Below are 115,343 nucleotides of genomic sequence, written 5' to 3'. Positions count from 1 at the left end.
GTGCGCACACGCTGGGACAGCACGGCCATCGGCGTGTCGTCGCCCATCGAGCCGACCGCTTCGTAGCCCTGCTCGCCCAACGGGCGCAGCACCTGGTCACGCTCCTCGAAGGTGACCTGGTACATCTTCATGTACTGCTTGAGCTGCTCGACGTTGTAGAACGCCGAACCATGGTCGTTGTCTTCCATGGTCGCCTGGATCCGCAGGGCGTGCTTGCGCAGCCATTGCTTGTACGGATGGCGCGACTTCAGGCGGTTGTCGATCGAATCGGTGTCGAGGATCTGCCCGGTCTCGGTGTCCACGGCAAAGATCTGCCCCGGTCCGACACGGCCCTTGGCGATGACGTCTTCCGGCTGGTAGTTCCACACGCCGATTTCCGACGCCAGGGTGATGTAGCCGTTCTTGGTGGTGACCCAGCGCGCCGGGCGCAGGCCGTTGCGGTCGAGCAGGCAGACCGCGTGGCGACCTTCGGTCATCACGACGCCCGCCGGGCCGTCCCAGGGCTCCATGTGCATGGAGTTGAATTCGTAGAACGCGCGCAGGTCGGCGTCCATGGTCTCGACGTTCTGCCACGCTGGCGGAATCAGCATGCGCACGCCGCGGAACAGGTCGATACCGCCGGTCACCATCAGCTCCAGCATGTTGTCCATGCTCGAAGAGTCGGAACCGACACGGTTGACCAGCGGGCCCAACTCGTCGAGATCGGGGATCAGGTCGTTGGCGAACTTGGTGCGACGGGCCAGGGCCCAGTTGCGGTTGCCGGTGATGGTGTTGATCTCGCCGTTGTGCGCCAGGAAGCGGAACGGTTGCGCCAGCGGCCATTTCGGCAGGGTGTTGGTCGAGAAACGCTGGTGGAACACGCAGATGGCGGTCTTGAGCGTCGGGTCGCCGAGGTCCGGATAGAAGGCGGCGAGATCCGCCGGCATCATCAGGCCCTTGTAGATGATGGTCTTGTGGGAAAAGCTGCAGATGTAGTGATCGGTATCGGCGGCGTTGGCCACCGACGAACGACGACGGGCGCTGAACAGCTTGATGGCGAACGCCTGGTCGCTCAGGCCTTCACCGCCGATGAATACCTGCTCGATCTGCGGCAGGCGCTCCAGGGCCAGGCGGCCGAGGACGCTGGTATCGATCGGCACCTTGCGCCAGCCCACAAGTTGCAGGCCGGCCGCGAGGATTTCGCGATTCATGTTTTCGCGCGCGGCTTCGGCTTTGACCGGGTCCTGGTTGAAGAACACCATGCCCACCGCATATTGCTTGGGCAGATCGCTACCGAATTGCGATTTTGCGACAGCACGCAGGAACTGGTCGGGCTTCTGGATCAGAAGGCCGCAACCGTCACCGGTCTTGCCATCGGCGTTGATCCCACCACGGTGGGTCATGCAGGTCAGGGCCTCGATGGCCGTCTGCAACAGGTGATGACTGGGTTCGCCTTGCATGTGGGCAATCAGGCCGAAACCGCAGTTATCCTTGAATTCATCTGGTTGGTACAGACCTGCTTTCATAGACACTTTCTCACCAGGCTGCCTCTCAACGAGGCAAATTTCTTTTCAATTCAACCGCTTACCATCCACGCCGAACGTACGCCGACTTTGTAGGGGCAAAAGGGAGGTCATTGTACACACCGACACAGACGCCCACAAATTTAGCGACGAAATGTCGAAAATTCGTGTCGCATTTATGAAAGGTTTAAAACGATCTTTCGTGCTAGTCAAAGATTTTTTGAATTTTGACCGCTACGACTCAAATCTACCGTGACGCAGACACCACAAGGCACGCAGCTTTGCGGGCTGCGCGCCGAGGTGGAAATTTTGAGGTGCTGGAAAGGCGACCTGGGTAAGGCCGCCGAATCATCAGCGAGTTGTGGCGAGGTCCTGTTGGACACTGGCGACAGTGCGAGGCCAAGGTTTACCAGCCTGAACCTTCGCTGGCAAGGCCTTGATAGCGCTTACCGCTGCATCGCGGCTGGCGAAGCTACCATAGGTGATCACATAAAGCGGCTTGCCGTTGAGCACTTTCTTGAAATAACGGTACTCGCCGCCCTGCTCCTTGATGAAGTTCTGGGCAGTGGCTTCGGAGCTGGTGCCCAGGATCTGCACCACGTAGTGGCCCGGAGCCTGGCCTGCATACCAGCTACTGCCGGCAGCCGGCTTGGCCGCTGCCGCAACGGGCTTCTCGACCGGTTTCTCGGCCTTGGCCACCGGCTTGGCGGCCGGTACCGGTACGGGCGTCTGCGCAGGCTTGGCGGCTGGAACGGCCGGCTTGGCCGTGGCCACCTGGGTGGGCGCCGGCGTCGGACGAGCCGGGGTCGGCGCAGGACCTGCCGGCACGCCCAGCGGTGGCGCGGTCGTGGTCACCGTTGGAGGCTGCGCTACGCCACCCTCCACCGCCGGAGCACCGCCGTCGTCGCCTTCCGGCATGCCACCGGCCGCTTCGGCCAACGGGCCGCGCATCACCGGCTGCGACTGGCCGACCAACGGCAGCGGCATCGGTTGCGAATTGCCGGCGAATTCGACCGACGGACCACTGCCCGGCTTCGGCGCCTGTCCCAACGGCAGCTGGGCCTGCTCGCTCGGCGCGCCGGCGGTTACCGGCGCCTTGCTGCGACCAGAACTCATCCAGGCCGCAGCGATCGCGACCACCACCACGCCGGACAACGCCAACACGTATTTCTTTGACATCTTGAACCCCATACTTGGTCGCTTGACCGCGGAGCGGCTGGCAATCATGGCTTCGATCATTGCGTCGCGGGCCACCTGGTTGATGTTGCCAGGCCAGCCTTCGGCGCTTTCGTGAATCTCAGTGATCTGCTCAGCGGAAAAAAGTTCTATCCCCTGCCCCGCACCTTCCAGGCGCTGGGCCAGGTATTCGCGCGTTTCCTCTTCCGTGTAGGGTTGCAGCTCGATCACGTGAAAACGCTCTTCCTGCGCACTGTGCGGCTCCAGGGCGGCAATCAGTGACGACTCGCCAAACAGGAAGACATGTGGCCGGCCTTCCGGCGCACCAGCGGCCAGGGCCAGCAACGCCTCGATCGCCGAATCGTCCAGTTGCTCGGCATCATCGACCAGCAGATAGACCTCCTGGCCGGTGAGCGCCAGCTGCACCACCTGCGCCAGGATCGAGGATACGTCGGCTTCGGCCACGTTCAGGGCCTGGGCGATCTGGTACAGCACACCAGCCGCATCGCCGGCGCCACGGGCGGAAACCACCACGCTCTGCACCGACTGCTTGTTGGTGCTGGCCACCAGCGCCTGGCGCAGCAGGGTCTTGCCGCTGCCCAGCGGGCCGGTCACCACCAGCAGCAACTGGCTGTAGCGCGCCAGGTGATGCAACTGCCCCAGCACCGGCTTGCGCTGGGCCGGGAAAAACTTGAAGCCAGGCACCCGTGGAGCGAAAGGATCGTGACTCAACTGATAATGGCCGAGGAAAGCCTCGTCGGCATGCAAACTAGTCATCGGAATCTAATCAACCTTTAAGCTGAGCCAAGGCGCGGTAGTCCGCCCCCAGCGTGGCCTGTAGAACCTCTTTCGGATAATCGTCGGTCACTACGGCTTCGCCCATGCGGCGCAACAGCACCAGGCGCATGCGACCGTCGATCACTTTCTTGTCAACTGCCATGTGTTCGAGAAAATCGGCTTCGGTCATTTCCTCCGGGGGAATGACCGGCAAGCCTGCGCGCTGGAACAGGCGAATACCGCGATCGCGCTCGGCCTCGGTGATCCAGCCCAGGCGCGCCGACATTTCCAGCGCCATGACCGTGCCCGCCGCCACCGCTTCACCGTGCAGCCAGACGCCATAGCCCATGTGGGTTTCGATGGCATGGCCAAAGGTGTGCCCGAGGTTGAGCGTGGCACGCACGCCGGACTCGCGCTCATCGGCACCGACCACGGCCGCCTTGGCCGCGCAGGAACGCTCGATGGCCACGGTCAGGGCCGCCTGGTCCAGGCTACGCAGGGCATCGACATGCTCCTCCAGCCAGGTCAGGAATGGCTCGTCGCAGATGAGCCCGTACTTGATGACCTCCGCCAGGCCCGCCGACAGTTCCCGGGCCGGCAACGTCCTGAGGCTCGCGGTATCGATCAGCACCGCATTCGGCTGATAGAACGCACCCACCATGTTCTTGCCCAGCGGATGGTTGATACCGGTCTTGCCGCCCACCGACGAATCGACCTGCGACAACAAGGTAGTCGGAACCTGGATAAAGTCCACCCCGCGCTGATAACAGGCCGCGGCGAAACCGGCCATGTCACCGATTACCCCGCCACCCAGGGCGATGAGGGTGGTGCGGCGATCGTGACGGGCTTTCAGCAGGCCGTCGAAGATCAGTTGCAGGGTTTCCCAGTTCTTGAAGGCTTCGCCGTCGGGCAGCACCACCGAGGTCACCGAATAGGCCGCCAGGCTGCGAGTCAGGCGCTCGAGATAGAGCGGCGCGACGGTTTCGTTGGAGACGATTGCGACTTGCCGACCGGCAATGTACGGCGTCAGTAGCTCGGGCTGGTCCAGCAACCCCTCGCCAATGTGAATCGGGTAGCTACGCTCGCCAAGATCGACCTTAAGTGTCTGCATGTGTCCCCACAGTGAAGATGGACGCGGGCGTCCAGTCCCAGGATTAACGATTGTTGGCGGCGTCCGTTTCCGGCGCGGCCCGATGGCCTTGAGCCATGACCGCGGGCGGGCATGGCGGGCGTCGAGAATAGCGCATTTCCTCGCCTGCTTTAACGGGGAGGTAGCTGCTGCAAGCGCTCCAGGATGTCCAGTACGACCATGCGTGGTGGCCGCTCATCGGTTTCCACCACCAGATCGGCGATTTCCCGATACAGCGGGTCACGGATCGCCAGCAGGTCGCGCAGGGTCTTCGCCGGGTCGGCGGTACGCAGCAGCGGCCGGTTGCGGTCGCGGGCGGTACGCCCGACCTGCTGCTCCACCGAGGCATGCAGGTAGACCACCCGGCCGCCGGCATGCAGTGCCTGGCGGTTTTCATCGCGCATCACCGCGCCACCGCCCGTCGCCAGCACCACGCCATCGCTGGCACACAACTCGGCGATCATGGCCTGCTCGCGATCACGGAAGCCTGGCTCGCCTTCCTTGTCGAAGATCCACGGGATATTCGCGCCGGTGCGCAATTCAATTTCCTTGTCGGAATCCTTGAACGGCAGACGCAACTCTTTGGCCAGCAAACGACCTATGGTGCTCTTTCCAGCACCCATAGGCCCAACAAGAATCAAATTTCGCACAGAATCAACGACTCACAGCAATCGCCTGGTTATTCATGATACGCGGAGTCAGGAATACCAGCAGCTCGGATTTTGCTTCCGAGACGATGTCCCGACGGAAAAGGCGCCCAACATACGGCACATCGCCCAGAAATGGCACCTTCTCTTCGGTTTTGCTCTGAGTATTGGAGAATACGCCGCCGATCACCACGGTCTCACCGTCGTTGACCAGCACCTTGGCGTTGACTTCGTTCTTCTTGATCGGCGGTACGTTGTTGAGCACGTTCTGGTAGTCCGGCTCATCCTTGGTGACCTTCACTTCCATGATGATCCGGTTGTCCGGAGTGATCTGCGGCGTGACCTCCAGCGACAGCGACGCCTCCTTGAAGGACACCGAGGTGGCACCGCTGGAACTCGATTCCTGGTACGGGATTTCCGTGCCCTTGAGGATCTTCGCGGTTTCCTTGTCGGACGTGACCACCTTGGGCTGCGACACGACCTCACCGTTGCCGGTCTTCTCCATCGCGCTCAGTTCCAGGTCGAGAATGGTGTTGTCGGTGACGAAGCCGATACCGATACCGGAGGTCGCCGAAGTCGCACCCAGGTCGACGAACGGTGTGCTGGCGCTCTGGCCGGTCAGCCGGCTCAGGGTCGGCGAACCGCCATTGGTCTTCCAGTTGCCACCGGAAATGCTGCCGCCCCAGCGAGCACCCAGTTGCTTGTCGTAGCCGACGTTGGCTTCGACGATACGCGCCTCGATCATCACCTGGCGCACCGGGATGTCCAACTGCGCAACGATCCGCCGCAATTCGTCGAGGCGCTCCTGGGTCTGGTAGGCAATGATGTTGTTGGTACGCTCGTCCACGGTGATCGAGCCACGCTCGTCGCCCTTGCTCTCGGCGCTGGTCACCGACTGGAACAGCTTGGCGATATCCGCGGCCTTGGCATAGTTGACCTGCAGCAGCTCGCGGCGCAGCGGCGCCAGTTCGGCGATCTGCTTCTGCGACTCGAGTTCCTGGCGCTCACGCGCGGCGATCTCGTCCGCCGGCGCCACCAGCAGTACGTTGCCGATCTTGCGCTTGTCCAGGCCCTTGGTCTTGAGCACCAGGTCCAGCGCCTGGTCCCACGGCACGTTCTGCAGGCGCAGGGTGATCCCGCCCTGCACCGTGTCGCTGGCCACCAGGTTCAGGTTGGTGAAGTCGGCGATCAGTTGCAGCACCGAACGGACGTCGATGTCCTGGAAGTTCAGCGAAAGCTTTTCGCCGCTGTAGACAAAACGCTCGGCGTTGCGTCGCTGAATGTCATCGACGGTCAGCGGACGGACACTGATGGTCAGCTTGTTGTCGGTCTGGTAGGTCGAATAATCGAAGGCACCACCCGGCTCGATGGAAATGCTCGCGCGGTCGGCGCCAGCCGTGGCATTGACGTACTGCACCGGCGTGGCGAAGTCCTTCACGTCCAGGCGCACGCGCAGGGACTCCGGCAATTGGGTGCGCGGGAAGTCCACGCTGATCTTGCCGCCCTTTTCCTGGATATCCGGGCTGATGGAAGGATCGGAAAGCTCGATGACCACATTGCCTTCGCCCTGCTCGCCACGCTGGAAGTCGACGCTGCGAATGGCCTTGCCCACCGGCGCATAGGCCTTGGGCGCCAGCCGCGCCGGTTGCGCGGCGGCAGCCACCGGCCGGCTGCCGGCCGCCGGACTGGCAACCGCGGGCGCCGCGCCCTGGCCGACCACCACGAACAGGTTGTTGCCATCGATCCGGGTGCTGTAGGGCGCCAGTTTGGTCAGGTTGATGATCAGCCGGGTGCGATCCTTGGCCTCGACCACGGTCACGCTGCGCGCGTTGCCCACGCCCAGGTCGCGAGTCCGGGCGGTCAGCTGGCTGGCCACCCCGGTCAGGTCCAGGGCAATCCGCGCCGGCTGCTCGGTGGTATAGCCGTGCGGAGCCGGGGGAGCGCTGTCGAAGGCCAGCTTGATCTCGACCCGATCCCCAGGCAGCGCCGCCACGTCGAGGGTCTTGAGATTGGCAGCGAACACCATCGGCGACACCACCGCCATCCATAGCGAAAGGCCGAGGGCGCAAAGGATCCTGTTCATATCGAGTTCCACTATGAGTGCTCTTTCAAGGGGATGGTGCGAGGTCGTTCCAGCCAGCCGCCTTCGCCGTCCGGAACGATCTCGATCACTTCGACCTGGGAATCGGTGATGGCCACGATACGGCCCTCGTTGCGTCCCAGGTAATCGCCCACCTTCAATCGATGAACACCACCGGCCCCGCGCAACAGGGCGTAGGTACCGCTGGCGTTGGAAAGGGTGCCCACCATCTCGAACTGCTCGATGTTGAAGCCTTCGAGGAATTGTTTGGTCCGGTTCGGATCCGGCTTGACCTCGCGCGAGCCCTTCTGGCGATTCACCAGGTCGATCTTGACCGGCGGCTGGAACGGACTGCGCAGCGACGCCGCGCTGTAGGTGAACGTTTCGTAGGACTGGAACTTGGGCGTCGGCTCGATGTTGCCGGCCGGCCGCGCGCGCACCTCGCGCATGTAGGCATCCAGGTCGCTGAAGTCATTGCCACCGCCACAACCGGCCAGCAACAGGGTCAGCAACCCTACGCACAACCCGCGCAAGCCGATCATTTCTGCAGCCCCTTGTCGTTGTAGCGATAGGTCTTGGCGAGAATGTTCATGCGCAGCTTGTTGCCGTTGCCCTCGGTCACCGGCCTGATCTCGAAGTCATGCAGGGTGACGATGCGCGGCAGGCTGGCCACGCCGCTGACGAAGGTGGCCAGGTCGTGATAGGCGCCGGTGACGGTGATCTGGATCGGCAGCTCGATATAGAACTGCTGCGCCACTTCCGGCAACAGCTTGATCTCCTCGAACTCCAGTCCGCTGCCGAGCCCGGTACGCGTGATGTCTTCCAGCAGCCCCGGCACTTCGGTGTCGCTGGGCAGTTGCTTGAGCAGTGCGCCGAAGGAGGCCTCCATGTCGAGCATCTGCTGGGTATAGGCCTCGAGGTTCGCCGCCAGGTGCGCCTTGGTCGCGAACTGCTCCTTGAGAGTGACCTCGCTGGCCCGCTGCTGGTCCAGTTGCCCGGTCAGGTCCTGGATATAAACCACGTAGCCCAACGCCAGCACCAACACCGCGACAATCACCCCACAGAACACCTTGACCGCAGCCGGCCAGGAGCCGATGTTCTGCATGTCGAGATCGGCGATGTCGATCTTGCGCAGGCTCTCCAGCCGTTCGGAAATATTCATTTGGCTGCCCCCGAAACCGGAGGCTGGGTCTGGCGCACGCTCAACTGGAAGACGTTGGCCTGATCCACCGTGCCACTGGTGGTCGCCTTGACCTCGGTCAGGCTGGGAGCCTCGAGCCAGTCGGAGGCATCGAGATTGCGCATCAGGTCCGAGACACGGTTGTTGGACTCCGCCGCACCGGTGATCGCGATGGTTTTACCGGTCATCTTCACGTCCGTGAAATACACGCCATCGGGCAGAGTCCGCGTCAGTTGATCGAAGACCCGCCCGCTGATCGAGCGGTTGCCCTGCAGGTCCTGGATGATCTTCATGCGTTCGATCAGTTGCTGGCGACGGGCTTTCAAGTCGCTGATCTGCTTGATCCGCGAGTCGAGCTGGGCGATTTCCTTGCTCACATAGGCATTGCGTGCAACCTGGTGATCGATGGAATGGCTGATGTACTGGTCGGCGATCAGGACGATACCGACCGAAATCACCAGCACTCCGACCAGGGCCGTCAGGAAGCGTTTGCGTCGCTCTTCACGCAGTTGTTCACGCCAGGGCAGAAGGTTGATCCGCGCCATCAGTCAAAACTCCTCAACGCCAGGCCACAGGCGATCATCAGGGCTGGCGCATCGCTGGCCAGCGCCCCGGCATTGACCTTGCTGCTCAACGCCATGTCGGCGAAAGGGTTGGCGACCATGGTCGGCGTGCCCAGCCGCTGCTGGATCAGGTGATCGAGCCCGGCAATGGAGGCGGTACCGCCGGCCAGCAGGATGTAGTCGACATCGTTGTACTGGCCCGAGGCGAAGAAGAACTGCAGGGAGCGCGACACCTGCTGGACCAGGGCATCCTTGAACGGCTGCAGGACCTCGACGACATAATCGTCGGGCAGGCCGCCCTGCTTCTTCGCCAGCCCCGCCTCCTCGTTGGAAAGGCCATAGCGCCGCTGGATTTCCTCGGTAAGCTGGCGTCCGCCGAACAATTGCTCGCGGGTATAGATGATCCGCCCGTTATGCAGGACGCTGAGGGTGGTCATGGTCGCACCGATATCGACCACCGCGACCGTCAGCTTGTCGTGGTCGATGGCCAACTGGGACGCCAGCAGGCCAAAGGAGCGCTCCAGCGCATAAGCCTCGACATCGACCACCCGGGCATCGAGCCCGGCCAGGCCGAGGGCCGCCTCGCGCACCTCGACATTTTCTTTCCGACAGGCGGCCAACAGCACCTCGACCCGCTCGGGGTTGCGCGCCGAATACCCCTGGACCTCGAAGTCGATGGCGACTTCCTCCAGCGGATAGGGAATGTACTGGTCGGCTTCGATCTTGAGCTGGCTCTCCATGTCATCATCGGAGAGCCCGGCATCCATTTCGATGGTCTTGGTGATGACCGCGGAACCGGCCACCGCCACCGCGGCTTCGCGTGCACTGGTCCGGGCCTTGAGCAGCACTCGCGTCAGGGCCTGGCCGACGCCTTCGAGTTCGGCAATGTTCTTCTCGACCACGGCATTGGGCGGCAGCGGTTCCACGGCATAGGACTCGACCCGATATCGATTGCCCGAGCGGCTCAATTCGAGGAGCTTGACCGAGGTGGAACTGATGTCTATGCCCAGGAGCGAATGCGCTTTTTTGCCGAAGAGTCCAAGCACTACCGATTCCCTATTACTATCCGCGACTTACGGACCCTTTATGATGAAGGGCATTTAATAGCAGTCTTGACATAAGCGCAAATGACGCTCAAGGCCAAAAATGCTTATAATGCCCCACGCTTTTCTCCGAGTCGTCGAACCAGCGCTTGCCGTGAATCTAGCCTGACGCCCAACTCATTCTTTTATCTGGAAATCCACAAGCCTTGATTCGTCTGCTGAAGTTTTTCGGGTGGTCTTTCGTCGCCATATTCTGCGGGCTGCTGCTCGTCCTGAGCGGCGCGTTTCTCTATCTTAGTCCGGGCCTGCCGTCCGTGGAGGCCCTGCGAAGCATCCAGTTGCAGATTCCACTGCGGGTCTACACCAGTGATGGCAAGCTGATAGCCGAATTTGGCGAAATGCGTCGCTCTCCCATTCGCTTCGCCGACATCCCCCCGAACTTCATCAACGCCCTGCTCAGTGCCGAAGACGACAACTTCGCCAACCACTATGGCGTCGACCCCAGCAGCCTGATGCGCGCCGCGACCCAACTGGTCAAGAGCGGCCATATCCAGTCCGGCGGCAGCACCATCACCATGCAGGTGGCGAAGAACTTCTTCCTGTCCAGTGAGCGTAGCTTCTCGCGCAAGACCAATGAAATTCTCCTGGCCCTGCAGATCGAGCGGCAACTGACCAAGGACGAAATCCTCGAGCTGTACGTGAACAAGATCTACCTCGGTAACCGTGCCTACGGTATCGAAGCCGCATCGCAGGTTTATTACGGCAAGTCGATCCGCGACATCAGCCTGGCCCAGATGGCCACGATCGCCGGCCTGCCCAAGGCACCGTCGCGCTTCAACCCGCTGGCCAACCCGGTACGGGCCAAGGAGCGCCGCGACTGGATCCTCGGCCGCATGTACAAGCTGGGCAAGATCGACGAGGCTGCCTACCAGGCCGCTCTCGCCGAGCCGATGAACGCCAGCTACCACGTGCCGACACCGGAAGTGAACGCGCCGTACATCGCCGAGATGGCCCGCGCCGAAATGGTCGGCCGCTACGGCAGCGACGCCTACACCGAAGGTTTCCGCGTCACCACCACGGTACCGAGCAACCTGCAGGAACTGGCCAACCATGCGGTTCAGGAAGGCCTGATCACCTACGACCAGCGCCACGGCTACCGCGGCCCCGAGTCGCGCCTGCCGGGCAAGACCCGCGAGGCCTGGAACCTCGAGCTGAGCAAGCAGCGCACCATCAGCGGGCTTGAGCCGGCGATTGTTACCCAGGTGGACAAGAACGCCCTGCACGTATTGACCCGCAACGGCATCGAGAGCGTGGCCTGGGACACCATGAAGTGGGCCCGCCCCTACCTGAACACCAACAGCATCGGCGCGGCACCGAAACAACCTGCCGACGTCGCCCAGGTCGGCGACCTGATCCGCGTGCAGCGCCAGGCCGACAACAGCCTCAAGTTCAGCCAGATCCCGGCCGCACAGAGCGCGCTGGTCTCGCTCGACCCGCAGAACGGCGCCATTCGCGCCCTGGTCGGCGGCTTCGCCTTCGAGCAGAGCAACTACAACCGCGCCATGCAGGCCAAGCGCCAGCCGGGTTCGAGCTTCAAGCCGTTCATCTACAGCGCAGCCCTGGACAACGGCTACACCCCGGCCAGCCTGGTCAACGACGCGCCGATCGTGTTCGTCGACGAATACCTGGACAAGGTCTGGCGGCCGAAGAACGACACCAACACCTTCCTCGGCCCGATCCGCCTGCGCGAAGCGCTGTACAAGTCGCGCAACCTGGTCTCGATCCGCCTGCTGCAGAGCCTGGGCGTCGACAAGACCATCGACTACATCGCCCGGTTCGGCTTCAACAAGCAGGACCTGCCGCGCAACCTGTCCCTGGCCCTGGGTACCGCGACCCTGACGCCGATGGAAATCGCCACCGGCTGGAGCACCTTTGCCAACGGCGGCTACAAGATCACGCCATACCTGATCGACAAGATCGAAAGCCGCAACGGCGAGACCCTGTTCGTCGCCAACCCGCCGAGCGTACCCACCGGCATGGCGGCCAGCAGCGGTATCGCCGCACCGAGCCATTCGACCTTCACCATCAACGGCACCAGCGAAGGACCGGCGCCTGCCGCCCAGGCACCGGCGGTCGCCGAGCGTATCGTCGACGGACGCACCACCTACATCCTCAACAGCATGCTCGAGGACGTGATCAAGCTCGGCACCGGCCGCCGCGCCCTGGCCCTGGGCCGCAGCGACCTGGCGGGCAAGACCGGTACCACCAACGAATCCAAGGATGCCTGGTTCAGCGGCTACAACGCCGACTACGTGACCACGGTCTGGACCGGCTTCGACCAGCCGGAAAGCCTTGGCCGCCGCGAGTTCGGCGGCACGGTGGCGCTGCCGATCTGGATGGACTACATGGGTGCCGCGCTCAAGGACAAGCCGCCACACACCCAGGCCGAGCCGGAAGGTATCCTCAGCCTGCGGGTCGACCCGGTCAGCGGCCGTGCAGCGGTACCGGGCACGCCGAACGCCTACTTCGAGCTGTTCAAGAGCGAGGACACGCCGCCATCGGTCAATGAGCTGGGCACGGGTGGCAGTGCCCCCGGCAGCCCGCTGCCGGCGGACGAGTCGGCACCGATCGACCTGTTCTGATCTGGGACAAAACCGCGGCGCTGCCTTCGCGGGCAAGCCCGGCTCCTACAGTTTCGTGTCGTACACGCCCCCGTGTGCAGCACAGGCCTGTAGGAGCGTGGCTTGCCCGCGAATGGCCTGCGCAACTCTCACGCTTATCCCGACCACGAACAAAAAAGCCCCGACTCATCCGAGCCGGGGCTTTTCATTCGACGCTACAGCGGCTTAGCCGTTGAACACGTCATCCACGCTTTTCAGCGGGTAGTGCTTCGGATACGGCAGGGTCGCCACGCCGGTCTCGATCGCGGCCTTGGCCACGGCATCGGAGATCACGGTGATCAGACGGGCATCCAGCGGCTTCGGAATGATGTACTCACGACCGAATGCCAGCGAGTCAACACCATAGGCCTCGCACACTTCCTTCGGCACCGGCAGCTTGGCCAGATCCTTCAGGGCGTTGGCTGCGGCGATTTTCATTTCCTCGTTGATGCGCTTGGCGCGAACGTCCAGGGCACCACGGAAGATGAACGGGAAGCCCAGCACGTTGTTGACCTGGTTCGGGAAGTCCGAACGACCGGTGGCCATGATCACGTCGCTACGGGTGGCATGGGCCAGCGCCGGGGCGATTTCCGGATCCGGGTTCGAACAGGCGAACACGATCGGGTTGGCCGCCATGGACTTCAGGCCTTCAGCGCTCAGCAGGTTCGGGCCGGACAGACCGACGAACACGTCAGCGCCTTCCAGGGCATCGGCCAGGGTGCGCTTGTCGGTCGCGTGGGCGAAGACCGCCTTGTACTGGTTCAGGTCGTCACGGCCGGAATGGATCACGCCGCTACGGTCGATCATGTAGATGTTCTCGATCTTCGCACCCATGCTGACCAGCAGCTTCATGCAGGAGATCGCGGCAGCGCCGGCGCCCAGGCAGACGATCTTCGCTTCCGGCAGGGTCTTGCCGGCGATTTCCAGGGCGTTGATCATGCCGGCCGCGGTAACGATTGCGGTACCGTGCTGGTCATCGTGGAACACCGGGATGTCGCACTGCTCGATCAGGGCGCGCTCGATCTCGAAGCACTCGGGTGCCTTGATGTCTTCCAGGTTGATGCCACCGAAGGTGATGGAGATGCGCTTGACGGTGTCGATGAAGGCTTGTGGGCTTTCCGAGTCGACTTCGATGTCGAACACGTCGATACCGGCGAAACGCTTGAACAGTACGCCCTTGCCTTCCATGACCGGCTTGGAGGCCAATGGGCCGAGGTTACCCAGGCCGAGGATCGCGGTGCCATCGGAAATGACCGCAACCAGGTTGCCCTTGCCAGTATACTTGTAGGCCAGTTCGGGATCGCGGCCGATTTCACGTACGGGCTCGGCAACTCCAGGGCTGTAGGCCAGCGACAGGTCGCGGGCGGTGGCGGTGGCTTTGGTGAGCTCGACGCTCAGCTTCCCCGGACGAGGATTGGCATGATATTCGAGAGCGGCAGTTTTCAAATCTGACATGTGGGCATTCCGCTTTTTACTGTGGGACAGACGGACCGCCGAGGATACGCGTGTCGCAAAGTCCTCACAAGACTGACCGGTCACCCGTGTCAAGGGTCGCAACCTACGACTTTGGCCCAAGAGCCACGGAATACAAGGCGCAAACTGTTCACAATCGAGATGAAAAATGTCTACACTTTTTCTCGAAAGGCTCTTACGAAGACCTGGTATCACTTCAAGAATAGCAGTCGCCACGCCCCCGCCCTGACGCCGGCCAACCTTGCGCCCACAAAAAAGGCGCTCACAAGGAGCGCCTTCTTCATCAGCGTGGAACAGCCATTCAGGCTGCCCAGTAAAAAGGCCTCAGGCCTTTTTCGCGCCGAATGCACCGAAACGATCGGCGAACTTCTGAACGCGGCCGCCGGTGTCCAGAGTCTTCTGCTTACCGGTGTAGAACGGGTGGCACTCGTTGCACACGTCGATTGCCAGAGGCTTGGCGAAGGTCGAACGGGTTTCGAACTTGTTGCCGCAGCTGCAGGTAACGGCAACTGCTGGGTATTCTGGATGAACGTCTGGTTTCATGGTGACTTCCTCGGCTAGCGTGCCGCCGCCCAACACTATTGTTGAACACCGCACGTAATTTAGCCGGCGATAATACCACCCTTGCAGAATGAAGCAAGCTGTCACCGGCACCAGTCGTCTGCTAGGCTCCCGCCCTTCTCATCGCCATTACCCGGGATAACCGCGTGTCCGAAGCCATTCTGCGCCTCGCCCTGCCTTCGCCCCTGCGCCGCCTGTTCGACTACCGGGCGCCCAAGGGAGTGCCGCGTAACGCGCTGCACCCCGGCATGCGGCTGCGGGTGCCATTCGGGCGGCGGGAAATGATCGGCATTCTGGTGGAAGTGGCCGAGCACAGCGAAGTCCCGGCGGACAAGCTCAAGCCTGCACTGGCCCTGCTCGACACCACGCCACCGCTGCCGCCGGCGCTGTTCCGGCTGTGCCTGTGGACCGCCCAGTATTACCAGCACAGCCTCGGCGACACCCTGAGCTGGGCCCTGCCGGTGCTGCTGCGCCAGGGCGAGCCGGCCGAGGCGCGCCAGGAGCGTTTCTGGTCGATGGCACCGGGCGCGCGCCTCGACGACCCACGGATCGCCCGGGCACCCCGCCAGCGCGAGGCCCTGGCCACCCTGGCGCAGCACCCCCACGGCGTGGCACACCAACTGCTGGGCAAACTGCAACTGAGCAAGGACAGCCTCGACCTGCTGCTGGCCAAGGAACTGGTGCAGGTGGAAATCCGCAGGCACGCCCCCGGCGAGCGCCACGAGCACTGGCTGGCGCAACCGGAACTGCCGCTCAACGAGGAACAACGTGCCGCCTGCACGGCAATCCGTACCGGCTTCGACAGCTTTCACGCCTTCCTGCTGGCCGGCGTCACCGGCAGCGGCAAGACCGAAGTCTACCTGCAACTGATCCGCGAAACCCTGGAGGCCGGCAAGCAGGCCCTGGTGCTAATCCCGGAGATCAACCTCGGTCCACAGACCCTGGCGCGCTTCGAGCAGCGCTTCAACGCCCGGATCGCCTTGCTGCACTCCGCCGTCAACGATCGCGAACGTCTGGATGCCTGGCTCGCCGCCCGCGACGGCGAAGCCGACATCATCATCGGCACCCGCTCGGCGCTGTTCACACCGATGAAGAACCCCGGGCTGATCATCATCGATGAAGAGCACGACGGCTCCTATAAACAGCAGGAAGGCCTGCGCTACCACGCCCGCGATCTGGCCCTGGTCCGCGCCCGCCAGGAAAACATCCCGATCGTGCTGGGCTCGGCCACCCCGTCACTGGAAAGCCTGCACAACGCCCATATCGGCCGCTACGGCCTGCTGCGCCTGACCCAACGCGCCGGCGGCGCCAAGGAACCGCGTTTCCTGCGCCTGGACGTGAAAAGCCGCCCACTGGACAGCGGCATCTCCGGGCCGATGCAGCAGGCCATCGGCCAGACGCTCGCGGCCGGCCAGCAGGTGCTGGTGTTCCTCAACCGCCGTGGCTTCGCGCCCACGCTGTTGTGTCACGACTGCGGCTGGATGTCCGAATGCTCGCGCTGCGATGCACGCATGACCGTACACCAGCGCTATGGCGAACTGCGTTGCCATCATTGCGGTAACGTCGAACGGGTACCGCGCAATTGCCCACAATGCGGCAAGGTCGACCTGCGCCCGGTCGGTGCCGGGACCGAGCGGGCCGAAGAGCGCCTGGCGATCCTGTTCCCCGACTACCCGGTGTTGCGGGTCGACCGCGACAGCACGTCGCGCAAGGACGCGATGAACCAGCTGTTCACCACCATCCAGAAAGGCCAGCCGTGCATCCTGGTCGGCACGCAGATGCTTGCCAAGGGCCATCACTTCCCACGGGTGACCCTGGTCGCGATCCTCGATGCCGATGGCGGCCTGTTTTCCGGTGACTTCCGCGCCAGCGAACGCATGGCCCAACTGATCGTCCAGGTCGCGGGCCGTGCCGGGCGGGCGGAAGAGCCGGGCAAGGTGATCATCCAGACCCACCTGGCGGATCATCCGTTGCTGGTGCAGTTGACCGAACAGGGTTACTTCGCCTTCGCCGAACAGGCCCTGAGCGAGCGCCGCGCCGCCGGCCTGCCGCCGTTCGCGCACCTGGCCCTGCTGCGTGCCGAAGCCCACAAGCCAGGCCAGGCGGAAGGTTTCCTCGACGAAGCCTGTAGCGAGGCGGAACGCCTGCTGGGTGAGATGGAGCTGGGTGGCATCGAGCTGCTGGGGCCGGTACCGGCACCGATGGAGCGCCGTGCCGGGCGTTTCCGCGCGCAATTGCTGCTGCAGGCCAACGCCCGCGCGCCGCTGCATCGCCTGTTGAGCCATTGGCTGCTGGTGCTGGAACAGATGCCGGGTGGGCGGCAGGTCAGGTGGTCGCTGGATGTAGATCCGGTGGACCTCTATTGATCGCGAGATCCTCTTCGCGGGCAAGCCACGCTCCTACAGGACGGAGTCGAACACAAATCTTGTGTACGCCACGGCCCCGTAGGAGCGTGGCTTGCCCGCGAAAGGGCCTCCAGCAACACCGCAAGTCCGCAACCTGTTGGCAAGCTCGCCCCGGCAACGGATAATATCCAGTTTTTCCACCTGCGCCTTGGGCGCCGCCGCGCTCGCGGTCGAAAGAGAAGACCATGAAAGACACCATTCGCCAGCTGATCCAGCAAGCCCTCACCCAACTCGTCAACGAAGGTGTGTTGCCTGAAGGCCTGACGCCGGCGATCCAGGTCGAGAACACCCGCGACAAGACCCATGGCGATTTCGCCAGCAACATCGCGATGATGCTGGCCAAGCCTGCCGGCCTGAAGCCCCGCGACCTGGCGGAAAAGCTGATCGCCGCCCTGCCGGTCGATGAAAACGTCAGCAAGGCGGAGATCGCCGGCCCCGGCTTCATCAATTTCTTCCAGAACACCCAGGCCCTGGCCTCGCGCCTGGACGCCGCCCTGGCCGACGCCCGCCTCGGCGTGCGCAAGGCCGGCGCGGCCCAGCGCACCGTGGTCGACCTGTCGGCACCGAACCTGGCCAAGGAAATGCACGTCGGCCACCTGCGCTCGACCATCATCGGCGATGGCGTGGCGCGGGTCCTGGAGTTCCTCGGCGACACCGTGATCCGGCAGAACCACGTCGGCGACTGGGGCACCCAGTTCGGCATGCTGATGGCCTACCTGCAGGAAAACCCCATCACCAGCGACGAGCTGTCGGACCTGGAGAACTTCTACCGCGCCGCCAAGCAGCGCTTCGACGAGTCGCCCGAGTTCGCCGACCGCGCCCGCGGCCTGGTGGTCAAACTGCAGGCCGGCGATGCCGAGTGCCTGGCGCTGTGGACCCGCTTCAAGGACATCTCGCTGTCCCACTGCCAGAAGATCTACGAACTGCTCAACGTCAAGCTGACCATGGCCGACGTCATGGGTGAAAGCGCCTACAACGATGACCTGATCAACGTGGTCAACGACCTCAAGGCCGCCGGCATGCTGGTCGAGAGCAACGGCGCCCAGTGCGTGTTCCTCGACGAGTTCAAGAACGCCGAAGGCGAGCCGCTGCCGGTGATCATCGTCAAGGCCGATGGCGGCTACCTCTACGCCACCACCGACCTGGCCGCCGTGCGCTACCGCAGCCGCCAGCTCAAGGCCGACCGCGCGCTGTACTTCGTCGACCAGCGCCAGGCCCTGCACTTCCAGCAGGTGTTCGCCGTGGCCCGCAAGGCCGGCTTCGTGACCCATCCGATGGAAATGGAGCACATGGGCTTCGGCACCATGAACGGCGCCGACGGCCGTCCGTTCAAGACCCGCGACGGCGGCACGGTCAAGCTGATCGACCTGCTGACCGAAGCCCGCGAGCGCGCCTACAACCTGGTCAAGGAAAAGAACCCGGACCTGGCCGAAGCCGAACTGCGCGAGATCGCCCGGGTCGTGGGTATCGGCGCAGTGAAGTACGCCGACCTGTCCAAGCACCGCACCAGCGACTACAGCTTCAACTTCGACCTGATGCTGAATTTCGAAGGCAACACCGCACCGTACCTGCTGTACGCCTACACCCGCGTGTCCGGCGTATTCCGCAAGCTGGGCAAGGACTTCAGCGAAGTCGACGGGCAGATCGTCCTCGAAGCCGCCCACGAGCAGGAACTGGCGGCGAAGCTGGCGCAGTTCTCGGAAGTGCTCAATAGCGTTGCCGAGAAGGGCACGCCGCACATCCTCTGCACCTACCTGTACGATGTCGCCGGCCTGTTCTCCAGCTTCTACGAGAACTGCCCGATCCTCGGCGCCGATACCCCGGCCCGTATGCAGAGCCGCCTGCGCCTGGCGGCGCTGAGCGGTCGTACCCTCAAGCAAGGCCTGGAGCTGCTGGGCCTGGAAACCCTGGAGCGCATGTAAGTTGGCAGCGAAGAAAAAACCCGCACCGAAACGCGGCGCCAGCCGCTACCAGGCTCCCGAAAAGAAGCCGATCCCGGGCTGGTTGTGGCTGGCCATCGGGCTGGGCGTTGGCGCCTTCATCGTCTTCCTGATGAAACTGGAACCGGGCAAGGGCGATGACGTCAAGCGCGTGCGCCAGGAACAGCAGAAAGCCGCCAAGGTCGCCGAAGCCAACAAGACGCCTCCGAGCCCGACCCAGCCGGTGAAGCCCAAGTACGACTTCTACACCCTGCTGCCGGAATCGGAAGTCATCGTGCCGCCGGAGGCCGTGCCGGAGAAAACCCTGCCGACCCCGCAGACCGTGCCAACCCCGCAAACACCGGTGACCCCGGCCGAAGCGGCGAAGATCGACACCGCCCGGGCCCAGGCGGCGCTGGCCGGGATCACCCCGCCACCGCCACCACCGGTGGCCAAGGCGGAACCGGCGGCGGTGACGAAGTTCTTCCTGCAGGCCGGTTCGTTCCGCAAGGAAGCCGACGCGGACAAGGTCCGGGCGCAGATCATCCTGCTCGGCCAGGCGGTTTCGGTGGAGTCCGGCACGGTGAAGGACGAGACCTGGTATCGGGTCCTGGTCGGTCCGTTCAGCAACCGCGAACAACTGACCACGGCCCAGAAACAACTGGCCGCCAGCGGTTTCAGCAATCTGTTGTTACAACAACGCCAGAGCCGCTGACCCTGCCGGCCTCTACGGAGGGTTGGGCCGGGCTTGAAGGCCCATGTGCTGGCCAGCCAGGCGCCCACGGGCCCGTGTCGCACGCCGATTGCGTGCACGGCCCGCCCTCCCTGCGGAGCCGGCTTGCTGGCGATCCGCCGCAGACGACCATTCAATATCGTCCTTGGCGCTGGCAAGGCCACTATCGCCAGCAAGCCGATTCCCACAGGATGACGCGCACTTCTCCTACACCACTCGTCCCCCAACCTCACCCGAGGTTGAAAATCCCTGCACCACCCCCATATGAGTTTCCATCAGGCATTTTCGCCCCGCTGCGTGGAGACACTCCCTTGACCACCATCGTTTCAGTTCGCCGCCACGGCAAAGTCGTCATGGGTGGCGACGGCCAGGTTTCCCTCGGCAATACCGTCATGAAGGGCAACGCCAAGAAGGTTCGCCGCCTCTATCACGGCCAGGTCCTCGCCGGCTTCGCCGGTGCCACCGCCGATGCCTTCACCCTGTTCGAACGTTTCGAAGGTCAACTTGAAAAACACCAGGGCCACCTGGTCCGTGCCGCCGTCGAACTGGCCAAGGAATGGCGTACCGACCGCTCCCTGAGCCGCCTGGAAGCCATGCTGGCGGTTGCCAACAAGGACGCCTCGCTGATCATCACCGGCAACGGCGACGTGGTCGAACCGGAGCACGGCCTGATCGCCATGGGCTCCGGCGGCAACTATGCCCAGGCCGCGGCCAGCGCCCTGCTGAAGAAAACCGACCTGTCGGCCCGCGAGATCGTCGAGACCGCCCTCGGCATCGCCGGCGACATTTGCGTATTCACCAATCACCACTTCACTATTGAGGAGCAGGACCTCGCGGAATAGGCAGTGCCAGCCCTGTATCGACACTGACTCAACCGCTTGAGGCCCCACATACCATGTCCATGACTCCCCGCGAGATCGTCCACGAACTCAATCGCCATATCATCGGCCAGGACGATGCCAAGCGCGCTGTCGCCATTGCCCTGCGCAACCGCTGGCGCCGGATGCAGCTCCCTGAAGAGCTGCGCGTCGAAGTGACGCCCAAGAACATCCTGATGATCGGCCCGACCGGCGTCGGCAAGACCGAAATCGCCCGGCGCCTGGCCAAGCTGGCCAACGCCCCGTTCATCAAGGTCGAAGCGACCAAGTTCACCGAAGTCGGCTACGTCGGACGCGATGTCGAATCGATCATCCGCGACCTGGCGGACGCCGCGATCAAGCTGCTGCGCGAGCAGGAGATGGTCAAGGTCCGCCACCGCGCCGAAGACGCTGCCGAGGAACGCATCCTCGACGCCCTGCTGCCACCGGCCCGCTCCGGGTTCAACGAAGAGGCCCAGCCAAGCCAGGACTCCAACACCCGCCAGTTGTTCCGCAAGCGCCTGCGCGAAGGCCAGCTGGATGACAAGGAGATCGAGATCGAAGTCGCCGAGCACACCGGCGTCGATATCTCCGCGCCACCGGGCATGGAAGAGATGACCAACCAGTTGCAGAGCCTGTTCGCCAACATGGGCAAGGGCAAGCGCAAGAGCCGCAAGCTCAAGGTCAAGGAAGCGCTCAAGCTGGTCCGCGACGAGGAGGCCGGGCGCCTGGTCAATGACGAGGAACTCAAGGCCAAGGCCCTCGAGGCGGTCGAACAGCACGGCATCGTGTTCATCGACGAGATCGACAAGGTCGCCAAGCGCGGCAATGTCGGGGGTGCCGACGTGTCCCGCGAGGGTGTGCAGCGCGACCTGTTGCCGCTGATCGAAGGCTGCACCGTCAACACCAAGCTGGGCATGGTCAAGACCGACCACATCCTGTTCATCGCTTCAGGTGCGTTCCACCTGAGCAAGCCGAGCGACCTGGTTCCCGAGCTGCAGGGCCGCCTGCCGATCCGTGTCGAGCTCAAGGCGCTGAGCCCGGAAGACTTCGAGCGCATCCTCAGCGAGCCACATGCTTCGCTGACCGAACAGTATCGCGAACTGCTCAAGACCGAAGGCCTGAACATCGAGTTCCAGCCGGAAGGCATCAAGCGCCTGGCGGAGATCGCCTGGCAGGTCAACGAGAAGACCGAGAACATCGGCGCCCGTCGCCTGCACACGCTGCTGGAGCGGCTGCTCGAGGAAGTCTCGTTCAGTGCCGGTGACCTGGCCGGCGCCCAGGGTGCCGAGCCGATTCGCATCGACGCCGACTACGTCAACAGCCACCTCGGCGAATTGGCGCAGAACGAAGACCTGTCGCGGTATATCCTGTAAAGAACGCCACCTCCCTGCAGGAGCGTGGCTTGTCCGCGAATGGGGCCTCAAGGCCGTCAAAAACTTCGCGGGCAAGCCCTGCTCCTGCAAGAGCGGCTTTCACATCGACAGGTCCGCGCACGTCATGACAACCCGCATCCCCACCGCCATCAATCTGCACAAGGCCTCAAAAACCCTGACCCTCAAATACGGTCCGGACGAGGAATACCATCTGCCCGCCGAGTTCCTGCGGGTGCACTCTCCCTCCGCCGAGGTCCAGGGACACGGCCAGCCGATCCTGCAGTTCGGCAAGCTCAACGTCGGCCTGAGCAAGCTCGAACCCGCCGGCCAGTACGCACTGAAACTGACCTTCGACGACGGCCATGACAGCGGCCTGTTCACCTGGGATTACCTCTATCAACTCGCCTGTCGTCAGGATGACTTGTGGGCCGAGTATCTTGCCGAACTCAAGGCAGCCGGAAAATCCCGCGACCCTTCCGAATCGATCGTCAAGCTGATGCTCTAGCTCGCGCGTCTTGCCATTTGGGGCGTATTTTCTAATCTGTTCTGATCCAATACCCGGAAGCAGCGGCTGACGTTCGGCGCGCTTGCGAAATAAATTAAACTCGGGTAACCAATGGACTTGGCAAGTCCCGTGCATTTAACGATGCGCAATCAACCGGTCACCCGAGCAGCAGTACTTGGCATTCGTTGTGCCTGGTCGCACAGTGTTTACCCGGTACTCGTCTCAGGACAATGGAGCGTCGTAGATGAGTGACAAGAACAGCGATGACCTCAAGCGTCAGGCCTCGGAAAACACCCTGGGCCTGAACCCCGTCGTCGGCTTGCGTAGAAAGGATCTTCTGACTTCGGCACGAATGGTACTGGCCCAGACCCTCCGGCAGCCCATCCACAGTGCCAAACACGTCGCCCATTTCGGCGTCGAACTGAAGAACGTGCTGTTCGGCAAATCCGAGTTGCAGCCGGACAACGACGACCGTCGCTTCTCTGACCCGGCCTGGAGCCAGAACCCGCTCTACAGGCGCTACCTGCAGACCTACCTGGCCTGGCGCAAGGAACTCCACGACTGGATCGACGACAGCTCGCTCTCGGCCCAGGACATCAGCCGCGGACACTTCGTCATCAACCTGCTGACCGAAGCCATGGCCCCGACCAACACGGCGGCCAACCCGGCGGCGATCAAGCGGTTCTTCGAGACCGGCGGCAAGAGCCTGCTCGACGGCCTGTCGAACCTGGCCAAGGACCTGGTGCACAACGGCGGCATGCCCAGCCAGGTCAACATGAGCGCCTTCGAGGTCGGCAAGAACCTCGGCACCAGCGAAGGCGCCGTGGTGTTTCGCAACGACGTGCTGGAGCTGATCCAGTACGGGCCGATCACCGAGCAGGTGCATGAACGCCCGCTGCTGGTGGTGCCGCCACAGATCAACAAGTTCTACGTCTTCGACCTGAGCCCGGACAAGAGCCTGGCGCGTTTCTGCCTGCGCAGCCACCAGCAGACCTTCATCATCAGCTGGCGCAACCCGACCAAGGCGCAGCGCGAGTGGGGCCTGTCGACCTATATCGAGGCGCTCAAGGAGGCTGTCGACGTGGTCTGCGCGATCACCGGCAGCAAGGACCTCAACATGCTCGGCGCCTGCTCCGGCGGCATCACCTGCACCGCCCTGCTCGGCCACTACGCGGCCCTGGGCGAGAAGAAGGTCAACTCCCTGACCCTGCTGGTCAGCGTGCTCGACACCACCCTGGACACCCAGGTCGCGCTGTTCGTCGACGAACAGACCCTGGAAGCCGCCAAGCGCCACTCCTACCAGCAGGGCGTGCTGGAGGGCAGCGACATGGCCAAGGTGTTCGCCTGGATGCGGCCCAATGACCTGATCTGGAACTACTGGGTCAACAACTACCTGCTGGGCAACGAGCCGCCGGTGTTCGACATCCTCTTCTGGAACAACGACACCACCCGCCTGCCCGCCGCGTTCCACGGCGACCTGATCGAGATGTTCAAGAACAACCCACTGGTACGCGCCGATGCACTGGAAGTGTGCGGCACGCCGATCGACCTGAAGAAAGTCGACGCCGACATCTTCGCCCTGGCCGGCACCAACGATCACATCACGCCGTGGAAGTCCTGCTACAAATCGGCGCAACTGTTCGGTGGCAAGGTCGAGTTCGTACTGTCGAGCAGCGGCCATATCCAGAGCATCCTCAACCCGCCGGGCAACCCCAAGTCGCGCTACATGACCAACGAGGAGATGCCGGCCAAGGCCGAGGACTGGCAGGAAAACTCCACCAAGCATACCGACTCCTGGTGGCTGCATTGGCAAGCCTGGCTGGCGGCGCGCTCGGGCAAGCTGAAGAAGTCGCCGACCAGCCTGGGCAGCAAGGCATACCCGTCGGCCGAGGCGGCACCGGGCACCTACGTGCACGAGCGATAGACCGCGCCGCCCCTTGTAGGAGCCGGCGGTACGGCGACTCCTGCAAGGATCGCGTGCACATGAGGGATCACGTGCACACAGAAGCAGGATTCAACACAGGGCTCGCAGCATGCCGCAACCGTTCATTTTCAGAACCATCGAGCTGGACGGCCAGACCATCCGTACCGCGGTTCGCCCCGGCAAGCCACACCTGACGCCACTGCTGATTTTCAACGGCATCGGCGCCAACCTGGAGCTGGTGTTTCCGTTCGTCCAGGCGTTGGACCCGGACCTCGAAGTGATCGCCTTCGACGTCCCCGGCGTCGGTGGTTCGTCCACACCCAGCCGCCCCTATCGCTTTCCCGGCCTGGCCAAGCTCAGCGCGCGGATGCTCGACTACCTGGACTATGGCCAGGTCAATGCGGTCGGGGTGTCCTGGGGTGGCGCACTGGCGCAGCAGTTCGCCCACGATTATCCGGAGCGTTGCAAGAAGCTGATCCTGGCGGCCACCGCCGCCGGCGCGGTCATGGTCCCGGGCAAGCCCAAGGTGCTGTGGAACATGGCCAGCCCGCGCCGCTACATTCAACCCTCCCACGTCATCCGTATCGCGCCGACCATCTACGGCGGCGCCTTCCGACGCGATCCGCACCTGGCCGCCGAACACGCGGCCAAGGTGCGTTCGGCCGGCAAGCTGGGCTACTACTGGCAACTGTTCGCCGGCCTCGGCTGGACCAGCATCCACTGGCTGCACAAGATCCGCCAGCCGACCCTGGTACTGGCCGGCGACGATGATCCGCTCATTCCGCTGATCAATATGCGCCTGCTGGCCTGGCGTATTCCCAATGCCCAGCTACACATAATCGATGACGGCCACTTGTTCCTGATCACCCGGGCCGAAGCCGTGGCGCCCATCATCATGAAGTTCCTCGACGAAGAACGTCAGCGGGCCGTCATGCACCCGCAACCGGCGCCCTTCAAGAGCACCTGAGGGGCACCCATTCGCAGCGTGCCCACCGGCAGGATATCGGCAGGGCACGTCAGGGACGGGGCAGTGGACAGCCCCGGTCCGATGCGATGTATCGGTTGATCAGCTTGATGACGAAGGAGTGTTGACTCATGCCAGACAGACCAGCGACGGGTTCGCTACCCGCAGCCGCGACGCCCATCAATGCACAGAGTGCGATTACCGGCCTGCGCGGCCAGGATCTGCTCTCCACCCTGCGCAGCGTCGCCACCCACGGCCTGCGCAACCCGCTGCACACGGCGCGGCATGTGCTGGCGCTGGGGAACCAGTTGGGCAAGGTGTTGCTCGGCGAGACACCGCACCAACCCTCTCCACGTGACTCGCGCTTCACGGACCCGGCCTGGAGCCTGAACCCGTTCTACCGACGTGGCCTGCAGGCCTACCTGGCGTGGCAGACCCAGGTCCGGCACTGGATCGACGAAAGCCGGATGAGCGATGACGAGCGCGCCCGGGCGCACTTCATCTTCACGCTGTTCAACGATGCGGTGGCGCCGTCCAACACCCTGCTCAACCCCCTGGCGGTCAAGGAGCTGTTCAATTCCGGTGGCAACAGCCTGGTGCGCGGCATCAGCCACCTGGTGAACGACATGCTGCACAACAACGGCCTGCCCAGCCAGGTCACCAAGCATGCCTTCGAAGTCGGCAAGACCGTGGCCACCACCCAGGGGGCGGTGGTGTTTCGCAACGAGCTGCTGGAGCTGATCCAGTATCGGCCGATGAGCGAAAGGCAATACGCCAGGCCGCTGCTGATCGTGCCGCCACAAATCAACAAGTACTACATCTTCGACCTCAGCCCGACCAACAGCCTCGTGCAGTACGCCCTGAAAAACAGCCTGCAGGTGTTCATCATCAGCTGGCGCAACCCCGACGTGCGCCACCGTGAATGGGGCCTGTCGAGCTATGTCGAGGCGGTGGAGCAGGCGATGAACGTCTGCCGGAGCATCACCGCGAGCCGCGAGGTCAACCTGGTGGGCGCCTGCGCCGGCGGCCTGACCATCGCCGCCCTGCAAGGCTACCTGCTGAGCAAGCGGCAGTTGCGCCGGGTCGCCAGTGCCACCTACCTGGTCAGCCTGCTCGACAGCCGGCTGGACAGTCCGGCCACCCTGTTCGTCGACGAGCAGACCCTGGAGGCAGCCAAGCGCCGCTCCTACCAGCAAGGCGTGCTGGACGGCCGGGACATGGCCAAGGTGTTCGCCTGGATGCGGCCCAATGACCTGATCTGGAACTACTGGATCAACAATTACCTGCTGGGCAAGGAGCCGCCGGCCTTCGACATCCTCTACTGGAACAACGACCACACCCGCCTGCCGGCCGCGCTGCATGGCGACCTGCTGGACTTCTTCAAGCACAACCCGCTCAGCCACCCTGGCGGGCTGGAGGTCTGCGGCACGCCCATCGATCTGCAGAAAGTCACGGTCGACAGTTTCCATGTCGCCGGCATCAACGACCACATCACGCCATGGGACGCGGTCTATCGCTCGACCCTGCTGCTGGGCGGCGACCGCCGCTTCGTGCTGTCCAACAGCGGCCACATCCAGAGCATTCTCAACCCGCCGGGCAACCCCAAGTCCACCTACATCGAAAACCTCAAGCTGAGCAGCGACCCGCGGGCCTGGTACTACGATGGTCGGCAGGTCCAGGGCAGCTGGTGGCCACAATGGCTGGAATGGCTCCAGTCGCACTCGGGAGCCCTCAAGGAAACCCGGCTGACCCTCGGCGACGCCAGGTATCCAACCATGGAAGCCGCACCCGGCACTTATGTGCGGGTGCGATGACTCTCACCGGACACGGTTGCCCGGCAGCCGTGACACCCAACCTAAGAAGACTGGATGAAGACCCGCGACCGGATTCTTGAATGCACACTGCAACTGTTCAACCAGAAGGGCGAACCGAATGTCTCGACCATGGAAATCGCCAATGAACTGGGGATCAGCCCGGGCAATCTCTACTACCACTTCCATGGCAAGGAGCCTCTGGTACTCGGGCTTTTCGAGCGCTTCCAGGCGGAGCTGGCACCGCTGCTGAACCCTCCGGCGGATGCCGAACTGGCACCGGAGGACTACTGGTTCTTCCTGCACCTGATCGTCGAGCGCCTGTCCCAGTACCGCTTCCTGTTCCAGGACCTGTCCAACCTGGCCGGCCGCCTGCCCAAGCTCGCCAGGGGTATCCGCAACCTGCTCAACGCGCTCAAGCGTACCCTCGCCTCGTTGCTGGCGCAGTTGAAGACCCAGGGCTTCATCGTCAGCGACACCCAGGCGCTGGGGCAATTGGTGGAACAGATCACCCTGACCCTGCTGTTCTCGCTGGACTATCAGCGAATCCTGGGCCGCGAGGGCGAAGTCCGGCTGGTGGTGTACCAGATCATGATGCTGGTGGCGCCGCACCTGCTGCCGCCGGCACGGTTGGCGACTGAACGGATGGCCTTGCGTTATCTCGAAGAGCCTTGATAACCGGCCCAAGGTATGGAGCAGAACAGGGCTGCCAAGCCCGAAACAAAAACGCCCGGCCTTCACAGACCGGGCGTTTCCATTGCGCGAAGCGCCACTCAGGACTGAGAGGTCGGCGCCGACGGAGCCGGGGCCGCAGCCGGAGCGGCTGGAGCAGCCGGGGACACCGAATTGGTGGTGGTCGGTGCCACCGCCGGTTTCGCCGCGGCAGGAGTTGCCGGCTTGGCAACGGCCGGCTTGGCCGCCGCAGGCTTTTTCACCGCTGCAGGTTTCGCGGCAGGTTTGGCTGCCGGTTTTGCAGCGGCCGGCTTCGCAGCAGGCTTGGCCGCTGGTTTCGCGGCGGGTTTGGCCGCGGCTACCGGCTTGGCTGCTGGCTTCGCGGCAGGCTTGGCAGCCGCCGTCTTGGCCGCAGGCTTGGCGGCGGGTTTTGCAGCCGGCTTGGCTGCCGGTTTGGCCGCAGCGGTTTTAGCTGCCGGCTTGGCGGCGGGTTTGGCCGCAGCCTTGGCCAGCGGCTTGGCCGCCGTCTTCGCTGCCGGTTTGGCTGCCGCCGCTTTCGCCGCCACCGGGGTCACCTTCTGGCCAGTGAGTTGCTCGATCTGCCTGGTCAGGGTGTCGACCTTGCTGTGCAGGGCCTTGACCTCATTGCGGCTGGGAACACCCAGACGCGAGATGGCACTGTTCAGACGCTTGTCGAAAGCCTCCTCCAGTTCGTCCCACTTGCCCAGGGCGCGTTCCTTGACGCCGGTGATGCGCGACTTGGCCGAACCGGCGGAGTCCTTGGCCGCCTCGACAGTCTTGCCCACTGCACTCTTGGTCAGCTTCTCGGCTTTCTCACCGTCCTTCACCAGGCTCTCGAAGACCTTGCTGCCGTCACTGTCGATTTTCGAGTACACGCCTAAACCGGCCAGCCAGATCTTGCGGGAGTATTGCTCAACCTTCCCGATCCACGAGCTGCCTTCTTTCTCAGTATTCTTCTTGCCAGCCATCCCGTTCTCCTTAATGTTTACGCGCGACACGTTCGAGCAATGCCGTCAACTCATCGAGCTTAGCAGAGAGTGCCTCAACGTCATGTTTAGACGGAATCCCGATGCGATTCAAGGCACTGGCGACACGGCTGTCGAACGCTTTCTCGACCTTGTCCAGTTGCACTTCGACCCGCCCCTTGAGGCCGCTGACATCGCTCTTCACGCTGTCGATCTGGCTGTTGGCGGCTTCAAGCTTCGCGTCGACAGCCTTTTTCCCTTCCTTTTCAATTGCTTGGCCGGCCTTGACGAGTTCCTGGAAGTACTCGCTGCCTTCCTTGCCGACCTTGGCGTAGGCGCCCAGACCCGCCAACCAGATCCTGCGGGCATAGAGTTTCACTTCAGCCAGGGCGGTGGGCTGAACGTCGGATTTTTTCTTCAGACTGACTTTGGCCATGGTGCACCTCACACGTGAACGGTTGGAGGAACTGCCCGCGCAAGCGGGGACTGCAGCACAAAGTAGTGGCAAAAATTAGAATGGGCACCCTAACCGATGTGGCCAGGGGTCACTTGTGGAAACAGGATTCACCCGTGGCAGCCGGCTCCCACAGGATTGACTGCCACAGGTTCGGATCCGACGGGTTCAGGCCAGCGCCTTGTCCAGCGCCTTCTCGATCTCGCTCTTGATGGTGCCGCTCATGGCCGACATCAGCATGCCCAGCTCGACATCCACCCTGATCCGGTCCTCGGCGATCGTCACCTCGCCGCTGACGCCGGAGCGCTTGAGGCTGACGGTATCACCCGACCAACGCGGCGCCAGGCCATACTGGTCGGCCAGTTTCTGCACCAGCGCCTCGGCCTTCTCACGCGCGCCTGCCAGACCGAGATGATGGGCACGCTCGACACTAATCCGGGCCATCGATTGACTCCTGTTCCATGAATGTAGGCCGGGGCGGCCTTGAACTGCGCTGCGTCAATCCGTCCCGGTCGCCCACTATACTTACATTCCGCCTTTGCCAAGACAAAGCCGGCTACCGGGATTAGAATGGCCCGCATTCTCTTCTGGTGACAGCGATATGACTGATCAGCGCAAAGGCAGCGATGCCGAACCCACCACACACTTCGGCTACAAGAATGTGCCGGAAAGCGAAAAGGCCGGCAAAGTCGCCGAAGTCTTTCACTCGGTGGCCGCCAAGTACGACCTGATGAACGACGTCCTTTCCGGCGGCATGCACCGCCTGTGGAAGCGTTTCACCATCGAGCTGTCGGGCGTGCGCCCCGGTAACCGGGTGCTGGACATCGCCGGCGGCACCGGCGACCTGGCGGCGAAGTTCTCGCACCTGGTGGGTCCCACCGGCCAGGTGGTGCTGGCCGATATCAACGCCTCCATGCTCAAGGTCGGCCGTGATCGCCTGCTGGATCGCGGGGTGGCCGGCAATATCGAGTTCGTCCAGGCCGACGCCGAGAAGCTGCCGTTCCCGGACAACCACTTCGACTGCGTGACCATCGCCTTCGGCCTGCGCAACGTCACCCACAAGGAAGATGCCCTGCGCTCCATGCTGCGGGTGCTCAAGCCCGGTGGCCGCCTGCTGGTGCTGGAGTTCTCCAAGCCAACCAACGCGCTGATGTCCAAGGTCTACGACGCCTACTCGTTCGCCTTCATGCCACTGGCCGGCAAGCTGATCACCAACGACTCGGAAAGCTATCGCTACCTGGCCGAATCGATCCGCATGCACCCGGACCAGGAAACGCTCAAGTCGATGATGGTGGACGCCGGCTTCGACCGCGTGACCTACCACAACATGACTTCGGGCATCGTCGCCCTGCACCGCGGCATCAAGCCCTGATGCTGCTCAGCGGCCTTCTCGCCGGCGTCGAACACGGCCTCAACCGTGTGCTGCGCCTGGACAGCACTGCCCTGGGCCGTCTCGGGCACCTGACGGGCAAGGTCATCGAGGTCGACAGCCCGGCCTTGAAGCTGTTCATCCTGCCCAGCGACGAAGGCCTGCTGCTGGCCGCCCACTGGGCCGCCGAGGCCGACTGCATCCTCCGTGCGTCCACCACCAGCCTGCTCCACCTGGCCCTGAGCAAGGACAAGAGCGCCGTGCTGCATGGCCCGGACGTGCACCTGGAAGGCGACAGCGCGGTGCTGCTGGACCTGGCCGGGGTGCTGCAGGACCTGGAGCTGGACTGGGAGTACGAGCTGTCGCGCTGGCTCGGCCCGGTCGCCACGCAACTGGTCAGTGGCCACCTGCGCAGCCGTGCCGGCTGGTACCGGCAGGGTTTCGCCAGCCTGAACCAGAACCTGGCCGAGTACCTCAGCGAAGAGTCGCGGGCACTGGTCGGCAAACACGAGGCCGAAGCCCGTTTCGCCGAACTCGACCGGCTCAAGCTCGATCTAGAACGACTCGAGGCACGTTTCGAACGCCTCTCCCGATCCCTCAATTCCAGCGATAACGCATGAAGCTGCTCGCCGTCCGCCGTCTGTTACGCATCCTGCGCGTGGTCATCCGCTACCGTCTCGATGACCTGCTGTTCGACCTGCCCCTGCCCTGGTTCCTCCTGGCATTGCGTTTCGCCCTGCCGTGGCGCTGGTTGCCGCGCAAGCCGCTGGACCTGAGCCGCGGTGCACGGCTGCGCCTGGCCCTGCAGGACCTGGGACCGATCTTCATCAAGTTCGGGCAGATCCTCTCGACCCGTCGCGACCTGCTGCAAGAGGACATCGCCGACGAGCTGATGCTGCTGCAGGACCGTGTCCCACCGTTCGACCCGCAGAAAGCCGTGGAGCTGATCGAGTCGCAACTGGGCCGCAAGATCGGCGAAGTCTTCAGCCGCTTCGACATCGAACCGCTGGCCTCGGCCTCGGTGGCCCAGGTCCACGCCGCGCAGCTCAAGAGCGGCGAGGAAGTGGTGGTGAAAGTCATCCGTCCAGGTCTCAAGCCGGTGATTGCCCAAGACCTGGCCTGGCTGTTCCTGCTCGCCCGCACGGCCGAGCGGCTCTCCGCCGACGCCCGCCTGCTGCACCCGGTGGACGTGGTCAGCGACTACGAGAAGACCATCTACGACGAGCTCGACCTGCTGCGCGAGGCGGCCAATGCCAGCCAGTTGCGGCGCAACTTCGAAGGCTCGGACATGATGTACGTGCCCCAGGTCTACTGGGACTGGTGCCGGCCGAAGGTGCTGGTGATGGAGCGCATCTACGGCATCCAGGTCACCGACCTCGCGACCCTGGCCGACCAGCGTACCGACATGAAGCTGCTCGCCGAACGCGGCGTGGAGATCTTCTTCACCCAGGTGTTCCGCGACAGCTTCTTCCACGCCGACATGCACCCCGGCAATATCTTCGTCAGCACCGTCAAGCCGTGGAGTCCGCAGTACATCGCCATCGACTGCGGCATCGTCGGCAGCCTGACTCCGCAGGACCAGGACTACCTGGCCCGCAACCTGTTCGCCTTCTTCAAGCGTGACTACCGCCGCGTCGCCCAGTTGCATATCGACTCGGGCTGGGTTCCGGCGGACACCCGACTCAACGAGTTCGAGGCGGCGATCCGCACCGTCTGCGAACCGATCTTCGAAAAGCCGCTGAAGGACATCTCCTTCGGCCAGGTGCTGATGCGCCTGTTCCAGACCGCGCGGCGCTTCAACATGGAAGTCCAGCCACAGCTGGTGCTGCTGCAGAAGACCCTGCTCAACATCGAAGGCCTGGGCCGCCAGCTGTACCCGGAACTGGACCTGTGGAGCACCGCGCAGCCGTTCCTCGAACGCTGGATGCGCGAACGGGTCAGCCCGAAAACCCTGCTGGGCAACCTGCAGAGCCAGGTCGAGCAACTGCCGCACCTGGCCAACATGACCCGCGACCTGCTCGAACGCCTGTCGCAGCCCCATGCCGCCGACCCGCAGCCGCCGTACAAAAAGCGCAAGGACGACTGGCTGCTGCGTCTGCTCGGCTCACTGCATCTTGGGGGGGGCGCGTTTCTCGCCGCCAACGGGCCGCTGCACGAATGGGGTCACTGGCCGGCGGCAGTCATGCTGGCCATTGGTTTGTATCTGGTCGTGCGCCGATAGCCAGCAAGGCTCGCGGCTGGCAAACTGTTCATTCGCCGAGGCCCAACCACGCAGGTTGCGCCCGGTTGTCGGAGTCGAAAATGAAAGACTGGCTGGACGAGATCAAGTGGGACAGCGACGGCCTGGTGCCGGCGATTGCCCAGGATCACAAGACCGGGCGCGTGCTGATGATGGCCTGGATGAACCGCGAGGCGCTGCAACTGACCGCTCGCGAGAACCGCGCCATCTACTGGTCACGTTCACGTGGCAAACTGTGGCGCAAGGGCGAGGAGTCCGGCCACGTGCAGCATCTGCATGAAATGCGCCTGGATTGCGACGCCGACGTGATCATCCTGATGGTCGAACAGGTCGGCGACATCGCCTGCCACACTGGCCGCCAAAGCTGCTTCTACCGCGTCTACGAAAACGACGGCTGGAAGACGGTCGATCCGGTCCTCAAGGACCCGCACAGCATCTACGCAGCAGGACACTGAACATGACTGATACCCTGACCCGTCTGGCCCAGGTACTGGAAGAGCGCAAGGGTGCGGCACCCGACAGTTCCTATGTCGCCAGCCTGTACCACAAGGGTCTGAACAAGATTCTGGAAAAGGTTGGCGAGGAGTCCGTCGAAACCATCATCGCGGCCAAGGACGCTGCCCTCAGCGGCGACTGCAGCGACGTGATCTACGAAACCGCCGACCTGTGGTTCCACAGCCTGGTCATGCTCGCCCAGCTGGGCCAGCATCCGCAGGCCGTGCTGGATGAATTGGACCGTCGCTTCGGACTGTCCGGACACGCCGAGAAAGCCTCGCGTCCGTCCGCCTGAACAACTTTTCGAGAGGAGAAACACCATGGGCATTTTTGACTGGAAACACTGGATCGTCATCCTGATTGTCGTCGTGCTGGTGTTTGGTACCAAGAAGCTGAAGAACCTCGGCACCGACGTCGGCGAGTCGATCAAGGGCTTTCGCAAGGCCATGAACGATGACGAGAAGCCGGCCGAGCCGGTGGTCCCGCCGACCGTGCAACCTGCCCAGCCACAGCCGGGCGCCCAGCAGAACGCGCCACACACCATCGATGTACAGGCGCAGAAGGTCGAAGAGCCCCGCAATCATTCGTGAGCACTGAATAATGTTCGGTATCAGCTTCAGTGAACTGCTGCTCGTCGGCCTGGTGGCGCTGCTGGTCCTCGGCCCCGAGCGCCTGCCGGGTGCCGCGCGCACGGCTGGCCTGTGGGTCGGACGGCTGAAACGCAGCTTCAACGCGATCAAGCAGGAAGTGGAACGGGAAATCGGTGCCGACGAAATCCGTCGGCAACTGCACAACGAGCACATCCTGTCCCTGGAACAGGAGGCTCGCAAGATCCTGTCGCCGGTCCAGGAGCCGGCTCCCCAGGCTCAGCCCCAGAGCCAGCCGGCCGCCCAATCCGTGACCCAGCCGGCCGGTGAAACACCGCTGCCGAGCGACCTGCCACCGGCCACCGTCGCCCCGGGCGATGCCGTACCGGTGCTCGGCGCCGTCGAACCGGCCCCGCATGTTCCGGGCGAAACCGTCACTCCCGCGCCGACGCCAAGTGCGCCAGCTTCTCACGACCCAACTGTGCCGCCGCGAGCCCCATGAGCGATTTTCCGGAAAACGACCAGCAGATGCCGCTGGTCTCGCACCTTACCGAGTTGCGCACCCGCCTGCTGCGCTGTGTCGCGGCAACCTTCCTGATCTTTGCCGGGTTGTTCGCCTTCACCCAGCAGATCTACACCTTCGTCTCCACGCCATTGCGCCAGTACCTGCCGGCCGGCGCGACGATGATCGCCACCGACGTCTCCTCGCCGTTCCTGACGCCGCTCAAGCTGACCATGATGGTCTCGCTGTTCCTGGCGATCCCGGTGATCCTGCACCAGATCTGGGGTTTCATCGCCCCGGGTCTGTACAAGCATGAGAAACGCGTGGCCGTGCCGCTGCTGGTGTCCAGCATCATCCTGTTCTACACCGGCATGGCTTTCGCCTATTACCTGGTGTTCCCGCTGATCTTCAAGTTCTTCGCCGCCGCCACCCCGGCCGGCGTCGAGATGATGACCGACATCACCAGCTACCTCGACTTTGTCATGACGCTGTTCTTCGCCTTCGGCGTGGCGTTCGAGATCCCGGTGGCCGTGGTGCTGCTGGTGTGGATCGGCGTGGTCGACGTCAAGTACCTGAAGAAGATCCGCCCGTACGTGATCATCGGCTGCTTCGTGGTCGGCATGATCCTGACCCCGCCGGACGTGTTCTCGCAGACGTTGCTGGCGGTGCCAATGTGGCTGCTGTTCGAGATCGGCGTGCTGTTCGGCGGCCTGGTCAGCAAGCGTGGCGAGGCGTCGGAAGAGAAACCCACCGACACTGGCCCACAGCCGCCAGCCCCGCTCGCGTGAACCTGCTGCTTCTTGAAGAGGCCGACTTCATTGCGGCCGACCGGGTGGTGCTGCGTGACCGGCGCCTGACTCACATGCAGGAAGTCCATCGCGTCGCGGTGGGCGACAGCCTGCGGGTCGGCCGGCTCGGCGGGCTGATGGGCAATGCCCGGGTCCTGCACCTGGAGGCCGGTGAAGCCCAGCTGCAGGTCAGCCTCGACCAGCCACCGCCGGCCAAGCTGCCGCTGACCCTGGTGCTCGCCCTGCCGCGCCCGAAGATGCTCCGCCGGGTCTTCCAGACCATCGCCACCATGGGCGTGCCCAGGCTGGTGCTGGTCAACAGTTACCGGGTGGAGAAGAGCTTCTGGCAGACACCGTTCCTGGAACCCGAGGCGATTCGCGAGCAACTGGTCCTGGGCCTGGAACAGACCCGCGACACCGTACTGCCGCAAGTCATCATCGAGAAGCGCTTCAAGCCTTTCGTCGAGGATCGCCTGCCGGCCATCAGCGCGGGCACCCAGGGCCTGGTCGGCCATCCGGGCCACTACCCGCCCTGCCCACGGGCGGTGGACGAACCGGTCACCCTCGCCATCGGCCCCGAAGGCGGCTGGATTCCCTACGAAATCGACCTGCTGGGCAAGGCCGGCCTGCAACCGGTGCAGCTCGGCGAACGGATCCTGCGGGTCGAAACCGCCGTCACCGCCCTGCTCGCCCGCCTGTTCTGAACGCTCCCGGGGCACCAGCAGACCTGTGGAAGCTGATGTTCCCCCCCAGAAGATCAGTTCCCACGGGTTCCGTGGGGCACATTGAAGGATCGCGGCGCTACAGAATCGCTCTACGCCGCCGATACAACGGCAATATTGGAAATCCGTCCGCCACCAGGCGTACGAGCGCCGTCAGGAGTCCGACCCATGTACCGTTGGCTAACCCAGAGCCTGGGCAATGTGAGCATCAACCTGAAACTCGGTATCGGCTTCGGCCTGGTACTGCTCCTGACCATGCTCATCACCTTCACCGGCTGGAGCGGCCTGGGTTCGGTGATCAACCGTGGCGACAAGCTGGGCTACATTTCCTCGCTGAACATGCTGACCAAGGACCTGCGTATCGCCCGCCTGGACTACGAGATGCGCAAGGGCGAACAGGGCCCGGGCACCGTCGCCGGCCTGCTGGACAAGCTGGAAAACGGCCTGCAAACAGCCCGCCAGCAGTTGCAGACCCCGGAAAGCATCACACTGATCGACCAGCAACTGGCCACCCTTGTCCAGTACAAGCGCGCGTTCGCCGACATGACCCAGGCCACGCAGAACCGCGAGGCCGCCCGCAGCAAACTCGGCGCCAGCGCCGACAATGCCGTCGCCAAGGTTGCAGAGGTCGAGAAATCGATGCTGCAGGGCGACAGCATCGCCCAGTTCAACAGCGTGATCGAGCTGAGCAAACTGATCCAGCAGGCCCGTTTCCAGGTTCGCGGCTACACCTACAGTGGCCGCAGTGATGCCGAGCAACCCGCACTGGATGCCATCGACAACGCTCTGAAGAACCTGGAGAGCCTGCCGGCCAGACTGCCCGAGCAGCACCTGGCCAACCTGCAGCAGGCCAGCGACTCCCTCAAGGCCTATCGGGCTGCCGTCAGCGCCTTCCGCGACTCCCAGATCGCCAGCGCCCAGGCGCTCAAGAATATGGAGGAGCAAGGCAACCATCTGCTGGAACTGAGCAACCAGCTGACCGACCTGCAGACCGCCCGCCGCGACAGCGATGCCGACCAGGCGAAGAGCCTGCTCGGCATTTCCGCCGGCCTGGCCCTGCTGTTCGGCATCATTGCCGCCTGGACCATCACCCGGCAGATCGTCACACCACTGCAGCAGACCCTCAAGGTGGTCGAGCGCGTTGCCTCCGGCGACCTCAGCGAGGACCTGCAAGTCAGCCGCCGCGACGAACTCGGCCAACTGCAGCGGGCCATGCAGAGCATGACCATCAGCCTGCGCAAGCTGATCGGCGGTATCAGCGATGGGGTCACGCAGATCGCCAGCGCCGCCGAGCAACTGTCGGCCGTGACCGAACAGACCAGCGCCGGGGTCAACAGCCAGAAGGCCGAGACCGACCAGGTCGCCACCGCCATGCACGAGATGACCGCCACCGTGCAGGAAGTGGCACGTAACGCCGAAGAGGCCTCGGAAGCCGCGGTCGCCGCCGACCAGCAGGCCCGCGAAGGCGACAAGGTGGTCGGCGAGGCCATCGCCCAGATCGAACGCCTGGCCGCCGAAGTCGGTCACTCCACCGAAGCCATGAGCCACCTCAAGGCCGAAAGCGACAAGATCGGCAGCGTGCTCGACGTGATCAAGTCGGTGGCCGAACAAACCAACCTGCTGGCCCTCAACGCCGCCATCGAGGCCGCCCGTGCCGGCGAGGCCGGGCGTGGTTTCGCCGTGGTCGCCGACGAAGTGCGCAGCCTGGCCCAACGCACCCAGAAATCCACCGAGGAAATCGAGGAACTGATCGTTGGCCTGCAAGGAGGCACCGACCAGGTGGCGACCATCATGGACAACAGCCGCAGCCTGACCGACAGCAGCGTCGAACTGACCCGCCGTGCCGGTGGCGCGCTGGGGAGCATCACCCGCACGGTGTCGGCGATCCAGACGATGAACCAGCAGATCGCTGCCGCCGCCGAGCAACAGAGCGCCGTGGCCGAGGAGATCAACCGCAGCGTGCTGAACGTGCGCGACGTCTCCGAACAGACCGCCTCGGCCAGCGAGGAAACCGCCGCCTCCAGCGTCGAACTGGCGCGCCTGGGCAATCACCTGCAAGTACTGGTCAGCCGCTTCCGTGTCTGACCCTGACCGAACTCAGTCGAGGTCGGCCAGCCAGGCGGTGTCCTTGAACCACTTGTCGTGGATCCGGTCGTAGGTGCCGTCCTCGGCGATCTGGTTCAGGAAGTGGTTGATCCAGTTCAGGCTGTCGTGGTCGCCCTTCTTCAGACCGAACGCCAGGCGCTCGTAGGTGAAGGGCTGGTCCAGGCACAGCAGCTTGCCAGCCCCCAGCCGGTTCACCGCCACCAGGTTGTAGGGTGCATCATGGATGAAGGCGTCGGCCTTGCCGTCGAGCACATCGCGCACGCCCTCCTCCTCAGTGGCGTAACTGACTCGTTGGGCCTTGCCGATCAGCCTCTTCGCCACGATCTCACCGGTGGTGCCGGCCTTGACACGGATGCGGTAGGCGGCATCGTTCAGGTCCTCGAAACTCTGGACCTTGCCCCCCAGCTCCAGCGGAATCAGCATGGTCTGCCCCACCACCATGAAGGGATCGCTGAAGTTCAGGCGCAGGTTACGCTCCGGGGTCAGGGTCATGCCGCTGGCGATCAGGTCGGTCTTGCCCGCCAGCAGGTCGGGGATCAGTTGCGGGTAGCTGCTGGGCAATATCTCCAGGCGCACCCCAAGGGCTTTGCTCATTTCATGCAGCAGATCGATCTCGAAACCCACCACCCGCCCCTGTCGGTCGGTCATCTGGAACGGCATATAGGTCGGATTGGTCCCCACCTTGAGGCTGCCCCGCCTGACCGCTTCGTCGATGGCGCCCGCCTGGAGCCCGCAGGCCTGCAGGAATGCGGCAACGCCCAGCAGTATCGCCAGGTACCTTCTCGTCATGAAAACTCCTTGATCCATTTCCCGATGGGATCGCCCCGTCCGGTCTACGCGGAACTGGCGCAGGCCGGCGGGCACAATTTCGGGGCGCGATCCTAACGCACCCGAACAGGCCGTCGAGCGGATGTTTTGTTACCAAATGACAATGGGTACAGGCGGGAGAGAAACGGCTTGCAAGAGGTCGCATCCCCCCTGGAGCACGCTCCAGGGGGGATGGAGTCAGGCGGGTTGACCGATTGCCACAACAGGTTGCAGCGGCAGCAGCGGTGCATGCGGATCGGCCTTGACCGACGCACGCCAGGCATTGAGCCACTCGCCATGGCCTTCGCTCCAGACCTGCGCATGCAGGCGGCCCAGGGCAACCGGGTCGCTGAGCAATTGCAGGCGGGCGTTGTTGTCGAGGCCCGCCGGGCCGACTTTCAAGGCATGCCGGACACGCTCGTTGCGCAGCCACTCGATCGGCTCGGCCTGCCGGTGACGGGAGGTCGCCAGGGCACAGGCCAGGGCGTTCTGCCGCGGGTCGACCACCGCCCGGACGAAACCGTCGTTCAGCGCGTGCCAGCGGTTCTCGTGGGTGTATTCGTCGGTCGCCAGCAGCGCCTGGGGCGGGTTGTATTCCTCGGGGATGAGGAACAGCTGCTCATCCTTCGAGCGCAGGCCCAGGTTGACCCGGCTGGAGATCACCGAAACCGGGATCGACAGCATCAGCGAGCCGACGATCGGCACCAGCCACCACAGGAAGCTCGGGTTCAGCCAGATCACCAGCAGGGCCCAGAGGGCACCCAGCAGGGTCTGCGGACCGTGACGGCGCACCGCTTCGCTCCAGGGCGTGGAGTCGTCGTCACGCTGCGGCGAGTTCCAGGTCGCCGCCCAGCCGAGGAACGCGGCCAGGACGAAACGGGTGTGGAAAATCATCCGCACCGGCGCCAGCAGCATGGAGAACAGCATCTCCAGCAGCATCGACACGGTCACCTTGAACTTGCCGCCGAACTCTTTCGCGCCCTTGGCCCAGATCAGGATGACGCTGAGCAGCTTGGGCAGGAACAGCAGCACGATGGTGGTGGAGAACAGCGCCACCGCCTTGTCCGGGTGCCATTGCGGCCACAGCGGATAGAGCTGGCGCGGCTCCATGAAGTACTGCGGCTCCATCAGCGTGTTGACCGCCAGCAGCGCCGTCGACAGCACCAGGAAGAAGAACCACAACGGTGCCGACAGGTAGGACATCACGCCGGTGAGGAACACCGCGCGATGCACCGGGTGCATGCCCTTGACCAGGAACAGGCGGAAGTTCATCAGGTTGCCGTGACACCAGCGGCGGTCGCGCTTGAGCTCGTCCAGCAGGTTCGGCGGCAATTCCTCGTAGCTGCCGGGCAGGTCGTAGGCGATCCACACGCCCCAGCCGGCACGACGCATCAGCGCGGCTTCGACGAAGTCGTGGGACAGGATCGCACCGGCGAACGCGCCCTTGCCGGGCAACGGCGCCAGGGCGCAGTGCTCGATGAACGGCTTCATGCGGATGATCGCGTTGTGACCCCAGTAGTGGGACTCGCCCAACTGCCAGAAGTGCAGGCCGGCGGTGAACAGCGGGCCGTAGACGCGGGTGGCGAACTGCTGCATGCGCGCATACAGGGTGTCCATGCCCGACGCCCGTGGCGCGGTCTGGATGATCCCGGCGTCCGGCGTGGCCTCCATCAGGCGCACCAGGCTGGTCAGGCATTCGCCGCTCATGACGCTGTCGGCGTCGAGCACCACCATGTACTTGTAGTCGCCTCCCCAACGACGGCAGAAGTCGTCGAGGTTGCCGCTCTTGCGCTTCACACGACGGCGGCGGCGGCGGTAGAAGATCTTGCCGAAGCCCGAGGCCTCACGGCAGACATCCAGCCAGGCCTGCTGTTCGGCCACGCAGATATCGGTGTCGTTACTGTCGCTGAGGACGAAGAAGTCGAAACGGTCCAGGTCACCGGTGGCCGCGACCGACTCGAAGGTCGCCCGCAGGCCGGCGAACACCCGCGCCACGTCCTCGTTGCAGATCGGCATGACGATGGCCGTACGGGCATCCGCCGGGATCGGCTCGCTGCCGGCGCTGGCGCCGGAGATACGGTACTTGTCATGCCCGGTGAGCAGTTCGAGGAACCCCATCAGAGCGGTCCAGAAACCGGCCGAAACCCAGCAGAACAGAATCCCGAACATCACCAGGATGGTGGTCTGCAGGACATAGGGCAGCACCTGCCGGGCGGTCTGCAGGACCGGCTGGTGCAGGACCTCGTTGAGGTCGACGAACGACCAGCCCTGGTAAGGCATGATGCCTTTCATGTACCAGCCGGCGACGATGGTCTGGCCAAGCATCAGAATCAGCAGGATGTAGCGTCGGATCGAGCCCACGGTACGCCAGCGGGCATGAGGCAGCTCGCGCCTGTCGTCCTTGGGTGCCGGCGGGTTGCTGCGCCCGGTCAGGCGCCGCCAGGCGCGGACCAGGATATTGGTCCGCCAGGGCTCGGGAACGACCCGGGTGCGCCGGATCGGCGGGGTGGCCTTGAGGCACACCCGGCCGCTGGCGTCCACCGAGAGCATCTCGGCATCTTCCAGGTCGGCGGCGCTGTCGAGGGTCAGGCGACGCCCCACCGAGGCTTGTGCAGCCTCGGCGGAGTCGGCGGACGGTTGCGCACCGAGCCGCTCATGCAACTCGGCGAACGACTTGCAGTTCGCCAACTCGGCGCGCTGCTCGGTACTAAGCGGCAGGTGCGCCAGATACTCGGAGAGAGCCTCTGGCTGGGCGATAGGATTACTCATCGGCAGGCAACTGGTAGCTCCAGGTCTCGGTCAGGACTTGTTCGGTTCTGGCCGGCTCCGGGGTGGTTGGGGCAGCCTCGGCAGCCGGCGCCGGGGCGTCGTGCTCTTTCTTGTCCTTGGCCTTGTCTTTCTCTTGAGTCTTGGCCGCGTCCTTTTCCGCAGACTTGGCAGCGTCCTTGTCCTGGGCCTTGGCCGCTTCCTTCTCGTGCTTCTCCTGGGACTTGGCGGCAACCTTGTCGGCCTTGACCACCTGGGACGAAGCCTTCACCGGCTCGGCGGCAGCGATGTCCTTGACCAGCGCAGCGCGCAGCTCGGTGGACTTGCCCGGATCCTTGATCTTCAGGCGCAGGGTCAGGCGCCAGCCCTGGGTTTCCGGGTTGTAGCGCAGGCTGTTCTCGACCACTTCGGCGTTATCGCCGACGCTGACCTGGCTGCGCACCGGCGCATCTTCCGGCAGGGCCTTGAGGGACGGGCCCTCGAAATCGATCAGGTAGGCCACGCTGCCATCCGGCTGGCGGATCAGGTTCGACTGCTTGACGTCGCCGGTGGACTTCAGGGTCTGCTTGACCCAGGCGCTGTCCGGCGAATGCAGGGCAGCTTCGTCCTGAGTCCAGTGCAGACGGTAGGCGAAGTTCATCGCTTCACCCGGCTGGGCGAGCTTTTCCGGGTTCCAGAAAGCCACGATGTTGTCGTTGGTTTCATCGGCGGTCGGGATCTCCACCAGGTCGACGGTGCCCTTGCCCCAATCGCCCTTCGGCTCGATCCAGGCGCTTGGACGCTTGTCGTAGCGGTCGTCGAGGTCTTCGTAGTGGCTGAAGTCGCGACCGCGCTGCAGCAGGCCGAAACCACGCGGGTTCTCCACGGAGAAGTTGCTCACCGCCAGGTGTTTCGGGTTGTTCAGCGGACGCCACAGCCACTCGCCGTTACCGGCATGGATCGACAGGCCGGCGGAGTCGTGCAGCTCGCGACGGTAGTTGAGGACTTTCGACGGCTGGTTGGCACCGAACAGGAACATGCTGGTCAGCGGGGCCACGCCCAGCTTGCCGACCTTGTCGCGCAGGAACATCTGCGCCTTGACGTCGACGATGGTGTCGGCACCCGGACGCAGGGTCAGGCGATAGGCACCGGTCGCCCGTGGCGAGTCAAGCAGGGCGAAGATCACCAGGTGCTTGTCGGTCGGCTTGGGCTGCTGGATCCAGAACTCGGTGAAGCGCGGGAATTCCTCGCCGGACGGCAGGGCGGTATCGATCGCCATGCCACGGGCGGACAGGCCATAGGTCTGGCCCTTGCCCACGACGCGGAAATAGCTCGCGCCGAGCATGGTCATGATCTCGTCCTGCTTGTCGGCCTTGTTGATCGGATAAAGCACGCGGAAGCCGGCATAACCCAGCTGTTCGGTGGTTTTCGGATCGAATTTCAGGTCGCCGAAGTCGAAACGGCTCGGATCGTACTTGATCTCCGAGACGTCGTTGGCGGTGATTTCGTTGATTTTCACCGGCGTGTCGAAGTGCATGCCCTGGTGATAGAACGACAGCTTGAACGGCGTCTTCTGGTCAGCCCATTCGGCCTTGTCGGTCAGGAAGCGGATTTTCTGGTAGTCCGCGAACTTCATCTCCCGGAATTCGTTCGGCAGATTACTGCGCGGAGCCTCGTACTTCTGCCCGGCCAGGGTCTTCGCCTTGGCCGCCACATCGTCCAGATTGAATGCAAAGATTTGCCCGGCACTGAGCAGGCAAAGCAGTGCGGAGCCCGTCACCAGTGCTTTTCTCAACCCTCTGGCAGTCAATTTTGGTGCATTACAGGGACTAACAATCACGAGCAACCCTCGCCGAAAACAGATCAAAAAACCAACGGCTAGCTATCTATGCGCCAGGTTGGCGAGCATTGTTCCGACTCCCCTGGGGCGAAATGATTCCCCAAACGATGTCGGACAAGTCTCTACCTAATTCAAAATGGACCAACGAACGCTGATCCCCGTAGCGCGCGATTATCTAGTAGGCGGCGTTACAACGCATCAGGCGAAACAAAGTATTTATCGACAAAATGCCCTGTTTTCAGCCCGATACGCGGTTTTTTTCATTTTCAGGTGTGTAACAGGAAGGTTACCGGGCCATCATTGACCAGATGAACCTTCATGTCCGCCCCGAAACGTCCCGTCGCCACCTGACCATGCAACTGCTGCGCCTGTGCCACCACGTAGTCGAAAAGTTCTTCGGCCAGCGCCGGCGGCGCTGCCGTGGAGAAGCTCGGGCGTAGCCCGCTACGGGTATCGGCGGCCAGGGTGAACTGCGACACCAGCAGCAAACCGCCGCCGGTATCCGCCAGGGACAGGTTCATCTTGCCCTGGGGATCGCTGAACACCCGATAGTTAAGCAGCTTATGCAAGAGTTTGTCGGCGCTGGCCCGGGTGTCCCCGGGCTCGACGGCCAGCAGCACCAGCAAACCCTGGTCGATGGCACCCACCACCTGCCCCTCGACCTCGACCCGCGCGCCACTGACGCGCTGCAACAGGCCCCTCATGCTTCTTCGGGAGGCAGGTCGAGCAGGCGTCGCGCCATCTGGTTCGCGGCGCGCACCAGCGCATCGGTGATGCCCGGCTCCGAGGCGGCATGGCCAGCATCGCGAATCACCTGCAGTTCGCTGTTCGGCCAGGCCTGGTGCAGCGCCCAGGCGTTGTCCAGTGGGCAGATGGCATCGTAGCGGCCGTGCACGATCACGCCGGGCAGATGGGCGATCCGGTCCATGTCGCGGATCAGTTGATCGGGCTCCAGGAACGAATTGTTGGTGAAGTAATGGCACTCGATCCGCGCGATGGACAAGGCCCGCTGCGGCTCGGAGAAACGATCGACCACCAGCGGGTTCGGCCGCAGGGTCGCGGTACGTCCTTCCCACAGCGACCAGGCCTTGGCCGCGTGCATCTGGGCGATCTGGTCGTTGCCGGTCAGGCGCTTGTGGAAGGCGCCAAGCAGGTCTTCGCGCTCATCCGCCGGGATCGGCGCCACATAATCCTGCCAGTAGTCGGGGAACAGGCGGCTGGCGCCGTTCTGGTAGAGCCATTCGACATCCTGCGGACGTGCCAGGAAGATCCCCCGCAGGATCAGGCCATGGACCCGCTCGGGGTGGGTCTGCGCATAGGCCAGCGCCAGGGTCGAACCCCAGGAGCCGCCGAACAGCACCCATTTGTCGATACCCAGGTGCTCGCGAATCCGCTCCAGGTCCGCCACCAGATCCCAGGTGGTGTTGTTTTCCAGGCTGGCGTGGGGCGTCGAGCGACCGCAGCCACGCTGGTCGAAGGTCACGATCCGGTACAGGGTGGGGTCGAAGTAGCAGCGGCTCTGGGCATCACAGCCGGCACCCGGGCCACCGTGAATGAAAACCACCGGCAAGCCCTCGGGCGAGCCACTTTCGTCGACGTACAGCACATGCGGCTCATCCACGGCCAGATCGTGCCGGGCGTAGGGTTTGATCTGCGGGTACAAAGTCTGCATCACGCGCTCCGTAAGGGTCGGGGTCATCCCTGGGGGGACTTCTTTGATTGTGCCGTCCGGCATCATAAACCCGAATCACGCAAACGGCATGTCCTTGTCAAAAGCGCGGTTGTTTGCTGGCAACTAGCCGTTTGGTCAGTGTTCAAATCGGCTCGATGAGCGATTCAATAAGGAGCGTCAAACCGAGCGGCAGGAGCCGCTTTCCGTGGCTGCCCATAGCCAGAAAAGACAGGGAGTTCCCGATGAACCAGCACCGCTTGCCCGATCTGCTCGTCTACCCGGAAAAAGCCGTTATCGTCGCCGACAGCGAAATGTTTGTCCGCGGCCTACGTGAACTGGGGCTGGAAGCCAGTCTACTGGGCAGCCTGGAAAGGCTGCCGGCACAGAGCCTGGCATTTTCCTTTTCCCGCCAGGGCGCCCGGCAACTCTATCAGCGAGCGGCGCGCACCGCGCACAAACAGACCCTGCTGTGCCCACTGCATGCCTTCGATACCGGCCTGGAGAACGCGCTCTACAGCCTGATGCTGTTGCTGCGCTGCGATTTCGCCGACTGCCTCAGGCGCCAGCAGCACTACCTGACGCTGCTCAACGGCCTGCGCCGCCTGCACCTGACCAGCGCCAACAGCCGGGCCGAGGTCTGGCTCAACGGCAACTGCGCACCCTATGCCCTGACCCGCAACGAGATCGGCGAGAGCTTCGTGCTGTCGGTCACCGAGCTGTTCGAGGTGCACTATGCCCACATGCGGCCCGACTGCCCGGATATTTTCCAGGTCAGCGGCGTCCTGCATGTCAGCGGCCTGCTGCTGTCGCGCAGCAGCCGGGCACGGCCGTTGCCCGACGGCCTGGTGGACGACATGCGCCGGCTGGCGGCACAGGTCGCCCATCACGATGCCTGGTTGCGCATCGAATACAACCAGGTGCGCTCGTTCGTGGTCGCGGGGGAGGAATACCTCCAATTGCTGAGCCAGGCCGCCGGACACCGCGGGCTGTATCTGAGCGAGTTCGCCATCGGCGTGAACGACGCCATCGGGCCGAACATCAACTACCTGCGCAACTCACCGATAAACGAAGGCATCCTGGGCGTGCATGTCGCCCTGGGCGATGGGCTCAACGGCTATCACATCGACTTCCTCAGCCCCGGCATCGAGGTGCTTCCCGGCTGATGTCACGGTGGCCGGCCTGTCGGAGACGGCAGGAAGACTCCACTCAACGCCCGTAGCGCTCACGCCCCCAGGCCAGCAGCCCCTGCAGCAGTTCCTTGAGCACCACCCGCGTCGGCTCGGCCAGATCGCTGCGATAGTTGAACGGCTCGAACTCTTCCATGTAGTTGCACTGGCCCAGCTCCAGTTGCACGGCATGGATGTGCTCGGCCGGGTTGCCGTAGTGACGGGTGATGTGCCCGCCCTTGAAGCGTCCGTTCAGCACGTGGCTGTAGGCCGGATGCCCGGCACAGATCGCCTCCAGCCGTGCAGCCAGTCGGGCATCGCAACTGGCGCCATTGAAGGTGCCGAGGTTGAAATCCGGCAACTTGCCTTCGAACAGGTGCGGGATCACCGAACGGATCGAATGGGCGTCGAACAGCAGCGCATAGCCGAACTCGGCCTTGAGCCGCGCCAGCTCCTCCTGCAGGGTCCGGTGGTACGGCGTCCAGACCTGCTCCAGGTAACCTGCCCGCTCCTGCGCGCAGGGCTCGCGGCCGGCCTGGAACAGCGGCACGCCATCGAACAGCGTCGCCGGGTAAAGCCCGGTGGTGGCTCCGGCGTACAGCGGCTTGTCGTCGGACGGACGGTTGAGGTCGATGACAAAACGCGAGTACTCGGCGGCCAGGGTGCTGGCGCCCAGCTCCTCGGCAAAGTCATAGAGCCTGGGAATATGCCAGTCGGTGTCCGGCAGGCTGCGGGCCTCGGGAATCAGCCCGTCACGGACCGCCGGCGTCAGTTTCAGCCCGGCGTGGGGCATGCTGATCAGCAGCGGCACCCGGCCTTTCTTGAAGTTCAGGACGTTATCCACAAGCACTCTCCTAGATCACTACATCAATACCGTGGCGAACCACGCGTTTGCCCAGGTCGCCGCCCAGCCAGTAGGCCAGGTCCGCCGGCCGCTCGATCTGCCAGGCGACGAAGTCGGCGACCTTGCCGACCTCGAGGGACCCATGGCTATCGCCCATGCCCAGGGCCGTGGCGGCGTGCAGGGTGACACCGGCCAGGGCTTCCTCCGGGGTCATGCGGAACAGGGTGCAGGCCATGTTCAGCATCAGGCGCAGGGACAGGCCCGGCGAGGTCCCGGGGTTGAGGTCGGTGGCGATGGCGATCTTCACGCCGTGCCGACGCAGGGCCTCCATCGGCGGCAACTGGGTTTCACGCAGGAAATAGAAGGCACCGGGCAGCAACACCGCCACCGTGCCCGCCGCCGCCATGGCGATGGCGTCCTCCTCGGTCATGAACTCCAGGTGATCGGCGGACAACGCCTGGTAGCGCGCCGCCAGGCTCGAACCGTGCAGCGAGGACAACTGCTCGGCGTGCAGTTTCACCGGCAGACCCAGGCGCTGCGCGACCTGGAACACCCGCTCGACCTGGGCCGGGGAGAACGCCAGGTATTCGCAGAACGCGTCGACCGCGTCCACCAGCCCCTCGGCAGCCAGCGCCGGGAGCATGTCGTTGCAGATATGCTCGATGTAGTCGTCGGCGCGATCCTTGTATTCCGGCGGCAGCGCATGGGCCGCCAGGCAGGTGGTGCGCACGCTGACCGGCAGCTCCTCGCCGAGACGACGGGCGACCTTGAGCATCTTGCGTTCGTTTTCCAGGTCCAGGCCATAGCCGGACTTGATCTCGACGCTGGTCACGCCATCGCGCAGCAGGCAGCTCAGGCGCTGCCGGGCACTGGCGAACAGCTGCTCCTCGCTGGCCGCGCGGGTCGCCCGCACGGTGCTGGCGATACCGCCGCCAGCGGCGGCGATCTCGGCGTAGCTGACACCCTGCAGGCGCTGCTCGAACTCGCCGCTGCGGTTGCCGCCGAACACCGTGTGGGTGTGGCAGTCGATCAGCCCCGGTGTGACCCAGGCCCCAGCCAGGTCATGGACCTGTGGATAATCCGCCGCCGGCAGCTCGGCGCGTGGGCCGATCCAGTCGATCTTCGAGGCCACGGTCACGATGGCGGCATCCTCGATGATCGAGTAGGTGCCTTGCGCCATGCTTGCAACGTGACAGTTGTGCCAGAGCGTTTTCATCCGGGGCCTCCGTGGGCTATCGATGAGACAGGGAAGGATCTTGGGCGACCCGTGCCGCCTGGGCCACCGCCGGCTTGACCCAGATCAGGTACGCCAGCACCAGCAGGCCGAGCCACACCGCACCGACGATCAGCGCCGGCCGGCTGTCCGGGAACCAGCCCAGCACGCCGAAGATGAAGATCATGAAGGTGATGGCGGCAATCGGCGCATAGGGCCAGAACGGCACGGGGAACTTGAGCTGGGCGGCCTCTTCACGGCTCATCGAGCGGCGCATGGCAACCTGGGTGACCAGGATCATGAACCACACCCAGACGGTGGCGAAGGTGGCGATCGAGGCGATCAGCAGGAACACGTTTTCCGGGATCAGGTAGTTCAGCAGCACGCCACCGAGCAGCGCCGCGCCCATGACCACCACGGTCATCCACGGCACGCCGGCACGGGACAGCGTGGCAAAGGCCTTGGGCGCCTGCCCCTGCTGGGCCAGGCCGTACATCATGCGGCCGGCACCGAAGATATCGCTGTTGATCGCCGACACCGCCGCCGAGATCACCACGATATTGAGAATGGTCGCCGCCGAGCCGATCCCAAGGTTCTGGAAGATCTGCACGAACGGGCTGCCCTGGCTGCCGATCTGCGGCCAGGGGTAAATGGACATCAGCACCAGCAGGGTCAGCACGTAAAACAGCAGGATCCGCACCGGCACCGCGTTGATCGCCTTGGGGATGACCCGCTGCGGGTCGCGGGCCTCGCCGGCGGTGACGCCGATGATCTCGATGCCGCCAAAGGCGAACATCACCACCGCGAAGGAAGCGATGATGCCGGCCACGCCGTTGGGCATGAAGCCGCCATGGGCCCAGAGATTGCCGATACCGACCTCGGCAGACGGCGTGGCGGTACTGATGCCGAAGAACATGATGCCGAAGCCGCCGAGGATCATCGCGACGATCGCGCCGACCTTGAGCAGCGACAGCCAGAATTCCATTTCACCGAAGACCTTCACCGCGCACAGGTTCAGCGCGCCGATGAAGAACACGATACCCAGGACCCAGATCCAGCGATCGACCTCCGGGAACCAGAAACCCATGTAGATACCGAAGGCGGTGACGTCAGCCAGGCCGACGATGACCATCTCGAAGGCATAGGTCCAGCCGAGGATGAAGCCCGACATCGGGCCGACGTAGGTACTGGCGTACTGGCCGAAGGAACCGGACACCGGGTTGTGCACCGCCATCTCGCCGAGGGCGCGCATCACCATGAACACCGCGGCACCACCGATCAGGTAGGCCAGCAGCACGGCCGGGCCGGCCATCTGGATCGCCGAGGCGGAGCCATAGAACAGGCCCGTGCCGATGGCGGAACCCAGTGCCATGAAGCGAATGTGTCGGGCGGAAAGCCCGCGTTTCAAACCTTTTACTGGCTGTTGCATTACTCGTCCTTAATTATTCTTATCGGTACAGGTCGACAAGAATCAGACTTGGGGCGAAGGTCTTGCGGCCACCCGGCCGCAAAAAGGGGTCGCAGAGTACCCAACCCGACCCGCTCAGGCAAAAAGCATCTGCCCGGTGGTGCCGCGAATCTGTGGCAGCCGGCTCGCTTTTGTAGGAGCCGACTTGCTGGCGATCCGCCAAAGGCCGTCATTCACCACCCTTCACGGCCAAGCTCGCCCCACAGGGCCGCCGCTCAAACAGGCCGCTGCCCCCAGTCCATTCCTGTGTAACGCTCGGCGCTTACAGGCTCGGCAGCAACTTCGCCGGCACCAGCGCGGTCAGGCAGCGCGACGCCAACAGTTCGGTGGCGGCCTCGATGTCCGGGGCGAAGAAACGGTCCTTGTCGTAGTAGGCGACCTTTTCCCGCAGGGTCGCGCGCGCGGTTTCCAGGGGCGGCGAGGTTTTCAGGCCATTGCGCAGGTCCAGGCCCTGGCAGGCGGCCAGCCACTCGACGGCGAGAATTCCGCGGGTGTTTTCAGCCATTTCCCACAAACGCTTGCCGGCAGCCGGTGCCATGGACACATGGTCCTCCTGGTTCGCCGAGGTCGGCAGGCTGTCGACGCTGTGCGGATGGGCCAAGGCCTTGTTGTCGCTGGCCAGCGCCGCGGCGGTCACCTGGGCGATCATGAAGCCGGAGTTGACGCCACCGTTGGCCACCAGGAACGGCGGCAACTGCGACATGTGCTTGTCCATCATCAACGAGATGCGGCGCTCGCTCAGCGAACCGATCTCGGCAATCGCCAGGGCCATGTTGTCGGCGGCCATGGCCACCGGCTCGGCGTGGAAGTTGCCACCGGAGATCACATCCCCCTGGGCAGCGAACACCAGCGGGTTGTCGGAAACGGCGTTGGCCTCGACCACCAGCACCTCGGCCGCCTGGCGGAACTGGGTCAGGCAGGCGCCCATGACTTGCGGCTGACAGCGCAGGGAGTAAGGGTCCTGGACCTTCTCGCAGTTCTGGTGCGAATCGGACACTTCGCTGCGCTCGCCGAGCAGGTGGCGATAGCTCGCCGCGGCGTCGATCTGGCCGCGCTGGCCACGCGCTTCATGGATACGCGCATCGAACGGCGAACGCGAGCCCAGCACCGCCTCGACGGTCAGGCCACCGGCAACCAGCGCACCGGCGAACAGGTCCTCGCCTTCGAACAGGCCACGCAGGGCGAACGCGGTGGACACCTGGGTGCCGTTGAGCAGCGCCAGGCCCTCCTTCGCCGCCAGGGTCAGCGGTTGCAGGCCGGCCTGCTTCAGCGCGGCCGGCGCGTCCAGCCACTGGCCCTGGTAGCGGGCCTTGCCCTCGCCGAGCAGCACCAGCGACATGTGCGCCAGTGGCGCCAGGTCACCGGAGGCGCCGACGGAGCCCTTGAGCGGAATGTGCGGGTAGACCTCGGCATTGATCAAGGCGATCAGCGCATCGATCACCTGCCGGCGAATGCCGGAGAAACCGCGGCTCAGGCTGTTGACCTTGAGCACCATGATCAGCCGCACCAGGTCATCGCTGATCGGCTCGCCGACACCGGCGGCATGGGACAGCACCAGCGAACGCTGGAGGTTCTCCAGATCGGCGCTGGCGATGCGGGTCGACGCCAGCAGGCCAAAGCCGGTATTGATGCCGTAGGCGGTACGGTTCTCGGCCAGAATCTGCTCGACGCAGGCGACGCTGGCGTCGATCTGCGCGTCAGCGCTGGCGTCCAGGCTCAGTTGCACCGGCTGTTGGTACACGGCACGCAGTTGCGCCAGGGTCAATTGGCCGGGAATAAGGTTCAACGCAGTCACATTCATGCTCCTTTTGAGAGTGTTATCAACTGCCAGTCGCTCCGGAAGCTTCCGTTATCCGTCGCTGTCCGCTTTTTGGGCGGATGGCGCCTTGGCACGCTGGCTATCTTTGTTTGAATCAGTTCAGGTTCGGCAATCTTTCGGGCAAGAGCCGCGGGTCGCGCAGCAGCGCCGCCACGGTGGCGATATCCGGTGCCAGCCAGCGGTCCTGGTCATAGGCCGGCACGTGCTCGCGCAGCAGCCTCCAGGCGACGTCGGTACCGGCGCCGAAGCGCTGTTCCTTGAGAAATTCGAAGGCCTGGGCCGCCAGCAGGTACTCGATGGCGAGGATCTGCGTGCAGTTCTCCAGCACCTGGTGCAACTTCAGCGCAGCGTTGGTGCCCAGGCTCAGGTGGTCTTCCTGCAGGCCCGAGGTCACGTAGTTGTCGAGCACCGCCGGTTGCGCCAACTGACGGTTCTGCGCGCAGAGGGACGCGGCGACGTACTGCACGATCATCATCCCCGAATTGACGCCCGGCTGACTGACCAGGAATGCCGGCAGGCCGCTGACATGCGGGTTGATCAGGCGGTCGAGGCGCCGCTCGGCGATCGAGCCGATCTCCGCCATGGCGATCGCCAGCAGGTCCGCCGCCAGGGCGACCGACTGGCCATGGGGGTTGGCCTGGGACATCACCCGGAAATCGTCCGGCGTGCCCAGCAGCAGCGGGTTGTCGGTGCAGCCGTTGAGTTCGATCTCGACCTGCCGGGTGACGTGGGCCAGTTGGTCGCGGGCCGCGCCGTGCACCTGCGGGATCGAGCGGATGCTCAGGGCGTCCTGGGTGCGGATGCCCTTGCTCGCAGCGATCACTTCGCTGCCGTCGAGCAGGCCACGCAAATTGCTGCCGACCTGTTGCATGCCCGGGTGCGGCTTGAGCGCGATGATCTCGGCGTCGAACGCGGCGATCTGGCCGCGCTGGGCCTCGAAACTCATCGCCGCGGTGACGTCGGCCCATTGCGCCAGGCGGTTCGCGTCAGCCAGGGCCAGGCAGCTCAGGCCGGTCATGCACGGCGTGCCGTTGACCAGGCACAGCCCGTCCTTGGCACCCAGTTGCACCGGTTGCAGCCCCTCTTCGGCCAGGGCCTGCGCGGCAGGCACGATCCGGCCGCGATAGCTGACCTGGCCGACCCCGAGCAGGGCCACGCCGACATGGGCCATGTGGGTCAGGTAACCGACAGAACCCTGGGACGGCACCTGCGGGGTGATGCCGCGGTTGAGCAGCGCCAGCAGCGCCTCGACCACCTGGCGATGCAGGCCGGACCTGCCGTGGCTGTAGTTGATGATCGCCGCGCAAATGATCGCCCGGGTCTGTTCGTCGGCCAGTGCCGGGCCGACGCCGCAGGCGTGGCTGAGCAGGGTATTGCGCGACAGCTGGCTCAGTTGCTCGCCGGACAGCGAAACGTTGGACAGCGCCCCCAGGCCGGTGTTGATGCCATAGGCGCGCTCGCCGCTGACGACGATGCGCTGGACGATCGCCTGGGCGTTGTCGATCCGCGCCCAGGTCTGCGGGGTCAGTTCCAGCAGCGCGCCGTGACGGGCGACCGCAACCACATCCTGCCAGCGCAATGGCGCATCGGCGATAACGATTTTCTCGACCTGGGACATATCCGACCTCATCACACCGTCGCCGCCCGTCGCTGGACGAAGCGGTCCACATACTCGTCCGCCGGCGAATGCAGAATTTCCCGCGGCGTACCGACCTGGATCAGCCGGCCATCCTTGAGAATCGCGATCCGGTTACCGATGCGTACCGCCTCGTCGAGGTCATGGGTGATGAACACGATGGTCTTGTGCAGGGTCTTCTGCAGTTCGAGCAACTGGTCCTGCATCTCGGCGCGGATCAGCGGGTCGAGGGCACTGAAGGCCTCGTCCATCAGGATGATGTCGGTGTCCGCCGCCAGGGCCCGGGCCAGGCCGACGCGCTGGCGCATGCCGCCCGACAGCTGGTGCGGGTACTTGTTCTCGTAGCCCTTGAGGCCCACGGTATTGATCCAGTGCAGCGAACGCTCGACACACAGTTGCTTGCTCTCGCCGCGAACCTTGAGGCCATAGGCGACGTTATCCAGCACGGTCTTGTGCGGCAGCAGGCCGAAGCTCTGGAACACCATGCTGATCTTGTGCCGACGGAATTCGCGCAGGGCGTCCATGTCGTGCTGCAGGATGTCCACGCCATCGACCAGGATCGCCCCGCTGGTGGGATCGATCAGGCGGTTGAAGTGGCGCACCAGGGTCGACTTGCCGGAACCCGACAGGCCCATGATCACGAAGATCTCGCCGGTGCCGATGCTCAGCGACAGGTCGTTGACCCCGACCACGCAGCCGGTCTCGGCCAGCACCTGGTCCTTGGTCTTGCCCTGGCGGATCAGGTTCAGCGCATCACCGGCGCGCGAACCGAAGATCTTGAAGACGTTCTTGACTTCGATCTTGCTGACGATGGAATCAGTCATTTGCTCACCTCGTGGCGCGGACGACCGTAGGCCTGGGTAATGCGGTCGATGACCACGGCGAGAATCACGATGGCCAGGCCGGCTTCCAGGCCACGCCCGACGTTGAGGGTCTGGATGCCCACCAGCACGTCTTCGCCCAGGCCACGGGCACCGATCATCGAGGCGATCACCACCATCGACAGGGCCATCATGGTGGTCTGGTTGATCCCGGCCATGATGCTCGGCAGGGCCAGCGGCAGTTGCACGCCGAACAGTTGCTGCCAGCGGTTGGCACCGAAGGCGTTGATCGCCTCCATCACCTCGCCGTCCACCTGGCGGATACCCAGGTCGGTCAGGCGGATCAACGGCGGCGCGGCGTAGATCACCGTGGCGAAGATCGCCGGAACCTTGCCCAGGCCGAACAGCATCAGCACCGGGATCAGGTACACGAAGCTGGGCATGGTCTGCATGATGTCCAGCAGTGGCATCAGCACCGAGCGCAGGCGGTCACTGCGCGCCGACAGGATGCCCAGCGGAATCCCGATCAGCACCGAGATCAGCGTCGCCACCAGCATCAGCGCCAGGGTCTGCATCAGCTTGTCCCACAGACCGACCGCCCCCACCAGGAACAGCAGGCCGACGATCACCGCGGTGCTGACCAGCTTGCGGGTGGCATGCCAGGCGATACCGCCGACGATGGCCAGCATCAGCCACCATGGCACCAGGCGCAGCAGGCTCTCGAGGTTGACGATGGCCCACAGCAGGGTGTCGGAAATGTGGCGGAACACATCACCGTAGTTGGTCACCAGCGAATCGACCCAACCGTTGACCCAGTCGGCGATGGAAAACGTGAAATTCTCGGGAAACATTGGAAACTCTCGATCAAGTGGATGTAGCGTCCCGGTCAGCCTCTCGGTTGACCGGGAGGAATCGACCTACAGAGCCGCGTTGATTTTCTTGGCAGCGTCAGCGCTGACCCAAGCCTGCCAGACCTCAGGGTGTTCCTTGAGGAAGATTTTCGCCAGCTTCGGCGACTCGATCCGCTCCTTGCTCATGCGCCCCAGGTTCTGGTTCAGCAGGTCGATCGGCAGGTTGGCCTTCTCCAGCACGGCCACCAGTTCAGGTGCCTCGTCGTGGAAGGTCTTGGACAGACCGACCTTGATGCTCACACTCTTGTCGACGCCCGGCTTCTCGTCCAGCTTGATCAGATCGACCTGGCCCATCAGCGGCGTCGGCGACCAGTAGTAGAACAGGATCGGCTCGCCACGCTTGTAGCTCGACAGCACCGCGGCATCCAGAGCCGGCCCGGTCCCTGGACGGAAGTTGGTGTAGGCGTTTTCCAGGCCGTAGCTCTTGAGCATCTCGCTGTTGTCCAGCTCGCAGGTCCAGCCGGCCGGGCAGTTGTAGAAACGGCCCTTGCTCGGTTCTTCCGGGTCCTTGAACACCGAGGCGTATTGCGCCAGGTCGGCGATGTTCTTCAGGTTCGGCGCCTTGGCCTGGAGCTTGCGCTTGGCATCACCCTCGACCACATAGCGCGGCACGTACCAACCTTCGATGGCCCCGACCACCGGCGCGCCGACGCCGACGACCTTGCCGGCCTTCTCGGCCTTGTTCCAGACCTCGCTGCGGCCCACCCACTCTTCGGCGAAGACCTGGATATCGTTGGTGCTCAGCGCGTTCTCCATGGTGATGGAGTTGCCCGGCAGGCTGTCGGTCTTGCAGTCGTAGCCTTTTTCCAGGACGAACTGCAGGACGTCGGTCAGCAACATGCCGCTTTCCCAGTTGAGGCCCGCGAACTTCACCGGCTTGCCGGACTCGCACCAGCCGGCGGCCTGGCTGGCGCCGGCAGCGGTCAACAGGCCGAGGGACAACGCCGTGGTCAGCAGGGTCTTTTTCATTTTCATTATGTGACGCTCCTAATCATGAATGGGTTAACGGCAGTCAAGAGGCATCCGGCCCGGGTTGGCCCAAGGGGCCCTGTCCACGTCTTGCTCAGGCTCGGGATTCAGGCCACCGACGACGGCTGGACCCGGCCACTGGCCTGGGGTGCTGCGACCTCGCCCTGCTCTGGCGGCAGGATCAAGCGATCAGGAACCGCGCCGTGCCACTTCTTCGCGGCGTAGTAGTACAGCGCTGCCGGAACCACCAGGCCGATGATCCAGGAGATATCGGTATCGCCCAGACTCGCCACCAGGGGACCGGTGTAGAAATGCGTGGAGATGAACGGCATCTGGATCAGCACGCCGAACACATAGATGCTGATGCCCATGATGTTCCAGCGCCCGTAACGGCCGTTGGGATCGGACAGCGCGGGAATGTCGTAGCGTTCCTTGGTGATGCAGTAGAAGTCCACCAGGTTGATCGCGCTCCAGGGCGTGAAGAACGCCAGCAGGAACAGGATGAACGCGGAGAATTCCTTGAGGAACGAGTCCTTGCCGAGCAGCGCCAGGGCCGCCGCGAGGCTGACCATGACAAAGATGTACAGCAGGCGCACGCCGCTGCCGATGTGCCGGTTGCCACGGAAACCGCTGATGATGGTGGCGATCGACATGAAGCTGCCGTAGGCATTGAGCGTGGTGACGGTGACCTTGCCAAAGGCCACGGCGAAGTACAGCGCCGCGGCGATCACGCCGGTGCCGCCAAGGCTGACAATGAATGAGACCTCGTGGTGAGCGAACTGCGAACCGGCCAGGGCCGCCGCGAACACCCCGAAGACCATCGACGCCTGCGAGCCGATCACCGACCCCAGGCCCACGGCCCAGAAGGTTTTCGACGCTGAAGTGCTGCGCGGCAGGTAGCGCGAGTAGTCCGCCACGTAGGGCCCGAAGGCGATCTGCCAGGACGCCGACAGCGACACCGCCAGCAGGAAGCTCGCCAGGGAGAAATGCTTGTTGGCCAGCAACGCGGAAACATCGTTGCCCGCCAGCAGTCTGTAGAACAGGTAGATGAAGGCGATCACCCCCAGCACGCTGGCGACCCGGCCGATGCCGTGGATCACCCGGTAGCCGAAGATGGTGAAGACCAGGATCGAGGCGGCGAACAGCACGATGCCGACCCAGTCCTCGACGTGCAGCAGTTGCGCCACCGCCTGCCCGGCCAGCAGCGAGCCGCTGGCCGAGAAGCCGATGTACATCAGGCACACCAGCACCAGCGGGATCACCGCGCCGTAGACGCCGAACTGCACGCGGCTGGAAATCATCTGCGGCAGGCCCAGTTGCGGCCCTTGCGCGGCATGCAGCGCCATCACCCCGCCGCCGAGCAGTTGCCCCAGCAGCAGGCCGACCAGCGACCAGTAGACGTCGCCGCCGAGCACCACCGCCAGCGCGCCGGTGACGATCGCGGTGATCTGCAGGTTGGCCCCCAACCACAGGGTGAACTGACTGAGTAGACGACCGTGTCTTTCCGCTTCCGGGATGTAGTCGATCGAACGCCTTTCGATCAACGGTTTGTTGCTTGCACGATCATTCGATACAGCCATTTATCGTTCAACCTCTGTGGATTGTCTTCCGGTGCTCACGCAATGCCTGCAAAACACGGCCTCCTGTGGGAGCCGGCGCCCAAGGGCAACGCCGGCTCCCCTCCAGGCGCCTTATTTGCCGGTGATCATCGGCAGGTTCAGCCCCTGCTCCTTCGCGCAGTCGATGGCGATCTGGTAACCGGCATCGGCATGACGCATGACCCCGGTGGCCGGGTCGTTGTGCAGGACGCGGGCGATACGCGCGGCCGCCTCGTCGGTACCGTCGCAGACGATGACCATGCCCGAGTGCTGCGAGAAGCCCATGCCGACGCCGCCGCCGTGGTGCAGGGAGACCCAGGTCGCGCCGCTGGCGGTGTTGAGCAGGGCGTTGAGCAAAGGCCAGTCGGAGACGGCATCGGAACCGTCCTGCATCGACTCGGTTTCACGGTTGGGGCTGGACACCGAGCCGGAGTCCAGGTGGTCGCGACCGATGACGATCGGCGCCGACAGCTCGCCGCTGCGCACCATCTCGTTGAACGCCAGGCCGAGCTTGGCGCGCAGGCCCAGGCCGACCCAGCAGATCCGCGCTGGCAGGCCCTGGAAGCTGATGCGCTCGCGCGCCATGTCCAGCCAGTTGTGCAGATGGGCGTCGTCCGGGATCAGTTCCTTGACCTTGGCGTCGGTCTTGTAGATGTCCTGCGGGTCACCCGACAGCGCCGCCCAGCGGAACGGACCGATGCCGCGGCAGAACAGCGGACGGATGTAGGCCGGAACGAAACCAGGGAAGTCGAAGGCGTTCTCGACGCCTTCTTCCTGGGCCATCTGACGAATGTTGTTGCCGTAGTCGAAGGTCGGGATGCCCTGCTTCTGGAATGCCAGCATCGCCTTGACGTGCACCGCCATCGACTGCTTGGCGGCCTTCACCACGGCGGCCGGTTCGGTCAGCGCGCGGGCGCGGTACTCTTCCCAGGTCCAGCCGGCCGGCAGGTAGCCGTTGAGCGGGTCGTGGGCGCTGGTCTGGTCGGTGACCATGTCCGGGCGCACGCCGCGACGGACCAGTTCCGGCAGGATTTCGGCGGCGTTGCCGCACAGGGCGATGGAGATCGCCTTGCCTTCGGCGGTGTACTTGGCGATACGGGCCAGGGCGTCATCGAGGTCCTTGGCCTGCTCGTCGACGTAGCGGGTCTTGAGGCGGAAGTCGATGCTGGTCTGCTGGCATTCGATGTTCAGCGAGCAGGCACCGGCCAGGGTCGCGGCCAGCGGCTGCGCGCCGCCCATGCCGCCCAGGCCGGCGGTCAGCACCCAGCGGCCCTTGAGGTTGTTGTCGTAGTGCTGGCGACCGGCTTCGACGAAGGTTTCATAGGTGCCCTGGACGATGCCCTGGCTACCGATGTAGATCCAGCTGCCGGCGGTCATCTGGCCGTACATGGCCAGGCCCTTGGCGTCCAGTTCGTTGAAGTGTTCCCAGGTGGCCCAGTGCGGCACCAGGTTGGAGTTGGCGATCAGTACGCGCGGGGCGTTGCTGTGGGTCTTGAACACGCCGACCGGCTTGCCGGACTGCACCAGCAGGGTTTCGTCGTCATTGAGGTTGGTCAGGCTCTCGACGATCTTGTCGTAGCACTCCCAGTTGCGCGCGGCGCGCCCGATACCACCGTAAACCACCAGTTCCTTGGGGTTCTCGGCCACCTGCGGGTCGAGGTTGTTCATCAGCATCCGCAGCGGCGCTTCGGTCAGCCAGCTCTTGGCGGTCAGCTTGTTGCCACGGGCGGCACGGATTTCGACGTCACGGCGCTTGGTAAAGGTGGCGGTAGGTTTCTGGGTATTCTCAGTCACGAAAAAACTCCTCTGCGATCGTCCGAACCCGCCCAGGCAGTGGGCAAGCGAGCCTGTGCCGGATACCCCGTCACAAGCGAAAAATGAGTGGGTGCGTAATGCCTCCCTGACGACTCATACGCACACATATTTACTTGTACATACAAGCATATGCAATCAAGCGGCCAACTCGGAATGCGAGCCCTGAAGAATTTTTCAGAGTAGTCGCCAAGTGCCGTGGGACGTGGCCTGGAGCGAAAAATGAATTTGTAGGATTAGGCGAAGTTGTAGGTAGGAAGCTGTTACCGGAAGAGGCTTTTGCGCCACGTTGGGGCGTTCGGTAACAAAATGGTGCGAGAGGGAGTACCCGAAATCGACGGGGGCACGCACACCCTGTGGAGACCGGTTTTATCCGCGAAAAGGCTCTCAAGCCCTGCGCCGCTTGCGCGGACGCTTTCGCGGATAAATCCCACGGGAATCGGGGGATGACCTCAAAATAGAGTGGGATTTAGCGGAATCAGGCAGGCATCAGCTCGATCACACAGCAACGGCCGGTCACCGCCACTTCCTGCAGCCCGACGCTGCCATCCAGCCGCAGGCAGTCATGCCGGCCGAGTACTTCATAACCCGTGTCGGCCAGGCCGACATGCAACTGGTCGCTGACGCTGAAGATCAGCAGCACCGCCGCCGAAGTGAAGAAACGCTTGGGCTGCACGGCATCGAGCCATTGCAGCCGGGCACTGTAGCGCTCCGGCGCGTAGATCAGGTTGAAATCGCGGATCGGTCCGTCGAGCAAGGTACAACTGACCTGGCTCGCGCCGCTGAAGGCGAACGGGTCCAGCGGCAGCAACGCGCGGGTGCGTTGGCCGTCGACCTGCAGAGTCATGCCCGCGCCCTGCAGCACGGTGATGATCCGCTCATAGCCGGCAAAACTGGAAAAACCGCCCGACTCGCCGATATCGGCAATCGACAGGCGCCAGCCGAACCCTTCCAGGCCCTCGCCCTCGTCGCGGGTGATCTCTTCGGTGCTGCCACCGCCGTTTTTCCAGGGCATGCGCGGGTAGTCCGCCGCACGCAAGACTTTCAGTGAACTCATTTGGTAAAGCGTCCTTCCAGACGATGACGGGAACCGGGGTGAATCAACCGGGCGGCGGTCACCGGCTGGCGACCGGACCAGGTCCGCCGGCGGATCATCAGGCACGGCTCGCCAGGCTCGATCTGCAACAGCTCGCACTCGGTGGCATCGGCGAGAATCGCCTCGACCACATGCTCGCCCTCGGTCAGCGGTGCGACCTGGGACAGGTAGGCGTAGGGCGTCTGCAGGGTGAAATCCTGCTTGAGGTAGTCCGGCGCCACCTGCGCGTTGACGAAACGGTCCTCGATCTGCACCGGGATGTCATTCTCGAAATGCACGATCAGCGAGTGGAAGACCTTCTGCCCCTCGCGCATGTCCAGGGCCACGGCACGCTCGGAGCCGGCGGTCTCCTCGCCGAGGGTGATGATCTTGCAGGTGTGGCGATGACCGCGCGAGGCGATCTCGTCGGCGATGTTATGCACCTCGAACAGCGCCGACTGGGTCTTGGGCTCGGCGACGAAGGTGCCGACCCCCTGCATGCGCACCAGCAAACCTTCGGCGGTCATTTCCCGCAGGGCGCGGTTGATGGTCATGCGGCTGTAGCCCAGTTGCTCCACCAGCTCGCTCTCGGACGGCACGCGGTAATGCGGCGGCCAGTTTCCGCTGTCGATCTGCTGGGTGATCATCTGTTTGACGCGGGCATATAACGGCGCCGGACTTTCGCCCATTTGGGCAGCCAGCGGGTTGTTGGCAGGCGGAGTCGGCACAGTAAATCCTTGTTCGGTTCCAGGGGTGGCTGTAGGTCATGTCACAGGCGTCTGCAGGACAGGATACCAGCTTGCCGGAGTTTACCGGGCAGGCAAACGTCTGTATATGTATATACAAATAACACACGATGGGGTGCTGAACCATGTCCGCCTTCTTTGCCGAACGCGCGCTGCTGCCTAGTGGATGGGCCAAAAACGTACGCCTTGAGGTCGACGCCCAGGGCGTGCTGGCCCGGGTCGAGGCCGATTCCGATGCACAGGGTGCCGAACGGCTGGGCGGCCCGCTGCTGCCGGGCATGCCGAACCTGCACTCCCACGCCTTCCAGCGGGCGATGGCCGGGCTGGCGGAAGTCGCCGGCAACCCGAACGACAGTTTCTGGACCTGGCGCGACCTGATGTACCGCCTGGTGGGCAGGATCAGTCCCGAGCAGATGGGCATCATCGCTCGCCAGCTCTACATCGAGATGCTCAAGGCCGGCTACACCTCGGTGGCCGAGTTCCACTACGTGCACCATGATACCCAGGGCCAGCCCTACGCCGACCCGGCCGAACTGGCCCTGCGCATCAGCCAGGCCGCCACCGACGCCGGCATCGGCCTGACCCTGCTGCCCGTGCTCTACAGCCACTCCGGTTTTGGCGGCCAGGCACCCAGCGACGGTCAGCGACGCTTTATCAACAGTACCGAGAATTACCTGAAGTTGCAGGCACGTTTGCAGCCGTTGCTGGCAAGACAGCCGGCCCAGGCCCTGGGCCTGTGCTTCCACTCGCTCAGGGCGGTGACTCCGCAACAGATCAGCGAAGTGCTGGCCGCCAGCGACCGGCACTGCCCGGTGCACATCCACATCGCCGAGCAGCAGAAGGAAGTCGACGACTGCCTGGCCTGGAGCGGCAAGCGCCCGTTGCAGTGGCTCTACGACCATCTCGAGGTGGACTCGCGCTGGTGCCTGGTGCATGCCACCCATGCCGATGCCGAGGAAGTCAGCCGCATGGCCCGCAGCCGGGCGATTGCCGGCCTGTGCCTGACCACAGAGGCCAACCTCGGCGACGGGATTTTCCCGGCCGTGGACTTCCTCGCCCAGGGCGGTCGCCTGGGCATTGGTTCCGACAGCCATGTGTCACTGAGCGTGGTTGAGGAACTGCGCTGGCTGGAATATGGCCAGCGCCTGCGCGACCAGCGGCGCAACCGCCTGTACCGGGCCGATCAGCCGATGGTCGGGCGCACGTTGTTCGACGCGGCCCTGGAAGGCGGTGCCCAGGCGCTCGGGCAAGCCATTGGCGGCCTGGAAGTGGGCAAGCGCGCCGACTGGCTGGTGCTCGACGGCAACGACCCGTACCTGGCGACCGCCGAGGACGACGGCATTCTCAATCGCTGGCTGTTCGCCGGCGGCGATCGTCAGGTGCGTGACGTGATGGTCAACGGCCAGTGGGCGGTACGCGGTGGCCGGCATGCGGCAGAAGAGGAAAGCGCGCGAGCCTTCGCCCAGGTGTTGCGTGAACTGCTGAACTGAAAACGCGAAGCGTCACGGGTTGCGTTCCCACGCGGAGCGTGGGAACGAGCGAGCAGCGGCCCGTAAACTCAGTGGGACATCTTCGAGTCGGGCGTACGCCAGATCAGTCGGGTGGTGTCATACCCCTGCTGCCGCGCCCGGCTCAGCAGGTCCTCGCGGGTATCGGCGCTGATCTTGGTGCTGCGCGACAACAGCCACAGGTAGCGCCGGCTCGGGTCGCCGACAATCGCGGTGTGGTAGTCGTCGCTGACATAGAGAATCCAGTAGTTACCCTTCGCCACGCCCGGCAGCAGCGTGGTGAACCAGTTGTCGAAACGCACCCAGAGCTTGTCGGTCTGCCCTTCGACCTGCGGTGTCGCGGTGCCCTTGGCCTCTTCCCAGGTCCACTGCTCGGTCAGGCAGCGATTGAACACCGCCATCCTGCCGTCGGGCATCAGGCTGTAGCGGGCCTCGGACTGGGCACAGTTGCGCTGGAAGTACATCGGCATCCGCGCCAGCTCGTACCAGGTGCCCTGGTAACGCTTGAGGTCGACGTGACCTGCGGTCTTGGGCGCCAGATCGTCACCGGACGTAGCGCAACCGGCCAGCAACAAGCCAGCCAAAAGAGTAACCACTAAACGCAACATTTCTTCTTCTCCCGAGGGCTTGTGCCCCGGTTTACTTCAGGCCTTGCCCGGAAAACATCAGGACTTTGTCACCGGCGTACTGCACGCTGATAAAGCTGTTCTTGTCACCCCAGGTGCAACTGGACATGCCCAGCGCGCCGGAACAATCGGACGGCGAACCGAGCAATGCCTCGACTTCGGCCTTGGGCATGCCCGTGGACAACTTCGAGTAGTTTGCCTGGTTGACCTTGCTGCAGGCGGCCAGCAGCACGCAGAACGACAACAGAGCGAGAGAGCGCAACGACATGGGGAGAAACTCCTGGGGACGGAAAGGTCGGCACGGGGGCCTACCGCAAGCTTAGAAGAGAAAACCGCCATCTGGTTCCCGAACCTACGACCTTTTCTTACAGGGCTTTCCTTTGCAGATCAGCAGTTTTGCGGGCGGAACTGGCGTTTCGTCGGCTTTACCGTCAAGAAACTAATCTTTAACGAGACGATGCCGAGAGATAGAGGCGCGACGCCATTAAACGTGGCAAATTGTCGCCCTTCGTTGACCCGCCTTTTGCAGACAGCCATTTCATGACCAGAAACCTCAAATTCAGCCACAAGATTCTCCTGGCTGCGGCCCTCGTGGTCGCCGTGGCGTTCGCCTGCTTCATCCTGTTCAACGACTATCGGCAGCGCCAGGCGCTGTACAACAGCACCCAGGCGTCGATGCAGGAACTGGGCAGCCTGACCACCAGCAACATCCAGACCTGGCTGGAAAGCCGTATCCAGCTGCTGCAGTCGCTGTCCCAGCAGATCGCCGTGGACGGCAGCTCCGCCGACAGCCTCAAGCGTGCGGTCGGCCTGCCCGCCTATACCGGCAACTTCCAGTTGAGCTACTTCGGCAGCCAGGAAGGCGTGATGTTCTCGGTGCCGGCCGGCAACCGCCCCGCCGACTACGACCCACGGGCCCGCGGCTGGTACAAGGCTGCCAACGCCGCCCAGCAGACCATCGTCACCGAGCCCTACATCGCCGCCTCGACCGGCAAGCTGGTGATCACCATCGCCACGCCGGTGCAGCATGAGGGCAAGTTCATCGGTGTGAGCGGTGCCGACATCGACCTGGGCAGTGTCAGTGCAATCATCAACTCGCTGAATTTCGGCGGCCACGGCCATGCCTTCATCGTCAGCGCCGACGGCAAGATCCTGATCCACCCGGACAGCAAGCTGATTCTCAAGAACCTCGCCGAAGCCTATCCGGACGACACACCGAAGATCAGCCCCGGCCTGAAGGAAGTGACGGTGGGTGGCAAGACCCAGTTCATCTCCTTCACCCACGTCAACGGCGTGCCCTCGGCCGACTGGTACGTGGCGCTGGTGCTGGACCAGGACACCGCGTTCTCGATGCTCAGCGAGTTCCGCACCTCGGCCATCGTCGCCATGGTGATTGCCGTGGTGATCATCATCGCCCTGCTGGGCATGCTGATCCGTGTGCTGATGCAGCCGCTGCACCTGATGGGCCGGGCGATGCACGACATCGCCGAGGGTGAAGGCGACCTGACCAAGCGCCTGACCATTCACGGCCACGATGAGTTCGGCACCCTGGGCATGTCGTTCAACCGTTTCGTGGAGCGCATCCACACCTCGATCCGTGAAGTGGCCTCGGCCACCGGTCAGGTCAACGAGGTCGCCCTGCGCGTGGTCAGTGCCTCCAACTCGTCGATGTTCAACTCCGACCAGCAGGCCAACCGCACCAGCAGCGTGGCGGCAGCGATCAACCAGCTCGGCGCCGCGGCCCAGGAAATCGCCCAGAACGCCGCCCTCGCCTCGCAGCATTCGAGCGAGGCACGCAACCTCGCCGAGGACGGTCAGCAGGTGGTGGACAAGACTATCGGCGCGATGCAGCAGTTGTCGGCGCAGATCAGCGACTCCTGCGGCAACATCGAGACGTTGAACAGCAATACGGTGAACATCGGGCAGATCCTCGACGTGATCACCAGCATTTCCCAGCAGACCAACCTGCTCGCGCTCAACGCCGCCATCGAGGCGGCCCGGGCTGGCGAGGCCGGTCGCGGCTTTGCCGTGGTCGCCGACGAGGTGCGCAACCTCGCCCACCGCACCCAGGACTCGGCGCAGCAGGTGCAGAAGATGATCGAGGAGCTGCAGGTCGGCGCCCGCGCGGCGGTCACTCTCATGACCGACAGCCAACGTCAGAGCGAAAACAGCGTCGGTATCGCCAACCAGGCCGGCGAACGGCTGGGCAGCGTGACCCAGCGGATCGGCGAGATCGACGGCATGAACCAGTCGGTGGCGACCGCGACCGAGGAGCAGACTGCGGTGGTGGAGTCGATCAACGTCGATATCACCGAGATCAACACCCTGAACCAGGAAGGGGTGGAGAACCTGCAGGCGACCCTGCGGGCCTGTGCCGACCTGGAACAGCAGGCGGCACGCCTGAAGCACCTGGTGGGCAGTTTCCGGATCTGACGACCGCGCCGGCGCCTTCGCGGGCAAGCCCTGCTCCTACAAGCGCCGTACACATGGCTTGTGTACGGCACAAACCTGTAGGAGCGTGGCTTGCCCGCGAAAGCAATCCGGCAACCGAAACCTCGTCACCTGACACACCGCTATCGCCACCAAGCCGGCGCCCACAAGGGCAGCACGCGCAGATACTAGAAGCGTGAGCCGGGCTCACGCAGAAACGCCACTTCCTCGGCCGTGGATTCCCGCCCCAGAATGGCGTTGCGATGGGGAAAGCGCCCGAACCGGGCAATGATCCGCTGATGCCGCTCGGCATAATCCAGCTGACTGGCAAACACCGACCGCTGATCCTCCGGCTGCTCGCGCAGCAACGCCGCAAACCGCGACACCGCCTCGTTCTGTGCCGCCGGATGCTCGCAATGCTCGAACACCAGGTAGATGAAGGAACGCTGTATCGCCGGCAATTGCCGGTCGAAGTCGGCGGCAATCCCCTGCGCCACCAGCGCCTGGGCGCGAGCATCACCGGAAAAGGCCGCAGGGGAATCGCGGAAGATCATCCGCGGCAGTTGATCGAGCAGCAGTACCACGGCCAGCCAACCCTGCGGACATTGCGTCCACTCGGTCAAACCGCCGGCCAGGGCCTGCTCGACCCAGGGCCCGAAACGCTCGCGCGCCTCGCGGTCCTGGCTGTCACGCTTGCCGAACCACAACCGACCCTTGTCAGCCTCGATCTCACTGGGCAGCCCGGCTGAACCGAACCACCATTGGAGCAGAGGCTGCCAGGGCGCGGACATGGGTTTATTCCTTGTGGTAGCCGGTGATCCGTTCCACTTCTTCCTTCGAACCGAGGAACACCGCGACACGCTGGTGCAGGCCGTCAGGCTGGATGTCGAGGATGCGCTGGTGGCCGTCGGTGGACGCGCCGCCCGCCTGCTCGATCAGGAACGACATCGGGTTGGCTTCGTACATCAGACGCAGTTTGCCCGGCTTGGACGGCTCGCGGCTGTCGCGTGGGTACATGAACAGGCCGCCACGGGTCAGGATGCGGTGCACGTCGGCCACCATCGCGGCCACCCAGCGCATGTTGTAGTTCTTTTTCAGCGGACCGGTCTCGCCGGCCAGCAGCTCTTCGACGTAACGCTGCACCGGGGCTTCCCAGTGGCGCTGGTTGGACATGTTGATCGCGAATTCCTGGGTGGAAGCCGGGATGGTGATGTCCTCGTGGGTCAGCACGAAGCTGCCCATCTCACGGTCCAGGGTGAAGCCCTTGACTCCATTGCCCAGGGTCAGGATCAGCATGGTCTGCGGGCCATAGATCGCGTAGCCGGCGGCGACCTGCTGGGTACCCGGCTGCAGGAAGGCCTTTTCGTTCAGGGCTTCGTTCTGGCTCAGGTATTCGTTCGGGCAGCGCAGTACCGAGAAGATGGTGCCGACCGGGGCATTGATGTCGATGTTCGACGAGCCGTCCAGCGGGTCGAACACCAGCAGGTAGGCGCCTTTCGGGTACTTGCCGGGGATCTGGTAGGCATTGTCCATCTCCTCGGACGCCATGCCGGCCAGGTGGCCGCCCCACTCGTTGGCTTCGAGCAGGATTTCGTTGGACAGGACGTCGAGCTTCTTCTGCACCTCGCCCTGCACGTTCTCGGTGCCCATGCTGCCCAGGACGCCACCCAGCGCGCCCTTGGAGACGGCGTGGCTGATTTCCTTACAGGCGCGCGCAACCACCTCGATCAGGAAACGCAGATCGGCAGGCGTGTTGTTGCTGCGGGTCTGCTCAATCAAAAAGCGACTCAGGGTAACGCGGGACATGGATGACTCCGGAGAAAGGGGGGGCTTGAAAACCCGCGCAGTTTAACGCGAGTTGCGCTGCAAATCCTCCTGCTCAGACAGGGATGACGCATAGAGAGTTCACAGGTCGGCTTCAGCGTAGACCAAAAGCGCCGGCAGGCCCCTTCTGTAGCCCCCTAAAGCAGGGGGCCAGGCTGTAGAGAAGGCCCAGACCGGACTGCCCCCAGGACTCTATGTGCCGGTCGTCAGCCCTGCGGCTTGCGCAGCAGGCTGAAGGCCATGCCCCCCAGCGCCGCCACACCCAGCAGCAGCACCGCCCACAGGCCGATCTTTTTCCAGTCGGTCGTTGGCGCCGCCGCGACCGCCGGGGCTTGCGGCGCGGCCGCCTGCGCTGCGCCCGCAGTGGCCTTGCCGACCCCGGCCAGGCGCTGCGGGCTGTAGTCGGGAATCAGCGTCGACAAGGGCAGGTTTGCCGCCCCCACCGTCGCATTGCCCAGTGCCAGGGAGAACGGTGCGTTGCCACGGGCCAGAAACACCAGTTGCGTCGGCCGCACGGCATAACTCAGCGCCGGAGCCTTTGCTCCGAGCCCACCGCCACGCTCGTCGACCACCAGTTTCAACTGCGCAACGCCGTAGCCGGACAGCTCCAGGGTGTCCTGCAACACATCCTGGCCGCCCTGCGTCAACCGATAGAGCAGGCCACTGCCCAGCGTCTGCCAGGCCTCGTTGCCACTGCGCCGCCCATACAGGCTCACCGGCGCCAGGCTGTTGGGCTGGGCCAGCTCGATCCGCACCTGTTCCAGGTTCATTGCCGTGGGCAGCGTCCAGGTGTATTCGCCCGACTTGGCCGTACTGCCAGCCAGCGGTTGCGACCAGGCCAGCGGCGACGCCGAAAGGCTGCTGGTGCTGCTCACCAGTTGCGCCGCATTCAACACCGGTGCCGACTGCGGCGACCGCCACAGCAGGCGCAGGTAACGCGCCGACTGCCCCGGCAGGCTCACCTCGCGCTGTTCGATGCGCTCGTCGGCAAAGGACAGTCGCGCCACCTGACCCTCGCCCCAGGGCTGCCAGTGCTGCAGGTCATCGCTGGCCTCGATGCTGAAACGCTGGAAGCCGTCGCGCTCGCTGGTCCAGTCGAGCACCAGTTGCTGCAACGGCGCCTTGATCGCACTGGCATCGAGCAACCAGCCACGCAGCACTTCTTCGCCGGCTTCCAACTGGCTGGACGGCGTCACCTCGACCAGCGTGCCGGACGTCGTCGATTGCACCCGCACGCTGGGCGCGGCCTGGGGGGCATCGGCCGAGCTGTAGAGCGGAAACCACTTCACATCGGTCTGGCTGCGCTGCTGGCTCGACTGTGCCTGCTCCTGGAGCAGGGCGTAGGCCTGCGGCTCCCCCGCCGAGTTGAACACCCGGACGTCGTTCAGTTCGGCCTGGCGGGCCTGGGCCTGCAAGGTCAGCGGCAGTTCCAGCCGGTACCAGGGGCCCTCGCCGCTCAGGGCCAGGGGCACGATAGTGCTGAAGTCCGCCGGCTTTTCCTGGGCCGACAACGATGCACTCAGGCACAGCAGCAGCACGCCCAGGCGACCCGGGCTCAACTTGCGAATCAAGACGACACTCCTTCCGTTTGCTTGTCGGTCGGCTCGGCCTCCGCGCGCTTGGGCGGCAGCGGCGCGAAATAGCCCACCACCAGCATCAGCACACCGACGCCGATGAACGAGACGATCCGCGCCAGGCCGCCACGGTTGCTCAGCTCGACGAAGAACAGCTTGGCCACCACCACGGCGATCAGCGCCGCACCCATCAGCCAGACCTCGCGACGATGGCGCAGGTGGCCACCGATCATCAGGCTCAGGGCGATCAGGCTCCAGGCGATCGACAGACCGGCCTGCACCAGCATCGACCCCAACAGCGCATCCAGCTCGAAATCCACCCCACCCCAATGGTGGGCGGCGCGCATCACCAGCGCCGTGACGAAGGCGAACAGCGACAGGCTGCAGACCGCCTGGGCGGCCAGCTCGGCGTGGGCGGCGCGTACACCCAGCTGGGGCACCGCGCTGCGCGACCAGATGTAGAGGCTGCCCAGGGCGAACAGCAACCCCAGTTCCAGCGGGTTGAGCAGCGGCACGTACGGCAGCGGCTCGGCGTGACCGTCGCTGAAGCTGTTGGCCAGCCAGAACCAGCCGAGCATCAGCAAGGCCAGCGGTGCGGCAGCGTACAGGCGGTATTCGCGTGAGTAGGCGGCAATCGGCCACGGCCATTCGCGCGGCGCGGCCATCAGCACCAGGTACAGGCTCGGCAGGATCGCGTAACCCAGCCAGCGCCAGGCGTTGTAATGCTCCGACAGCAACAGCAGGCCGTAGCGCAACTCCAGCGCCAGCACGCCAAGGATCAGCCAGCAACCCAGCACGTGGGCGACACTCGATACCCGTGCCGGCAACTGCGGCGCCAACTTGCGCAACGACAGCAGGTGCACGGCGAACAGCGCCGGCCACACCAGCCAGCCGAACTGTGCCGCCGGGTTGTAGAGGCGGGTCCAGTCCAGCAGCAGGATGATCCCGGCCACCGGCACCAGCAGGCTGCACAACCGGGCCAGGTCCGGCCAGCGCAGGCGCACCGCCAGGAGTGCCCAAAGCGCCACACTGGCCGTGGCGATTGCCAGCATCCAGGACGCCCAACTGGACGGCGCGGCGAACAGCATGACTTCACCGGCCCAGGCCAGTGCCCACCAGCCGGTGCCCCAGACCAGCAGCACCTGGGACAGACGCTGCAGGCTCAGGACATCGAACACCGTCGGCAGGCTGTCCCGCTGCAGGCGCCAGGCGCCGACGAAGGCGGCCAGCCCGAGCACCAGCGGCGTCCAGAAACCGCTGTGGCCGAGCAGACGCAGGCCATCGCTGTCGAACGCGCCGAACTGCACCGCCCCTTCGAGCAGGAAGGCCCCGCCACCGATCAGTTGCAACAGCAGGCCGAAGAGGAAACTCAGACGCTGGCGCAGGTACAGGCTCAGCCAGATGATCAGCAGGCCGCTGGCGGCCCAGACACCACTGGCCGTGCCCCAGGGCAGTACGAACAGCACCGCCAGGTTGATCAACGCCAGGCCTGCCAGCAGGATTACCGACAATGCCCGCAGCAGCCGGGCATCGTTGCGCACCATCTCGTCGCGGGCCGCCAGCAACATCCCGCCGATCAGCGACAGGCCGATCAGCGAAGCACTCATCAGGCCGCTCCAGCCGGCACTGAACACCGCCGACGACTCGCCTTCGGCCCCCTGCAGCCGCGCCAGGAACAGCGCGCCGCCGAGCAGTTGCACGGCAAACGCGCTGAACAGGAACGCCCGCGATTGCAGACGCAGGCCGGCAAACAGCGTCGCCAGCCCGGCCAGCGCCCAACTGATGGCCGTGCCCTGGCTGAGGAAGAACAGCGGCGCCAGCAGATAGAGGAAGGCCAGGCCCAGGCAGGCCAGCACCGGAACGCCGCGCCGCTCCCACTCGGCCGCCTCTCCGGGCGCGGCCTGGCGCAATTGCCAGAAGCTGAACAACAGGGCCAACCCCAGCAGCAAAGCGCCCAGCGGCGCGGCATCGAGCAGGCTGTGTTCGCCCGCCTGCAGGGTGCCGGCGAACGACAGGGCCGAGCCCAATTGCAGCAATAGCGCGAAGATCCGCGCGAACGGCCGTTGCTGGCGCAGGCCGAGCCAGAACACCCCCGCGCCCTCCACTGCCCAGGCCGCCGCCGTCCAGCGCGCATCGAGGCCCAGCGGAATCGCCAGGCTGGCGAAGATCACCCCCAGTGCCAGGCAGGTTTCCGCCAGCAGCAGCGCGCGGCCGCCCATCAGCAGGCGGGCCAGGCCCATGTAGATGATCCCCAGCGCCAGGGCGCTGAACGCCGCCGCGAGCTCCAGATGCTGGACCAGCGCGAACTGCAGCCCGAAGCCCACCAGCGGCGGGCCGAACAGCAGGGTGCCATCGACGTAGTCGCCCTGGCGCGCCGACCAGTGCAACAGCCCTTCACGACTGTCGTCCTGCGGCCCGCCGGTCATTTCCCGCAGCTTGCGCCGGGCGAACAGCAGGCCGATAGCCAGGTACATCAGGAAGAACAGCACCAGGAACGGCTCGGTGCTCCACAGCAGCTCGGGCTGGTAGGAACGCACGCCCCAGGCGAAGCCGATACCGAAGGTGCCGACGAAGCCGATCAGATTGAGCAGGCGCCAGGCCTTGAACCAGGCGATCGCCAGGATGCCGCTGTTCAGCAGGATGAAGTAACTGAACAGGGCGACATGGTTGCCGGAGCCGGTGGAGGTCAGGATCGGCGCGGCAAAGCCGCCCAGCGCGGCAGCCGCGGCCAGCCCGAGGGCGTCCTGGGTCACCGCGAGAATCGCCGAGAACACCGTGACCGCCACCAGCAGGCCAAGGGCGGCGGAAGGGTCGAGCAACGGGTGCAGGCGCATCGCGGCGAACACCGTCAGGTACAGCACGGCGATCCCCGTGCCCTGCAGCATCAGGCCGTAGCTGCCATTGCGCAGGCGCAGCCACCAGCCCAGGCCGAGCAGCCCGAGCGCACAGCCGGCGACGCCGGCGTAGCGCAGCTCGACCGGCACCACCATGCCCTCGGTGGCATAACGCAACAGGAAGGCCAGGCCGAGGAACAGCAGCAGCACGCCGACCCGCAGCACGGTGTTGCCACCGAACAGCCAGTTGCGGGCGCCCGCCACGGCACGCTCGATCAGGTTCGGCTCGCGGGCAGTCGGAGGTACAGGCGGCGCGACCGGCTCGCGGACCTCGATCGGCTGCGGCGTCCAGGCGTCGACTTCGGGGCGTACGGCCTGGGGCTCATTGCGCGGCGAGAGCTCTTGCAGTTCCGGCGGGAGTTCCCAGATCAGTTCGGGCTCGGCGCGTGGCGCCTGCGCAGCCGGCTCGACGATCGGCTCGGCTGCCTGGGGGGCGACAGGTGCTTCGTCGACGACGACCGGGGTGGGCTCGACGGCAGCGGCAACAGGCGGTTCCGCCCGGGCGACGCCGACCACCTCCAGTTCGCGAACCCGCTGCTCGAGGCTGGCCAGCGCCTGTTGCGCCTGCTGCAAGCGGGCCTCCTGAGCGCGAGCCCTGCGCCCCAGGCTCCCGAGGCGGAACGCCTGGCCGATCACCAAACCGAACAATGCGCCGATCAGGGCGTCAAGGATGATCTCGTCGACCATCCAGCCCAGTACCAACCCGACCAGCATCAGAATCCATTGCATGCACGATATCCCTAAGCGGCGTCACGACACGCCCGCTCTTGTGGGAGCCGGCCAATCTGCCGCGTAGTATATCGATCCGGCCCCACCAGAGTGGGGTCGGCCTCACAACTTATTGCAAAAGATTACTCCAACGCTTTCCAGATCTCGGTGGCGTACTCGCGAATGGTCCGGTCCGAGGAGAACCAGCCCATCCGGGCACTGTTCAGCACAGCCGAGCGCCACCATTCCTTGCTGTCGTGCCAGAGCGCCTCGACCTTGCCCTGGGCGGCCCAGTAGCTGTCGAAGTCGGCACAGACCAGGAAGCGGTCGTAGTCGATCAGCGAGTCGACCAGGCCGACATAGCGTGCCGGATCGTCCGGGGAAAACACCCCGCCACGAATCGCCTGCAGCACATCGTTGAGCCGATGGGAGGCGGCCACGTCCTGCGCGGCACTGAACTCGCCATTGCGCTTGCGCGATTCGACCTGCTGGGCACTGAGGCCAAAGATGAACATGTGCTCCTGGCCGACCCGCTCGCACATCTCCACGTTGGCGCCGTCCATCGTGCCGATGGTCAACGCGCCATTGAGACCGAACTTCATGTTGCTGGTGCCCGAGGCCTCGAAACCGGCAGTGGAGATCTGCTCCGACAGGTCGGCGGCCGGAATGATGCTTTCCGCCAGGCTGACGTTGTAGTTGGGCAGGAACACCACCTTGAGCAGGCCGCGCACGGTCGGGTCGTTGTTGACGGTACGGGCGATGTCGTTGGTCAGCTTGATGATCAGCTTGGCCTGGTGATAACTCGCCGCGGCCTTGCCGGCGAAGATCTTCACCCGCGGCACCCAGTCGGTTTCCGGCTCGGCGCGGATCGCCTGGTACAGCGCCACGGTGTGCAACAGGTTGAGCAACTGGCGCTTGTATTCGTGAATCCGCTTGACCTGCACATCGAACATCGCCGCCGGGTTGACCGCAATGCCCAGCCGCTCCTGGATCAATGCCGCCAAGGCACGCTTGTTGTGCAGGCGCTGCTCGGCGAACTGCTTGCGAAAGCCGGCCTTTTCGGCGAACGGCTCCAGGCCCACCAGCAAATCCTCGGGGCGATCGAGCACTTCGGCCCCCAGGGCATCGACCATCATCTCGGTCAGCCGCGGGTTGGCCTGGTACAGCCAGCGGCGGAAGGTGATGCCGTTGGTCTTGTTGTTGATCCGCTCCGGGTAGAGCTTGTGCAGCTCGGAAAACACCGTGCTGCGCATCAGTTGCGTATGCAGGCCGGACACGCCGTTGACACTGTGGGAACCGAGGAACGCCAGGTTGCCCATGCGCACCCGGCGGCCGTTGTCTTCCTCGATCAGCGACACCGAGCGCAGCACGTCGAAGTCATGGATGCCCTTGGCCCGCAGCGCATCGATATGCTGGGCATTGATCAGGTAGATGATCTGCATGTGCCGCGGCAGCATGCGTTCCATCAGGCCCACCGGCCAGGTTTCCAGGGCCTCCGGCAGCAGGGTGTGGTTGGTGTAGGAAAGCGTTTCGACGGTCACCTGCCAGGCCGCGTCCCAGGTCACGCCGTGCAGGTCGACCAATTGCCGCATCAGTTCGGCGACGGCAATCGAGGGGTGGGTGTCATTCAGCTGGATCGCCGCATGTTCACCGAGACTGAGCACCGAGTCGTGCATGTTCTTGTGCCGCCGCAGCAGGTCCTGCAGCGATGCCGAAACGAAGAAGTACTCCTGGCGCAGCCGCAGTTCCTGCCCCGCCTCGGTGCTGTCCGCCGGGTAGAGCACGCGGGAGATGCTTTCGGCCCTGGCGACCTCGGCCACCGCCCCCAGGTGGTCGCCGGCATTGAAACGCTCCAGGTGCAGCTCCTCCGTGGCCCGGGCCCGCCACAGGCGCAGGGTGTTCACACTGGCCCCGCGCCAACCGACCACCGGCGTGTCATAGGCGACCGCCCGCACGGTTTCCGCCGGCCACCAGACCTGCCGGGCCTGGCCGGTCTCGTCATGCACGGTCTCGACGCTGCCACCAAAGCCCACCGGGTAGATCACCTCGGCCCGCTCGAACTCCCAGGGGTTGCCGAAGTCCAGCCAGTTCTCGGTCTGCTCCTGCTGCCAGCCGTCGACGATCGCCTGACGGAACAGCCCGTGCTCGTAGCGGATGCCATAGCCATGACCGGCGATACCGAGGGTCGACATGCTCTCCATGAAACACGCCGCCAGGCGCCCCAGGCCACCGTTGCCCAGCGCCGCGTCGGGCTCCAGCAGGCGGATGCGTTCCAGGTCGACACCGAGGTCCACCAGCGCCTCGCGGGCGATATCCAGCAGGCCGAGGTTGCTCAGGCTGTCGTACAGCAGGCGACCGATGAGAAACTCCAGGGAAAGGTAATAGACCCGCTTCTGTCCCTTGCGGTAGATCTGTCGCGTGTGATCCATCCAGTGCTCGACCATATGGTCGCGGGCGGCCAGGGCAATCGCCTCGAACCAGTCGTGGTCGAAGGCATGGTCGGGGTCCTTACCCACTGCATAGGTAAGTTTGGCAAGGACGGCGGCACGAAAGGCAGCCACCTCAGTTTCACGGACAAGCGTTTCCTGAGACATCGATGCGACCTCTAGCGAGATGGACAATTTACGGGACGAGTTGTCTGAGCCTAGTCGGTTCGACACAGGGTGATGGCTCTGGTTCGGGGTTTTTTCCACTCGAAGTGGCGAAGGCCGGTAAATTCGAGGGGCCGCTCAAGACCCGGATTCGCGAAAAATTTCCCGGTAGATCCGCGATTGTGCGAAAAACCGTCAAAGGTTGTTCACAAATCCACAGGCCCCGGTATGATCGCGCGCCCGATACACCCCTGGACGCCACCTGATGAAACCGACCCTGATCGCAGCCGCAGAGCTCGACCGCCTGGAAACCTGGCAGAAGTACTCCAGCCACATGTGTGGCGGCTGCATGTCCAGCTGCTGCACCCTGCCCGTGGAAGTGAAGATCAAGGACCTGATCCGCATCGGCATCGTCGACGAGTTCGAGCGTGGCGAGCCGGCGAAGAACATCGCCAAGCGCCTGCAGAAGGAAGGCATCGTCGAGCGCTACAACCAGAAATCGGAGATCTTCACCCTGCAGCGCATGAGCAACAACGATTGCCTGTACCTGGACCGCAAGACCCGGCTGTGCACCATTTATGACAAGCGCCCGGACACCTGCCGCAACCACCCGAAGATCGGCCCGCGCCCGGGCTATTGCGCCTACAAGCCCAAGCCCCAGGAGCGCCAGGCGCCGAGCCGGAACCTGGAACGGTTCTGACTTCAAACCGGCGGTGCACCCTTCGCGGATGAATCGGCGAAGACGTCCGCCCAGCCATCGCCCCACCTGGCTTCTTGCGCACAAAAAAACGCCCCCGGCCTTTCGACCGGGGGCGTTTTTCATTCAGCCGGAGCTAGAAGATCAAGCCTTGGCTTTCTTGGCAGCGCGGGTACGCTCGCCTTCGTCCAGGATCTTCTTGCGCAGGCGGATCGACTTCGGCGTGACTTCGCACAGCTCGTCGTCCTGGATGAATTCCAGGGCCTGTTCCAGGGTGTGGCGAACTGGCGGAACCAGGGCGATCACCTCGTCCTTGCCCGAAGCACGCATGTTGTCGAGCTTCTTGCCCTTGGTCGGGTTGACGCCCAGGTCGTTGTCACGGCTGTTCAGACCGATGATCTGACCGTTGTAGATGTCCTGGCCGTGCTCGATGAACAGCTTGCCGCGAGCCTGCAGGGTTTCCAGGGAGTAGGTCAGGGCCTTGCCGGTCTCGATCGAAACCAGAACACCGTTCAGACGGCCGGACATCTGGCCTGGCTTCATGGTGTCGTAGCGATCGAAGATCGAGGTCAGGATGCCTGCACCGTTGGTCAGGGTCAGGAACTGGTTACGGAAACCGATCAGACCACGGGCTGGAACGTTGTATTCCAGACGGACACGGCCCTTGCCATCCGGCGCCATGTTGGTCAGGTCGCCCTTGCGCAGACCCATTTCTTCCATGACCTTGCCCTGGGATTCCTCAGGGATGTCGATGGTGACGTTTTCGAACGGTTCCTGCTTCACGCCGTTCACTTCGCGGATGATCACTTCAGGACGGCCCACGGCCATTTCGAAGCCTTCGCGACGCATGGTTTCGATCAGAACCGACAGGTGCAGCTCACCACGGCCGGAAACCTTGAACTTGTCGGCCGAGTCGCCCTCTTCAACGCGCAGTGCCACGTTGTAGAGCAGCTCCTTGTCCAGACGCTCCTTGATGTTACGGGAGGTCACGAACTTGCCTTCCTTGCCGCAGAATGGCGAGTCGTTGACCTGGAAGGTCATGGAAACGGTCGGCTCGTCGACGGTCAGAGGCTTCATCGCCTCGACGGTGTTCATGTCGCACAGGGTGTCGGAGATGAACAGTTCGTCGAAACCGCTGATGCAGACGATGTCGCCGGCAGCGGCTTCTTCGACGTCCACACGGTGCAGACCGTGGTGGCCCATCAGCTTCAGGATACGGCCGTTGCGCTTCTTGCCGTCGACATCGATCGCCACCACCGGAGTGTTCGGCTTGATGCGACCGCGGGCGATACGACCCACGCCGATCACGCCCAGGAAGCTGTTGTAGTCCAGCGCGGAGATCTGCATCTGGAACGGACCATCGCGGTCGACGTCCGGAGCCGGCACGTTGTCGACGATCGACTGGTACAGCGGGGTCATGTCTTCGGCCATGTCGGTGTGGTCCAGACCGGCGATGCCGTTCAGAGCCGAGGCGTAGACGACCTTGAAGTCCAGCTGTTCGTCGGTGGCACCCAGGTTGTCGAACAGGTCGAAGATCTGGTCCAGAACCCAGTCAGGACGCGCGCCCGGACGGTCGACCTTGTTGATCACGACGATCGGCTTCAGACCGGCTTCGAAGGCCTTCTTGGTCACGAAGCGGGTTTGCGGCATGGGGCCGTCCTGGGCGTCGACCAGCAGCAGCACGGAGTCGACCATCGACATCACGCGCTCAACCTCGCCACCGAAGTCGGCGTGGCCGGGGGTGTCGACGATGTTGATGTGGTAGCCGTTCCAGTTGATGGCGGTGTTTTTCGCCAGAATGGTAATGCCGCGCTCTTTTTCCTGGTCGTTGGAGTCCATCACGCGCTCGTCGTTGAGCTCGTTGCGTTCCAGGGTGCCGGATTGACGCAGCAGTTTGTCAACCAGGGTGGTCTTGCCATGGTCAACGTGGGCGATGATGGCGATGTTGCGTAGATTTTCGATCACTTGTGTATCTCGATCAGAGGATTCGGTTTGCTGACAAGTCTTGGCAGCGATTGACGGTAGTGTCCGGCGTGGCCGTTACAGCTTGACGGCGGCGTCGGGGGGCCGGTGACGCAGGCCACAGGCAAACAGCCCCGGGCACTTAGCTCGGTCGATAAACGCGCACATTGGCATGCCCCTCACTGAGCAGATGGTGGGCATGCAGGCGACTCATCACGCCTTTGTCGCAATACAGCAGGTACTGGCGAGTAGGGTCCAGTTCCTTGAAACGAGCATTCAGTGCATAGAACGGCATCGTTTGTACCTCGATGCCAGCCAGTTCCAGCGGATCGTCCTCCTGGGCATCCGGATGCCGGATGTCGAGGACGATATGACCCGCCAGCGCCTCGCTGACCTCTTCGATCTGCAGATCCTGGCCCAGTTCGTCGATCACGTGATCGATCGAGACCAGCCTGGCGCGTTCGAGCGCACGCTCGAGGATCGCCATGTCGAACGCTTTCTCTTCGTGCTCCACGCGGTAGCGCTTGGCGTGGGTCTTGGGGTTGACCGAAATCACCCCGCAGTATTCGGGCATGTGCCGGGCAAAATCGCCGGTGCCGATCTGGTCGGCCAGGTCGATGATGTCCTGCTTGTGGCTGGCGATCAGCGGCCGGATCACCAGCTTCTCGGTCACACAGTCGATCACCGACAGGTTCGGCAGCGTCTGGCTGGAAACCTGGGAAATCGCCTCGCCGGTGACCAGCGCATCGATGTGCAGCCGCTCGGCCATCGCCGACGCCGCCCGCAACATCATACGCTTCAATACTACGCCCATATGACCGTTATCGACTTTGCCGAGAATTTCTCCCAGCACTTCCTCGAACGGCACGCTGATGAACAGCACGCGATGGGAGCTGCCGTACTTCTTCCACAGGTAGTGGGCGACTTCCATCACCCCCAGCTCGTGGGCGCGGCCACCCAGGTTGAAGAAGCAGAAGTGGGTCATCAGGCCGCGGCGCATCATCTGGTAGGCGGCGACGGTGGAGTCGAAGCCGCCGGACATCAGGGTCACGGTCTGCTCCACCGAGCCCAGCGGGAAGCCGCCGAGGCCCTCGTGCTGGCCGTGGATGACGAACAGCCGCTGGTCGCGAATCTCGATCCGCACCTCGACTTCCGGGTCCTTCAGGGAGATCCCGGCGGCACCGCATTCACGCCGCAGGCGGCTGCCGACATGCTTCTCGACGTCCATGGAACTGAAGCCGTGCTTGCCACCGCGCTTGCAGCGCACGGAAAAGATCTTGCCCGGCAGCACGTCAGCGTAGTGCTGCAGGCACTTGGCGGTAATGTCGTCGAAGTCGCCCAGCGGGTATTCGTCGACCTGCAGCAGGTGCGCGATACCCGGCGTACAGCACAGGCGGGCCTTGAACTCCTGCAGAGCCTTCGGATCGGTCAGCGCGGTTTCCAGTTCGAGGTTGTCCCACACGCCATTCACCACCACGGCCGGATCCAGGTCCTTGAGCACGGCACGGATGTTCTTCGCCAATTGACGAATGAAGCGCGTCCGGACAGGGCGGCTCTTGATGGTGATTTCGGGGAAGACTTTTACGATTAGTTTCATGAAAACAGCGCGCGAACGGCCGGCCGAAAAAAGTGGGGCGCGGATTATAGCGGAAATTGCTCAAGGTTTGACCAGTTATTGTACGGACGGTTTTCTGCGCACCAAAAAAGGTCGAATCGATATTTTTCGGCACCACAAAGGTGCAGCGAATGCCCGAAAATTCTCCTACCCTGGCTGGAACGCTTGAGATTGGGGCAAAAAACCCATCACGGGGCACTGGCATGCAATTTGCTCCCTTGTGAGGCAGGTTGCCTTGGCCGAGTATTCGCGCCGGCATCACTACTATTTCAGGGCTACTCCACTATCCAGCCCGAAGCCACCCGGAGGACACCATGTCGAAGTCGGTTCAACTCATCAAAGATCATGACGTTAAATGGATTGATCTGCGCTTCACGGACACCAAAGGCAAACAGCACCACGTGACCATGCCAGCTCGCGATGCGCTGGATGACGATTTCTTCGAAATCGGCAAGATGTTCGACGGTTCCTCCATTTCCGGCTGGAAAGGCATCGAAGCCTCCGACATGATCCTGATGCCGGACGACAGCACCGCGGTGCTGGACCCGTTCACCGAAGAGCCGACCCTGATCCTGGTTTGCGACATCATCGAACCTTCGACCATGCAAGGCTACGACCGCGACCCACGCGCCATCGCCCGTCGCGCCGAGGAATACCTGAAATCCACCGGTATCGGCGACACCGTTTTCGTCGGTCCGGAGCCTGAATTCTTCATCTTCGACTCGGTCAAGTTCAAGTCCGACATCTCCGGCTCCATGTTCAAGATCTTCTCCGAACAAGGCTCCTGGATGACCGACCAGGACGTGGAAGGCGGCAACAAGGGCCACCGTCCGGCCGTCAAGGGTGGCTACTTCCCGGTTCCTCCGTGCGACCACGACCACGAAATCCGTACTTCCATGTGTAACGCACTGGAAGAAATGGGCCTGGTGGTCGAAGTTCACCACCACGAAGTGGCAACCGCCGGCCAGAACGAAATCGGTGTGAAGTTCAACACCCTGGTGGCCAAGGCCGACGAAGTCCAGACCCTGAAGTACTGCGTACACAACGTGGCTGACGCCTACGGCCGTACCGCCACCTTCATGCCGAAGCCTCTGTACGGCGACAACGGCTCGGGCATGCACGTTCACCTGTCCATCGCCAAAGAAGGCAAGAACACCTTCTCCGGCGAAGGTTATGCCGGCCTGTCCGACACCGCCCTGTACTTCATCGGCGGTATCATCAAGCACGGTAAGGCCCTGAACGGCTTCACCAACCCGTCGACCAACTCCTACAAGCGTCTGGTACCAGGCTTCGAAGCTCCGGTAATGCTGGCCTACTCGGCTCGCAACCGTTCCGCCTCGATCCGTATCCCTTACGTTTCCAGCCCGAAAGCGCGCCGTATCGAAGCCCGCTTCCCAGACCCGGCTGCCAACCCATACCTGGCCTTCGCGGCCCTGCTGATGGCCGGCCTGGACGGTATCCAGAACAAGATCCACCCAGGCGATGCCGCCGACAAGAACCTGTACGACCTGCCGCCTGAAGAGGCCAAGGAAATCCCACAGGTTTGCGGCAGCCTGAAAGAAGCCCTGGAAGAGCTGGACAAGGGCCGTGCGTTCCTGACCAAGGGCGGCGTTTTCAGCGACGACTTCATCGACGCCTACATCGAGCTCAAGAGCGAAGAAGAAATCAAGGTCCGCACCTTCGTACACCCACTGGAATACGACCTGTACTACAGCGTCTGATATCCGGCCGTGCCTGCGCAAGCAGGCACAACCTGCAAAAATGCCCCGCCTCGAAAGAGACGGGGCATTTTTCATGGGTGATGGAAAACCCGGACGCCGGGGGCAGCATTTTCATGAAAATGCACTGGCGTGCGCAGCGTCTTGTGGCGTTAACTCTGGCCCCTGCCTCCACCACCGGAAAAGCCGGAGCCCACCATGTCACCGAACAACCGTATCGCCAGCCTGTTGCTGGCCGCCTGCCTGAGCACCAGCGCGCTGGCCGCCAGCCCACCCGCACCGGACAGCCTGGCACCGCTGCTGCAGACCATCAGCGAGCGCCTGACCATCGCCAACCAGGTAGCCCTGACCAAATGGGACAGCGGCAAACCGGTCGAGGACAGCACCCGCGAACAGCAGGTGATCGCCAACGCCCGGGAACAGGCACAGGCCTACCAGCTCAAGCCGGAAGAGGTCGGCCAGTTCATCGCGGCACAGATCGAGGCGAACAAGCTGGTGCAGTACGCCCTGCTGGCCAAATGGCGCAACGCCGGCAAGGCACCGGTGATCGCCCGACCCGACCTGGTCACGCAGATCCGCCCGGTGATGGATCAGTTGCAGGTCAAGCTGCTCAAGCAATACGCCGCGTTCGCCCCCCATCGGCAGGACCCGCAATGCCCGGCCTGGCTGAGCCAGGCCCGCCGCGACCTGGCCTCCGACAACATCCACGACCTGGCCCTGGTGCGCGCCGTGGGCGAACTGTGCCTGCACCCACAGTGAAAGGACCGGCGGTTCTGCTCTATGCTGACAGCTTGTCACGATCAGGACCTTCACCGGGAGCCGCCATGGGTCGACCCCTGCTCTATCTGCTGCTGACCTTCGCCCTGCCGGTGTCGGCGCAGATCTACAAGTACACCGATGCCAACGGCAACACCGCCTACAGCAGCCAGCCGCCCGACGGCATGGCCGCCCAGACCGTGGAACTGCCGCCGCTCAACAGCGTCGAGACGCAAAAGCCGGGCACACCGGCACCAGCCCGGCCAGTCGCCGCGCAACCGGCCGCCCCTCAGGAAAACGCTGCGCCGTACAACACCCTCGAACTGACGGATATCCCGACCGAAGAGGCCCTGCGCGCCAACAACGGGACGTTCACCGTCGGCGTGAAGATCGAGCCGCGCCTGCAACGCCAGCATCTGTTGCGACTGCTGCTCGATGGTGCACCCTACGGCCAGCCGAGCAACGTCCCGCGCCTGCAACTGGTGAATGTCGACCGTGGCGAACACACCCTCGGTGTACAGGCCCTGGAGGGCGAGAAGGTCGTACAGCAGAGCCCTGCCGTGACCTTCACCGTCCAGCGGGTGCACAAACCTTGAGTCGTTCATGAGCGGATCATTCATTCGGGTGCTGGGCCTGGCATTATCGCTGGTCACCCTGCCAGCCGCGGCCGAGGTCTACACCTACATCGACAGCCAGGGTAACCGGGTCTTCACCGACCAGCCCCACAAGGGTGCGACACGGGTGCCGCTGGCGCCGAGCAACCGCATGTCGGCCCATCCCCGCAGCCAGGCGGCAACACCTGCCACCAGCAAGGCCAGCCCGAGCCCCGGGCCGATCTTTCACTACCAGATGGTCCGCGTCCTGGTGCCCGCCCCGGATGCCACGGTGCGCAGCGCCGAGGGCAACCTGATCGTCAGCGTCACCAGCGAACCGGGACTGCAGCCCGGCCATGGCTACCGCCTGCTGCTCGACGGCAAGCCCACCGGAGCCGCCGGCACCAGCCCGGTTTTCGCCCTGGAAAACATCGATCGTGGCACCCACCAGCTCGCGGTGGAAATCCTCGACGAACAGGGCCGCATTGCCGAGCGCACCGCCAATCAGCCCTTCCATATGGTGCGCATGTCTCTCAGCCAGAAACGCCAGGCCCGCCCCTGCCAAACGGCCGACTACGGCCAGCGCCCGGAATGTCCGCTGGCGGACAAGCCCGAGGAAGAAAAGAGCGGCATCCTGCCGTTTCTGTAACCTGGATCACAAAAGCACCAAATCGGTGCACTAAACTACCTCCTCATTCGGGCTCGATCCCATTTTGGTTCGAAATCACCTGTCGTAGCCGGCAGAACGCCACTCAATCGAGCCTGAAATGGGCACTTCAGACTGTTTGCGCTTCTTTTCGGAGCCTTGGTTTGGTTTTTGCATTTTCCCCATATCGGCGCCTTGTTCGCGCACAAACGGGACCACTCCCGTTTGACATGCTCCAAAAGAGGTCCCCATGACCATCAGCGATGCCCTGCACAGACTGTTACTCGACAACCTGACCACCGCGACCATCCTGCTCAACGCCGAACTGCGCCTTGAGTACATGAACCCCGCGGCCGAAATGTTGCTCGCCATCAGCGGCCAGCGCAGCCACGGTCAGTTCATCAGCGAGCTGTTCACCGAGTCGACCGAGGCCTTGAACTCCCTGCGCCAGGCGGTCGAGCAGGCGCATCCGTTCACCAAGCGCGAAGCCATGCTGACCGCCCTGACCGGCCAGACCCTGACCGTCGACTACGCCGTGACGCCGATCCTCAGCCAGGGCGAAACCCTGCTGCTGCTGGAGGTCCACCCCCGCGACCGGCTGCTGCGCATCACCAAGGAAGAGGCCCAACTGTCCAAGCAGGAAACCACCAAGATGCTGGTGCGCGGCCTCGCCCACGAAATCAAGAACCCCCTCGGCGGGATCCGCGGTGCCGCCCAGTTGCTGGCCCGCGAACTGCCGGAGGAAAGCCTCAAGGACTACACCAACGTCATCATCGAGGAGGCCGATCGCCTGCGAAACCTGGTGGATCGCATGCTTGGCTCGAACAAGCTGCCCTCGCTGGCCATGACCAACGTCCACGAAGTGCTGGAACGGGTCTCCAGCCTGGTGGAAGCCGAGAGCCAGGGCTGCATCACTCTGGTGCGCGACTACGACCCGAGCATCCCCGACCTGCTGATCGATCGCGAACAGATGATCCAGGCCGTGCTCAACATCGTACGCAACGCCATGCAGGCCATCAGCAGCCAGAACGAGTTGCGCCTGGGCCGCATCAGTCTGCGTACCCGGGCCATTCGCCAGTTCACCATCGGCCACATTCGCCACCGCCTGGTGACCAAGATCGAGATCATCGACAACGGCCCGGGCATTCCTGCCGAACTTCAGGAAACCATCTTCTATCCAATGGTCAGCGGTCGCCCCGACGGTACCGGGCTGGGCCTGGCCATTACCCAGAACATCATCAGCCAGCATCAGGGCCTGATCGAGTGCGACAGCCATCCCGGCCATACCACGTTCTCGATCTTCCTGCCCCTGGAACAAGGAGCCACATCGACATGAGCCGTAGTGAAACCGTGTGGATCGTCGATGACGACCGTTCTATCCGTTGGGTCCTGGAAAAAGCCCTGCAACAGGAAGGCATGACCACCCAGAGCTTCGACAGTGCCGATGGCGTCATGAGCCGCCTGGCCCGTCAGCAGCCGGACGTGATCATCTCCGACATCCGCATGCCCGGCGCCAGCGGCCTGGACCTGCTCGCCCGGATCCGCGAGCAGCACCCACGCCTGCCGGTGATCATCATGACCGCCCACTCGGACCTGGACAGCGCAGTCGCCTCGTACCAGGGCGGGGCCTTCGAGTACCTGCCCAAGCCGTTCGACGTCGACGAAGCCGTCTCGCTGGTCAAGCGCGCCAACCAGCACGCCCAGGAACAACAGGGCCTGGATGCGCCGCCGACCCTGACCCGCACCCCGGAAATCATCGGTGAAGCACCGGCGATGCAAGAGGTATTCCGTGCGATCGGGCGCCTCAGCCACTCGAACATCACCGTGCTGATCAACGGCGAATCCGGTACCGGCAAGGAACTGGTCGCCCACGCCCTGCACCGCCACAGTCCACGGGCCGCCTCGCCGTTCATCGCGCTGAACATGGCGGCGATCCCCAAGGACCTGATGGAGTCGGAACTGTTCGGCCACGAGAAAGGCGCCTTCACCGGCGCGGCCAACCTGCGCCGCGGACGCTTCGAACAGGCCGATGGCGGCACGCTGTTCCTCGACGAGATCGGCGACATGCCGGCGGACACCCAGACCCGGCTGCTGCGGGTGCTGGCCGACGGCGAATTCTACCGGGTCGGTGGCCATACCCCGGTCAAGGTCGATGTGCGAATCATCGCCGCGACCCACCAGAACCTGGAAACCCTGGTGCACGCCGGCAAATTCCGCGAAGACCTGTTCCATCGCCTGAACGTGATTCGTATCCATATCCCGCGGCTCTCGGATCGTCGCGAGGATATTCCGACCCTGGCCAAGCACTTCCTCGGCCGGGCGGCGCAGGAACTGTCGGTGGAACCCAAGCTGCTGAAGCCGGAAACCGAGGAATACCTGAAGAACCTGCCCTGGCCCGGCAACGTGCGCCAACTGGAGAACACCTGCCGCTGGATCACCGTCATGGCGTCCGGGCGCGAGGTGCATATCAGCGACCTGCCGCCGGAGCTGCTGAACCTGCCGCAGGACTCGGCACCCGTCACCAACTGGGAGCAGGCCCTGCGCCAGTGGGCCGACCAGGCGCTCGCCCGGGGCCAGTCGAGCCTGCTCGACAGCGCCGTGCCGAGCTTCGAGCGGATCATGATCGAGACCGCACTCAAGCACACCGCCGGCCGCCGCCGCGACGCCGCCGTGCTGCTGGGCTGGGGCCGCAACACCTTGACCCGCAAGATCAAGGAGCTGGGCATGAAGGTCGATGGTGGGGATGACGAGGACAGCGAAGAAGCCTGATCCCCCTCGCGTCGAACAAAAGCCCCCTGCAGTCTCGCTGCTGGGGGCTTTTTACTGGCTGTGAAGAACAGGGCAAGGCTTGCGGGCCTATTCGCGGACAAGCCCGCTCCCACAGTGCCTGCTGGCGGCCATGCCCTCCCCGACGCACCATGAGAATGCACCCTGACCCGCCATCGGGCAGCTTTCAGAACCGCCCGCTCTCCAGCCCAGCGCACTTTTTTCGGAAGAAGTCCCGGATTTCGGGGCCTCCAGCCACTTCAGAAAAATTTCGCACACAACTTGAAGCATTTTTCCAAAGCTGGCACGCCCTCTGCAATAACCCCTGTACTACCCAGTTTTGGGGACCTTGGTACAGGCAGGCCGGGGAATCCCCTTCTTTACATCCGGGACTCATACCGCTCAGAGCGACGGGTCCCACAAGTTTTGGAGACCCCGGTACAGGCAGGCCGGGAATCTCCAGCTTTGACCCGGGATCCACGCCTCCCAGAGTGGGCAAATCCCAGCTGTTTCGGGGACCTCGGTACAGGCAGGCCGAGACTCCCCTCTTTACATCCGGGGCTCATACCGCTGGTAGCGACGAGCCCCGCCCGTTTCGGGAGCCCTGGTACAGGCAGGCCAGGGATTCCCTCTTTAACCGCCGGGACTCGCCCCGCTCAAGGCGACGGGTCCCGAACCGTTCAGGGAGCTTTGGTACAGGCAGGCCGGAGATTCCCTCTTTTATTCCTCGCGGAGACTGATCGACAGTCTCCAGCGCCCATCGACCTTCGCCCCGGCCCACTCACCCTGCAAGGGCCGTGCGGCCACCAGGGTCAGCAACACCCCCTTGTCAGTCAGGCGCAAGCGCCAGTTGGCGTCCTTGCCGGCAACCTTGAGGCGACCACCCTGGGCCTTGCCCTCGGCATCGAACAGCAGCGCCACGGTGCCATCCACCTGCTCGCCATGCACCTTCGGTTCGCTGGAGAACCACACCACCAGCGCATCGTCCGCCGCGTCGACCTGCTGCAACTGCGCCGGTTCGGGGTTGGTCAGGCGACCGATCATCAACCCCACCATCACCCCGAAAATCGCCAGGGCGCCCATCACCCGCAGCATTAGCTTCGGCCGCGGGTCCTCTTCGGGGGTAGAATGCTGCCCATCTTCATCTGCGGAGCCGTGCATGTTTCACGTCATCCTTTTCCAACCAGAAATTCCGCCGAATACCGGCAACGTTATCAGGCTGTGCGCCAACAGTGGCTGCCATCTGCATCTGATCGAGCCCATCGGCTTCGAACTGGATGACAAGCGCCTGCGGCGCGCCGGCCTGGACTACCACGAATACGCCACGCTCAAGGTCCACCCGGACCTGGCCAGTTGCCTGGAAAGCCTGGGCAATCCGCGACTGTTCGCCTTTACCACCAAAGGCTCGCGGCCGTTCCACGATACCCGCTTCGCCGAGGGCGACGCCTTTATTTTCGGCCCGGAAAGCCGTGGCCTGCCCGCCGAAGTGCTCGACAGCCTGCCAGGCGAACAACGCCTGCGCCTGCCGATGCGCGAAGGCTGCCGCAGCCTGAACCTGTCCAACACCGTGGCGGTAGCGGTCTACGAGGGCTGGCGCCAATTGGGTTTTGCCGGGTCCGTGTGAACCTTGGTCGCACAAAAAAAGCGCCGCAAAGGCGCTTTTTTTGTGGGAACCGGCAAAGGCCCCACAAGGGCCACGTCCTTACTGGACGGTCGGCGAACCTTCCTGCTGCAGGCGCTGCAGTTCCTGCGCGTACAGCGCATCGAAGTTCACCGGAGCCAGCATCAGCGCCGGGAACGAACCACGGGTCACCAGGCTGTCCAGCGCTTCACGCGCGTACGGGAACAGGATGTTCGGGCAGAACGCGCCCAGGGTGTGGCTCAGGGAAGCCGCGTCGAGGTTCTTGATCAGGAAGATACCTGCCTGCTGAACTTCGGCAATGAAGGCAACCTCTTCACCATTCTTGACGGTAACCGACAGGGTCAGCACCACTTCGTGGAAGTCGGCCTCCAGGGCTTTCTGGCGGGTGTTCAGATCCAGGCCGACGCTCGGCTCCCACTGCTGGCGGAAGATCGCCGGGCTTTTCGGAGCTTCGAAGGACAGGTCACGCACGTAGATGCGCTGCAGGGAGAATTGCGGTTGGCTTTCTTCGTCGGCAGCGGTGTTCTGTTGGTCAGTCATGGCAGATCCTTCTTGATCTTCAGGTCTTTAAGGGTTTCGGAATCAGGCGTTGAGCAATGCGTCGAGTTTACCGGCGCGCTCGAGGGCGTACAGGTCATCGCAGCCACCGATGTGCCGGCTGCCGATCCAGATCTGCGGCACGGACGTACGCCCGGCCTTGTCCGCCATCTCGGCACGCACCTGTGGCTTGCCATCGACCTTGATCTCTTCGAAGGCAACCTGCTTGCTCGCCAGCAGTTGCTTGGCGCGCGAGCAGTAAGGGCAATAATCGCTGGAGTAGACGACAACCTGGCTCATGTCACTTCACCAATGGCAGGTTGTCGGCTTTCCAGCTGGAAATGCCGCCGGACAGCTTGGCCGCGGTGAAACCGGACTTGAGCAGTTCACGGGCGTGGGTCCCGGAATGCTGGCCCTGGGCGTCGACCAGAATCAGGGTCTTGGCCTTGTGTTTTTCCAGCTCGCCGATACGGGCCATCAGCTTGTCCTGGGGAATGTTCAGCGCGCCGACGATATGACCGGCCGCAAACTCCTTGCTCGGGCGCAGGTCGATCACCACGGCCTGGTCCTTGTTGACCAGCGCAGTCAGTTGCGCCGTGCTCAGGCTGGCGCCACCGCGGCTCATCTCATGGGCGATCAGCAGGGCCAGCAGCAGGACGAAGGCACCGGTCAGCAGGTAGTGGTTAGTGGCAAATGCAATCAGATGATCGACCATCAGGAGGTTCCAGGGCGTTAAAATGTCGGCCAGTATACACAGCCGTCAAGGTGGGCCAAACCCCGCCTGGCGGTGACTGCGTTTGAACTTGCCTTTAAACTGCGACTCTTTTTTCCATGTTCTTTCAATCCAGCCGCGAGTGGGATCTATGACTGCCACGCCTAAACCTTTGGTCCTGATCATCCTGGATGGCTTCGGTCACAGCGAGCGCCAGGACTACAACGCCGTCTACTCGGCGAAGAAACCGGTGCTCGACCGCCTCACCGCCAGCATGCCCCATGGCCTGATCTCGGGCTCGGGCATGGATGTCGGCCTGCCGGACGGGCAGATGGGCAACTCGGAAGTCGGCCACATGAACCTCGGCGCCGGCCGGGTGGTGTACCAGGATTTCACCCGCGTCACCAAGGCGATCCGCGACGGCGAGTTCTTCGAGAACCCGACCATCTGCAAGGCCGTGGACCAGGCCGTGGCCGCCGACAAGGCGGTGCATATCCTCGGCCTGCTGTCCGACGGCGGCGTGCACAGCCACCAGGACCACCTGGTCGCCATGGCCGAGCTGGCCTTCAAGCGCGGCGCGCGGAAGATCTACCTGCACGCCTTCCTCGACGGCCGCGACACGCCGCCCAAGAGCGCCGAGTCGTCCATCGAGCTGCTGGATGAAACCTTCCGCACCCTGGGCAAGGGCCGTATCGCCAGCCTGATCGGCCGTTACTTCGCCATGGACCGCGACAACCGCTGGGACCGCGTGGCCCAGGCCTACAACCTGATCGTCGACGGCCAGGCCGAATTCCACGCCGCCACCGCCCAGGAAGGCCTGCAGGCCGCCTACGAGCGCGGTGAAAGCGACGAATTCGTCAAGGCCACCCGCATCGGCGAGCCGGTCAAGGTCGAGGACGGCGACGCCGTGGTGTTCATGAATTTCCGCGCCGACCGCGCCCGCGAGCTGACCCGGGTGTTCGTCGAGGACGACTTCAAGGACTTCGAGCGCGCCCGTCAGCCCAAGCTGGCCGGCTTCATCATGCTCACCCAGTACGCCGCCAGCATTCCCGCGCCATCGGCCTTCGCGCCGGGCAGCCTGGAAAACGTGCTGGGCGACTACCTGGCGAAAAACGGCAAGACCCAGCTGCGTATCGCCGAGACCGAAAAATACGCCCACGTGACCTTCTTCTTCTCCGGCGGCCGCGAAGAGCCGTTCCCGGGCGAGGAACGCATCCTGATCCCGTCGCCGAAAGTCGCCACCTACGACCTGCAACCGGAGATGAGCGCGCCGGAAGTCACCGACCGCATCGTCGAGGCCATCGAAAACCTGCGTTATGACGTGATCGTGGTCAACTACGCCAACGGCGACATGGTCGGCCACAGCGGCGTGTTCGAGGCAGCCGTCAAGGCCGTGGAATGCCTGGATTTGTGTGTAGGACGGATCGTCGACGCCCTGGAAAAGGTCGGCGGCGAAGCGCTGATCACCGCCGACCACGGCAACGTCGAGCAGATGGAAGACGAGTGCACCGGCCAGGCCCACACCGCCCACACCACCGAGCCGGTGCCGTTCATCTACTACGGAAAGCGCGACCTGAAGGTCCGTGAAGGCGGCGTGCTGGCGGACGTGGCGCCGACCATGCTCAAGCTGCTGGGCCTGAAACAGCCCGCGGAAATGACCGGTACTTCGATCCTGACGGACCGTTAAAAGCTGAAAATCCGGCCGACAGCGTGCTGTCGGCCTACCTCTTTATCGGAAACGCCTGAAAGCAACCGCTTTTGGACGTTTTTTTTACAACGTATGGCGGGCATACTAGGCCGTCCCGTTTCCAGGTGCTACCCGCCCCATGCTTCGCGCCCTTATCGCCCTAGCCCTGATCTGCCTGTTCCAACCGGCCTTCGCCGACGAGCGCGCGCAAACCCAACAGCAGTTGGAGGCCACGCGCCAGGACATTGCCGAGCTGAAGAAGCTGCTGGGCAAGCTGCAGGAAGAAAAGTCCGGCGTGCAGAAAGACCTGCGCGGCACCGAAACCGAGATGGGCAAGCTGGAAAAGCAGGTCGAAGCCCTGCAGAAAGAGCTGAAGAAGAGCGAGAGCGAACTGCAGCGGCTCGACGGGGAGAAAAAAAAACTCCAGAGCGCGCGCACTGAACAGCAACACCTGATCGCCATCCAGGCCCGCGCCGCCTACCAGAGCGGCCGCCAGGAATACATCAAGCTGCTGCTCAACCAGCAGAATCCGGAAAAATTCGCCCGCACCCTCACCTACTACGACTACCTGAGCCAGGCGCGCCTGGAGCAGTTGAAGAACTTCAACGAAACCCTGCGCCAGCTGGCCAATGTCGAAAAGGACATCAACCTGCAGCAGGCACAACTGCTGGTGCAGAAAGGCAACCTCGACAGCCAGCGTGAAGAACTGGAGAAAGTCCGCCAGGAACGCCAGGCCGCCCTGGCCAAGCTCAACCAGGATGTGAAGGACCGCGACCAGAAGCTCGCCGCCCGCGAACAGGACCAGGCCGACCTGTCGAAAGTCCTCAAGACCATCGAGGAAACCCTGGCACGCCAGGCCCGTGAGGCGGAGGAAGCGCGCCAGAAAGCGCTGCTCGCCCAGCAGGAAGCGGAAAAAAAGCGCCAGCGTGAGGCCCAGGCCCTGGCCGATCGTGATGACGACAGCCCGCGAAAGCCGCCGCGCTCGACGCCCGGCCCACTGGTTTCCAGCGCCGGAGAATCCTTCGGCGGCCCTTTTGCTGCAGCCCGCGGCAAACTTCCATGGCCAGTTGATGGTCGATTGTTGGCACGCTTCGGAGAAACCCGCGGTGATGACGCCCGTAGCAAGTGGGACGGCGTGATGATCGGTGCCGCCGCCGGCAGCCAGGTGCATGCCGTGCATGGGGGGCGCGTGGTGTTCGCCGACTGGCTGCGCGGTGCCGGTTTGCTGGTGATCCTGGATCATGGCAACGGCTACCTGAGTTTGTATGGCCACAACCAGACCCTGCTTAAATCGGCGGGGGATGTGGTAAAAGCCGGTGAGTCGATCTCTACTGTAGGCAACAGTGGCGGTCAGGAGGCACCGGCGTTGTATTTCGCTATACGTCAGCAGGGTCACCCGAGTGATCCGGCCCAATGGTGTCGCGCGCAAGGATAGGCGCCGTACCTTATTTAGGAGTTCGTTCGACATGCTGCATTTGTCCCGCCTCACCTCGCTGGCCCTGACGATCGCCCTCGTGATCGGCGCGCCCCACGCGTTCGCTGCGCAACCTGCCCAGCCCGCTCCGGCGGCCGCTCCTGTCGTCACCGCCAAGGCCCCGCTGCCGCTCGACGAGCTGCGCACCTTCGCCGAGGTCATGGACCGGATCAAGGCCGCCTATGTCGAGCCGGTGGACGACAAGACCCTGCTGGAAAACGCCATCAAGGGCATGCTCAGCAACCTTGACCCGCACTCCGCCTACCTGGGCCCGGAAGACTTCGCCCAGTTGCAGGAAGACACCAGCGGCGAATTCGGCGGCCTGGGTATCGAGGTCGGCATGGAGGACAACTTCGTCAAGGTGGTCTCGCCGATCGACGATACCCCGGCGTCCAAGGCCGGTATCGAGGCCGGTGACCTGATCGTCAAGATCAACGGCCAGCCGACCCGCGGCCAGACCATGACCGAAGCCGTCGACAAGATGCGCGGCAAGGTCGGCCAGAAGATCACCCTGACCCTGGTGCGCAACGGCGGCACGCCGTTCGACGTGACCCTGACCCGGGCCATCATCCGCACCAAGAGCGTGCGCAGCCAGATGCTGGAGAACGGCTACGGCTACATCCGCATCACCCAGTTCCAGGTCAAGACCGGTGAAGAGGTGTCCAAGGCCCTGGCCACGCTGCGCAAGGAGAACGGCAACAAGAAGCTCAACGGTATCGTCCTCGACCTGCGCAACAACCCCGGCGGCGTCCTGCAGGCCGCAGTGGAAGTGGTCGACCACTTCATCACCAAGGGCCTGATCGTCTACACCAAGGGCCGCATCGCCAACTCCGAGCTGCGCTTCTCGGCCACCGGCCACGACGAGAGCGACGCCTCGCCGATGGTGGTGCTGATCAACGGCGGCAGCGCCTCGGCTTCGGAAATCGTCGCCGGCGCGCTGCAGGACCAGAAGCGTGCGGTGCTGATGGGGACCACCAGCTTCGGCAAGGGCTCGGTACAGACCGTGCTGCCGCTGAGCAACGACCGCGCGCTGAAACTCACCACCGCGCTGTACTTCACCCCGAACGGCCGCTCGATCCAGGCCCAGGGCATCATCCCGGACATCGAGGTCCGCCAGGCCAAGGTCACCGGTGCCCAGGACGACGAAACCTTCAAGGAAGCCGACCTGCAGGGTCACCTGGGCAACGGCAACGGCGGTGCCGACCGGCCGAGCGTCAAGTCGGCCAAGGGCAAGGCCCGCCTGCAGGACGACGACTACCAGCTGAGCCAGGCGCTGAGCCTGCTCAAGGGCCTGAGCGTCACGCGCGGCAACTGAGATGCGGCGCTGGACCCTGCTGGCGCTGTTCGGCTGCCTGATCGGCGTTGCCCAGGCAACGCCGACCGAAACGCCTGCCCCGGCGAAAGCCTACCTGACCGTGATCATCGATGACCTGGGGCAGAACCTGCCCCGGGATCGTCGCGTGCTGGCCCTGCCCGGCCCGATCACCCCGTCGATCATGCCCGACACGCCCCACGCCGCCGAGCTGGCCCGTGAGGCGCACCAGGCCGGCAAGGTCGTCATGCTGCACATGCCGATGGACCCGGCCACCGGACCATTCGCCTGGCATCCCGAGCTGCCTCTGGAAGAACTGCAGAAACGCCTGGCAGCGGCGTTCCTGGCCGTGCCCTACACCAGCGGCATCAACAACCACGAGGGCAGCCGCATGACTGCCGAACCGGTCGCCATGGCCTGGCTGATGGGCGAGCTGCAGCGGCGCAACAAATTCTTCGTCGACAGCCGCACCAGCGCCAGGACGGTTGCCGCCTCCGAAGCGCAGAAGATCGGCCTGGCGAGCGTGTCGCGGGATGTGTTCCTGGATAACGAACGCACCGAGCCGGCGATCACCGCGCAGTTGCAGACCGCGATCAGGCTGGCGCACAAGCAGGGTAGCGCGGTGGTGATCGGCCATCCGTATCCGCAGACGCTGGCGGTGCTGGAGCGTGAATTGCCCAGGCTCAAGGAGCAGGGCGTGGAGTGGATCGACATCCGCTCGATGATTGCCCTGCGGGGCAACCAGGCCACTTCGGGGCATGGCAGGAATGGGGTCTACCGCTAGTTATCCGGCGACCTCTCGCGGACAAACCCTATACAATGTGGTCGCCGCAGGACTGTAGGAGCCGGGCTTGCCCGCGAAGCTTTTAGTGGCCGCACTGGCCTCTTCGCAGGCAAGCCTTGCTCCTACAGTGCGTGTCATTGTCCACACTACCTCTGTATCCGCGAAGAACGATAACGCGCTCTACAGGTAGCGGGCCATGATCTCGTCGACCTTGCCTTCCTTGCGCAACTGATCCAGCGCCGCCTGCAGCCTGGCGACCACTTCGTCCGGCACCTCCCTGTTCAGCGCCAGGTAGAGCTCGGCGCTGTTGAAACGCAACACGGTCTTGAGCCCCGTCACCCCTTCCTGACGCGCCAGGAAGCGTCCTGCCGGGTCGCCGGTGGCCCAGAGGTCGATCTGCCCGTCCACCAGTTTCCGGGCATTGTCCTGGTCGCGCAGTACCAGTACCGGCTCCAGCCCCTGGCGCGCCAGGGTTTGCGCAATGGCATCGCCCTTGTAGGCACCGACCTTGTACTTGCGCGCCTGCGCCAGCGCCGTCAGCGCCAGCTTGCTGTCGGCGCGGGCAAGCATCACCCAGTCATCCGGGCCGATCGGCCCGACCCATTTGAACAGGGTCTCGCGCTCCGGCAGGCGTGCCATCACGAACACCCCGTAGCCGGGCTGCTCCAGGGCGAGCTTGTAGATCCGTTCCCAGGGAAAGCGCAGGGTCAGGCTGTAGCGGATATCGGCGCGCCTGAAGGTCTCGCGGACGATATCCACGGCAATGCCTTCGATATTCTCGTCCTGGGCGAAGTTCTTGCCGTTCTTCGCCATGTTGTACGGCGGGAAGTTCTCGGTCAGCAGGACCAGCGAAGTATCGGTGCTTTCCTGCGCGAAGGCGGGCCCTGTCAGCAGCAGCGAGGTGCCGGCGACGGCCAGTAGAAGACGTTTGAGCATGCTGTACTACCGAAGTCCATGGCGTGCCCAAGAGTGGCCCGGGCCCGCCATGCTGTCCAGTGATCCCTGTATTCAGCGGACCACGATACCGCGTTGCGCCATATAGGCCTTGGCTTCGGGCACGGTGTATTCGCCGAAGTGGAAGATGCTCGCAGCCAGCACGGCGCTGGCATGGCCTTCAAGGATACCGTCGGCCAGGTGCTGGAGATTGCCGACGCCGCCGGAGGCGATCACCGGAATGCCCAGGGCATCGCTGATGGCACGGGTCACGCCGAGGTCGAAGCCGCTTTTCATGCCGTCCTGGTCCATGCTGGTGAGCAGGATCTCACCGGCCCCCAGGCCTTCCATCTTCTTCGCCCACTCCACCGCATCCAGCCCGGTCGGCTTGCGCCCGCCGTGGGTGAAGATCTCCCAGCGCGGGGTTTCGCCCGGCTGCGAAACCTTCTTGGCGTCGATGGCGACGACGATGCACTGCGAGCCGAAGCGATCGGCCGCCTCGCCGACGAACTCGGGGTTGAACACCGCCGCGGTGTTGATCGACACCTTGTCGGCACCGGCGTTGAGCAGGTTGCGGATGTCCTGCACGGTACGCACGCCACCGCCCACGGTCAGCGGGATGAACACCTGGCTGGCCATGCGCTCGACGGTATGCAGCGTGGTATCACGGCCATCGACGCTGGCGGTGATATCGAGGAAGGTGATCTCGTCCGCGCCCTGCTCGTCGTAGCGACGGGCGATTTCCACCGGGTCACCGGCATCGCGGATGTTCTCGAACTTGACGCCCTTGACCACGCGACCGTTGTCGACGTCCAGGCAAGGGATGATGCGTTTGGCCAGCGCCATGGTCAGTCCTCAGCCAGTGTAGGAATCGCAGAAGGCTTGCGCCTCGGCGACATCCAGGGTGCCTTCGTAGATCGCCCGGCCGGTGATCGCACCGATGATGCCCGGAGCCTTGGCGTCCAGCAGGGTCTTGATGTCGCCCAGGTTGTGGATACCGCCGGAGGCGATCACCGGTATGCGGGTGGCGGCGGCCAGGGCGGCGGTGAAGGGCACGTTGCAGCCCTGCATCATGCCGTCCTTGGCGATGTCGGTGTAGACGATCGCGGACACGCCGTCAGCCTCGAAACGCCTGGCCAGGTCGATCACCTGCACCGAGCTGACTTCCGCCCAGCCATCGGTGGCAACGAAGCCGTCCTTGGCATCCAGGCCGACGATCACCTTGCCGGGGAACGCACGGCAGGCCTCGGCGACGAACTCGGGCTGCTTGACCGCCTTGGTGCCGATGATCACGTAGCTCACACCGGCCTTCACGTAGTGCTCGATGGTCTCCAGCGAGCGGATGCCACCGCCGATCTGGATCGGCAGGTGCGGGTAGCGCCTGGCGATGGCGGTAACCACCTCGCCATTGACCGGCTGGCCTTCGAAGGCGCCGTTCAGGTCGACCAGATGCAGACGACGGCAGCCGCCCTCCACCCACTTGGCAGCCATGCTCACCGGGTCATCGGAGAACACCGTGGAATCTTCCATGCGGCCCTGGCGCAGACGGACGCAGGCACCGTCCTTGAGATCGATAGCGGGGATAATCAGCATCTGGCAAACCTTAAAGTCGTTTTTTCAGCTTCACTCGGAAATCAGTTTTTCTCGAGCGCCCACAGGTCGCTTTCGATGCTCTCGAACCTTTCCTTAAGGTGCGTCTGCACATCGAAAATCGCCCTGTTGTAATAGTGCGGAGCAATTTCGCGGGTAAACAGTTCGAGGACTTCAGCCGCCTCGAACGAACCCAGGTCCAGCTCGAAGCGATCCTCCATGAACCGCTTGATCTTGCGGCAAGCCTCGCTTTCCTGTTCGGGAGTCAGCGTCAACAACGGCGGCTTGCCCTTCTTCGCGGCCATTACCAACGGCCGTCCCAGGCAGCGAAGTTCTGCAGCAACTGCAGGCCATGGGTGTGGCTCTTCTCCGGGTGGAACTGCACGGCGAAACGCGAGCCATCGGCCAGCGCCGCGGCGAAATCGACACCGTAGTGACCGTTGCCCACCACCTGCCGCGGATTGCCGGCGGCGATGTAGTAGCTGTGCACGAAATAGAACCGTGCCAGGTCCGGAATGTTGTGCCACAGGGGGTGATCCACCGCCTGCTTCACTTCGTTCCAGCCCATGTGCGGGACCTTCAGGTGCGCGCCGTCTTCCTGCAGGTCCTTGCCGAAGAACTTCACCTGGCCGGGGAACAGGCCGATGCAGTCGACGCCCTCGTTCTCCTCGCTGCGATCGAGCAAGGCCTGCATGCCTACGCAGATGCCGAGGAACGGCCGGTCCTGGCTGACTTCATGCACCAGCGAGTCGAAGCCCAGGCGACGAATCTCCGCCATGCAGTCGCGAATTGCGCCGACGCCGGGGAAAACCACCCGGTCCGCCTCGCGAATCACCGCCGCGTCGCTGGTGATCAGCACCTTGCCGGCACCGACGTGCTCGAGGGCCTTGCCCACCGAGTGCAGGTTGCCCATGCCGTAATCGATAACCGCCACTGTCTGCATCAGAGCACGCCCTTGGTGGAGGGCATCTGCCCGGCCATGCGGTCATCCAGCTCGACGGCCATGCGCAGGGCGCGGCCGAAGGCCTTGAAGACGGTTTCGATCTGGTGATGGGTGTTGTGCCCGCGCAGGTTGTCGATGTGCAGGGTGACGTTGGCGTGGTTGACGAAGCCCTGGAAGAACTCCTGGAACAGGTCGACGTCGAAACCGCCCACGGTGGCGCGGGTGAACGGCACGTGCATCTGCAGGCCGGGACGGCCGGAGAAATCGATGACCACGCGCGACAGCGCTTCGTCCAGCGGCACATAGGCATGGCCGTAGCGGCGGATGCCCTTCTTGTCGCCGATGGCCTTGGTGAAGGCCTGGCCGAGGGTGATACCGACGTCTTCCACGGTGTGGTGGTCGTCGATATGCAGGTCGCCCTTGCTTTCGATATCCAGGTCGATCAGCCCGTGACGGGCGATCTGGTCGAGCATGTGTTCAAGAAAAGGCACACCGATATCAAATCGAGCCTTTCCGGTGCCATCCAGGTTGATCGAGGCTTTGATCTGGGTTTCCAGGGTGTCGCGCTCGACGGACGCCTTACGTTCGGCCATCACCAGCTCCGCAAAATCATTGGGCGAAAAAGGCGATCATTATAGGCGTGCGGACGGCAAACAGAAACATGGAAGGTGAGTTCCCTGACGGGCTGAAACCAGCACCGTCAGGGCTATACCTGTCAGGACAACCGCTTAGTGGAACAGTACGGCAGTCTTTTGCAGGGTGATCCAGACACCCCAGGCCAGCGGAATGCCCACCACCAGCCAGGCGGCAATCGCCAGGGGCTTGCTGCCCGGTGCGGCTTTCCACTCCAGCACGGTGCTGCCATCGGCGCCCTTGTCATGACCCAGCGCCTGTTCGGCGGCCAGTTCGGCGTCGGTCATGAAGTACTTGTCGGCCACCGGACGCACCAGCAGGTTGCAGATGAAACCCAGCACCAGCAGGCCGGCGAGAATGTACAGGGTGATGTCGTAGGCGGCAGCCCGCGGTACACCGATGCTCAACTGGTACTCGCGCAGGTAGTTCACCAGCACCGGACCGAGCACGCCGGCCGCGGCCCAGGCGGTCAGCAGGCGACCGTGGATCGCACCGACCATCTGCGTGCCGAACAGGTCCGCCAGGTAGGCCGGCACCGTGGCGAAACCGCCGCCGTACATCGACAGGACCACGCAGAATGCCGCCACGAACAGCGCGACGCTGCCCAGGTGACCGAGGCTCGGTACCGAGGCGTAGAGCGCGAAGCCCAGAGCGAAGAACACGAAGTAGGTCGCCTTGCGGCCGATGTAGTCGGAGAACGAGGCCCAGAAGAACCGGCCACCGATGTTGAACAGGCTCAGCAGGCCGGTGAAGCCGGCGGCGATCGCGGCAATCTGCGCCAGTTGCGTGGCGTCCAGCTGGCTGAAGCTCAGGTCGTTACCCAGCAGCTTGCCGGCGAACACTTCCTGCAGCAGCGGCGAAGCCATGCCAAGGATGCCGATGCCGGCGGAAACGTTCAGGCACAGTACCAGCCACACCAGGCGGAACTGCGGGGTTTTCCAGGCCACGTTCACATGCACGTGGCGGTTGGTGATCATCGCGTTGCTGGTCTTCTTCGCCGGCGCGGTCCAGCCCTCGGGCTTCCAGCCGGTTGGCGGCACGCGGTAGGCCAGAGCACCGCCGATCATGAAGACGAAGTAGATCGCCGCCATCGCGACGAAGCTCTGCCACACGCCGACACTGGTCGGCGAAGCGAAGTGGCCCATCAGCGCGGTCGCCAGCGGCGCACCGACCATCGCACCACCACCGAAGCCCATGATCGCCATGCCGGTAGCCATGCCACGCTTGTCCGGGAACCACTTGATCAGGGTCGAGACCGGCGAGATGTAGCCCAGGCCCAGGCCGATACCGCCGATCACGCCCGAACCGAGCCACATCAGCCAGATCTGATGGGTATGGATGCCCAGCGCGGAAATCAGCAGGCCGCCGCACCAGCACAGCGCCGAAACCACACCGGCCTTGCGCGGCCCGGCGTGCTCCAGCCAGCCACCCCAGATCGCCGCCGAGCAGCCGAGGAAGATGAAGAACAGGGTGTAGATCCAGCCGAGCATCGAGATCGGCCAGTCGCATTGCGACGAGAACACCTGCTCGAAAAAGCCGATATCCGCCCCACAGGTGACCGGGGCGGTGATGCCCAGGGCCTTGGACAGTGGCAGCCAGAACACCGAGAAGCCATAGGCCATGCCGATGCACAGGTGAATGGCCAGGGCGGCCGGTGGAACCAGCCAGCGGTTGAAACCGGGCTTGGCGATGATGCGTTCCTTGGACAGGAACGCCGGCTCGGCGGCAAGGCTGCCCGCCGTAATGCTAGTGCTCATTGGTGTTTTCCCCCATTGGAATTGTGGTCCGCCGGACACACCTCATTCCCAACCTTCGTGCACGCAGGCGTGGTCGTTTTATTGAAATGAAGCTCCGAAACGCGACAATAGGCCGCAGAAAGACAGGCGAACTGCGAGAGATTACCACTTGCGCGTTACAGATAAAGCAAACTGATATCGTCTTTTGCAATCAAACTGCACCGCAGTGCCACTTCCGCTCCGCGGGAAATGATTTTGCTCTCCCCTTGCGCGAGCGGGCGGGCTGGCGATGACGCCCACAGATGCTCCGGGCGAGTCACAATCGTCAACAACCTAGCGCCAACCGAGCATGCTCGTAGCGTTATACTCGCCAGCTGACTTCAAATTCGACTCAACACAAGGATTCGCCCATGAAAGCGTTCGGCAAAATCCTGGGTCTGGTACTTCTCGGACTGTTGCTGATCATCGTGGCGCTGGGCTTCGCGCTCACCCACTGGTTCGATCCCAACGACTACAAGAACGAGATTCGCCAGATAGCCCGCGACAAGGCCCACATCGAGCTGACCCTCAATGGTGACATCGGCTGGAGCCTGTTCCCGTGGCTGGGCCTGGAACTGCATGACGCCAGCGTGGCGACCCTGAACAACCCGAGCAAACCGTTCGCCGATCTGCAGATGCTCGGCCTGTCGGTGCGTGTCCTGCCACTGCTGCGCCGCGAAGTGCAGATGAGCGACGTGCGCGTCGAGGGCCTGAACCTGATGCTCAACCGCGACAAGGACGGCCACGGCAACTGGGAAGATATCGGTCGGCCGTTGCCGAGCGCGACAGCGGCCGGCACGGCGGAACAGGCCACCGGCACGTCACAGGGTGGCGGCAGTGCCGAGGCCGAAAAGCCCTCGCAGCCGATCCGCATGGACATCGACAGCCTGACGGTGAACAACGCCCGGGTCGAATTCAACGATGAGAAGACCGGTCGCCAGATCACCTCGGAAAGCATCCAGCTGAGCACCGGACCGGTTCATGAAGGCAAGGAAATCGCGGTCAAGCTGACGGCGTTCTTCGGCACCAACCAGCCGGTACTGCGGGCCCGGACCGAACTGGGCGGCAACCTGCGCTTCGACCGCGCCCTCAAGCGCTACCAGTTCGAAGACATGCGCCTGAGCGGCGAAGCCTCGGGCGATCCGCTGCAGGGCAAGAGCCTGACCTTCTCGATGCAGGGGCAGTTGCTGGTGGACATGGCCGCCAATATCGCCGAGTGGACCAGCCTCAAGCTGTCGGCCAACCAGTTGCGCGCCATCGGCGAACTCAAGGCCCGTGACCTCGACAAGACCCCGCAGGTCAGTGGCGGCCTGTCGATTGCCCAGTTCGACCTGATGAAGTTCCTCGACAGCATCGGCCAGCCACTGCCACCGGTGGCCGATGGCAGCCTGAGCAAGGTCGAGCTGGTGACCCGCCTGAGCGGCACGCCGAGCAGCCTGGAACTGAACAACATCAACCTGAAACTCGACGACAGCACCTTCAGCGGCCGCGTTGCCGTCGAAGACTTCGCCAAGCAGGCCCTGCGCGTACAGCTCAAGGGCGACAAGTTCGACGCCGACCGCTACCTGCCGGCGAAGTCGGCCGATGCCGACAGCGCCTCGAAGGCGCGCCAGGCCGAAGTCCAGAGCAGCGAAGCGAATGCCGTCGGCGGCACCACGCCGCTGCCCGACTCACCAACCAAGGGTGCCTGGAGCAACGACCGGCTGCTGCCGATCGAGCGCCTGCGCAGCCTCGACCTGGACGCCGACCTGAGCTTCGACCAACTGACCCTGAAGAAGCTGCCGATCGACAACGCCGCCCTCAAGGCCACCGGGCAGGGTGGCCTGCTGACCCTCGCCAGCCTGCGCGGCGAGCTCTACAACGGCAGTTTCGACAGCAAGGGCAGTCTCGATGCCCGCAATGACACACCGCGACTGAACCTGCAGACCCGGCTGAACCGGGTGCCGGTCGAACGCGTGTTGCAGGCCCAGGGACAGAAGCCGCCGATCAAGGGCGCGATCACCCTCGACAGCAACCTGAGCGGTACCGGCAACAGCGAAAAGGCGCTGGTCGACAGCCTCAACGGCACCGCCAGTTTCGTCCTCAACAACGGCGTGCTGCTCAACGCCAACCTGGAACAGCAGCTCTGCACCGGTATCGCCCTGCTCAACCGCAAGACCCTGAGCAGCGAACCGCGCGGCAAGGACACTCCATTCCAGGAACTCAAGGGCAGCCTGAGTATCCGCAATGGCGTCGCCAGCAACCCCGACCTGAAAGTCCGCATCCCCGGCCTGACCGTCAACGGCAACGGCGACATCGACCTGCGGGTGCTGGGCATGGACCACCGCATCGGCGTCATCGTCGAGGGCGACAAGAGCGACATGCCGGACCCGGCCTGCCAGGTCGGCGAGAATTTCGCCGACATCGAGTGGCCGTTGCGCTGCCGCGGTCCGCTGGAGCTGGGCGCCAAGGCCTGCCGCATCGACAAGGACGGCCTCGGCCAGGTGGCCGCACGTGCGGCCGGTAACAAGCTGAGCGAAAAGATCGACGAGAAACTCGGCGACAAGGTCAGCCCGGAACTGAAGAACGCGATCAAGGGGCTGTTCAAACGATGAGAGCCGAGCAGTTTTCCACGGCGGTGCTGGACTGGTACGACCGCCACGGCCGTCATGACCTGCCCTGGCAGCAGGACATCAACCCTTACCGGGTATGGGTGTCGGAAATCATGTTGCAGCAGACCCAGGTCAGCACCGTGCTGAACTACTTCGACCGGTTCATGGCTTCATTGCCGACCGTCGAAGCCCTGGCGGCCGCGCCGGAAGATGAAGTGCTGCACCTGTGGACCGGCCTGGGCTACTACACCCGGGCGCGCAACCTGCAGAAGACCGCGAAGATCGTCGTCGCCGAACATGGCGGCGAATTCCCGCGGGATGTCGAGAAGCTCACCGAGCTGCCAGGCATCGGCCGCTCCACCGCCGGGGCCATCGCCAGTATCAGCATGGGCATCCGCGCACCGATCCTCGACGGCAACGTCAAGCGCGTGCTGGCCCGCTACACCGCCCAGGAGGGCTACCCGGGCGAGCCCAAGGTGGCGAAACAGCTGTGGGCCAACGCCGAGCTGTTCACGCCGCAGACCCGGGTCAACCACTACACCCAGGCGATGATGGACCTCGGTGCGACGCTGTGTACCCGCAGCAGGCCCAGTTGCCTGCTCTGCCCCCTGGAGAGCGGTTGCGAAGCCCACAAGTACGGCCTGGAGACCCGCTACCCGATCCCCAAGCCGCGCAAGAGCGTGCCACAGAAGCGCACGCTGATGCCGCTGCTGGCCAACCGCGAAGGCGCCATCCTGCTTTACCGCAGGCCGTCCAGCGGCCTCTGGGGCGGCTTGTGGAGCCTGCCGGAGCTGGACGATCTGGACGACCTGCCGCACCTGGCCCTGCAGCACTCGCTGGAGCTGGGGCCGCAGCAGGCACTGCCGGGCCTGACCCACACCTTCAGCCACTTCCAGCTGGATATCGAGCCCTGGCTGGTGCGGGTCGAGGAGTCCGCCCATCACGTGGCCGAGGCCGACTGGCTCTGGTATAACCTCGCCACCCCGCCGCGCCTGGGCCTTGCTGCCCCGGTGAAGAAGCTGCTCAAGCGCGCAGCCGACGTTTTGAATGCAGGAGAGTCGTCATGACCCGCACCGTAATGTGCCGCAAGTACCACGAAGAACTGCCAGGCCTGGATCGCCCACCGTATCCGGGTGCCAAGGGCCAGGACATTTTCGACCACGTCTCCCAGAAGGCCTGGAGCGACTGGCTGAAACACCAGACCCTGCTGATCAACGAGAAGCGCCTGAACATGATGAATGCGGACGACCGCAAATACATCCAGGGCGAGATGGACAAGTTCTTTTCCGGCGAGGATTACGCCAAGGCCGAAGGCTACGTTCCACCGGCTGAATGATCCCGTGTTTTCGAGGCTTGAGTCGTAAGCGACGGTAATAATTAAAAATTTTTTGAAATCTTGCTTGACGCATCCTCGAAAAACGCTTTTAATGCGCCCCGTTGCCCAGATAGCTCAGTCGGTAGAGCAGGGGATTGAAAATCCCCGTGTCGGCGGTTCGATTCCGTCTCTGGGCACCACTTATTACTTCAGGTGGTGTCAAAGCCAGCTGAAACAAAAAACCCGCCCAGTGCGGGTTTTTTATTGCCTGGAATTTGCTAGCGTCGGCTTCTGACATCAGCGTCGACGAAACCTGCCGAGGTTTCGCGACCAACGCCAGGAAAACGCCTGAGGACAGCTTCCGGCTGCTCCGCAACGCTGTGCGCTTCCGACAGCATCACCACGCCCTTCATCGCGACTCTTCTACAAAGCTTTCCCAACGTGTGACGCATTGCGCCACGAATTGAGCTGGACCCGCTACCGTCCGAACGACGGACCGACGGTCCGTATCATCCTGTGTTCGAAGAAAGACGAGTCGCTGGTCCGTTATTCGGCCCTCAACGGACATGAGCAACTATTCGCCAGCAAGTACAAGCTGGTACTGCCAACGGAGGAAGAGCTGCGCACGGGGCTGGATCGTGAGCGAGCGGTGGCGACTCAAAAGCTGCTGCGCCAGAAACGCCAGCAACCTTGCCCCCTCGACAAAATGCACTTTGGCATTCCCCCGGTTCACTGGGATAATTCGCGCTTGTTCCCTTTTTCAAAGCACCGCAGCCCATGGCATCCCAGAACAAGCAACACAAACGCGCACAACGGGCGAAAGCCAAGGCCAAGCAGAACCGTGTCCGTCGCGCCAGCGAGCCGGCCGAGTCGCTGCCGGTGGACGACGATCGGATCGATCTCGAATCGGTCGACCTGACCGACCTGTTCAAGAGAATGCGCGACGCCGAAGCCACCAGCCAGCAGGCCATGTGCCGCGTCTTCCTGGAAGACCCGCTGCTGGAATTGGTGGTTGAACAGGAGGGTGACGAGGGTGCGACGGACTTCATCCTGTCGGCGCTGCTCGAGTACCGTCAGTGGTCCACAGAATGCACCGAAGAGGCCGCATTGGCCTGGATCGAGAGCCCGGCCTTCCAGGCCGACTATGTGGCAGCCTCGCAGGCCCTGCACTAGACCACAGAGTAGGAGAGGCGCCCTTCAGGGCTCCTGGGACATCGCCAGCAGGTCGGCCTGCTGGCGACAGAGCCCCTGGCAAGGGGCCCAGGCAAGCCAGTGCGCTTAGTTCAGCACCACACGCCCGGCCTTCTCCAGCCGACGCCGACGCGACACCAACAGCCCCGCCGCCACCACCAGGATGCTCAGCAGACCGGTAGCCAGCACTTCCACGCGATGGGCGTCCTGGAACAGCATCACCGTCAACACCGCAACGATGAACGCGATCACTGCCCAGGTCAGGCCCGGGAACAGCCACATCTTGAAGTCGATCGTCTCGCCCTTGGCGACCCGCTGACGACGCATGCGCAGTTGCGACACGGCGATCACCAGGTACACCAGCAGCGCGATCGCGCCCGAACTGGCCAGCAGGAACTCGAACACCGCCGCCGGCGCAACGTAGTTGGCGAACACCGCGAGGAACGCCGCACCGGTCGACAGCATCACCGCCCAGTAGGGCGTGCCGCTGGCATTGGTGCGCTTGGACATCGCCGGTGCATCACCGCGCTTGCCCAGGGAGAACAGCATCCGCGAAGCGGTGTACAGGGCCGAGTTCAGGCAACTGGTCACGGCAACCAGCACCACCAGGTCGACGATCAGCTTGGCGTTCGGGATACCCATGCGATCCAGCACGGTCTGGTAGGAACCGACAGCCGCCAGGCTCGGGTCATTCCACGGCACCAGCGACACCACGATGAAGATCGACACCAGGTAGAACAGGCCGATCCGCCAGATCACCGAATTGGTGGCCTTGGAGATCTGCTTGCCCGGATCCTTCGATTCGGCAGCGGCAATGGTCACGATCTCGGTACCCATGAACGAGAACATGGTGGTCAGCATGGCTGCCAGCACCGCCCCCAGGCCGTTCGGCAGGAAACCCACGGTGTCGACCAGATGCGACACGCCGCTGACCTGGCTGGTCGGCAGCAGGCCGAAGATCGCCAGCACGCCCAGCGCGATGAAGCCGATGATTGCCACCACCTTGACCAGAGCGAACCAGAACTCGAACTCACCGTAGTTCTTCACGCTGAACAGGTTGGTCGCGGTCAGCAACAGGGTGATGACCAGGGTAAAGGCCCAGATCGCCACATTGGGGAACCAGGCATGCAGGATCGTCGCGGCGGCGTTGGCCTCCAGCGGAATCACCAGCACCCAGAACCACCAGTACAGCCAGCCGATGGTGAAGCCGGCCCAGTGCCCGATGGCGCGGTCGGCGTAGGTCGAGAAGGAACCGGTATCGGGAGAGGCCACGGCCATCTCGGCCAGCATCCGCATCACCAGTACCACCAGCGCACCCGCTGCGGCATAGGCCATCAGCACGGCCGGCCCCGCTTCGGCAATCGCATGCCCGGAACCGACGAACAGCCCGGCGCCGATCACCCCGGCGATCGACAACATCGTCACATGCCGGGGTTTGAGCCCTTGCTCCAGATTGTTGGAATTATGCGTACCGCTCATTGGGAGATTACCTGTGCAATGAAGAGCTATTCATTCCACCCCGCGTTACCGACCACCTTGTAAAAGGAACTCAACGGGGCGTGTTTTATTTTTTACGCAAATTTTGCGCCAAAATATTACAAGCCCCCGGCTTCCGGGGCCCGGGCAGCCGACCGAAGGGCAATCGCAAGTCCTTGAGATTAATGGCTATTAGCCAGAACGTTACCGAGCCACCCAGATTCAGACCCGCCGGTCGCACCGGAAACAGGCAAAATTTGTCAACGCGCCCCATTTGAGGGCGAAGCAATGTCCGTTGAGCCGGTTTACCCTTCCAACCCTCGGCCAAAGCTGGCAACATCGCGCCCTTTTTGACGCGACGGTCAAGGTAAAGACGGATCAAACGGGTGTTCGGTTGTTGATGGGGCGACAGTCTGCTGTGCCGATGCGACAACCTGCCACGGCACCGACCTACCCCGTTCGAACCCTATGCTAGCTTGGCGCTCGCCAGGAAGGCAGCCAACAGCAGGAGCGCAATGAACAATGAGGAACGCACATGGCTGAGGCCACGCCCGCGCTTGAAATCCGCAACTTGCACAAACGCTATGGTGAGCTGGAGGTACTCAAGGGTATCTCGCTGACCGCCCGTGACGGTGATGTGATCTCGATCCTCGGCTCCTCAGGGTCCGGCAAGTCCACGTTCCTGCGCTGCATCAACCTGCTGGAAAACCCGCACCAGGGGCAGATCCTGGTCAACGGCGAAGAACTCAAGCTCAAGGCCGCGAAGAACGGTGAGCTGGTGGCCGCCGACGGCAGGCAGATCAACCGCCTGCGCAGCGAAATCGGTTTCGTGTTCCAGAACTTCAACCTCTGGCCGCACATGACCATCCTCGACAACATCATCGAGGCCCCGCGCCGGGTGCTCGGCCAGAGCAAGGCCGAGGCCATCGAGATCGCCGAAGCGCTGCTGGCCAAGGTCGGCATCGCCGACAAGCGCCACGCCTACCCCGCCCAACTTTCCGGCGGCCAGCAACAGCGAGCGGCCATCGCCCGTACACTGGCCATGCAACCCAAGGTCATCCTGTTCGACGAGCCGACCTCGGCCCTCGACCCCGAGATGGTCCAGGAAGTGCTCAACGTGATTCGCGCCCTGGCCGAAGAAGGCCGTACCATGCTGCTGGTCACCCATGAGATGGGCTTCGCCCGCCAGGTATCCAGTGAAGTGGTGTTCCTCCACCAGGGCCTGGTGGAAGAACAGGGCACGCCGCAGCAGGTCTTCGAGAACCCGCAGTCGGCGCGCTGCAAACAATTCATGTCCAGCAACCGCTAACGGAGCAACACGCATGCAGACCTGCAAAAAAATCCTCCTGGCCGCTGCCGTCTCCATGGCCTTCAGTGCCAGCGCCCTGGCCGAGACCCTGAAAATGGGCATCGAGGCCGCCTACCCACCGTTCAACAACAAGGACGCCAGTGGCCAGGTCGTAGGCTTCGACAAGGATATCGGTGACGCCCTGTGCGCCAGGATGAAAGTCGAGTGCACCGTCGTCACCTCCGACTGGGACGGCATCATCCCGGCCCTGCAGACCAAAAAGTTCGACTTCCTGATCTCCTCCATGTCGATCACCGACGAGCGCAAGCAGGCGGTCAACTTCACCGACCCGTACTACTCCAACAAGCTGCAGTTCATCGCAGCCAAGAAAGACACCGACTTCAAGACCGACAAGGCCTCGCTCAAGGGCAAGATCATCGGCGCGCAGCGTTCGACCCTGGCCGGCAGCTGGCTGGAAGACCACCTGGGCAGCGATGTCACCATCAAGCTCTACGATACCCAGGAAAACGCCTACCTCGACCTGCAGGCCGGTCGCCTGGACGCCATCCTGGCGGACAAGTACGTCAACTACGAGTGGCTGAAGAGCGACGCCGGCAAGGCCTACGAATTCAAGGGCGACCCGGTGGAAGAAAGCGACAAGATCGGCATCGCCGTGCGCAAGAAGGACGACGCCCTGCGTGAGCGCCTGAACGCCGCACTGAAGGAAATCATCGCCGACGGTACCTACAAGAAGATCAACGACAAGTACTTCCCGTTCAGCATCCTCTGACCCGCCCCGATGGCCGGCACCCCGAAGGGCCATAGAGCCCGACGGGTGCCGCTCGTCCCCAAGCAAAGCCTGCCTTGCCCATGAATATTGATCTCTACGGATTCGGCCCGGCGCTTGCCGCCGGCGCGCTGATGACCGTCAAGCTCGCGCTCTGTGCCCTGTGCCTGGGGCTGGTGCTCGGGCTGCTCGGCGCATTGGCCAAGACTTCCCCGTACAAGCCGCTGCGTTGGCTGGGGGGCACCTATTCGACCCTGGTCCGTGGCGTGCCGGAACTGCTCTGGGTGCTGCTGATCTACTACGGCACCGTCAACCTGATGAGCGCCCTGGGCGACTGCTTCGGCAACCCCGACCTGGCCCTGAGCCCATTCGCCGCCGGGGTGATTGCCCTGGGGCTGTGCTTTGGCGCCTATGCCACGGAGGTGTTCCGCGGGGCGATCCTGGCGATTCCCAAGGGCCATCGTGAGGCCGGCGTCGCGCTGGGCATGTCACGGCCACGGATCTTCACCCGGCTGATTCTGCCGCAGATGTGGCGCATCGCCCTGCCGGGGCTGGGCAACCTGTTCATGATCCTGATGAAGGACACCGCACTGGTGTCGGTCATCAGCCTGGAAGAAATCATGCGCCAGGCGCAGAACGCCGTGCAGTTCACCAAGCTGCCCTTCACCTTCTATCTGGTGGCGGCCTTCATGTACCTGGGCCTGACCATCCTCTCGATGATCGGCATGCACTGGCTGGAAAAACGTGCCGCTCGCGGTTTTGTGAGGACCACATAATGGAATGGGAAGTCATCCTCAAATGGCTGCCGAAGTTCTTCCAGGGCGCGGCACTGACCCTGGAACTGCTGGGCATCGCCGTGGTGCTGGGGCTGGTCCTCGCCGTGCCGCTGGGCATCGCCCGGGCCTCGAAGCTCTGGTACGTGCGCTCGCTGCCCTACGGCTACATCTTCTTCTTCCGCGGCACACCGCTGCTGGTGCAACTGTTCCTGGTGTACTACGGCCTGGCGCAGTTCGACGTGGTACGCGACAGTTTCATGTGGCCCTACCTGCGCGACCCGTTCTGGTGCGCGGCGGCAACCATGACCCTGCACACCACCGCCTACATCGCCGAGATCCTGCGTGGCGCGATCCAGGCCATCCCGCCGGGCGAGATCGAAGCGGCGCGGGCGCTGGGCATGTCGCGGCCCAAGGCACTGTTCTACATCATCCTGCCACGAGCGGCGCGCATCGGCCTGCCGGCCTACAGCAACGAAGTGATCCTGATGCTCAAGGCCAGCTCGCTGGCGAGCACCGTGACCCTGCTGGAACTGACCGGCATGACCCGGACCATCATCGCGCGCAACTACCTGACGGTGGACATGTTCTTCACCGCCGGGGTGTTCTACCTGGTGATCTCGTTCCTGCTGGTGCAGGCGTTCAAGCTGCTGGAGCGCTGGATGCGGGTCGACGCCTGCCAGGGGCGCTGATGCGATTGGAGAGCAGGGGACTTGAAATCCCCTGCATCAAAGAAAATTTCTGGCGATTCCGGGAGCCGGCTCTCTTGTGATCAGTGCGACACTGTGGGGGGCCGGATTCATCCGCGAAAAGGCCAACCCCGACACCCCGGACTCTCCAGCATGCCCCCCATCCTCCAAGGCCCCGCCCTGCAAACCCGCTTCCAGGCCCTGGACACCTTCCTGTCGGCCCACCAGCAGCTCTGGCGCCCACGGCCCTTCACTCACCTGCAACTGCCCTGGGAGGCCGCACACCCGGAACTTGCCAGTTGGCTACGCCAGCGCAGCCTCGAAGACGCCGAAAGCAGCCACAACCACCCGGAACGACTCGGCGCTCCGGCCCCCTTCCCGGAGCTGGCCGCCGAAGCCGCAGCGCTGGGCACGGTCGGCAACCTCCCCGACAAACCGCTGCCAGCCGCCCGCCCACGCCTGAACGTCGACGTCCCCGGCCGTAAGTGGCAGCAGATCGAAGCCTTCGCCGCCTGCCTCGATTTCGCCCGCACACCTGGCCATTGGCTCGACTGGTGCTCAGGCAAGGGCCACCTCGGCCGTCGATTGCTGCAGCCCGGCCAGCAACTGACCTGCCTGGAGTACGACCCGGCCCTGGTCGCCAGCGGCGCCCAACTGAGCCAGCATCACCACCTGCCCGCCAGCCATGTCCAGCAGGACGTCATGGCCGCCGAAGCCGGCTTGCGCCTGAACGCCGAACACACACCGGTCGCCCTGCACGCCTGCGGCGACCTGCATGTGCGCCTGATGCAACTGGCCAGCCACGCCGGCTGTGGACAACTGGCAATCGCTCCGTGCTGCTACAACCGCATCGGCACCGCGAACTACCAGCCCCTGTCCACCGCCGCCCAGGCGTCCAGCCTGCAACTGTCCCTGGATGACCTCGCCCTGCCCCTGAGCGAGACCGTGACCGCAGGCGCCCGGGTACGCCGCCAGCGCGACTGCTCCATGGCTCGTCGCCTGGCCTTCGACCTGCTGCAACGCCGATTGCGCCAGAGCGATGACTACCTGCCCACCCCGTCGCTGCCCAGCGCCTGGCTGGACAAGCCCTTCGCCGACTACTGCCGCGACCTGGCCGCGCTCAAGGAGTTATCCACAGTCGGCGAGCAGGATTGGGAGCAACTGGAGGCAGCAGGTTGGCAACGGCTGGCCGAGGTACGCAACCTGGAACTGCTGCGCGGCCTGTTCCGCCGCCCGCTGGAACTCTGGCTGGTGCTCGACCGCGCGTTGTACCTGGAAGCACAGGGCTACCGCGTACGCCTCGGCCAGTTCTGCGAAAGCCCGTTGACGCCACGCAACCTGATGCTCCTGGCCGAACGCGACGAACTGTCACATTGCCAGGCACAGCCTGTGGATAACTCTGTTGATGCTTTTGCCCGATAACCCCTGAAGACAACACCTGCAACGCCGACAGGCGGCTGGTCATTTTTTGTTCACAGAATAAATCGACGAGAAAACAGTCAGTTGCAACATGCTGAGAACGCGTTCACAAATCCTTGCGTTCGTTGCGCCGCTGACCCACCACTTGTGCATAAGCCCCCAAGCCAACGGCAATAACTCCCCCTTCCGCAGAGCGCGCGATCCCTGGGGTAGCCGGCTCGCTGGCGATCCAACGAAGGCGGCCATTCAACTCAACAAACCACCGCCGTCAGCCCCTCAAGAAAGCATTTCCTGGCCTCAACCATCTCCCGTCGCACCGCCTCATCTCCCCGCACCGAACCCTGCAGATAGATGAAGTTCACCTGCCGAATGCCCACGCAATCCAACTGTGCCGTCAGACAAGGTGTCAGAAAATCCGGCTGATTGGCCCTTTCCCCCTGAATGAAACCACCGGAGCTGACCAGCACGAAGGTCGGCCGATCCCTGAGCAGGCCCACCTTCAACCCCGCTTCATTGCGGCCAAAACTGCGCTGAATCCGCACCACATGATCGACCCACACTTTCAGCGCCGCAGGCTGCGTGAAGTTGTGCAGCGGCGTACACAGCACCAGCAGATCGCTGCTCTCCAACTCGACGATCTGCCGCTCGGACACCTCGACGGCCGGGGCCTGCCCGTCCAGCGCAGTCACGGCCGTCGCATAGTCGCGGGTCACCGCAGGCAAAGGCTCGCGCCCCAACTGCCGTTCGATCACCTCAGTGACACCGGGCCAGTCCCGCAACACGTCGGCGGCCAACTGGTAGCCGCGAGCGGCCGTGCCATGGGGGCTGAAGTTCAACAACAACGCACGGCTCATACCGCCTGCTCCAGGTCCTGAAAGAAGTGCATGCCCTTGGCCAGCATCCCCTGGCGGAAATAGAAACGTTGCGCCAATGGCATATGCAGACCGGTATCGAGCACCAGATACCGACAACCCAGGGAGCGGGTATGCCGCCGCACCGCTTCCAGCAAGGCAGCCCCCAGCTCACGCCGCTGCTGTGAGGCGGTCACCACCAGGTCGTCGACATAAACGAAGCGCCCGTAGAGAAAATTCTCCGTCACCCGAAAGCCGGCCAGGCCGATCACCTGCCCCTGCTCGCGTAGCGCCAGCAGGCGATAACCCTGTTCACCCTGGCGAAACACCTGCTCGACGAAGGACTGTTCGTCATCCAGTTGGGGGCGCAACTCACGCATCACCGCAAAACATTCGCGACAGCGGGCTTCGCTTTCGATCAGTTGATACTCCAGATCACCGTTCACGGGCCGCCTCCTCATGCTCACGGACACCGGGCGGCACCAGCCGGAAACCCACACCCACGCGGTTGAGCGCATTCATCAGGCCGATCGCAAGCGTCAGGTCAGCCAGCTCCTTTTCACCGAACACTGCCGCAACGGCCTGATACTCCGCATCGGGTATCGCGGTCTGGTGCACCAGGGTCACCGTCTCGGCCCAGGCCAGGGCAGCACGCTCACGCGCATCGAACAGCGACTCGGCCTCGCGCCACACCGGCACCAGTTGCACCTTGTCGGCACTGACGCCCAGCTTGAGCAGATCGCGCGAATGCTGGTTGATGCAGTAGGCACAGCCGTTGATCTGCGAGACCCGCAGGTACACCAGATCGATCAGTTGCGCGGCCAGCCCGCAACCCTGTACATAACTCTTCACACCACCCAGCGCCTTGTAGCCCTGGGGTGCGGCGGCGAAATAATCGAGACGTTGCGTCATGGTCGGTTTCCTTGTGGGCTCATCGAAGATCGGGCCCCCAGTCTGCTGAGCACCGCCCGGTGCCGACAGGGCCAAGATCGAACAAGCCACTTGGGACATGTTCCACTGCCGCAATGGGTTTAGACTGAACCGTTGTGCCTGACCACGGAAAACCCCATGCCCCCAGCCAGCCCCGCCGCCGAACCGGGCCTGCCGAAATACCTGATGGTCTATCGACGCATTCGCGGCGCCATCGGCGACGGCCAGTTGCGCCCCGGCGACCGGGTGCCGTCGGTGCGCGCCCTGGCCGCCGAACTCAACCTGGCCCGGGGTACCGTTGAGGCGGCTTATGCGCTGCTGGTCAGCGAAGGCTACCTGACGGCCCGCGGCCAGGCCGGCACCATCATCGCCCAGGACCTGCCGGCGGCTCCGGCCCAGCCCCCCTCCGGCACCACCAAGACCGAGCAGGACCACCCGCGGCCCCTGCAACTGGGCATGCCGGCGCTGGACGCCTTCCCGCGCAAACTCTGGGCCCGGCTGATCACCCAACGCGCCCGCCAGACCGACATCGCCAGCCTCGGCTTCAGCGACCCACGCGGCCATGCGCCCCTGCGTGCGGCCATCGCCCAATACCTGGGGTTGTACCGGGGCGTGCACTGTACGCCGGACCAGGTGTTCATCTGCCCTGGCTACAACGCCGTGCTCGAACTGATCTGCGAGAGCCTGGAAATGAGCGGCCAGGACTGCTGGTTCGAAGACCCCGGCTACCTGCATGCCCGGCAGCTCCTGCTCAATCGCGGCGTAAGGCTGGTTCCGGTAGCAGTCGATGGCGATGGCCTGCAAGTGCAGCAGGGCATCCAGCAGGCGCCGACGGCACGGCTGGCGGTCGTCACCCCGGCGCACCAGAGCCCGCTGGGCGTGGCCCTGAGCCCGGCGCGCCGTCAGGCGCTGCTCGACTGGGCAGGGCAACAGTCGAGCTGGGTACTGGAGGACGATTACGACAGCGAATTCCGCTACCGCGGCCGCCCCCTGCCCGCCCTGAAGAGCCAGGACCGGCACGACCGCGTGCTGTACGCCGGCACCTTCAGCAAGATGCTGTTCCCCGGCCTGCGCCTGGCCTACCTGGTGGTGCCACGGGCGCAGATCGAACGCTTCGAGCAGCGTGCCCGGCTGCTGCGCAACCGCTGCCCGGAGCTGCTGCAGGCAACGGTCAGCGACTTTCTCGGCCAGGGCCACTTCACCCGTCACCTGAAGAAGATGCGCCAGCTGTACAGCGCGCGCCGGACGCTGCTGGTCAAGGCGTTGGAAGAAGTGTGCGGTGGCCTTCTCAAGGTCGACCCGCAGGCCGGCGGGATCAACCTGCTGGTACGCCTGCTGATCGATGTTCAGGACACCCACGTCGCCCAGCGTGCGAAGGCGAATGGATTGGCGATCGAGCCCCTGTCGCGCTGGCAACTGACAGCCGGACAGGAGGGCGGTTTGCTGATGGGTTTTACCAACGTGGCCTCGACCGAACAGGCCAACGAGGTAGCCGGAAGGTTGCTGGCGGTGCTCCGGGAAACGCGCCAGGACGGCTGATACCCGGCGCTCGACCGCCATCCGGCCCGCAAAAATAGTCAAATATCAGGGGTTTACAGAACCCCGCCAATCGCTATAATCGTCGCCCTGACATGCCGGTATAGCTCAGATGGTAGAGCAACTGACTTGTAATCAGTAGGTCCCGGGTTCGATTCCTGGTGCCGGCACCATTCAAGGTTCCATAGAAAGCTTTCAAAATCTCTGGAACCCCCGAAAA

The 115,343-nt window shown here is 63.9% G+C and carries 102 protein-coding genes, 2 tRNA genes and 3 pseudogenes (1 of these 107 running past the window's edge); 52 read left to right on the top strand and 55 right to left on the bottom strand.

The features are described from left to right. From gltB to PF66_RS05405, 9 genes are all read right to left on the bottom strand, one after another. Positions 1 to 1,505, bottom strand: partial view of a glutamate synthase large subunit gene (gene gltB / locus PF66_RS05445; protein ID WP_054059810.1) — the 5' portion only. It extends 2,944 nt beyond the left edge of the window; the window shows 1,505 of its 4,449 coding nt (coding positions 1–1,505); the start codon lies at positions 1,503 to 1,505; the stop codon falls past the left edge of the window. 348 nt (positions 1,506 to 1,853) lie between these two features. After that, entirely contained in the window at positions 1,854 to 3,455 is a 1,602-nt protein-coding gene (locus PF66_RS05440; protein ID WP_054062079.1) for an AAA family ATPase, read from the bottom strand. A 10-nt stretch (positions 3,456 to 3,465) separates the two neighbouring features. Beyond that, a complete protein-coding gene (gene aroB / locus PF66_RS05435; protein ID WP_054062078.1) occupies positions 3,466 to 4,566 on the bottom strand; it encodes a 3-dehydroquinate synthase in 1,101 nt (366 codons plus the stop codon). Positions 4,567 to 4,715: 149 nt separating this feature from the next. Next, positions 4,716 to 5,234 (bottom strand): shikimate kinase AroK, encoded by a 519-nt coding sequence (gene aroK / locus PF66_RS05430; protein WP_026145113.1) that lies wholly within the window; start codon positions 5,232 to 5,234, stop codon positions 4,716 to 4,718. 4 nt (positions 5,235 to 5,238) lie between these two features. Further along, positions 5,239 to 7,314, bottom strand: a complete 2,076-nt coding sequence (gene pilQ / locus PF66_RS05425) for a type IV pilus secretin PilQ (protein WP_054062204.1) — start codon at positions 7,312 to 7,314, stop codon at positions 5,239 to 5,241. An 11-nt stretch (positions 7,315 to 7,325) separates the two neighbouring features. Then, positions 7,326 to 7,853, bottom strand: coding sequence for a type 4a pilus biogenesis lipoprotein PilP (gene pilP / locus PF66_RS05420; protein WP_054059114.1), 528 nt, complete (start codon positions 7,851 to 7,853; stop codon positions 7,326 to 7,328). Then, positions 7,850 to 8,473 carry a type 4a pilus biogenesis protein PilO gene (gene pilO, locus PF66_RS05415; RefSeq protein ID WP_054059113.1) on the bottom strand — a complete coding sequence of 208 codons (624 nt, stop codon included), beginning with the start codon at positions 8,471 to 8,473 and terminating at the stop codon, positions 7,850 to 7,852. The genes pilP and pilO overlap by 4 nt, the downstream gene beginning before the upstream one ends. After that, positions 8,470 to 9,036 (bottom strand): PilN domain-containing protein, encoded by a 567-nt coding sequence (locus PF66_RS05410; protein WP_054062077.1) that lies wholly within the window; start codon positions 9,034 to 9,036, stop codon positions 8,470 to 8,472. The genes pilO and PF66_RS05410 overlap by 4 nt, the downstream gene beginning before the upstream one ends. After that, complete coding sequence (locus tag PF66_RS05405; RefSeq protein WP_054059111.1) at positions 9,036 to 10,100, bottom strand: pilus assembly protein PilM; 1,065 nt, start codon at positions 10,098 to 10,100, stop codon at positions 9,036 to 9,038. The genes PF66_RS05410 and PF66_RS05405 overlap by 1 nt, the downstream gene beginning before the upstream one ends. A 206-nt stretch (positions 10,101 to 10,306) precedes the next feature. Between PF66_RS05405 and PF66_RS05400 the strand changes: the two genes are divergently transcribed. After that, positions 10,307 to 12,739, top strand: a complete 2,433-nt coding sequence (locus tag PF66_RS05400; protein WP_416773405.1) for a penicillin-binding protein 1A — start codon at positions 10,307 to 10,309, stop codon at positions 12,737 to 12,739. 204 nt (positions 12,740 to 12,943) lie between these two features. On the opposite strand, the gene PF66_RS05395 is transcribed toward PF66_RS05400, so the two are convergent. Together PF66_RS05395 and rpmE are read right to left on the bottom strand one after the other, a co-directional pair. Continuing rightward, a complete protein-coding gene (locus PF66_RS05395) occupies positions 12,944 to 14,212 on the bottom strand; it encodes a malic enzyme-like NAD(P)-binding protein (protein WP_054062076.1) in 1,269 nt (422 codons plus the stop codon). Between the two features lie 342 nt (positions 14,213 to 14,554). Then, entirely contained in the window at positions 14,555 to 14,773 is a 219-nt protein-coding gene (rpmE, locus tag PF66_RS05390) for a 50S ribosomal protein L31 (RefSeq protein WP_054059108.1), read from the bottom strand. 164 nt (positions 14,774 to 14,937) lie between these two features. On the opposite strand from rpmE, the gene PF66_RS05385 reads away from it, so the two are divergent. From PF66_RS05385 to PF66_RS05340, 10 genes are all read left to right on the top strand, one after another. Continuing rightward, positions 14,938 to 17,157 carry a primosomal protein N' gene (locus tag PF66_RS05385; protein ID WP_054062075.1) on the top strand — a complete coding sequence of 740 codons (2,220 nt, stop codon included), beginning with the start codon at positions 14,938 to 14,940 and terminating at the stop codon, positions 17,155 to 17,157. A 224-nt stretch (positions 17,158 to 17,381) separates the two neighbouring features. After that, positions 17,382 to 19,118, top strand: coding sequence for an arginine--tRNA ligase (argS, locus tag PF66_RS05380; RefSeq protein WP_054061522.1), 1,737 nt, complete (start codon positions 17,382 to 17,384; stop codon positions 19,116 to 19,118). 1 nt (position 19,119) lies between these two features. Beyond that, entirely contained in the window at positions 19,120 to 19,830 is a 711-nt protein-coding gene (locus PF66_RS05375; protein WP_054062074.1) for an SPOR domain-containing protein, read from the top strand. 329 nt (positions 19,831 to 20,159) lie between these two features. Further along, positions 20,160 to 20,690, top strand: a complete 531-nt coding sequence (hslV, locus tag PF66_RS05370; protein ID WP_017901757.1) for an ATP-dependent protease subunit HslV — start codon at positions 20,160 to 20,162, stop codon at positions 20,688 to 20,690. Between the two features lie 53 nt (positions 20,691 to 20,743). Next, entirely contained in the window at positions 20,744 to 22,081 is a 1,338-nt protein-coding gene (hslU, locus tag PF66_RS05365) for an ATP-dependent protease ATPase subunit HslU (RefSeq protein WP_054060056.1), read from the top strand. Between the two features lie 124 nt (positions 22,082 to 22,205). Then, positions 22,206 to 22,586 carry a gamma-butyrobetaine hydroxylase-like domain-containing protein gene (locus tag PF66_RS05360; protein ID WP_054060055.1) on the top strand — a complete coding sequence of 127 codons (381 nt, stop codon included), beginning with the start codon at positions 22,206 to 22,208 and terminating at the stop codon, positions 22,584 to 22,586. Positions 22,587 to 22,830: 244 nt separating this feature from the next. After that, positions 22,831 to 24,510, top strand: coding sequence for a class II poly(R)-hydroxyalkanoic acid synthase (gene phaC / locus PF66_RS05355; protein WP_054062073.1), 1,680 nt, complete (start codon positions 22,831 to 22,833; stop codon positions 24,508 to 24,510). A gap of 109 nt (positions 24,511 to 24,619) precedes the next feature. Continuing rightward, entirely contained in the window at positions 24,620 to 25,477 is an 858-nt protein-coding gene (phaZ, locus tag PF66_RS05350) for a poly(3-hydroxyalkanoate) depolymerase (protein WP_054060053.1), read from the top strand. 128 nt (positions 25,478 to 25,605) lie between these two features. Then, on the top strand, positions 25,606 to 27,288 hold the full coding sequence (gene phaC / locus PF66_RS05345) for a class II poly(R)-hydroxyalkanoic acid synthase (RefSeq protein WP_054062072.1): 1,683 nt from the start codon (positions 25,606 to 25,608) through the stop codon (positions 27,286 to 27,288). 54 nt (positions 27,289 to 27,342) lie between these two features. Further along, positions 27,343 to 27,960, top strand: coding sequence for a TetR/AcrR family transcriptional regulator (locus PF66_RS05340; protein ID WP_054060051.1), 618 nt, complete (start codon positions 27,343 to 27,345; stop codon positions 27,958 to 27,960). Positions 27,961 to 28,058: 98 nt separating this feature from the next. Here PF66_RS05340 and PF66_RS05335 read toward each other — a convergent pair whose 3' ends face one another. From PF66_RS05335 to PF66_RS05325, 3 genes are all read right to left on the bottom strand, one after another. Next, entirely contained in the window at positions 28,059 to 28,946 is an 888-nt protein-coding gene (locus PF66_RS05335; RefSeq protein ID WP_054062071.1) for a phasin family protein, read from the bottom strand. Positions 28,947 to 28,956: 10 nt separating this feature from the next. Then, entirely contained in the window at positions 28,957 to 29,379 is a 423-nt protein-coding gene (locus tag PF66_RS05330; protein ID WP_054060524.1) for a phasin family protein, read from the bottom strand. A gap of 186 nt (positions 29,380 to 29,565) precedes the next feature. Continuing rightward, positions 29,566 to 29,841 carry a polyhydroxyalkanoic acid system family protein gene (locus tag PF66_RS05325; RefSeq protein ID WP_054060523.1) on the bottom strand — a complete coding sequence of 92 codons (276 nt, stop codon included), beginning with the start codon at positions 29,839 to 29,841 and terminating at the stop codon, positions 29,566 to 29,568. A gap of 157 nt (positions 29,842 to 29,998) precedes the next feature. On the opposite strand from PF66_RS05325, the gene ubiE reads away from it, so the two are divergent. The 11 genes and pseudogenes from ubiE (at position 29,999) to PF66_RS33790 (ending at position 38,184) form a co-directional block, all read left to right on the top strand. Further along, entirely contained in the window at positions 29,999 to 30,769 is a 771-nt protein-coding gene (gene ubiE / locus PF66_RS05320; protein WP_054060522.1) for a bifunctional demethylmenaquinone methyltransferase/2-methoxy-6-polyprenyl-1,4-benzoquinol methylase UbiE, read from the top strand. Further along, positions 30,769 to 31,386: a ubiquinone biosynthesis accessory factor UbiJ gene (locus PF66_RS05315; RefSeq protein WP_054062070.1), complete on the top strand. Its 618-nt coding sequence runs from the start codon at positions 30,769 to 30,771 to the stop codon at positions 31,384 to 31,386. The genes ubiE and PF66_RS05315 overlap by 1 nt, the downstream gene beginning before the upstream one ends. Beyond that, the gene (gene ubiB / locus PF66_RS05310; RefSeq protein ID WP_054062069.1) at positions 31,383 to 32,987 is read left to right on the top strand and encodes a ubiquinone biosynthesis regulatory protein kinase UbiB; all 1,605 of its coding nucleotides are present in this window, start codon (positions 31,383 to 31,385) and stop codon (positions 32,985 to 32,987) included. The genes PF66_RS05315 and ubiB overlap by 4 nt, the downstream gene beginning before the upstream one ends. Positions 32,988 to 33,067: 80 nt before the next feature. Beyond that, entirely contained in the window at positions 33,068 to 33,460 is a 393-nt protein-coding gene (gene hisI, locus PF66_RS05305; protein ID WP_054060519.1) for a phosphoribosyl-AMP cyclohydrolase, read from the top strand. Between the two features lie 2 nt (positions 33,461 to 33,462). Beyond that, on the top strand, positions 33,463 to 33,795 hold the full coding sequence (locus tag PF66_RS05300; protein WP_054060518.1) for a phosphoribosyl-ATP diphosphatase: 333 nt from the start codon (positions 33,463 to 33,465) through the stop codon (positions 33,793 to 33,795). Positions 33,796 to 33,820: 25 nt separating this feature from the next. After that, positions 33,821 to 34,090, top strand: coding sequence for a twin-arginine translocase TatA/TatE family subunit (locus PF66_RS05295; RefSeq protein WP_017903199.1), 270 nt, complete (start codon positions 33,821 to 33,823; stop codon positions 34,088 to 34,090). Positions 34,091 to 34,100: 10 nt separating this feature from the next. Further along, positions 34,101 to 34,589, top strand: a complete 489-nt coding sequence (tatB, locus tag PF66_RS05290; protein ID WP_054062068.1) for a Sec-independent protein translocase protein TatB — start codon at positions 34,101 to 34,103, stop codon at positions 34,587 to 34,589. After that, positions 34,586 to 35,377, top strand: coding sequence for a twin-arginine translocase subunit TatC (gene tatC / locus PF66_RS05285; RefSeq protein WP_054060874.1), 792 nt, complete (start codon positions 34,586 to 34,588; stop codon positions 35,375 to 35,377). The genes tatB and tatC overlap by 4 nt, the downstream gene beginning before the upstream one ends. Beyond that, positions 35,374 to 36,081, top strand: coding sequence for a 16S rRNA (uracil(1498)-N(3))-methyltransferase (locus tag PF66_RS05280; RefSeq protein ID WP_054062067.1), 708 nt, complete (start codon positions 35,374 to 35,376; stop codon positions 36,079 to 36,081). Before tatC ends, PF66_RS05280 begins: the two co-directional genes overlap by 4 nt. Positions 36,082 to 36,267: 186 nt before the next feature. After that, positions 36,268 to 37,278, top strand: a pseudogene (locus tag PF66_RS33795) (methyl-accepting chemotaxis protein); the annotation flags it as partial. A 33-nt stretch (positions 37,279 to 37,311) separates the two neighbouring features. Further along, the gene (locus tag PF66_RS33790; protein WP_416773401.1) at positions 37,312 to 38,184 is read left to right on the top strand and encodes a methyl-accepting chemotaxis protein; all 873 of its coding nucleotides are present in this window, start codon (positions 37,312 to 37,314) and stop codon (positions 38,182 to 38,184) included. Between the two features lie 12 nt (positions 38,185 to 38,196). On the opposite strand, the gene PF66_RS05270 is transcribed toward PF66_RS33790, so the two are convergent. The 5 genes from PF66_RS05270 to pip all read right to left on the bottom strand — a co-directional run bounded on the left by PF66_RS05270 (position 38,197) and on the right by pip (position 45,269). Continuing rightward, on the bottom strand, positions 38,197 to 38,994 hold the full coding sequence (locus PF66_RS05270) for a transporter substrate-binding domain-containing protein (RefSeq protein ID WP_081009792.1): 798 nt from the start codon (positions 38,992 to 38,994) through the stop codon (positions 38,197 to 38,199). Between the two features lie 216 nt (positions 38,995 to 39,210). Beyond that, a complete protein-coding gene (gene mdoH, locus PF66_RS05265; RefSeq protein WP_054060878.1) occupies positions 39,211 to 41,781 on the bottom strand; it encodes a glucans biosynthesis glucosyltransferase MdoH in 2,571 nt (856 codons plus the stop codon). Beyond that, positions 41,774 to 43,597, bottom strand: coding sequence for a glucan biosynthesis protein G (locus PF66_RS05260; RefSeq protein ID WP_054060885.1), 1,824 nt, complete (start codon positions 43,595 to 43,597; stop codon positions 41,774 to 41,776). The genes mdoH and PF66_RS05260 overlap by 8 nt, the downstream gene beginning before the upstream one ends. Positions 43,598 to 43,863: 266 nt before the next feature. Next, positions 43,864 to 44,301, bottom strand: coding sequence for a D-aminoacyl-tRNA deacylase (gene dtd / locus PF66_RS05255; protein WP_054060879.1), 438 nt, complete (start codon positions 44,299 to 44,301; stop codon positions 43,864 to 43,866). Continuing rightward, positions 44,298 to 45,269, bottom strand: coding sequence for a prolyl aminopeptidase (pip, locus tag PF66_RS05250; RefSeq protein ID WP_054060880.1), 972 nt, complete (start codon positions 45,267 to 45,269; stop codon positions 44,298 to 44,300). The genes dtd and pip overlap by 4 nt, the downstream gene beginning before the upstream one ends. 242 nt (positions 45,270 to 45,511) lie before the next feature. On the opposite strand from pip, the gene PF66_RS05245 reads away from it, so the two are divergent. Beyond that, positions 45,512 to 46,432: a hypothetical protein gene (locus PF66_RS05245; protein ID WP_054062065.1), complete on the top strand. Its 921-nt coding sequence runs from the start codon at positions 45,512 to 45,514 to the stop codon at positions 46,430 to 46,432. Positions 46,433 to 46,475: 43 nt separating this feature from the next. On the opposite strand, the gene hutG is transcribed toward PF66_RS05245, so the two are convergent. The 12 genes from hutG to hutC all read right to left on the bottom strand — a co-directional run bounded on the left by hutG (position 46,476) and on the right by hutC (position 61,290). Continuing rightward, on the bottom strand, positions 46,476 to 47,279 hold the full coding sequence (hutG, locus tag PF66_RS05240; protein WP_054060882.1) for an N-formylglutamate deformylase: 804 nt from the start codon (positions 47,277 to 47,279) through the stop codon (positions 46,476 to 46,478). Positions 47,280 to 47,289: 10 nt separating this feature from the next. Continuing rightward, entirely contained in the window at positions 47,290 to 48,495 is a 1,206-nt protein-coding gene (gene hutI, locus PF66_RS05235) for an imidazolonepropionase (RefSeq protein ID WP_054060883.1), read from the bottom strand. Positions 48,496 to 48,511: 16 nt separating this feature from the next. Continuing rightward, a complete protein-coding gene (locus PF66_RS05230; protein ID WP_054060884.1) occupies positions 48,512 to 49,921 on the bottom strand; it encodes an amino acid permease in 1,410 nt (469 codons plus the stop codon). A gap of 301 nt (positions 49,922 to 50,222) precedes the next feature. Then, positions 50,223 to 51,761, bottom strand: a complete 1,539-nt coding sequence (gene hutH, locus PF66_RS05225; RefSeq protein ID WP_152972969.1) for a histidine ammonia-lyase — start codon at positions 51,759 to 51,761, stop codon at positions 50,223 to 50,225. 112 nt (positions 51,762 to 51,873) lie between these two features. Then, complete coding sequence (locus PF66_RS05220) at positions 51,874 to 53,397, bottom strand: HAL/PAL/TAL family ammonia-lyase (RefSeq protein WP_054057910.1); 1,524 nt, start codon at positions 53,395 to 53,397, stop codon at positions 51,874 to 51,876. An 11-nt stretch (positions 53,398 to 53,408) separates the two neighbouring features. Continuing rightward, positions 53,409 to 54,239: a quaternary amine ABC transporter ATP-binding protein gene (locus PF66_RS05215; RefSeq protein WP_054057911.1), complete on the bottom strand. Its 831-nt coding sequence runs from the start codon at positions 54,237 to 54,239 to the stop codon at positions 53,409 to 53,411. Next, positions 54,236 to 55,087 (bottom strand): ABC transporter permease, encoded by an 852-nt coding sequence (locus tag PF66_RS05210; RefSeq protein WP_054057912.1) that lies wholly within the window; start codon positions 55,085 to 55,087, stop codon positions 54,236 to 54,238. The genes PF66_RS05215 and PF66_RS05210 overlap by 4 nt, the downstream gene beginning before the upstream one ends. Positions 55,088 to 55,153: 66 nt before the next feature. Continuing rightward, complete coding sequence (locus PF66_RS05205) at positions 55,154 to 56,122, bottom strand: ABC transporter substrate-binding protein (protein ID WP_054057913.1); 969 nt, start codon at positions 56,120 to 56,122, stop codon at positions 55,154 to 55,156. A gap of 101 nt (positions 56,123 to 56,223) precedes the next feature. Beyond that, entirely contained in the window at positions 56,224 to 57,696 is a 1,473-nt protein-coding gene (locus PF66_RS05200) for a purine-cytosine permease family protein (protein WP_054057914.1), read from the bottom strand. A 111-nt stretch (positions 57,697 to 57,807) separates the two neighbouring features. Next, positions 57,808 to 59,508 (bottom strand): urocanate hydratase, encoded by a 1,701-nt coding sequence (hutU, locus tag PF66_RS05195; RefSeq protein ID WP_054057915.1) that lies wholly within the window; start codon positions 59,506 to 59,508, stop codon positions 57,808 to 57,810. 496 nt (positions 59,509 to 60,004) lie between these two features. After that, entirely contained in the window at positions 60,005 to 60,583 is a 579-nt protein-coding gene (locus tag PF66_RS05190) for a HutD/Ves family protein (RefSeq protein WP_054057916.1), read from the bottom strand. Beyond that, positions 60,580 to 61,290 carry a histidine utilization repressor gene (gene hutC, locus PF66_RS05185; protein ID WP_192842689.1) on the bottom strand — a complete coding sequence of 237 codons (711 nt, stop codon included), beginning with the start codon at positions 61,288 to 61,290 and terminating at the stop codon, positions 60,580 to 60,582. Before hutC ends, PF66_RS05190 begins: the two co-directional genes overlap by 4 nt. A gap of 182 nt (positions 61,291 to 61,472) precedes the next feature. Here hutC and PF66_RS05180 point away from each other — a divergent pair, with 182 nt between their 5' ends. After that, complete coding sequence (locus tag PF66_RS05180) at positions 61,473 to 62,837, top strand: formimidoylglutamate deiminase (RefSeq protein WP_054062064.1); 1,365 nt, start codon at positions 61,473 to 61,475, stop codon at positions 62,835 to 62,837. A gap of 68 nt (positions 62,838 to 62,905) precedes the next feature. On the opposite strand, the gene PF66_RS05175 is transcribed toward PF66_RS05180, so the two are convergent. Beyond that, a complete protein-coding gene (locus PF66_RS05175) occupies positions 62,906 to 63,463 on the bottom strand; it encodes a lipocalin family protein (protein ID WP_054057919.1) in 558 nt (185 codons plus the stop codon). A 31-nt stretch (positions 63,464 to 63,494) separates the two neighbouring features. Then, a complete protein-coding gene (locus PF66_RS05170; RefSeq protein WP_017903223.1) occupies positions 63,495 to 63,749 on the bottom strand; it encodes a hypothetical protein in 255 nt (84 codons plus the stop codon). A gap of 272 nt (positions 63,750 to 64,021) precedes the next feature. Here PF66_RS05170 and PF66_RS33785 point away from each other — a divergent pair. Further along, a pseudogene (locus tag PF66_RS33785) lies at positions 64,022 to 65,056 on the top strand (HAMP domain-containing protein); the annotation flags it as partial. Beyond that, positions 65,036 to 65,914 carry a methyl-accepting chemotaxis protein gene (locus PF66_RS33780; protein ID WP_416773398.1) on the top strand — a complete coding sequence of 293 codons (879 nt, stop codon included), beginning with the start codon at positions 65,036 to 65,038 and terminating at the stop codon, positions 65,912 to 65,914. The pseudogene PF66_RS33785 and the gene PF66_RS33780, both read left to right, overlap by 21 nt. 185 nt (positions 65,915 to 66,099) lie before the next feature. On the opposite strand, the gene PF66_RS05160 is transcribed toward PF66_RS33780, so the two are convergent. The 5 genes from PF66_RS05160 to PF66_RS05140 form a co-directional block, all read right to left on the bottom strand. Next, positions 66,100 to 66,702: a DUF924 family protein gene (locus tag PF66_RS05160; RefSeq protein ID WP_054057921.1), complete on the bottom strand. Its 603-nt coding sequence runs from the start codon at positions 66,700 to 66,702 to the stop codon at positions 66,100 to 66,102. A 4-nt stretch (positions 66,703 to 66,706) separates the two neighbouring features. Then, on the bottom strand, positions 66,707 to 67,717 hold the full coding sequence (locus tag PF66_RS05155; protein ID WP_054057922.1) for a class 1 fructose-bisphosphatase: 1,011 nt from the start codon (positions 67,715 to 67,717) through the stop codon (positions 66,707 to 66,709). 224 nt (positions 67,718 to 67,941) lie between these two features. Further along, positions 67,942 to 69,306: a DUF3999 domain-containing protein gene (locus PF66_RS05150; RefSeq protein WP_054062063.1), complete on the bottom strand. Its 1,365-nt coding sequence runs from the start codon at positions 69,304 to 69,306 to the stop codon at positions 67,942 to 67,944. Then, a complete protein-coding gene (locus tag PF66_RS05145; protein ID WP_054062062.1) occupies positions 69,303 to 72,932 on the bottom strand; it encodes a DUF2339 domain-containing protein in 3,630 nt (1,209 codons plus the stop codon). The genes PF66_RS05150 and PF66_RS05145 overlap by 4 nt, the downstream gene beginning before the upstream one ends. Before the next feature lie 122 nt (positions 72,933 to 73,054). Continuing rightward, entirely contained in the window at positions 73,055 to 75,505 is a 2,451-nt protein-coding gene (locus PF66_RS05140; RefSeq protein ID WP_054057990.1) for a glycogen/starch/alpha-glucan phosphorylase, read from the bottom strand. A 262-nt stretch (positions 75,506 to 75,767) separates the two neighbouring features. On the opposite strand from PF66_RS05140, the gene PF66_RS05135 reads away from it, so the two are divergent. Beyond that, positions 75,768 to 76,202: a YkgJ family cysteine cluster protein gene (locus PF66_RS05135; RefSeq protein ID WP_017901783.1), complete on the top strand. Its 435-nt coding sequence runs from the start codon at positions 75,768 to 75,770 to the stop codon at positions 76,200 to 76,202. Positions 76,203 to 76,343: 141 nt separating this feature from the next. On the opposite strand, the gene typA is transcribed toward PF66_RS05135, so the two are convergent. Both typA and thiI read right to left on the bottom strand, forming a co-directional pair. Then, positions 76,344 to 78,164 carry a translational GTPase TypA gene (gene typA, locus PF66_RS05130; protein ID WP_054062061.1) on the bottom strand — a complete coding sequence of 607 codons (1,821 nt, stop codon included), beginning with the start codon at positions 78,162 to 78,164 and terminating at the stop codon, positions 76,344 to 76,346. Positions 78,165 to 78,303: 139 nt separating this feature from the next. Further along, positions 78,304 to 79,758, bottom strand: coding sequence for a tRNA uracil 4-sulfurtransferase ThiI (gene thiI, locus PF66_RS05125; protein ID WP_054057992.1), 1,455 nt, complete (start codon positions 79,756 to 79,758; stop codon positions 78,304 to 78,306). Here thiI and PF66_RS33000 point away from each other — a divergent pair. From PF66_RS33000 to ntrC, 7 genes are all read left to right on the top strand, one after another. Continuing rightward, positions 79,757 to 79,945: a hypothetical protein gene (locus PF66_RS33000; protein WP_160319833.1), complete on the top strand. Its 189-nt coding sequence runs from the start codon at positions 79,757 to 79,759 to the stop codon at positions 79,943 to 79,945. The two genes, thiI and PF66_RS33000, sit on opposite strands and share 2 nt — an antisense overlap. A 145-nt stretch (positions 79,946 to 80,090) precedes the next feature. Beyond that, entirely contained in the window at positions 80,091 to 81,497 is a 1,407-nt protein-coding gene (gene glnA, locus PF66_RS05120) for a glutamate--ammonia ligase (RefSeq protein WP_054057993.1), read from the top strand. A gap of 195 nt (positions 81,498 to 81,692) precedes the next feature. Next, the gene (locus PF66_RS05115) at positions 81,693 to 82,253 is read left to right on the top strand and encodes a chorismate mutase (RefSeq protein WP_054062060.1); all 561 of its coding nucleotides are present in this window, start codon (positions 81,693 to 81,695) and stop codon (positions 82,251 to 82,253) included. A 65-nt stretch (positions 82,254 to 82,318) separates the two neighbouring features. Continuing rightward, positions 82,319 to 82,846, top strand: a complete 528-nt coding sequence (locus PF66_RS05110) for a DUF4124 domain-containing protein (protein ID WP_054062059.1) — start codon at positions 82,319 to 82,321, stop codon at positions 82,844 to 82,846. 7 nt (positions 82,847 to 82,853) lie between these two features. Then, positions 82,854 to 83,492, top strand: a complete 639-nt coding sequence (locus tag PF66_RS05105) for a DUF4124 domain-containing protein (protein WP_054062058.1) — start codon at positions 82,854 to 82,856, stop codon at positions 83,490 to 83,492. Positions 83,493 to 83,739: 247 nt separating this feature from the next. After that, complete coding sequence (gene glnL, locus PF66_RS05100; RefSeq protein WP_054057997.1) at positions 83,740 to 84,825, top strand: nitrogen regulation protein NR(II); 1,086 nt, start codon at positions 83,740 to 83,742, stop codon at positions 84,823 to 84,825. Then, a complete protein-coding gene (ntrC, locus tag PF66_RS05095) occupies positions 84,822 to 86,258 on the top strand; it encodes a nitrogen regulation protein NR(I) (RefSeq protein WP_054057998.1) in 1,437 nt (478 codons plus the stop codon). The genes glnL and ntrC overlap by 4 nt, the downstream gene beginning before the upstream one ends. Positions 86,259 to 86,975: 717 nt before the next feature. On the opposite strand, the gene PF66_RS05090 is transcribed toward ntrC, so the two are convergent. Continuing rightward, complete coding sequence (locus PF66_RS05090) at positions 86,976 to 87,416, bottom strand: DUF2283 domain-containing protein (protein ID WP_054062057.1); 441 nt, start codon at positions 87,414 to 87,416, stop codon at positions 86,976 to 86,978. Here PF66_RS05090 and PF66_RS05085 point away from each other — a divergent pair. Then, positions 87,415 to 87,879 carry a tRNA (cytidine(34)-2'-O)-methyltransferase gene (locus tag PF66_RS05085; protein ID WP_054058000.1) on the top strand — a complete coding sequence of 155 codons (465 nt, stop codon included), beginning with the start codon at positions 87,415 to 87,417 and terminating at the stop codon, positions 87,877 to 87,879. The genes PF66_RS05090 and PF66_RS05085 overlap by 2 nt on opposite strands. Positions 87,880 to 87,957: 78 nt before the next feature. On the opposite strand, the gene secB is transcribed toward PF66_RS05085, so the two are convergent. Genes secB through PF66_RS05070 form a run of 3 tightly spaced genes read right to left on the bottom strand, consistent with a single transcriptional unit; the run spans position 87,958 to position 89,149 of the window. Continuing rightward, entirely contained in the window at positions 87,958 to 88,437 is a 480-nt protein-coding gene (gene secB, locus PF66_RS05080) for a protein-export chaperone SecB (protein WP_054058001.1), read from the bottom strand. 42 nt (positions 88,438 to 88,479) lie between these two features. Then, positions 88,480 to 88,734, bottom strand: coding sequence for a glutaredoxin 3 (gene grxC, locus PF66_RS05075; RefSeq protein WP_054058002.1), 255 nt, complete (start codon positions 88,732 to 88,734; stop codon positions 88,480 to 88,482). A 1-nt stretch (position 88,735) separates the two neighbouring features. Then, positions 88,736 to 89,149, bottom strand: coding sequence for a rhodanese-like domain-containing protein (locus PF66_RS05070; protein WP_054058003.1), 414 nt, complete (start codon positions 89,147 to 89,149; stop codon positions 88,736 to 88,738). Positions 89,150 to 89,297: 148 nt separating this feature from the next. On the opposite strand from PF66_RS05070, the gene gpmI reads away from it, so the two are divergent. The 4 genes from gpmI to PF66_RS05050 all read left to right on the top strand — a co-directional run bounded on the left by gpmI (position 89,298) and on the right by PF66_RS05050 (position 94,403). Further along, the gene (gene gpmI, locus PF66_RS05065) at positions 89,298 to 90,833 is read left to right on the top strand and encodes a 2,3-bisphosphoglycerate-independent phosphoglycerate mutase (protein ID WP_054058004.1); all 1,536 of its coding nucleotides are present in this window, start codon (positions 89,298 to 89,300) and stop codon (positions 90,831 to 90,833) included. 139 nt (positions 90,834 to 90,972) lie between these two features. Continuing rightward, the gene (locus PF66_RS05060; protein WP_054058005.1) at positions 90,973 to 92,268 is read left to right on the top strand and encodes a murein hydrolase activator EnvC family protein; all 1,296 of its coding nucleotides are present in this window, start codon (positions 90,973 to 90,975) and stop codon (positions 92,266 to 92,268) included. 31 nt (positions 92,269 to 92,299) lie between these two features. Next, a complete protein-coding gene (locus PF66_RS05055; protein WP_054058006.1) occupies positions 92,300 to 93,622 on the top strand; it encodes a S41 family peptidase in 1,323 nt (440 codons plus the stop codon). 1 nt (position 93,623) lies between these two features. Further along, positions 93,624 to 94,403: a divergent polysaccharide deacetylase family protein gene (locus PF66_RS05050; protein ID WP_054058007.1), complete on the top strand. Its 780-nt coding sequence runs from the start codon at positions 93,624 to 93,626 to the stop codon at positions 94,401 to 94,403. A gap of 180 nt (positions 94,404 to 94,583) precedes the next feature. Here the strand turns inward: PF66_RS05050 and PF66_RS05045 are convergent, their stop codons facing one another. The 7 genes from PF66_RS05045 to PF66_RS05015 form a co-directional block, all read right to left on the bottom strand. Beyond that, the gene (locus PF66_RS05045) at positions 94,584 to 95,339 is read right to left on the bottom strand and encodes a substrate-binding periplasmic protein (RefSeq protein WP_054058008.1); all 756 of its coding nucleotides are present in this window, start codon (positions 95,337 to 95,339) and stop codon (positions 94,584 to 94,586) included. A gap of 72 nt (positions 95,340 to 95,411) precedes the next feature. Further along, positions 95,412 to 96,182, bottom strand: a complete 771-nt coding sequence (gene hisF, locus PF66_RS05040; protein WP_054058009.1) for an imidazole glycerol phosphate synthase subunit HisF — start codon at positions 96,180 to 96,182, stop codon at positions 95,412 to 95,414. A 9-nt stretch (positions 96,183 to 96,191) separates the two neighbouring features. Beyond that, positions 96,192 to 96,929: a 1-(5-phosphoribosyl)-5-[(5-phosphoribosylamino)methylideneamino]imidazole-4-carboxamide isomerase gene (gene hisA, locus PF66_RS05035; RefSeq protein ID WP_054058010.1), complete on the bottom strand. Its 738-nt coding sequence runs from the start codon at positions 96,927 to 96,929 to the stop codon at positions 96,192 to 96,194. Between the two features lie 41 nt (positions 96,930 to 96,970). Next, positions 96,971 to 97,231, bottom strand: a complete 261-nt coding sequence (locus PF66_RS05030) for a DUF2164 domain-containing protein (protein WP_054058011.1) — start codon at positions 97,229 to 97,231, stop codon at positions 96,971 to 96,973. Next, on the bottom strand, positions 97,231 to 97,869 hold the full coding sequence (gene hisH / locus PF66_RS05025; RefSeq protein ID WP_054058012.1) for an imidazole glycerol phosphate synthase subunit HisH: 639 nt from the start codon (positions 97,867 to 97,869) through the stop codon (positions 97,231 to 97,233). Before hisH ends, PF66_RS05030 begins: the two co-directional genes overlap by 1 nt. Further along, positions 97,869 to 98,462, bottom strand: a complete 594-nt coding sequence (gene hisB / locus PF66_RS05020) for an imidazoleglycerol-phosphate dehydratase HisB (RefSeq protein ID WP_017903926.1) — start codon at positions 98,460 to 98,462, stop codon at positions 97,869 to 97,871. Before hisB ends, hisH begins: the two co-directional genes overlap by 1 nt. A gap of 135 nt (positions 98,463 to 98,597) precedes the next feature. Then, the gene (locus PF66_RS05015) at positions 98,598 to 100,259 is read right to left on the bottom strand and encodes an OFA family MFS transporter (protein WP_054058013.1); all 1,662 of its coding nucleotides are present in this window, start codon (positions 100,257 to 100,259) and stop codon (positions 98,598 to 98,600) included. A gap of 389 nt (positions 100,260 to 100,648) precedes the next feature. Between PF66_RS05015 and PF66_RS05010 the strand changes: the two genes are divergently transcribed. The 6 genes and pseudogenes from PF66_RS05010 to PF66_RS04990 all read left to right on the top strand — a co-directional run bounded on the left by PF66_RS05010 (position 100,649) and on the right by PF66_RS04990 (position 105,356). Continuing rightward, positions 100,649 to 102,871 (top strand): AsmA family protein, encoded by a 2,223-nt coding sequence (locus PF66_RS05010; protein ID WP_054062056.1) that lies wholly within the window; start codon positions 100,649 to 100,651, stop codon positions 102,869 to 102,871. Beyond that, a complete protein-coding gene (mutY, locus tag PF66_RS05005) occupies positions 102,868 to 103,935 on the top strand; it encodes an A/G-specific adenine glycosylase (RefSeq protein WP_054058015.1) in 1,068 nt (355 codons plus the stop codon). The genes PF66_RS05010 and mutY overlap by 4 nt, the downstream gene beginning before the upstream one ends. Beyond that, the gene (locus tag PF66_RS05000; protein ID WP_054058016.1) at positions 103,932 to 104,204 is read left to right on the top strand and encodes an oxidative damage protection protein; all 273 of its coding nucleotides are present in this window, start codon (positions 103,932 to 103,934) and stop codon (positions 104,202 to 104,204) included. The genes mutY and PF66_RS05000 overlap by 4 nt, the downstream gene beginning before the upstream one ends. 103 nt (positions 104,205 to 104,307) lie before the next feature. Continuing rightward, positions 104,308 to 104,383: transfer RNA gene (locus tag PF66_RS04995), tRNA-Phe, on the top strand. A 284-nt stretch (positions 104,384 to 104,667) separates the two neighbouring features. Continuing rightward, positions 104,668 to 104,859, top strand: a pseudogene (locus PF66_RS31810) (PDDEXK nuclease domain-containing protein); the annotation flags it as partial. A 101-nt stretch (positions 104,860 to 104,960) separates the two neighbouring features. Continuing rightward, entirely contained in the window at positions 104,961 to 105,356 is a 396-nt protein-coding gene (locus tag PF66_RS04990) for a hypothetical protein (RefSeq protein WP_054058017.1), read from the top strand. A gap of 105 nt (positions 105,357 to 105,461) precedes the next feature. Here the strand turns inward: PF66_RS04990 and gabP are convergent, their stop codons facing one another. After that, on the bottom strand, positions 105,462 to 106,853 hold the full coding sequence (gene gabP, locus PF66_RS04985) for a GABA permease (RefSeq protein WP_054062055.1): 1,392 nt from the start codon (positions 106,851 to 106,853) through the stop codon (positions 105,462 to 105,464). 532 nt (positions 106,854 to 107,385) lie between these two features. Here gabP and PF66_RS04980 point away from each other — a divergent pair. The 5 genes from PF66_RS04980 to PF66_RS04960 all read left to right on the top strand — a co-directional run bounded on the left by PF66_RS04980 (position 107,386) and on the right by PF66_RS04960 (position 111,809). After that, a complete protein-coding gene (locus PF66_RS04980; RefSeq protein ID WP_017901599.1) occupies positions 107,386 to 108,159 on the top strand; it encodes an ABC transporter ATP-binding protein in 774 nt (257 codons plus the stop codon). 13 nt (positions 108,160 to 108,172) lie between these two features. After that, complete coding sequence (locus tag PF66_RS04975) at positions 108,173 to 108,928, top strand: ABC transporter substrate-binding protein (RefSeq protein WP_054058019.1); 756 nt, start codon at positions 108,173 to 108,175, stop codon at positions 108,926 to 108,928. Positions 108,929 to 109,008: 80 nt separating this feature from the next. Further along, the gene (locus PF66_RS04970; RefSeq protein WP_054062054.1) at positions 109,009 to 109,701 is read left to right on the top strand and encodes an ABC transporter permease; all 693 of its coding nucleotides are present in this window, start codon (positions 109,009 to 109,011) and stop codon (positions 109,699 to 109,701) included. Beyond that, positions 109,701 to 110,390 (top strand): ABC transporter permease, encoded by a 690-nt coding sequence (locus tag PF66_RS04965; RefSeq protein WP_054058021.1) that lies wholly within the window; start codon positions 109,701 to 109,703, stop codon positions 110,388 to 110,390. The genes PF66_RS04970 and PF66_RS04965 overlap by 1 nt, the downstream gene beginning before the upstream one ends. A gap of 150 nt (positions 110,391 to 110,540) precedes the next feature. Next, entirely contained in the window at positions 110,541 to 111,809 is a 1,269-nt protein-coding gene (locus PF66_RS04960; RefSeq protein WP_054062053.1) for a methyltransferase, read from the top strand. 248 nt (positions 111,810 to 112,057) lie between these two features. Here PF66_RS04960 and PF66_RS04955 read toward each other — a convergent pair whose 3' ends face one another. From PF66_RS04955 to PF66_RS04945, 3 genes are read right to left on the bottom strand one after another with little or no spacing between them, the layout of a single operon-like run. Continuing rightward, positions 112,058 to 112,660: an FMN-dependent NADH-azoreductase gene (locus PF66_RS04955; protein WP_054062052.1), complete on the bottom strand. Its 603-nt coding sequence runs from the start codon at positions 112,658 to 112,660 to the stop codon at positions 112,058 to 112,060. After that, positions 112,657 to 113,103: a GNAT family N-acetyltransferase gene (locus tag PF66_RS04950; RefSeq protein ID WP_054062051.1), complete on the bottom strand. Its 447-nt coding sequence runs from the start codon at positions 113,101 to 113,103 to the stop codon at positions 112,657 to 112,659. The genes PF66_RS04955 and PF66_RS04950 overlap by 4 nt, the downstream gene beginning before the upstream one ends. Further along, complete coding sequence (locus tag PF66_RS04945) at positions 113,093 to 113,569, bottom strand: carboxymuconolactone decarboxylase family protein (protein WP_054058025.1); 477 nt, start codon at positions 113,567 to 113,569, stop codon at positions 113,093 to 113,095. The genes PF66_RS04950 and PF66_RS04945 overlap by 11 nt, the downstream gene beginning before the upstream one ends. Before the next feature lie 156 nt (positions 113,570 to 113,725). Between PF66_RS04945 and PF66_RS04940 the strand changes: the two genes are divergently transcribed. Beyond that, complete coding sequence (locus PF66_RS04940) at positions 113,726 to 115,126, top strand: PLP-dependent aminotransferase family protein (RefSeq protein WP_054062050.1); 1,401 nt, start codon at positions 113,726 to 113,728, stop codon at positions 115,124 to 115,126. A gap of 94 nt (positions 115,127 to 115,220) precedes the next feature. After that, positions 115,221 to 115,296 (top strand) — tRNA-Thr (locus PF66_RS04935). The last annotated feature ends 47 nt before the right edge of the window (positions 115,297 to 115,343 follow it).

Origin of the sequence: Pseudomonas asplenii (assembly GCF_001293465.1) — a bacterium.
Lineage (GTDB): Bacteria > Pseudomonadota > Gammaproteobacteria > Pseudomonadales > Pseudomonadaceae > Aquipseudomonas > Aquipseudomonas fuscovaginae_B.
This window is presented reverse-complemented; position numbering and strand designations above follow the sequence as displayed.

Coding starts and splice junctions, on each gene's coding strand:
- PF66_RS05135 (WP_017901783.1), top strand. CDS start 75,768: ATGAAACCGACCCTGATCGCAGCCGCAGAGCTCGACCGCCTGGAAACC.
- phaC (WP_054062073.1), top strand. CDS start 22,831: ATGAGTGACAAGAACAGCGATGACCTCAAGCGTCAGGCCTCGGAAAAC.
- PF66_RS05295 (WP_017903199.1), top strand. CDS start 33,821: ATGGGCATTTTTGACTGGAAACACTGGATCGTCATCCTGATTGTCGTC.
- PF66_RS05045 (WP_054058008.1), bottom strand. CDS start 95,339: ATGCTCAAACGTCTTCTACTGGCCGTCGCCGGCACCTCGCTGCTGCTG.
- PF66_RS04980 (WP_017901599.1), top strand. CDS start 107,386: ATGGCTGAGGCCACGCCCGCGCTTGAAATCCGCAACTTGCACAAACGC.
- glnA (WP_054057993.1), top strand. CDS start 80,091: ATGTCGAAGTCGGTTCAACTCATCAAAGATCATGACGTTAAATGGATT.
- PF66_RS05440 (WP_054062079.1), bottom strand. CDS start 3,455: ATGACTAGTTTGCATGCCGACGAGGCTTTCCTCGGCCATTATCAGTTG.
- hutH (WP_152972969.1), bottom strand. CDS start 51,761: ATGAATGTGACTGCGTTGAACCTTATTCCCGGCCAATTGACCCTGGCG.
- PF66_RS05330 (WP_054060524.1), bottom strand. CDS start 29,379: ATGGCCAAAGTCAGTCTGAAGAAAAAATCCGACGTTCAGCCCACCGCC.
- gabP (WP_054062055.1), bottom strand. CDS start 106,853: ATGAGCGGTACGCATAATTCCAACAATCTGGAGCAAGGGCTCAAACCC.
- mutY (WP_054058015.1), top strand. CDS start 102,868: ATGAGAGCCGAGCAGTTTTCCACGGCGGTGCTGGACTGGTACGACCGC.
- PF66_RS05205 (WP_054057913.1), bottom strand. CDS start 56,122: ATGAAAATGAAAAAGACCCTGCTGACCACGGCGTTGTCCCTCGGCCTG.
- dtd (WP_054060879.1), bottom strand. CDS start 44,301: ATGAGGGGCCTGTTGCAGCGCGTCAGTGGCGCGCGGGTCGAGGTCGAG.
- pip (WP_054060880.1), bottom strand. CDS start 45,269: ATGCAGACTTTGTACCCGCAGATCAAACCCTACGCCCGGCACGATCTG.
- pilO (WP_054059113.1), bottom strand. CDS start 8,473: ATGAATATTTCCGAACGGCTGGAGAGCCTGCGCAAGATCGACATCGCC.
- PF66_RS05300 (WP_054060518.1), top strand. CDS start 33,463: ATGACTGATACCCTGACCCGTCTGGCCCAGGTACTGGAAGAGCGCAAG.
- PF66_RS05145 (WP_054062062.1), bottom strand. CDS start 72,932: ATGCAATGGATTCTGATGCTGGTCGGGTTGGTACTGGGCTGGATGGTC.
- tatB (WP_054062068.1), top strand. CDS start 34,101: ATGTTCGGTATCAGCTTCAGTGAACTGCTGCTCGTCGGCCTGGTGGCG.
- thiI (WP_054057992.1), bottom strand. CDS start 79,758: ATGAAACTAATCGTAAAAGTCTTCCCCGAAATCACCATCAAGAGCCGC.
- hisH (WP_054058012.1), bottom strand. CDS start 97,869: ATGCAGACAGTGGCGGTTATCGATTACGGCATGGGCAACCTGCACTCG.
- PF66_RS05335 (WP_054062071.1), bottom strand. CDS start 28,946: ATGGCTGGCAAGAAGAATACTGAGAAAGAAGGCAGCTCGTGGATCGGG.
- rpmE (WP_054059108.1), bottom strand. CDS start 14,773: ATGAAACCAGACGTTCATCCAGAATACCCAGCAGTTGCCGTTACCTGC.
- pilP (WP_054059114.1), bottom strand. CDS start 7,853: ATGATCGGCTTGCGCGGGTTGTGCGTAGGGTTGCTGACCCTGTTGCTG.
- PF66_RS05160 (WP_054057921.1), bottom strand. CDS start 66,702: ATGTCCGCGCCCTGGCAGCCTCTGCTCCAATGGTGGTTCGGTTCAGCC.
- PF66_RS04975 (WP_054058019.1), top strand. CDS start 108,173: ATGCAGACCTGCAAAAAAATCCTCCTGGCCGCTGCCGTCTCCATGGCC.
- grxC (WP_054058002.1), bottom strand. CDS start 88,734: ATGAGCCAGGTTGTCGTCTACTCCAGCGATTATTGCCCTTACTGCTCG.
- PF66_RS33780 (WP_416773398.1), top strand. CDS start 65,036: ATGTCGTTCAACCGTTTCGTGGAGCGCATCCACACCTCGATCCGTGAA.
- PF66_RS05050 (WP_054058007.1), top strand. CDS start 93,624: ATGCGGCGCTGGACCCTGCTGGCGCTGTTCGGCTGCCTGATCGGCGTT.
- PF66_RS05360 (WP_054060055.1), top strand. CDS start 22,206: ATGACAACCCGCATCCCCACCGCCATCAATCTGCACAAGGCCTCAAAA.
- ubiB (WP_054062069.1), top strand. CDS start 31,383: ATGAAGCTGCTCGCCGTCCGCCGTCTGTTACGCATCCTGCGCGTGGTC.
- aroB (WP_054062078.1), bottom strand. CDS start 4,566: ATGCAGACACTTAAGGTCGATCTTGGCGAGCGTAGCTACCCGATTCAC.
- PF66_RS05315 (WP_054062070.1), top strand. CDS start 30,769: ATGCTGCTCAGCGGCCTTCTCGCCGGCGTCGAACACGGCCTCAACCGT.
- PF66_RS05170 (WP_017903223.1), bottom strand. CDS start 63,749: ATGTCGTTGCGCTCTCTCGCTCTGTTGTCGTTCTGCGTGCTGCTGGCC.
- PF66_RS04955 (WP_054062052.1), bottom strand. CDS start 112,660: ATGAGCCGTGCGTTGTTGTTGAACTTCAGCCCCCATGGCACGGCCGCT.
- PF66_RS04945 (WP_054058025.1), bottom strand. CDS start 113,569: ATGACGCAACGTCTCGATTATTTCGCCGCCGCACCCCAGGGCTACAAG.
- PF66_RS05015 (WP_054058013.1), bottom strand. CDS start 100,259: ATGAGCACTAGCATTACGGCGGGCAGCCTTGCCGCCGAGCCGGCGTTC.
- PF66_RS05180 (WP_054062064.1), top strand. CDS start 61,473: ATGTCCGCCTTCTTTGCCGAACGCGCGCTGCTGCCTAGTGGATGGGCC.
- PF66_RS05245 (WP_054062065.1), top strand. CDS start 45,512: ATGAACCAGCACCGCTTGCCCGATCTGCTCGTCTACCCGGAAAAAGCC.
- PF66_RS05340 (WP_054060051.1), top strand. CDS start 27,343: ATGAAGACCCGCGACCGGATTCTTGAATGCACACTGCAACTGTTCAAC.
- PF66_RS05105 (WP_054062058.1), top strand. CDS start 82,854: ATGAGCGGATCATTCATTCGGGTGCTGGGCCTGGCATTATCGCTGGTC.
- PF66_RS05395 (WP_054062076.1), bottom strand. CDS start 14,212: ATGTCAGATTTGAAAACTGCCGCTCTCGAATATCATGCCAATCCTCGT.
- phaZ (WP_054060053.1), top strand. CDS start 24,620: ATGCCGCAACCGTTCATTTTCAGAACCATCGAGCTGGACGGCCAGACC.
- secB (WP_054058001.1), bottom strand. CDS start 88,437: ATGACTGACCAACAGAACACCGCTGCCGACGAAGAAAGCCAACCGCAA.
- gpmI (WP_054058004.1), top strand. CDS start 89,298: ATGACTGCCACGCCTAAACCTTTGGTCCTGATCATCCTGGATGGCTTC.
- PF66_RS04970 (WP_054062054.1), top strand. CDS start 109,009: ATGAATATTGATCTCTACGGATTCGGCCCGGCGCTTGCCGCCGGCGCG.
- hisF (WP_054058009.1), bottom strand. CDS start 96,182: ATGGCGCTGGCCAAACGCATCATCCCTTGCCTGGACGTCGACAACGGT.
- PF66_RS05325 (WP_054060523.1), bottom strand. CDS start 29,841: ATGGCCCGGATTAGTGTCGAGCGTGCCCATCATCTCGGTCTGGCAGGC.
- PF66_RS05140 (WP_054057990.1), bottom strand. CDS start 75,505: ATGTCTCAGGAAACGCTTGTCCGTGAAACTGAGGTGGCTGCCTTTCGT.
- hisA (WP_054058010.1), bottom strand. CDS start 96,929: ATGCTGATTATCCCCGCTATCGATCTCAAGGACGGTGCCTGCGTCCGT.
- PF66_RS05000 (WP_054058016.1), top strand. CDS start 103,932: ATGACCCGCACCGTAATGTGCCGCAAGTACCACGAAGAACTGCCAGGC.
- PF66_RS05200 (WP_054057914.1), bottom strand. CDS start 57,696: ATGGCTGTATCGAATGATCGTGCAAGCAACAAACCGTTGATCGAAAGG.
- PF66_RS05085 (WP_054058000.1), top strand. CDS start 87,415: ATGTTTCACGTCATCCTTTTCCAACCAGAAATTCCGCCGAATACCGGC.
- PF66_RS05220 (WP_054057910.1), bottom strand. CDS start 53,397: ATGTCCCAGGTCGAGAAAATCGTTATCGCCGATGCGCCATTGCGCTGG.
- PF66_RS05030 (WP_054058011.1), bottom strand. CDS start 97,231: ATGGCCGCGAAGAAGGGCAAGCCGCCGTTGTTGACGCTGACTCCCGAA.
- PF66_RS05270 (WP_081009792.1), bottom strand. CDS start 38,994: ATGACGAGAAGGTACCTGGCGATACTGCTGGGCGTTGCCGCATTCCTG.
- PF66_RS05010 (WP_054062056.1), top strand. CDS start 100,649: ATGAAAGCGTTCGGCAAAATCCTGGGTCTGGTACTTCTCGGACTGTTG.
- PF66_RS05070 (WP_054058003.1), bottom strand. CDS start 89,149: ATGGTCGATCATCTGATTGCATTTGCCACTAACCACTACCTGCTGACC.
- PF66_RS05110 (WP_054062059.1), top strand. CDS start 82,319: ATGGGTCGACCCCTGCTCTATCTGCTGCTGACCTTCGCCCTGCCGGTG.
- PF66_RS04960 (WP_054062053.1), top strand. CDS start 110,541: ATGCCCCCCATCCTCCAAGGCCCCGCCCTGCAAACCCGCTTCCAGGCC.
- PF66_RS05055 (WP_054058006.1), top strand. CDS start 92,300: ATGCTGCATTTGTCCCGCCTCACCTCGCTGGCCCTGACGATCGCCCTC.
- PF66_RS05410 (WP_054062077.1), bottom strand. CDS start 9,036: ATGGCGCGGATCAACCTTCTGCCCTGGCGTGAACAACTGCGTGAAGAG.
- ubiE (WP_054060522.1), top strand. CDS start 29,999: ATGACTGATCAGCGCAAAGGCAGCGATGCCGAACCCACCACACACTTC.
- PF66_RS05190 (WP_054057916.1), bottom strand. CDS start 60,583: ATGAGTTCACTGAAAGTCTTGCGTGCGGCGGACTACCCGCGCATGCCC.
- hslU (WP_054060056.1), top strand. CDS start 20,744: ATGTCCATGACTCCCCGCGAGATCGTCCACGAACTCAATCGCCATATC.
- argS (WP_054061522.1), top strand. CDS start 17,382: ATGAAAGACACCATTCGCCAGCTGATCCAGCAAGCCCTCACCCAACTC.
- PF66_RS05175 (WP_054057919.1), bottom strand. CDS start 63,463: ATGTTGCGTTTAGTGGTTACTCTTTTGGCTGGCTTGTTGCTGGCCGGT.
- hisI (WP_054060519.1), top strand. CDS start 33,068: ATGAAAGACTGGCTGGACGAGATCAAGTGGGACAGCGACGGCCTGGTG.
- ntrC (WP_054057998.1), top strand. CDS start 84,822: ATGAGCCGTAGTGAAACCGTGTGGATCGTCGATGACGACCGTTCTATC.
- mdoH (WP_054060878.1), bottom strand. CDS start 41,781: ATGAGTAATCCTATCGCCCAGCCAGAGGCTCTCTCCGAGTATCTGGCG.
- PF66_RS04965 (WP_054058021.1), top strand. CDS start 109,701: ATGGAATGGGAAGTCATCCTCAAATGGCTGCCGAAGTTCTTCCAGGGC.
- PF66_RS33790 (WP_416773401.1), top strand. CDS start 37,312: ATGCAGAGCATGACCATCAGCCTGCGCAAGCTGATCGGCGGTATCAGC.
- glnL (WP_054057997.1), top strand. CDS start 83,740: ATGACCATCAGCGATGCCCTGCACAGACTGTTACTCGACAACCTGACC.
- PF66_RS05215 (WP_054057911.1), bottom strand. CDS start 54,239: ATGACTGATTCCATCGTCAGCAAGATCGAAGTCAAGAACGTCTTCAAG.
- PF66_RS05230 (WP_054060884.1), bottom strand. CDS start 49,921: ATGCAACAGCCAGTAAAAGGTTTGAAACGCGGGCTTTCCGCCCGACAC.
- phaC (WP_054062072.1), top strand. CDS start 25,606: ATGCCAGACAGACCAGCGACGGGTTCGCTACCCGCAGCCGCGACGCCC.
- PF66_RS05090 (WP_054062057.1), bottom strand. CDS start 87,416: ATGCACGGCTCCGCAGATGAAGATGGGCAGCATTCTACCCCCGAAGAG.
- PF66_RS05060 (WP_054058005.1), top strand. CDS start 90,973: ATGCTTCGCGCCCTTATCGCCCTAGCCCTGATCTGCCTGTTCCAACCG.
- PF66_RS33000 (WP_160319833.1), top strand. CDS start 79,757: ATGAAAACAGCGCGCGAACGGCCGGCCGAAAAAAGTGGGGCGCGGATT.
- PF66_RS04990 (WP_054058017.1), top strand. CDS start 104,961: ATGGCATCCCAGAACAAGCAACACAAACGCGCACAACGGGCGAAAGCC.
- PF66_RS04940 (WP_054062050.1), top strand. CDS start 113,726: ATGCCCCCAGCCAGCCCCGCCGCCGAACCGGGCCTGCCGAAATACCTG.
- hutC (WP_192842689.1), bottom strand. CDS start 61,290: ATGGGCGAAAGTCCGGCGCCGTTATATGCCCGCGTCAAACAGATGATC.
- pilQ (WP_054062204.1), bottom strand. CDS start 7,314: ATGAACAGGATCCTTTGCGCCCTCGGCCTTTCGCTATGGATGGCGGTG.
- PF66_RS05155 (WP_054057922.1), bottom strand. CDS start 67,717: ATGTCCCGCGTTACCCTGAGTCGCTTTTTGATTGAGCAGACCCGCAGC.
- hutI (WP_054060883.1), bottom strand. CDS start 48,495: ATGAAAACGCTCTGGCACAACTGTCACGTTGCAAGCATGGCGCAAGGC.
- PF66_RS05115 (WP_054062060.1), top strand. CDS start 81,693: ATGTCACCGAACAACCGTATCGCCAGCCTGTTGCTGGCCGCCTGCCTG.
- hisB (WP_017903926.1), bottom strand. CDS start 98,462: ATGGCCGAACGTAAGGCGTCCGTCGAGCGCGACACCCTGGAAACCCAG.
- PF66_RS05210 (WP_054057912.1), bottom strand. CDS start 55,087: ATGTTTCCCGAGAATTTCACGTTTTCCATCGCCGACTGGGTCAACGGT.
- tatC (WP_054060874.1), top strand. CDS start 34,586: ATGAGCGATTTTCCGGAAAACGACCAGCAGATGCCGCTGGTCTCGCAC.